General features: G+C 36.0%; 98 protein-coding genes, 4 tRNA genes and 2 riboswitches (2 of these 104 cut by a window edge). Of the genes, 57 read left to right on the top strand and 45 right to left on the bottom strand.

Annotated features, from left to right (window positions below; translation table 11 throughout):
• Both F3J23_RS08690 and F3J23_RS08685 read right to left on the bottom strand, forming a co-directional pair.
• Positions 1 to 650: the 5' portion of a glycosyltransferase family 2 protein gene (locus F3J23_RS08690; protein WP_167027103.1), read on the bottom strand. 190 nt of this gene lie to the left of the window's left edge; the window shows 650 of its 840 coding nt (coding positions 1-650); it begins with the start codon at positions 648 to 650; its stop codon lies beyond the left edge, outside the window.
• Between the two features lie 6 nt (positions 651 to 656).
• Positions 657 to 1,199, bottom strand: a complete 543-nt coding sequence (locus F3J23_RS08685) for an acyltransferase (RefSeq protein ID WP_167027100.1) — start codon at positions 1,197 to 1,199, stop codon at positions 657 to 659.
• 97 nt (positions 1,200 to 1,296) lie between these two features.
• On the opposite strand from F3J23_RS08685, the gene F3J23_RS08680 reads away from it, so the two are divergent.
• The 8 genes from F3J23_RS08680 (at position 1,297) to F3J23_RS08645 (ending at position 8,809) form a co-directional block, all read left to right on the top strand.
• A complete protein-coding gene (locus F3J23_RS08680; protein ID WP_167027097.1) occupies positions 1,297 to 2,067 on the top strand; it encodes a class I SAM-dependent methyltransferase in 771 nt (256 codons plus the stop codon).
• Between the two features lie 99 nt (positions 2,068 to 2,166).
• Entirely contained in the window at positions 2,167 to 3,189 is a 1,023-nt protein-coding gene (locus F3J23_RS08675; protein WP_167027094.1) for an acyltransferase family protein, read from the top strand.
• 162 nt (positions 3,190 to 3,351) lie between these two features.
• The gene (locus F3J23_RS08670; RefSeq protein ID WP_167027092.1) at positions 3,352 to 5,076 is read left to right on the top strand and encodes an HAD-IIIC family phosphatase; all 1,725 of its coding nucleotides are present in this window, start codon (positions 3,352 to 3,354) and stop codon (positions 5,074 to 5,076) included.
• Between the two features lie 22 nt (positions 5,077 to 5,098).
• Complete coding sequence (locus F3J23_RS08665) at positions 5,099 to 5,335, top strand: acyl carrier protein (RefSeq protein WP_167027089.1); 237 nt, start codon at positions 5,099 to 5,101, stop codon at positions 5,333 to 5,335.
• Complete coding sequence (locus tag F3J23_RS08660) at positions 5,335 to 5,733, top strand: MaoC/PaaZ C-terminal domain-containing protein (protein WP_167027086.1); 399 nt, start codon at positions 5,335 to 5,337, stop codon at positions 5,731 to 5,733. The genes F3J23_RS08665 and F3J23_RS08660 overlap by 1 nt, the downstream gene beginning before the upstream one ends.
• Entirely contained in the window at positions 5,730 to 6,443 is a 714-nt protein-coding gene (locus F3J23_RS08655) for an SDR family NAD(P)-dependent oxidoreductase (protein ID WP_167027083.1), read from the top strand. The genes F3J23_RS08660 and F3J23_RS08655 overlap by 4 nt, the downstream gene beginning before the upstream one ends.
• A gap of 28 nt (positions 6,444 to 6,471) precedes the next feature.
• Positions 6,472 to 7,884, top strand: a complete 1,413-nt coding sequence (locus tag F3J23_RS08650) for an MBOAT family O-acyltransferase (protein WP_167027080.1) — start codon at positions 6,472 to 6,474, stop codon at positions 7,882 to 7,884.
• A 1-nt stretch (position 7,885) separates the two neighbouring features.
• Positions 7,886 to 8,809, top strand: coding sequence for a hypothetical protein (locus tag F3J23_RS08645; protein ID WP_228455300.1), 924 nt, complete (start codon positions 7,886 to 7,888; stop codon positions 8,807 to 8,809).
• Here the strand turns inward: F3J23_RS08645 and F3J23_RS08640 are convergent.
• The 23 genes from F3J23_RS08640 to F3J23_RS08530 all read right to left on the bottom strand — a co-directional run bounded on the left by F3J23_RS08640 (position 8,806) and on the right by F3J23_RS08530 (position 30,952).
• Positions 8,806 to 9,747 (bottom strand): glycosyltransferase family 2 protein, encoded by a 942-nt coding sequence (locus F3J23_RS08640; protein WP_167027074.1) that lies wholly within the window; start codon positions 9,745 to 9,747, stop codon positions 8,806 to 8,808. The genes F3J23_RS08645 and F3J23_RS08640 overlap by 4 nt on opposite strands.
• 146 nt (positions 9,748 to 9,893) lie before the next feature.
• On the bottom strand, positions 9,894 to 10,847 hold the full coding sequence (locus F3J23_RS08635; RefSeq protein ID WP_167027071.1) for a glycosyltransferase family 2 protein: 954 nt from the start codon (positions 10,845 to 10,847) through the stop codon (positions 9,894 to 9,896).
• Between the two features lie 65 nt (positions 10,848 to 10,912).
• Positions 10,913 to 11,911, bottom strand: coding sequence for an acyltransferase family protein (locus tag F3J23_RS08630; RefSeq protein WP_167027068.1), 999 nt, complete (start codon positions 11,909 to 11,911; stop codon positions 10,913 to 10,915).
• Positions 11,908 to 12,846: a glycosyltransferase family 2 protein gene (locus F3J23_RS08625; protein ID WP_167027064.1), complete on the bottom strand. Its 939-nt coding sequence runs from the start codon at positions 12,844 to 12,846 to the stop codon at positions 11,908 to 11,910. The genes F3J23_RS08630 and F3J23_RS08625 overlap by 4 nt, the downstream gene beginning before the upstream one ends.
• Positions 12,846 to 14,642 (bottom strand): asparagine synthase (glutamine-hydrolyzing), encoded by a 1,797-nt coding sequence (gene asnB / locus F3J23_RS08620; RefSeq protein WP_167027061.1) that lies wholly within the window; start codon positions 14,640 to 14,642, stop codon positions 12,846 to 12,848. Before asnB ends, F3J23_RS08625 begins: the two co-directional genes overlap by 1 nt.
• Positions 14,643 to 14,689: 47 nt before the next feature.
• Positions 14,690 to 15,610 (bottom strand): glycosyltransferase family 2 protein, encoded by a 921-nt coding sequence (locus tag F3J23_RS08615; protein WP_167027058.1) that lies wholly within the window; start codon positions 15,608 to 15,610, stop codon positions 14,690 to 14,692.
• A 26-nt stretch (positions 15,611 to 15,636) separates the two neighbouring features.
• Positions 15,637 to 16,560: a glycosyltransferase family 2 protein gene (locus tag F3J23_RS08610; protein ID WP_167027055.1), complete on the bottom strand. Its 924-nt coding sequence runs from the start codon at positions 16,558 to 16,560 to the stop codon at positions 15,637 to 15,639.
• 61 nt (positions 16,561 to 16,621) lie between these two features.
• The gene (locus F3J23_RS08605) at positions 16,622 to 17,548 is read right to left on the bottom strand and encodes a glycosyltransferase family 2 protein (RefSeq protein ID WP_167027052.1); all 927 of its coding nucleotides are present in this window, start codon (positions 17,546 to 17,548) and stop codon (positions 16,622 to 16,624) included.
• Position 17,549: 1 nt separating this feature from the next.
• A complete protein-coding gene (locus F3J23_RS08600; protein ID WP_167027049.1) occupies positions 17,550 to 18,218 on the bottom strand; it encodes a hypothetical protein in 669 nt (222 codons plus the stop codon).
• Between the two features lie 49 nt (positions 18,219 to 18,267).
• A complete protein-coding gene (locus tag F3J23_RS08595; protein ID WP_167027046.1) occupies positions 18,268 to 19,137 on the bottom strand; it encodes a glycosyltransferase in 870 nt (289 codons plus the stop codon).
• Between the two features lie 3 nt (positions 19,138 to 19,140).
• Positions 19,141 to 20,319 (bottom strand): glycosyltransferase family 4 protein, encoded by a 1,179-nt coding sequence (locus F3J23_RS08590; RefSeq protein WP_167027043.1) that lies wholly within the window; start codon positions 20,317 to 20,319, stop codon positions 19,141 to 19,143.
• Between the two features lies 1 nt (position 20,320).
• The gene (locus tag F3J23_RS08585) at positions 20,321 to 20,911 is read right to left on the bottom strand and encodes an acyltransferase (RefSeq protein WP_167027040.1); all 591 of its coding nucleotides are present in this window, start codon (positions 20,909 to 20,911) and stop codon (positions 20,321 to 20,323) included.
• Between the two features lies 1 nt (position 20,912).
• Positions 20,913 to 21,809 (bottom strand): glycosyltransferase family 2 protein, encoded by an 897-nt coding sequence (locus tag F3J23_RS08580; protein ID WP_167027037.1) that lies wholly within the window; start codon positions 21,807 to 21,809, stop codon positions 20,913 to 20,915.
• Entirely contained in the window at positions 21,809 to 22,909 is a 1,101-nt protein-coding gene (locus F3J23_RS08575) for a DegT/DnrJ/EryC1/StrS family aminotransferase (protein WP_167027034.1), read from the bottom strand. Before F3J23_RS08575 ends, F3J23_RS08580 begins: the two co-directional genes overlap by 1 nt.
• Entirely contained in the window at positions 22,906 to 23,964 is a 1,059-nt protein-coding gene (locus tag F3J23_RS08570; RefSeq protein ID WP_167027031.1) for an acyltransferase family protein, read from the bottom strand. Before F3J23_RS08570 ends, F3J23_RS08575 begins: the two co-directional genes overlap by 4 nt.
• Entirely contained in the window at positions 23,957 to 24,448 is a 492-nt protein-coding gene (locus F3J23_RS08565) for an acyltransferase (protein ID WP_228455299.1), read from the bottom strand. The genes F3J23_RS08570 and F3J23_RS08565 overlap by 8 nt, the downstream gene beginning before the upstream one ends.
• Positions 24,449 to 24,497: 49 nt before the next feature.
• Positions 24,498 to 24,917, bottom strand: a complete 420-nt coding sequence (locus F3J23_RS08560) for a sugar 3,4-ketoisomerase (RefSeq protein WP_167027025.1) — start codon at positions 24,915 to 24,917, stop codon at positions 24,498 to 24,500.
• Positions 24,907 to 25,308: a sugar 3,4-ketoisomerase gene (locus tag F3J23_RS08555; protein ID WP_167027022.1), complete on the bottom strand. Its 402-nt coding sequence runs from the start codon at positions 25,306 to 25,308 to the stop codon at positions 24,907 to 24,909. The genes F3J23_RS08560 and F3J23_RS08555 overlap by 11 nt, the downstream gene beginning before the upstream one ends.
• On the bottom strand, positions 25,305 to 26,564 hold the full coding sequence (locus F3J23_RS08550; protein ID WP_167027018.1) for a polysaccharide ABC transporter ATP-binding protein: 1,260 nt from the start codon (positions 26,562 to 26,564) through the stop codon (positions 25,305 to 25,307). Before F3J23_RS08550 ends, F3J23_RS08555 begins: the two co-directional genes overlap by 4 nt.
• A 52-nt stretch (positions 26,565 to 26,616) precedes the next feature.
• The gene (locus F3J23_RS08545) at positions 26,617 to 27,465 is read right to left on the bottom strand and encodes an ABC transporter permease (RefSeq protein ID WP_167027015.1); all 849 of its coding nucleotides are present in this window, start codon (positions 27,463 to 27,465) and stop codon (positions 26,617 to 26,619) included.
• A gap of 173 nt (positions 27,466 to 27,638) precedes the next feature.
• The gene (gene rfbA / locus F3J23_RS08540) at positions 27,639 to 28,502 is read right to left on the bottom strand and encodes a glucose-1-phosphate thymidylyltransferase RfbA (RefSeq protein ID WP_167027012.1); all 864 of its coding nucleotides are present in this window, start codon (positions 28,500 to 28,502) and stop codon (positions 27,639 to 27,641) included.
• Positions 28,503 to 28,554: 52 nt separating this feature from the next.
• Positions 28,555 to 29,634 (bottom strand): dTDP-glucose 4,6-dehydratase, encoded by a 1,080-nt coding sequence (gene rfbB, locus F3J23_RS08535; protein WP_167027009.1) that lies wholly within the window; start codon positions 29,632 to 29,634, stop codon positions 28,555 to 28,557.
• A 4-nt stretch (positions 29,635 to 29,638) separates the two neighbouring features.
• Positions 29,639 to 30,952, bottom strand: coding sequence for a UDP-glucose dehydrogenase family protein (locus tag F3J23_RS08530; RefSeq protein ID WP_167027006.1), 1,314 nt, complete (start codon positions 30,950 to 30,952; stop codon positions 29,639 to 29,641).
• A gap of 215 nt (positions 30,953 to 31,167) precedes the next feature.
• On the opposite strand from F3J23_RS08530, the gene rimP reads away from it, so the two are divergent.
• From rimP to pckA, 12 genes are all read left to right on the top strand, one after another.
• Complete coding sequence (gene rimP, locus F3J23_RS08525; RefSeq protein WP_167027003.1) at positions 31,168 to 31,635, top strand: ribosome assembly cofactor RimP; 468 nt, start codon at positions 31,168 to 31,170, stop codon at positions 31,633 to 31,635.
• Between the two features lie 17 nt (positions 31,636 to 31,652).
• Entirely contained in the window at positions 31,653 to 32,888 is a 1,236-nt protein-coding gene (gene nusA, locus F3J23_RS08520) for a transcription termination factor NusA (RefSeq protein WP_167027000.1), read from the top strand.
• Positions 32,889 to 32,964: 76 nt separating this feature from the next.
• Positions 32,965 to 35,946, top strand: coding sequence for a translation initiation factor IF-2 (gene infB / locus F3J23_RS08515; RefSeq protein WP_167026997.1), 2,982 nt, complete (start codon positions 32,965 to 32,967; stop codon positions 35,944 to 35,946).
• Between the two features lie 598 nt (positions 35,947 to 36,544).
• Positions 36,545 to 39,457 carry a SusC/RagA family TonB-linked outer membrane protein gene (locus F3J23_RS08510; RefSeq protein WP_167026994.1) on the top strand — a complete coding sequence of 971 codons (2,913 nt, stop codon included), beginning with the start codon at positions 36,545 to 36,547 and terminating at the stop codon, positions 39,455 to 39,457.
• A gap of 29 nt (positions 39,458 to 39,486) precedes the next feature.
• On the top strand, positions 39,487 to 41,013 hold the full coding sequence (locus F3J23_RS08505; protein ID WP_167026991.1) for a RagB/SusD family nutrient uptake outer membrane protein: 1,527 nt from the start codon (positions 39,487 to 39,489) through the stop codon (positions 41,011 to 41,013).
• Positions 41,014 to 41,032: 19 nt separating this feature from the next.
• Positions 41,033 to 41,842 (top strand): hypothetical protein, encoded by an 810-nt coding sequence (locus F3J23_RS08500; protein WP_167026988.1) that lies wholly within the window; start codon positions 41,033 to 41,035, stop codon positions 41,840 to 41,842.
• 91 nt (positions 41,843 to 41,933) lie between these two features.
• Positions 41,934 to 43,871: a putative porin gene (locus tag F3J23_RS08495; RefSeq protein ID WP_167026985.1), complete on the top strand. Its 1,938-nt coding sequence runs from the start codon at positions 41,934 to 41,936 to the stop codon at positions 43,869 to 43,871.
• Positions 43,872 to 43,883: 12 nt separating this feature from the next.
• Positions 43,884 to 45,470, top strand: coding sequence for a bacillithiol biosynthesis cysteine-adding enzyme BshC (gene bshC / locus F3J23_RS08490; RefSeq protein ID WP_167026982.1), 1,587 nt, complete (start codon positions 43,884 to 43,886; stop codon positions 45,468 to 45,470).
• A gap of 38 nt (positions 45,471 to 45,508) precedes the next feature.
• Complete coding sequence (locus F3J23_RS08485; RefSeq protein WP_228455298.1) at positions 45,509 to 47,470, top strand: LysM peptidoglycan-binding domain-containing protein; 1,962 nt, start codon at positions 45,509 to 45,511, stop codon at positions 47,468 to 47,470.
• A 70-nt stretch (positions 47,471 to 47,540) separates the two neighbouring features.
• Positions 47,541 to 48,416, top strand: coding sequence for an ACP S-malonyltransferase (gene fabD, locus F3J23_RS08480; protein ID WP_167026979.1), 876 nt, complete (start codon positions 47,541 to 47,543; stop codon positions 48,414 to 48,416).
• A gap of 11 nt (positions 48,417 to 48,427) precedes the next feature.
• A complete protein-coding gene (locus F3J23_RS08475; RefSeq protein WP_167026976.1) occupies positions 48,428 to 49,333 on the top strand; it encodes a GYDIA family GHMP kinase in 906 nt (301 codons plus the stop codon).
• Positions 49,334 to 49,460: 127 nt separating this feature from the next.
• Positions 49,461 to 51,077 carry a phosphoenolpyruvate carboxykinase (ATP) gene (gene pckA / locus F3J23_RS08470; protein WP_167026973.1) on the top strand — a complete coding sequence of 539 codons (1,617 nt, stop codon included), beginning with the start codon at positions 49,461 to 49,463 and terminating at the stop codon, positions 51,075 to 51,077.
• A 141-nt stretch (positions 51,078 to 51,218) separates the two neighbouring features.
• On the opposite strand, the gene F3J23_RS08465 is transcribed toward pckA, so the two are convergent.
• Positions 51,219 to 51,626 (bottom strand): type II 3-dehydroquinate dehydratase, encoded by a 408-nt coding sequence (locus F3J23_RS08465; RefSeq protein WP_167026971.1) that lies wholly within the window; start codon positions 51,624 to 51,626, stop codon positions 51,219 to 51,221.
• A 243-nt stretch (positions 51,627 to 51,869) separates the two neighbouring features.
• A riboswitch (SAM riboswitch) is annotated at positions 51,870 to 51,967 on the top strand.
• 83 nt (positions 51,968 to 52,050) lie between these two features.
• Between F3J23_RS08465 and F3J23_RS08460 the strand changes: the two genes are divergently transcribed.
• The 21 genes from F3J23_RS08460 (at position 52,051) to F3J23_RS08360 (ending at position 80,816) form a co-directional block, all read left to right on the top strand.
• Positions 52,051 to 54,984 carry a SusC/RagA family TonB-linked outer membrane protein gene (locus F3J23_RS08460; RefSeq protein ID WP_167026968.1) on the top strand — a complete coding sequence of 978 codons (2,934 nt, stop codon included), beginning with the start codon at positions 52,051 to 52,053 and terminating at the stop codon, positions 54,982 to 54,984.
• Between the two features lie 19 nt (positions 54,985 to 55,003).
• Positions 55,004 to 56,497 (top strand): RagB/SusD family nutrient uptake outer membrane protein, encoded by a 1,494-nt coding sequence (locus F3J23_RS08455; protein WP_167026965.1) that lies wholly within the window; start codon positions 55,004 to 55,006, stop codon positions 56,495 to 56,497.
• Between the two features lie 631 nt (positions 56,498 to 57,128).
• Positions 57,129 to 57,452, top strand: a complete 324-nt coding sequence (locus F3J23_RS08450; RefSeq protein WP_167026962.1) for a DUF6660 family protein — start codon at positions 57,129 to 57,131, stop codon at positions 57,450 to 57,452.
• Positions 57,453 to 57,597: 145 nt separating this feature from the next.
• Positions 57,598 to 61,959 carry a CusA/CzcA family heavy metal efflux RND transporter gene (locus F3J23_RS08445; protein ID WP_167026959.1) on the top strand — a complete coding sequence of 1,454 codons (4,362 nt, stop codon included), beginning with the start codon at positions 57,598 to 57,600 and terminating at the stop codon, positions 61,957 to 61,959.
• A gap of 1 nt (position 61,960) precedes the next feature.
• Positions 61,961 to 63,190 carry an efflux RND transporter periplasmic adaptor subunit gene (locus tag F3J23_RS08440; RefSeq protein ID WP_167026956.1) on the top strand — a complete coding sequence of 410 codons (1,230 nt, stop codon included), beginning with the start codon at positions 61,961 to 61,963 and terminating at the stop codon, positions 63,188 to 63,190.
• A 177-nt stretch (positions 63,191 to 63,367) separates the two neighbouring features.
• A complete protein-coding gene (locus F3J23_RS08435; RefSeq protein WP_167026953.1) occupies positions 63,368 to 64,249 on the top strand; it encodes a bestrophin family protein in 882 nt (293 codons plus the stop codon).
• Between the two features lie 18 nt (positions 64,250 to 64,267).
• A complete protein-coding gene (locus F3J23_RS08430) occupies positions 64,268 to 65,164 on the top strand; it encodes a cation diffusion facilitator family transporter (protein WP_167026950.1) in 897 nt (298 codons plus the stop codon).
• 17 nt (positions 65,165 to 65,181) lie between these two features.
• Positions 65,182 to 65,601 (top strand): Fur family transcriptional regulator, encoded by a 420-nt coding sequence (locus F3J23_RS08425; protein WP_167026947.1) that lies wholly within the window; start codon positions 65,182 to 65,184, stop codon positions 65,599 to 65,601.
• 44 nt (positions 65,602 to 65,645) lie between these two features.
• Positions 65,646 to 67,628 carry a heavy metal translocating P-type ATPase gene (locus tag F3J23_RS08420; RefSeq protein ID WP_167026944.1) on the top strand — a complete coding sequence of 661 codons (1,983 nt, stop codon included), beginning with the start codon at positions 65,646 to 65,648 and terminating at the stop codon, positions 67,626 to 67,628.
• A gap of 428 nt (positions 67,629 to 68,056) precedes the next feature.
• Positions 68,057 to 68,419: a hypothetical protein gene (locus tag F3J23_RS08415; RefSeq protein WP_167026941.1), complete on the top strand. Its 363-nt coding sequence runs from the start codon at positions 68,057 to 68,059 to the stop codon at positions 68,417 to 68,419.
• Positions 68,420 to 68,580: 161 nt separating this feature from the next.
• Positions 68,581 to 68,856: a YHS domain-containing protein gene (locus F3J23_RS08410; RefSeq protein WP_167026938.1), complete on the top strand. Its 276-nt coding sequence runs from the start codon at positions 68,581 to 68,583 to the stop codon at positions 68,854 to 68,856.
• Positions 68,843 to 69,520 (top strand): SCO family protein, encoded by a 678-nt coding sequence (locus F3J23_RS08405; protein ID WP_185156444.1) that lies wholly within the window; start codon positions 68,843 to 68,845, stop codon positions 69,518 to 69,520. Before F3J23_RS08410 ends, F3J23_RS08405 begins: the two co-directional genes overlap by 14 nt.
• A 170-nt stretch (positions 69,521 to 69,690) precedes the next feature.
• Positions 69,691 to 70,365 (top strand): superoxide dismutase, encoded by a 675-nt coding sequence (locus F3J23_RS08400; RefSeq protein WP_167026935.1) that lies wholly within the window; start codon positions 69,691 to 69,693, stop codon positions 70,363 to 70,365.
• A 4-nt stretch (positions 70,366 to 70,369) separates the two neighbouring features.
• The gene (locus F3J23_RS08395; RefSeq protein ID WP_228455297.1) at positions 70,370 to 70,738 is read left to right on the top strand and encodes a hypothetical protein; all 369 of its coding nucleotides are present in this window, start codon (positions 70,370 to 70,372) and stop codon (positions 70,736 to 70,738) included.
• Between the two features lie 198 nt (positions 70,739 to 70,936).
• On the top strand, positions 70,937 to 71,764 hold the full coding sequence (locus F3J23_RS08390) for an MbnP family protein (protein WP_167026932.1): 828 nt from the start codon (positions 70,937 to 70,939) through the stop codon (positions 71,762 to 71,764).
• On the top strand, positions 71,757 to 72,806 hold the full coding sequence (locus tag F3J23_RS08385) for a cytochrome-c peroxidase (RefSeq protein WP_185156443.1): 1,050 nt from the start codon (positions 71,757 to 71,759) through the stop codon (positions 72,804 to 72,806). Before F3J23_RS08390 ends, F3J23_RS08385 begins: the two co-directional genes overlap by 8 nt.
• Positions 72,807 to 72,818: 12 nt before the next feature.
• A complete protein-coding gene (locus F3J23_RS08380) occupies positions 72,819 to 73,766 on the top strand; it encodes a transporter (protein ID WP_167026929.1) in 948 nt (315 codons plus the stop codon).
• A gap of 93 nt (positions 73,767 to 73,859) precedes the next feature.
• Positions 73,860 to 74,044: riboswitch (cobalamin riboswitch) on the top strand.
• A gap of 109 nt (positions 74,045 to 74,153) precedes the next feature.
• Positions 74,154 to 76,187, top strand: a complete 2,034-nt coding sequence (locus tag F3J23_RS08375; protein ID WP_167026926.1) for a TonB-dependent receptor plug domain-containing protein — start codon at positions 74,154 to 74,156, stop codon at positions 76,185 to 76,187.
• Positions 76,184 to 77,317, top strand: coding sequence for a YncE family protein (locus F3J23_RS08370; RefSeq protein WP_167026923.1), 1,134 nt, complete (start codon positions 76,184 to 76,186; stop codon positions 77,315 to 77,317). Before F3J23_RS08375 ends, F3J23_RS08370 begins: the two co-directional genes overlap by 4 nt.
• 14 nt (positions 77,318 to 77,331) lie before the next feature.
• Positions 77,332 to 78,525, top strand: coding sequence for a cell surface protein (locus F3J23_RS08365; RefSeq protein WP_167026919.1), 1,194 nt, complete (start codon positions 77,332 to 77,334; stop codon positions 78,523 to 78,525).
• 32 nt (positions 78,526 to 78,557) lie between these two features.
• Positions 78,558 to 80,816, top strand: coding sequence for a DUF5074 domain-containing protein (locus F3J23_RS08360; protein ID WP_167026916.1), 2,259 nt, complete (start codon positions 78,558 to 78,560; stop codon positions 80,814 to 80,816).
• A gap of 152 nt (positions 80,817 to 80,968) precedes the next feature.
• On the opposite strand, the gene F3J23_RS08355 is transcribed toward F3J23_RS08360, so the two are convergent.
• The 9 genes from F3J23_RS08355 to F3J23_RS08315 all read right to left on the bottom strand — a co-directional run bounded on the left by F3J23_RS08355 (position 80,969) and on the right by F3J23_RS08315 (position 85,900).
• Entirely contained in the window at positions 80,969 to 81,757 is a 789-nt protein-coding gene (locus F3J23_RS08355; protein WP_167026913.1) for a T9SS type A sorting domain-containing protein, read from the bottom strand.
• Between the two features lie 215 nt (positions 81,758 to 81,972).
• Positions 81,973 to 82,743, bottom strand: a complete 771-nt coding sequence (locus F3J23_RS08350; protein ID WP_167026910.1) for a T9SS type A sorting domain-containing protein — start codon at positions 82,741 to 82,743, stop codon at positions 81,973 to 81,975.
• Positions 82,744 to 83,116: 373 nt separating this feature from the next.
• A tRNA-Glu gene (locus tag F3J23_RS08345) sits at positions 83,117 to 83,188 on the bottom strand.
• A gap of 64 nt (positions 83,189 to 83,252) precedes the next feature.
• Positions 83,253 to 83,324 (bottom strand) — tRNA-Glu (locus F3J23_RS08340).
• 83 nt (positions 83,325 to 83,407) lie between these two features.
• Positions 83,408 to 83,479, bottom strand: a tRNA-Glu gene (locus F3J23_RS08335).
• A 10-nt stretch (positions 83,480 to 83,489) separates the two neighbouring features.
• Positions 83,490 to 83,744 carry a 30S ribosomal protein S20 gene (rpsT, locus tag F3J23_RS08330; protein WP_167026907.1) on the bottom strand — a complete coding sequence of 85 codons (255 nt, stop codon included), beginning with the start codon at positions 83,742 to 83,744 and terminating at the stop codon, positions 83,490 to 83,492.
• 66 nt (positions 83,745 to 83,810) lie between these two features.
• The gene (locus tag F3J23_RS08325; RefSeq protein ID WP_167026904.1) at positions 83,811 to 84,131 is read right to left on the bottom strand and encodes a hypothetical protein; all 321 of its coding nucleotides are present in this window, start codon (positions 84,129 to 84,131) and stop codon (positions 83,811 to 83,813) included.
• A 351-nt stretch (positions 84,132 to 84,482) separates the two neighbouring features.
• Positions 84,483 to 84,554 (bottom strand) — tRNA-Glu (locus tag F3J23_RS08320).
• Between the two features lie 59 nt (positions 84,555 to 84,613).
• Complete coding sequence (locus F3J23_RS08315; RefSeq protein WP_185156442.1) at positions 84,614 to 85,900, bottom strand: N-acetylmuramoyl-L-alanine amidase; 1,287 nt, start codon at positions 85,898 to 85,900, stop codon at positions 84,614 to 84,616.
• A 53-nt stretch (positions 85,901 to 85,953) separates the two neighbouring features.
• On the opposite strand from F3J23_RS08315, the gene F3J23_RS08310 reads away from it, so the two are divergent.
• From F3J23_RS08310 to F3J23_RS08275, 8 genes are all read left to right on the top strand, one after another.
• Positions 85,954 to 88,539, top strand: coding sequence for a putative LPS assembly protein LptD (locus tag F3J23_RS08310; RefSeq protein WP_167026901.1), 2,586 nt, complete (start codon positions 85,954 to 85,956; stop codon positions 88,537 to 88,539).
• 144 nt (positions 88,540 to 88,683) lie between these two features.
• Positions 88,684 to 89,064, top strand: coding sequence for a RidA family protein (locus tag F3J23_RS08305; protein ID WP_167026898.1), 381 nt, complete (start codon positions 88,684 to 88,686; stop codon positions 89,062 to 89,064).
• Positions 89,064 to 89,516 carry a hypothetical protein gene (locus F3J23_RS08300; RefSeq protein WP_167026895.1) on the top strand — a complete coding sequence of 151 codons (453 nt, stop codon included), beginning with the start codon at positions 89,064 to 89,066 and terminating at the stop codon, positions 89,514 to 89,516. Before F3J23_RS08305 ends, F3J23_RS08300 begins: the two co-directional genes overlap by 1 nt.
• Positions 89,517 to 89,740: 224 nt before the next feature.
• Positions 89,741 to 90,256 (top strand): hypothetical protein, encoded by a 516-nt coding sequence (locus F3J23_RS08295; RefSeq protein WP_167026893.1) that lies wholly within the window; start codon positions 89,741 to 89,743, stop codon positions 90,254 to 90,256.
• Positions 90,257 to 90,738: 482 nt separating this feature from the next.
• Positions 90,739 to 92,427, top strand: a complete 1,689-nt coding sequence (locus F3J23_RS08290; protein WP_167026890.1) for a LuxR C-terminal-related transcriptional regulator — start codon at positions 90,739 to 90,741, stop codon at positions 92,425 to 92,427.
• A 429-nt stretch (positions 92,428 to 92,856) separates the two neighbouring features.
• Positions 92,857 to 92,985 carry a LuxR C-terminal-related transcriptional regulator gene (locus F3J23_RS08285; RefSeq protein WP_167026887.1) on the top strand — a complete coding sequence of 43 codons (129 nt, stop codon included), beginning with the start codon at positions 92,857 to 92,859 and terminating at the stop codon, positions 92,983 to 92,985.
• A 376-nt stretch (positions 92,986 to 93,361) separates the two neighbouring features.
• Positions 93,362 to 94,384, top strand: a complete 1,023-nt coding sequence (locus F3J23_RS08280; RefSeq protein WP_167026884.1) for a hypothetical protein — start codon at positions 93,362 to 93,364, stop codon at positions 94,382 to 94,384.
• 16 nt (positions 94,385 to 94,400) lie between these two features.
• Positions 94,401 to 95,180, top strand: coding sequence for a hypothetical protein (locus tag F3J23_RS08275; RefSeq protein WP_167026881.1), 780 nt, complete (start codon positions 94,401 to 94,403; stop codon positions 95,178 to 95,180).
• Between the two features lie 746 nt (positions 95,181 to 95,926).
• Here F3J23_RS08275 and F3J23_RS08270 read toward each other — a convergent pair.
• Positions 95,927 to 97,453, bottom strand: a complete 1,527-nt coding sequence (locus F3J23_RS08270; RefSeq protein ID WP_167026878.1) for a trypsin-like peptidase domain-containing protein — start codon at positions 97,451 to 97,453, stop codon at positions 95,927 to 95,929.
• Positions 97,454 to 97,791: 338 nt separating this feature from the next.
• On the opposite strand from F3J23_RS08270, the gene F3J23_RS08265 reads away from it, so the two are divergent.
• Both F3J23_RS08265 and F3J23_RS08260 read left to right on the top strand, forming a co-directional pair.
• A complete protein-coding gene (locus tag F3J23_RS08265) occupies positions 97,792 to 99,162 on the top strand; it encodes a rhodanese-related sulfurtransferase (RefSeq protein WP_167026876.1) in 1,371 nt (456 codons plus the stop codon).
• Between the two features lie 5 nt (positions 99,163 to 99,167).
• Complete coding sequence (locus F3J23_RS08260) at positions 99,168 to 99,743, top strand: 5-formyltetrahydrofolate cyclo-ligase (protein ID WP_167026873.1); 576 nt, start codon at positions 99,168 to 99,170, stop codon at positions 99,741 to 99,743.
• On the opposite strand, the gene F3J23_RS08255 is transcribed toward F3J23_RS08260, so the two are convergent.
• Entirely contained in the window at positions 99,692 to 100,273 is a 582-nt protein-coding gene (locus tag F3J23_RS08255) for a hypothetical protein (protein WP_167026870.1), read from the bottom strand. The genes F3J23_RS08260 and F3J23_RS08255 overlap by 52 nt on opposite strands.
• Entirely contained in the window at positions 100,257 to 101,438 is a 1,182-nt protein-coding gene (locus tag F3J23_RS08250) for a hypothetical protein (RefSeq protein WP_167026867.1), read from the bottom strand. The genes F3J23_RS08255 and F3J23_RS08250 overlap by 17 nt, the downstream gene beginning before the upstream one ends.
• A gap of 183 nt (positions 101,439 to 101,621) precedes the next feature.
• On the opposite strand from F3J23_RS08250, the gene F3J23_RS08245 reads away from it, so the two are divergent.
• Positions 101,622 to 101,963, top strand: coding sequence for a hypothetical protein (locus F3J23_RS08245; RefSeq protein ID WP_142725311.1), 342 nt, complete (start codon positions 101,622 to 101,624; stop codon positions 101,961 to 101,963).
• A gap of 129 nt (positions 101,964 to 102,092) precedes the next feature.
• On the opposite strand, the gene F3J23_RS08240 is transcribed toward F3J23_RS08245, so the two are convergent.
• The 4 genes from F3J23_RS08240 to rmuC form a co-directional block, all read right to left on the bottom strand.
• Positions 102,093 to 102,860: a TrmH family RNA methyltransferase gene (locus F3J23_RS08240; protein ID WP_167026864.1), complete on the bottom strand. Its 768-nt coding sequence runs from the start codon at positions 102,858 to 102,860 to the stop codon at positions 102,093 to 102,095.
• 20 nt (positions 102,861 to 102,880) lie between these two features.
• Complete coding sequence (locus F3J23_RS08235; protein WP_167026862.1) at positions 102,881 to 103,672, bottom strand: CPBP family intramembrane glutamic endopeptidase; 792 nt, start codon at positions 103,670 to 103,672, stop codon at positions 102,881 to 102,883.
• A gap of 92 nt (positions 103,673 to 103,764) precedes the next feature.
• A complete protein-coding gene (locus F3J23_RS08230) occupies positions 103,765 to 104,604 on the bottom strand; it encodes a LytTR family DNA-binding domain-containing protein (protein ID WP_167026859.1) in 840 nt (279 codons plus the stop codon).
• 5 nt (positions 104,605 to 104,609) lie between these two features.
• Entirely contained in the window at positions 104,610 to 106,115 is a 1,506-nt protein-coding gene (gene rmuC, locus F3J23_RS08225) for a DNA recombination protein RmuC (RefSeq protein WP_167026857.1), read from the bottom strand.
• Between the two features lie 209 nt (positions 106,116 to 106,324).
• Between rmuC and F3J23_RS08220 the strand changes: the two genes are divergently transcribed.
• From F3J23_RS08220 to F3J23_RS08200, 5 genes are all read left to right on the top strand, one after another.
• Positions 106,325 to 106,999, top strand: coding sequence for a response regulator transcription factor (locus F3J23_RS08220; protein ID WP_167026855.1), 675 nt, complete (start codon positions 106,325 to 106,327; stop codon positions 106,997 to 106,999).
• A gap of 2 nt (positions 107,000 to 107,001) precedes the next feature.
• Positions 107,002 to 108,363 (top strand): sensor histidine kinase, encoded by a 1,362-nt coding sequence (locus tag F3J23_RS08215; RefSeq protein ID WP_167026853.1) that lies wholly within the window; start codon positions 107,002 to 107,004, stop codon positions 108,361 to 108,363.
• A 274-nt stretch (positions 108,364 to 108,637) separates the two neighbouring features.
• Positions 108,638 to 109,912, top strand: coding sequence for a TolC family protein (locus tag F3J23_RS08210; protein WP_167026851.1), 1,275 nt, complete (start codon positions 108,638 to 108,640; stop codon positions 109,910 to 109,912).
• An 8-nt stretch (positions 109,913 to 109,920) separates the two neighbouring features.
• Entirely contained in the window at positions 109,921 to 111,030 is a 1,110-nt protein-coding gene (locus F3J23_RS08205) for an efflux RND transporter periplasmic adaptor subunit (protein WP_228455296.1), read from the top strand.
• On the top strand, positions 111,030 to 114,128 hold the full coding sequence (locus F3J23_RS08200; protein ID WP_167026847.1) for an efflux RND transporter permease subunit: 3,099 nt from the start codon (positions 111,030 to 111,032) through the stop codon (positions 114,126 to 114,128). Before F3J23_RS08205 ends, F3J23_RS08200 begins: the two co-directional genes overlap by 1 nt.
• Positions 114,129 to 114,249: 121 nt before the next feature.
• Here the strand turns inward: F3J23_RS08200 and F3J23_RS08195 are convergent, their stop codons facing one another.
• From F3J23_RS08195 to pncB, 3 genes are all read right to left on the bottom strand, one after another.
• The gene (locus tag F3J23_RS08195; RefSeq protein WP_167026845.1) at positions 114,250 to 114,501 is read right to left on the bottom strand and encodes a bacteriocin-like protein; all 252 of its coding nucleotides are present in this window, start codon (positions 114,499 to 114,501) and stop codon (positions 114,250 to 114,252) included.
• Between the two features lie 262 nt (positions 114,502 to 114,763).
• A complete protein-coding gene (locus tag F3J23_RS08190; RefSeq protein WP_228455295.1) occupies positions 114,764 to 115,261 on the bottom strand; it encodes a YciI family protein in 498 nt (165 codons plus the stop codon).
• Between the two features lie 18 nt (positions 115,262 to 115,279).
• Positions 115,280 to 115,343, bottom strand: the end of a protein-coding gene (gene pncB / locus F3J23_RS08185; protein ID WP_167026843.1) for a nicotinate phosphoribosyltransferase. Its footprint extends 1,115 nt past the window's final position; 64 of the gene's 1,179 nt are visible here — the last part of the coding sequence; the start codon falls outside the window, past its right edge; it ends in the stop codon at positions 115,280 to 115,282.

The following is a 115,343-nucleotide window of genomic DNA, read 5'->3' as shown; positions in this document are numbered from 1 at the left end:
GACTTTTCCTTGTTGTTGTTTTGAGAAATTCCGCCTGCGTGTGTTCTGTAAAGATAATTGGTTTCATTAATAAAGTGAACTTTCCCCTTTTCATACATTTTCAGATAAAGATCCTGGTCTTCAGAAATTCTGAGTTCAGGGTTCATTTTCTCAGTCTGTTCATAAATATCCTTTCTGAAACTTACAAAATGAGCGATCTGAATAGGATAGTTGAAAAAATAAGGATCACTGTTTTGAACCTGTCTGGCTGATCTGAACGGACTTATGGGCTTAAGGTCTTGGTCACAGGCCATAAATCTGGAATAAACAAGCACCACTTGTTTATTTTGTTTAAAAACATTTATTGCAGATTCTATTGCCGTTGGAAGGATGGCATCATCAGGATCTACAAAGCCGCAGATATCACCTGTTGCTAATTCAATAAGCTTACTTTTGGTAACTCCTACTCCGGAATTCTTTTCATTTTCAAAAAATTTAAATCTTTCATCTCCGGAGATAAGGGCTTTTATTTTTATTTTTTCCTGATCTGAAGAGGCGTCGTCAAGAATAACGGCTTCCCAATCCGGATAGGTTTGTAAAAGTAAAGAATCATAACACTGCCTGAATAATGCGGCATTGTTATAGTGGGCAATAAGTATGGAAAATTTCATTGATGATTAAAGGGAATTGAAGACCAGTTCTTGTTTGTTAATAACCTGAGTATTAGGAGGAACATCTTTGTAAATTGTACATCCGGCACCTATGATGCAATTGTCTCCAATGGTTACTCCTTTTAAAACGGTTACATTGCTTCCAAGCCAGCAATTATTTCCTATTTTTATGGGAGCTTTTGTAAATTCTGAAGGATATACTTTCATAACAGGTGATGTTTCGTAGACATGGTTGTGATCATATAGTTTTACATTTTCACCAAATAATGTGTTGTTGCCTATGATTATGTGTTCTAAACAGTTGATAGAACAAAAGTTATTCATAAAGACGTGATGACCTATTTCCAACGTAGCATTTTTTGTAACAAGAATGCAGGTATAGTTTCTAAAGTCAGCAGAGGCGCCAATACTTACCTTTTTCACATCCTTATCAAGAGTAAAACGGTTACCGACTCCTAATCTTATATTTTCAAAAAATACGTTGGGATGTTTTTTCAAAAGAAAGAGTTGTTTCTTTCTGTTTATTTTTTCGAAAAAGTTATAGAACATATCCTGGCTTTTTTTTTCACTTGAGTTTCACAAATATAATTTGTTTTTACATAAATGGAAAAAAAATCTTTATTTTTGCTGTATTAAAAGCAACACAGTGAGTGAAATAACAAGAGTTCTCAGAACATTTATAGGGTATCTGAAAAGGCCCGATCTTTATCCGGAGCTTGGCCGGAAGATTATTAAAAATACGGTTAACAGAGGCAATGCTTTTAAAGGGAAGGAAAAGACAAATTCCTGGGCTGCCGAAAGATCCGTTTCGCAAAAAGAAGCTGTTTTAAAGCTATTCGGACTGGAGATTAATGCTTTCCGAAGTAACTATCAGGATGTGTTGAAACAGGCTGAACAAAATGAAAAGGAATGTCCTGTAAAAATGGGCGGTCCGGGAGCATTAGAACTGATATATTATGCTTGTGAATTCACCAAAGCTCAACATGTAGTGGAGACGGGAGTTGCCTATGGATGGTCTTCTCTGGCTACACTTTTGTCTCTGGTAAAAAGAAACGGAACATTATACAGCTCAGATATGCCTTATCTTGCAGACGACGGAGATCGTTACGTAGGGTGTATAGTTCCTGAAAATCTTAAGAGCGGTTGGAAATTATTCCGTTTTGCAGATAAAGAATCTTTACCGAAGATTTTCGCCGAGAATAGCATTTTTGATGTGCTGCACTATGATTCCGATAAAAGCTACAACGGAAGAATCTGGGCGTATGCAGAATTATATAAACATTTAAGAAAAGGAGGTGTTTTCATCAGTGATGATATTGGTGACAATTCAGCTTATCAGGATTTTTGTGAAAAAAATAATATAGAGACTACGGTAGTAGAATACGAGGGAAAATACATTGGTGTATTTATCAAGTAAGCTGTATCAAAATTGTTGATCATTGAAGAGATTACAGGAAGTTTCTGGATGAATAAAAGTTAAATTTAAACTTGTAGTACAGCTGTTTAAGCAGTTTTTATGAAGATAACCCAGATAACATTTACCAGGTTTCTTGCGGCTATGGCTATTGTCATTTCCCATTTCAACAAAGATTTGTTTTTATATAAAATCAATTACATTTCAACTATTTTTCTGAAAGCTAATGTTGGGGTAAGCTATTTTTTTATTCTTTCAGGTTTTATCATGATCGTTGCCTATCACCAGAAGGATAAGATCAAATATCTGGATTATTATAAAAACAGATTTGCAAGAATCTATCCCTTGTATGTTCTCGGACTTTTGCTGTATTTGGTGACACGATACCTGAACTTTAGTGTTTACGATTGTTTTCTGTATCTGTTTGGTCTTCAAAGCTGGTTGCCTGGGAAAGCTATGATCCTGAATTTTCCCGGATGGTCTATCTCAGTAGAATTTTTGTTTTACCTGCTGTTTCCAGTCTTGTACAATTACTTTTATTCGAAAGGAAATAAAAGCATCTGGGTGGTCACCATAATTATTTGGATTGTAACACAGGTGTTTTCAAATCTTTATGAGAATTCATCCTATTATAAAGGACCTCACACAGAAAGTCATGAGTTCCTGTTTTATTTCCCTTTGATGCACATTAATGAGTTTTTGGTGGGGAATCTTGCCGGAATGTTTTTTATAAAAAACCATAAGCAGCAGAATTATGATATTCCTGTGGTTATAATTTTTATATTAATTTTATTATTACTAATTTTTGTACCTCTTTTATATCATAATGGATTGATGGGGATCTTGTTTATTCCGCTTATGATATTGATATCAAGGAATAATGGAGTTCTTACAAGAATTTTTTCATGGAAACCCTTGGAATATCTGGGAGAAGCAAGTTATGCAGTGTATATAACGCATATTCCTGTGTTATATATTCTAAGAGAAATTTTGAAAAAGTACCAGATTGGTATAGATACCATATTCTGGATTTATATAGTAGTGCTGATTGGAATCTCAATGTTTTTTTATCAATGTATTGAGAAGCCTTTAAGGAACTACCTTAAAAAGATGAAAGTAAGATAGAAAAAGCGTTCCCTTTTTGTATTAAAAAACAACACACACACAATTATGAAAATTAAAAAGGTTCCCAATGCAGATATTCAATATATATCAAATTGTATCCTGGTATTTTTGCATCCCTTTAAGCAGAAGACGAGAGTACATTTAAATCTTAAATAAATATCCATGTACAAAACGTTTTCGGAATTAAAAAAAGAGCTGCGCAGAGATTCAGGCCATTTGAAGCCAATAAAAATTGCCTTATTGGGAGATACTGCTACCCAGTTTCTGAATGTTGCCTTAAAAGCTACTGTCATTAATGAAGGATTCAGCTTTGAAATTTTTGAAGCTGATTTTGGGCAGATTTCCCGTCAGATTTTAGATCCGGACTCTGAATATTATGAGTTCGAAGCAGAGTACACCATTATTTTTGAGTCTTCTCATAAACTATTAGGAAACTACTATAAATCATATAATTCTCAAATTTCATTTGCAGAAAATAAAATTGCAGATATTGAGGAACTTTACAGAACCATTCAGAGCCGGACGAAAAGCCGGGTGATCTATTGTAATTTTCTCTCAATCAACAATCAGGTTTTTGGAGATTTTTCGAACAAAGTAGAGTCATCTTTTGTTTTTCAGCTTAATAAACTTAATTACCTGCTTTCAGCCGAGCTTGCAGTAAAAAATGATAATTTCTTTATTGCAGATCTTCTTTCTATTCAGAATAAATGGGGCAGGAATTTCATGTTCTCTCCCAGTATTTATGTGAATACGGAAATGGTTTTATCACTGGATGCTTTACCTATTGTTGCCCATCATATAGCAGGCATTATCACATCTCTTGAAGGGAAATTTAAAAAATGCCTGATTCTGGATCTTGACAATACAACCTGGGGAGGAATTATAGGCGATGACGGGCTTGAGAAGATACAGATCGGAAGCCTGGGAATCGGAAAAGCATTTACAGAATTTCAATATTGGGTAAAAGCATTACAAAGAAGGGGAATCATTCTAGCGGTTTGCAGTAAAAATGATGAAGATAAGGCCAAAGAACCATTTGAAAAGCATCCGGATATGGTCCTTAAGCTGGAAGATATTGCTGTTTTTGTGGCCAATTGGGAGAATAAAGCAGATAATATCAGAAAGATTCAGAACATTTTAAACATAGGATTCGATTCTATGGTATTTTTGGATGATAATCCGTTTGAACGGAATCTAGTGAGAGAAAATCTACCGGAAGTCTGTGTTCCTGAACTCCCGGAAGATCCGGCAGAATATCTCGAATATCTGTATAGCTTAAATCTGTTCGAAACCGCCAGCTTTTCCGAAAATGATACGGAAAGAACCAGACAGTATCAGATAGAAGCACAGAGAACTGTTGCTTTGGAGAGCTTTACAAACGTGGAAGATTTTCTTAAAAGTATGAATATGACATCTGATGTTCAGGCTTTCAACAGCTTTTCAAAGCCGAGAGTATCCCAGCTTACCCAACGGTCAAATCAGTTCAATCTAAGAACGATAAGATATACGGAGCAGGATATTGAAAGTATGATTCAATCGGATGAGCACTACACACTTTCCTTTACCCTTGAAGATAAATATGGAGATAACGGGCTGATCTGTGTTATTGTACTGAAAAAAGAAGACAATGAAACCCTTTTCATAGACAGTTGGCTTATGAGTTGCCGCGTGCTGAAAAGAGGAATGGAGGATTTTACCCTAAATACCATTGTAGATACCGCCAGGATCAATGGCTATAAATATATTGTAGGGGAATATATTCAGACAGCCAAAAATGAGATGGTTAAAGATCATTATGAAAAACTCGGATTTAAAGAACAAGATCAGAAATGGCTCCTGAACGTAGAAGATTATCAATCTAAACACGTATACATCAGCCATAAATAATAAACTAGATATAAAAAACATTATGAACAAGGACGAAATTTTAGCTAAACTGACAGACATTTTCCATAATGAACTGGATAATGATGAAATTGTATTAACCTTTGAAACAACAGCCGAAGATATTGAAGAATGGGATTCCCTTTCCCATATCCAGCTGATTGTAGCCGTTGAAAAAGCATTTGGGATACGATTTACATCTTCGGAGATTCAAAGCTGGAACAATGTTGGAGAAATGATAGATTGCATATTGTCTAAGTAATGATACTTCAGGAAAATCAATCGTTTCAGCATCAGTTTAAGGTAAATGAAGATGTTTATAAAGGATTTATCAATGTTTTTGCGGATAGAAATGCTTTACATACAGATGAAGAATTTGCCATTAATAAAGGATTCAGATCCAAAGTAATGCATGGAAATATTCTGAATGGCTTTCTTTCTTATTTTATCGGAGAGTTACTGCCTACAGAAGATGTGATGATTCTTTCACAAACCATCAATTTTAAAAATCCTGTGTATCTGAATGATATTCTGAATTTTGAAGCCGTGGTTTCAGAACAATCGGAAGCCGTGCAGGTGAGTGTTTTTAAATTTAAGTTTATAAATGCAGAACTGCAGATTGTTGCTGCAGGTAAAATACAAATAAAAGAACTGTCGTGAATAAAGTTGTTTTAACAGGAGGCTCCTCCGGAATAGGGAAAGAGATCAATATTTTTCTTTTAGAAAAAGGATACGAAGTGCTGTTTACTTACTGTCATTCTGATGAATCGGCCAAAGACATAGAAAGCAGATTTGCCAGGGCCAAAGCCTTCAAAGTTAATTTTACATCTGGTGATACACTGCAAGACTTTTTCTCTGCCATTGAAGCTTTTGACCCCGATATCCTGATCAATAATTATTACAGCGGAACATTTATAGATACTTATTTCCATAAAACGGAAATTGAAAAAGTTCTTACAGATTTTAAGAATAATGTCATTCCGACTCTTGAGATTACCCAAAAATGCATTAGCCTATTTCGAAAGAAAAAGCAGGGAAGAATTATCAATATTCTTTCTTCATCACTTCAGGCACCAGCGATGGGAACCTCAGTTTACAATTCAAATAAGGCCTATCTCCTTCAAATGAGTAAAAGCTGGGCCGTGGAAAATGTAAAATTCGGGATTACGTGTAATTCCGTTTCTCCGTCTTTTATCCCAACAGACTTTCATAAAGACATGGATGAACGAATGAAAGAAACGATACTCTCCGGTTATCCTCTGAAAGATCAACTTGAAGGAAAAGATGTAGCCAATGCAATTGATCTTTGCATCAATGGGGGAAAACACTTTAACGGAAACCATATTTTTCTGGATGCTTCACATTATTAATACCCATTTGAATTTTAAATAAAAACGGATGCAGTTTATCTCTATTGCTTTTTCCCTTTTTTTTGCTGTTACTTTCGGGCTTTATTGGTTGTTCAACAAAGACCTGAAAATACAGAATATCCTGCTGCTGATCTCAAGTTATATTTTTTATGGCTTCTGGGACTGGCGGTTTTTAGCTCTTCTGATCGGAAGTTCTGCTATTGCATATTATTTAGGATTTAAAATCGGAGAAAATCAAGGTAGAAAAAGAAAGTTGTATTTAAACCTGGGTTTGATCCTGGCGATAGGAACTCTCTTCTATTTTAAATATTTTGGCTTTTTCATTGATTCCTTTGCCGGCCTGTTTAAGATCAAGAATACCATTACATTAAACATTATTCTTCCATTAGGAATAAGCTTTTATACTTTCAGAATCGTAAGTTACTTTTTGGACATTAAAAATAACAAATTGAAACCTGAAACAGATGCTTTGGCATTTTTCAATTATATTGCTTTTTTTCCAAGTATGACTTCCGGTCCCATTGATAAGGGAGGACTGCTCCTGCCCCAATTAAAAAAGGAAAGGATCTTTACCGCAGAATCCGGGGCAGATGCTGCAAGGCAGATCTTATTAGGTGCATTTAAGAAAGTAGTTGTAGCCAATAGTATTAGCCCCATCACACAAGGTATTTTTCAAAATTATGAACACCTTTCAGGAAGTACAGTAGCTTTTGGTGCCATTCTTTTTCTTTTCGAATTGTATGCGGATTTTTCAGGATATTCTGATATGGCAGTAGGTTTCGCCAGACTTTTAGGATTTAAGAATACAAAAAATTTCGCTTTTCCTCTTTTTGCCCAGAATATTGCCGAGTATTGGAGGAAGTGGCATATATCACTTACTTCCTGGCTTACGGAATATGTTTTCACTCCATTGGTTATTCAATTCAGAGATTATGGAAAAAAAGGGTTAATTGCTGCAATTATTCTGAATTTTGTTCTGATAGGAGCATGGCATGGGCCAAGATTTACTTTTGTATTATTCGGGCTGCTTCATGGGATCTATTATATTCCTTTGATTATAAAAGACAAGCTTAATAAAAAGAAGAAGATTTCAGGTGCCATTCCTACTTTTGGAGAATTAGGAAATATACTGCTGACGATGTTAATGGTTTGTTTTGCACTCATCCTTTTTGCTGCTCCGGATCTGAAGTCTGCTTTCGGGATGTACGGAAAAATATTCAGTCTCTCTATTTTTACGGTTCCACAGTTTATTAAGATCAAAATTATAGGGTTTATTGGTATCCTGATACTGATTGACTGGCTGAATAAAGATTATGAGCATGGCCTTGCCGTAGCCCGTTTAAATCCGCTGATAAGAAGAAGTCTGTATGTTTTTCTGATTCTTATGATTATGTATTTCGGTGCATTTTCCAACGGCAGTTACATCTATGAACAGTTTTAATATGAAAGAATTCCTATTTAAAATATCATTTTACATCATTGGAATAGCAGCTGTACTGTTATTTCTGGGATCTTATGCTGATGGAAATACTGATGATAATTATATGCATTTTGCCGTTAAAAAGCCGCATAATATCATTCTGGGAGATTCCAGAGGCGCGCAGGGAATTGTTCCGGAGGTACTCAAAACCAAACTTTCCGTACCTTTTGATAACTTTTCACTAAATATTGGTGATTCACCTTACGGCCAGGTTTATCTTAAAGCGTTAAAAAGAAAACTTGATCCTGATACCAAAGATGGAATTTTCATTGTAACCGTCAGCCCATGGAACCTTTCACTCAATGAATTGATTCCTAATGAAGAAGATTTTCCAGAAAAAAGATCCCCTCTTAATAATATGTATTTTTATGACTGGACGTATAATTACGAATACTTATTGAAGAATTATACAAGAAGCTGGTTTAAAATCTATATGGAACGAGAGTCTGCAGTAGGCAGATCCAACACATTTCTTCATAAAGATGGGTGGATGGAAGTGAATGTAAATATGCACAAAGACTCCATAGCTGCCAGAACAGCAAAAAAAACCAGAGAGTATGAAGTTCAGGAAAGGAAAAACTATTATTTGTCCCCGCAACGGTTGGCAGCCCTTAATGAGATCATCGGATTTCTAAGAACAAGGGGAAGAGTCTGCCTGGTTCGTATCCCAACATCTAAAAATCTGACTGATATTGAAAACAGAAAATTTCCACAATTCAAAAAGATAATACAGGACATCTCTCACAAGCAGAATGTAAAATACTACGATTTCTCTGAAGATTTTTATAAATATGTATACACAGATGGAAATCATATGTATAAAGAATCCGGTAAAAAACTGACTTCACGGATTGCCGATTCACTCAAATCCTTCAGGAAAAATTAGAACACATCTTTTCTGAAGTTAATATTATAAACTCCGGAACGTATACTAGGATAATCAATAACCGCATATTTTAAAATCATCCCCCATTTTTCTAATGCAGGGGCATTGGCTATCTGAAAGCTTCTGTACATTCTTTTGATATGGAGTTTTACATCATCAGGGAGCGCACTCTCGGTATTGGCCCAGTCATTCACTTCTTTCCATAAAAGAATTCTGGTGGTGGCAGGATTGGTTTTTTTAGACTCTACCTGTGTTATTCTGTTGTCTTCATGTACACCTCTCATGGCAATAGCCTGATTTAAAATTCCGGGATAAAGATCCAGATAATAAGATAATCGGAATAAAAACTCCGTATCCTGATGCAGCCTTAAACTTGATTTAAACAAAATTTTCATTTTATTCACCAGGGAACTCCTGCGTACTGTTAATGTGTCTATGCTGAATAAGCCGAAACTTCCCAGCATAAATATCTGCCCTTTAAGAACATCTTTGGGAGGGTGCTGTTGATAAACGGTAGTCAGTTTATCCTGAAATAAGGGGTAAAATTGTTCTTTTGCCTTTTCAGAATAATAATGAACTCCCAGAGCACCATATACGCCTTCTACTTCAGGGTTTTTAAAAAGTTCCTTTTCTGCGTCAAATCTGTTCGGGAGATAATAATCATCGGCATCCAGAAACGCAATAAAATCACCGGTAGCTTTCTCTATTCCCAGATTTCTTGTAGGGCCGGCACCATGATTTCCTTTATCAGGATGTTGGTAAAGCTTTACTCTGTCGTATTTTTCAGTAAGCTGCTGACAGACCTGAAGGGCATTGTCGGGAGATTGATCTTCCACGAGGATAACCTCATATACTTCATCAAAACGGAGCGCAGATTCTACCGCCTGTGAAACATATCTTTCTGCGTTGTAAACGGGAATTACTACTGAAATTTTCATTATTTGCTTATTAAATTTTTTTCATTTGTGTGTAAGAAAACCCTTGCAATATAGTCAAATTGTAAACTTAAGGATGTCTTTTTGCTGTTAAAAAGCAGAATGTAATATCCGGGAGTCTTATTCTCAATATGCAACTGGTGGTCTGTTCAGGTCAGTTTTTGGATCAGAGAATGCCGGAAATTGATATTATAAAGCCCGGATCTGATACTTTTGTAATCTGTGAAGAGATATTTTACAATCATACTCCATTTCTTGATGAAAGGAGCTTTAGCAATCTCAAAACTTCGATGCATTCTTTGGATATGGATCTGTATTTCCTCCGAAGTATCTTTTTCCCCTTGGTACCAGTGGTTAAGCTCTTTCCATAGTAATGATCTTGATATGGCAGGATCTATTTTACGAGAATCCACCTTGGTAATTCTGTTTTGCTCATGTACGCCGCGCATAGCTACAGCTTCATCAATATTTCCCGGGTAAAGGTCAAGATAATAGGATAAACGGATCAGAAATTCAGTATCTTCATGAAGTTTCAGATGTGATTTGAATAAAGGATTTATTTTATTAAGTAAAGTCTCTCTTCGCACAGTAAGGGTATCCACGCTGAAATGCCCAAAGGTTCCCAGCAGATGCAGCTGACCTAAAAAAACATCTTCAGGAGCGTATGTTTTGTAAACCGTTGTAAGTCTGTTTCCAAATAAATGATAATATTGTTCTTTGGCCTTTTCAGTGTAATAGTGTACTCCTAAGGCACCATAAACTCCCTCCACTTTTGGATTTTTAAAGAGCTCTTTTTCTGCTTCAAATCTATTGGGAAGATAATAGTCATCTGCATCCAGAAACGCAATAAAATCACCGGTTGATTTTGTGATGCCTAAATTTCTGCTTGGGCTCGCTCCATGATTTTTTTGATCAGCATGCTGATAATATACCACTCTTTCATGTTTCTCAGCAAGCTGCTGGCATACCAGTAATGAGTTGTCGGGAGACTGGTCTTCAATAAGAATGACTTCATACACCTCGCTAAACTGAAGAGCAGATTCTACTGCATGTGAGACATATTTTTCTGCATTATAAACGGGAATAACTACTGAGATCTTCATTTCCACTTTGCCTTTTCAATAAATTATCTGTATCGTGTTTTATAAATTGCCTTTCAATCCGAAATTTAAGCTTTTAATTTAATTTTCAAATACCCAGTTATCCTTTTTTCTACGAAATGATACAGAAATGCAGCGAGAGCAATTACAATTATTATTTTAAATATAAAAAAAGGAATATTCAGATATCCATCTACCTTGAATCTCCTGAAAAAGATTTCCACAAAAGGATGGGAGAGATAGAGAGAGTAGGAAATATCACCCAGAAAAATTAAGAACTTATTTCCTTTAGCCCGGAACGTATAGTCCAGTAATAAAAATGAAAATACAAATAAAGAGACGATCACCAAGGTAAGGATCGTATTTGTTATGTTAATAATTCCAACTAAAAACAATATAAAAACTCCAATTCCTGTAATGGAAATCAAAGCAGCCCAGGTTTTATTGATGGAAACCCGGTTCAATAAGAGGGCAAATAAAATTCCCGTTATAAAATATAAATTCAGATGACTGGTAACCATTTGAAGATAAGCACTGTCAGAAGGAAATAGCATTCCTGTAATAAACGTCAGTATAAAAAAGCCGATAATGAAGAGATACCGTTTCCTGTTAAAGAAAAGAGAGAGCCCAAATATCAGATAAAAAAACATTTCATAATTAAGAGACCAGCCTAAATACAGTACGGGAAATGTATCTTTTTGAGGGAGAAACGAGATCGAATGGATGAGCCTTTCGAGTCCTTCACCATGAAAATAGCTCATGAAATTTCTGCCAATAATCATCCATGCAAGCGTCAGCAGAAAGTATAAAGGAATAATTCTGATTATTCTTCTTTTATAAAATAATGTGATCTCCTTTGATGTATTGATGCTGAAATCCTTTTTCTGTGTTGTAAACGCCATAATAAACCCGCTGATCACAAAAAATATATTCACACCTATGCTGCCTTTTCCAAATAAAATACGGCCCAGATGGAGGTTTTCAAAATTAATATATTCTGAAAAATGAAACCCGCAAACCATCAGTGCAGAGATTCCTCTTAATATTTGAAGGTTGTTCAGTTTCATGAATGAGTATATGTAAATCTGTATTTTGTTTTTAAAATATCCGGATTTTTAAGAATGGCTCCCAATAAACCTAAAGTCTTGGAGAAACCTTTCTTTACAGATAGTTCAAATGCCTTTTTCTGAAGATAAATATGCTGCGCGGCATCTGTTTCTAATGGTAAAGATTTAGACCATTCGTATAGAGAATTCCAGAAAAGATTCTGTCTTTGATTGTACTGCTCGGAATATCTTACAATTTTTGTAATTCTATTGTCATCATGTATCCCTCTCATGGCAACAGCATGATCAATAATACCAGTTTTCAGATAACATAGATACGCTAGCTTAATGATGAAATCTGAATCCTGATGCACGCGAAGGATTTTATTAAATCTTAATTGATGCTGTTCAATAGAAGCCTTTCTGACGGTTAATGCATTCAGGTGGAAAAATGTACCGAAAGTTTTCGGTGTAAGCCCCAAAAGCCCTCTGAAAACTTCTTTGCCTTCAGCAGGGTAGTTGACAGTAGTAAGAGTACTGTCACTAAATTTAGACTGAAATTCCTGTTTGCCTTTTTCGGTAAGATATTCAACTCCGACAGCGTTGAATACTCCATCTATTTTAGGGTCGTTAAACATTGTTTTTTCCGCATCAAATCTGTTCGGGAGATAATAATCATCTGCATCTAAAAATGTGATGAAAGTACTGGTGGATTTTTCGATTCCCAGGTTTCTTGAAGCAGCTGCACCATGATTTTCTTTGTCAGGATGCTGATATAATTTTACTTTAGAATGTTCATTGGCGAGCCTTTTACAAATCTCCAGAGAATGATCGGTAGATTTATCTTCCACCAGAATAACTTCTCTTACTTCTTCGAACTGCAATGCCGAAAGTACTGATTTTTCTAAAAAATCAGAAGCATTATATACAGGAATGATGACGGAAATATCAAGCATTATAATACAGATTGGTTATTATGGGCCCAAAGGGAAAGCTGTAACAGGTTCCAATGTTTATGATCTTTGTTCAGAAACTTTTGAGCTGCATTAAAATCGATATAGTTGAAAACTTTCTGATTAGGATCTCTTAAAAGCTGATCAGATAACCTTATCAGGTTTTCTTCATCAAACCAGCTTTTAACGCTTAAACCAAAGCCTTGTTTATGACGGTTTCTGATGGTGTCTGTCCAATACTGCCCCATGGTTTCACGAAGGATGATCTTGTCATTTTCATTATTCAGTTTCAGCTGTTCGGGAAGCTGAATACAAAATTCTGCGAAATCAATATCGAGAAATGGAGTTCTTACTTCCAGAGAATTGGCCATAGCCATTCTGTCAGATTTAACCATCATATTTCCAGGAACGTAATTTTCCAGATCAACTCTCATGATATCATTCAAAGAATCAGGATTGGGGGTAAAGCTGTATTCCTGATGATAATCTGCAGAAACTCCCAACATTTTACGTTCTTCCGCACTAAAATCATTTCTTACCGAATTTAGGTGAAAATCCAAAATAGAAGAATACTTCAGATTGTTTTGAGTGATAAATGAAACCGGCTTTACCTTCTTATAAAGATTGAGTCCGAATTGGGCAATAATATTTTTATAGCTAAAATGGTTTCTCAGCTTATTTTCAGCGGTGTAAAAATGATATCCTCCGAATAATTCGTCTCCTACATCACCGGAAAGAGCAACTGTAAGGTTTTTCCTTGCGTTTTTGCAGATCTCATAATGCGGAAGATATGAAGTGTCTGCAAAAGGTTCGTCAAAGAAGGGAGAAACGCTCAGTAAAGATTCAGCCAAATCTTTTTTTTGTTCATGAACTTCTATATGATCAGTCTTGTATTTGTCTGCAATCTCTTTGGCAAATCTGAGCTCACTATCTTTGTGATCATATCCAAAGCTGATGGTAGTTTGATGAGGTAAAAACTCATTTACAAGAGCCACTATAGATGAAGAATCTAAGCCTCCGCTTAGAAAGCTTCCCACCTTTACGTCTGCAATAAGCTGTTTCTTTACTGCATTTTTTAATAAATACATGAACTCTTCTTTAGCATCAGACAGACTGATAACCCTGTCTTTTGCCGGAAGGCTGTAATAGCGGGAAACGATTATTTTCCCGTCTTTCCAGATCAGCTGATGAGCAGGCGGAAGTGTGAATATATTGCTGTAAATGCTTTGGTAGGAACTTACATATCCGTATTGTAAATAATTGGAAACAGCTTCAGGATTTACTTTGGGCTGAATAAGGCCTGTGGCTAAAATAGCTTTGATTTCCGAAGCAAAAATGAACTCATTATTATTTCCGATGGCATAATAAAATGGCTTTTCGCCGAAACGGTCTCTGGCACAGAACAATTGCTGTCTCTGATCATCCCAGATGGCAAATGCAAACATTCCCGGAAGATCATGGATGAGGTTTTCCTGTTTTCTCTGATACATGGCAAGAATAACTTCCGTATCGGAACCACCATGATAAGGGTATTCAGCATATTGTCTCTTAATATCCTGATATCCGTAGATCTCACCATTCAGAACAATGCATTCATTTTTTGTATTAGAGAACATAGGCTGCTTGCCATTTTCAGAAAGATCGATAATGGAGAGTCTGCGGTGGCCTAATGCGGCATTTTCATAAAATTCATAATGGGAAGAATCCGGGCCGCGATGAACCATAACATCCGTCATTTTTTGAATTTCCTCCTGATAATTTTGGGCATTTCTACTTATAATTCCGGCTATTCCACACATAATATTTTAGTTTTCATCATTAATTCTCATTTTTTGGATAGGCTAATTTACAACAGATTAAGGAAAGTACTGCCTGTCCGGGCTGCGCTGTTCTTTAAATCTGTCAGCTTTTGTTCTTCTCCGGAAATCTTTTTGAGTTTCCGGGACAGCCTTTTATAGTGGCTGATGTTTCCGGTTATAAGATTTTTAATCATACTTTGCTTAAGCGCTTTTTTTTCCAGACTCAATCCATTTTTTATTCCGGGATTCATAATATGGGTTTCAATGCGCAGATCCGGATATTTTTTCAGATCTATTTTATGAAGTTTTTGAACTCCATCATGTACTGCTTTGCTATTGGGAACAAGCAGTGTTTTCTTTTGGTGAAAGTGAATACGATTTACATATTCTACATCTTCACCATAATGAAAGAAGTAAGGATTGAAACCTCCTACGGATTCAATTGTTTTTTTAGGTAAGAGCCAATGTGCAGCATTAATAAACTGTACTTCATAAAAAGGTTTTACACTTTGAAAATAGAGATCAGAAATTAATCTCGTTTCAAAATTGAGTGCAATGTATTTATCAAGGAAGATATCCAGTTTTTTTTCACTTCCGTCCACGTGCATTGGGCTGATAATGCCTATTTCGTCCTTATTTTCATAATTGTTATAAACATCCAGTAATTTCTGAAGGCTGTCCTCATAAAGCCACGCATCCTGATTCATCAGATAGAAGAAATCAGCGCCTTCCCGATATGCCTTTTCTATTCCCATATTATTGGCTTTACCAAAGCCTAAATTGGCATCCGACTGTGTAAGATCTACTTCAGGGAAGTGATGTAAGATATAGTCTTGAGTTCCATCTGTAGAGCCATTGTCAATAACAATACACCGCAGAGGAATTGAAGACTGCCTTAAACTGGTAAAGCATCTTTCTGCCCATTTCATGGCATTGTAGGTAACAATAATAACAAAGACTTCAGGCATTGTGTAAAAGCTTTTGAAGGGATTAATTATCTGGTAAAGGTATATTTTATAATTTTTAGTAACTGGATAATTCCTTTGCTGGCGTTTCCTGAAATTGAAAAGCGCTCGGCAATTGCTGCATAGAGCTTCCTGTTAAATATAGGAGACACAAATTCTTTTTCATAATAATATTTATTAATCAGCTGGTCCAGGGTAGTCAGAATCTGCTGGTCGGCTCTTTTATCATGATTGACTCTTTTGATATTTTTAAAAATATCTATGGATGTACGATATTGTTTCTCGAACTCCAGTGAACTGAAAACTCCGCCGCTGTGCAGTCTGTAAACTCCTATAACTTTATTGAAGCTTCTTCCTTTTCCAAATTCAAGAAGATGATAGAAGTAATACAGATCTCTGTAATTAGGGTAAACATCAATCCATTTCATATCCATAAACTTCTTTCTGATAAGATAGGTGAATGTTTGCGTGGGACGCTGTACAAAGAAACTATCCTGTGTAAAGTCAATAAAACTCTGATCTTTATACATGAGGTCTTTTCCGTCATCCGTTAATTTATTTTCCTCCTGGTGAAGCAATAGATTTCTTGCAGTAACCATTACATATTCCGGATTGGCTTCCAGGAAATCGTGCTGAAACTGAAGCTTTTCCGGATCTGTCCAATAATCATCCCCTTCACAATATGCTAAATATTTTCCTTTTGCCTGGGTAAATGCAAATCTTTGATTTTCTACAAACCCAATATTCTTCTGATGCTTAAAGTATCTGATTGTATCCGGGAAACGGGCAGCATATTCTGCAATAACGGTATCAGAATCATCGGGGGAGTTGTCGTTGCAGATGATCAGTTCGATAGGGAAATCTGTTTTCTGGGAAAGCACACCTTCAATAGCCTGCCTGAGATAGGGGGCATGATTGTAGGTAAGCATAATTACAGATATTTCTTTATTCATTGATTAGTAATGAAATTGGTTAATAAGAGAGGGAGATAATGTCCTTGAACTTCAATTCTTTTTATACGTTTAAGTTAATAAAGGCTGCTCCTTTGTTTTTGAGAATTGCTCTGGAATTTATGATTTCTGCAAATCTGCTTTTCTGATACTGATATTCTTTAAAAATCTGTAACGCATTTGAAAACCTGCCCATCATAGTTTGTTTAATGATATCAGGAATAAAATCTTTTTTAAAGATTTGTCTGTTGAATTCAAAATTTGGATTCAGGTAACGTTGCTCCCGCTGTACTCTTTTCGCATTAAGATGATTCGTTTTATTAAAATCCTGTTTACCATCATGAACAACATGGCTTCCTGTGCACACCTGTATTCTTTTCTTAAAAAATTCAATTCTCTGCACATATTCATAATCTTCGGAATAATGAAAGAAGTAAGGATTAAAACCTCCGACTTCTTCAATGGTTTTTTTAGGCAGAAACCAGTGGGCTGCATTTACGAAATCTACTTCATAAGATACTTTTAGCTGGTGATTAAAGCTGTCTGAAAATATTCTGTTAACAGCGGTGTTTCTGGCCAGGTATCTTTCGAAAAAGATATCAAACTTTTTCTCGCTTCCATCCAGATGCATAGGGCTTAGGATTCCGATCTGGTCTTTGTCCGGATCATTGTTATATACATCCAGTAATTGCTGAAAGCTGTCTTGATAAATCCATGCATCCTGATTCATCAAATAAAAGAACTCTGCACCTTTTCGGTAAGCTTTTTCTATTCCCAGATTATTGGCTTTACCAAAACCCAGATTTTCAGTAGATTGTATGAAATCAACTTCCGGGAATTTTTGCCTTATATACTCCTGGGTTCCGTCCGTAGAGCCGTTATCAATGACAATACATTCTACCGGAACTGAGGAATGCCGTAAACTGGTAAAGCATTTTTCTGCCCACTTCATTGCATTATAAGTCACAATAATAACATGTATACTGCTCATCTTAAATATACTTTCGGGTTAAAGACTGCAGATAACTTTCGGGGCTTATTCCTGAAAAGAAGTTGAGGATTTCTTCTTCAAAATCCACTTTGTAGAAGTCACCTTCATTCACTTCTGAATAAAATGCTTTTTGATGTGTCTGTTCTTCAAGAGCTGCAATAATTTCTTTTAGATCAAAATTATAGGGAAAAGAAAAATTAATAACTTTATTATGAATAGATAAGCAGTGTAATTCTAAAAATTTAGATATGTCTTCTATATCCAGAAGCAATCTTTTAGCTTTAAGGTGCAAAGCAAATGTGTTTTTATGAGTTATTTGTGTTTTGAGAAAGTTAAAAAGAGTATTAGGATTCCCACCATGTCCCACAATATTTCCTATTCTTAAGATTAAAAAATTCTCAATATTATTCTTTATATATTCTTCAATATTCTTTTTATAAATGACATAGGGACTTTTTTGCTTAGATTGATCATGAATACTCAACGTAGAAAAATAGATGAACTTTTTTTCTTTATGTTGTTCATAAGTTGTTTTTAAAAGAGAAAATTCTCTCTCAAACTCTGAATCTCTCGTTTCTAAAGAATTTGAAACTCCTGATGCAAAATATAATGTATCGTTTGTATCAATATCTTTTAATGCATTAGCAATTAGCCCTGTTCCTATAATCATATTGTGTCAGATTTTCTTCACGATGGCAGTGAAAGTAATAAATTTAGTTTTAAAAATTTGTGTTTGTCTTGTTATTAATGCTTTTGTGGTATCTAATATATTGAAAATACTTTTTTATAATAGCAAGATGGTCATTAAAATTAAGTTTTTTAGGATAAAACTTTAGCGTCAATGCAATACTTTTTTTATTGACAGGATAATACTTAAAGTAGTTATATAAGAAGCCCAGAAAAGCTTTTTTTTCCGTTTCTGAGTCATTTTTTTGTTGGAAGCCCGAATCAATATTTTGTTTTACTAAAATATTATTATCCAGCCAAACTTTATCCGGATTGCCTTTCGAAAAATGCTCTATAAGAATATCATCAATAACATAGTTCTGAAATTTTTTGGATACCCTTAGGCTCAGATCCAGATCATATCCATGAAAACCCTTAAGAATAGACTCGTTAAATTTAAATAGAAGATAATTTACTTTCTTGATTGCCATAAAAACTCCGTCTACTGCAAAAACTTTTTCTCTGTTTCTTTTTGTTGTATGAATTGGAACAGATTCTGTACTGTTTTTATCTCCCTGTAGTATATTTACAACATTATATTTTTCTGAAACGGTCCAGCTTGAAGGAGCAGAAGGAACGTATGATGATCCGGCAACTCCTACAATTCCTGTATTTTCCTTATCTAAATGTGAAATAAGCTGGGGTCCCCAGTTTTCTGTTTTGAACAGAATATCTTCATGAATAAAAAGCAGATAATCAAATTGTGCCTTTTGAGCTCCTTTATTATATGCTTCACAAATCCCCATTAATCCAGGATTATCAACTTTGATAATTTCATAGGGTACACCAATAGTTTCCGCTATATTTTTTTCGAGAGCGGAAAAATATTTTGGAAGATAGGAAGAGATAATTATGGAGACCATTTTTTACAGTAAGCTATCAATTATTGTGAAAATCTTTCCAGCCAGTTTTTTATCAGAATATTCATTTTCCAGCCTGTGGTGAATATTTTTGCCATAGGTTTCTCTCAAGCTGGAGCTCTGCATCAATACATTCACTTGTGCTGCCATTGCATCCAAATCGAGATATGGAACAAGAACGCCGTGATCATTTTCTAAAAACTCTACAGCACCGCCACTTTTTTCAAAAGCTACAATTGGTTTTTTTAGTTTCGCTGCGGTGAGCATCACGAGAGGAAAAGGATCTTCACGTGACATTAAAATAAAGACATCAAAAATATTGATGTAGTCATTGGGGGTTTTATTATGATCAATAAAAATCATATTATTTTCTACTCCTAATTTTTCAGCATCCAGTTTTGCACATCTTACCGCAGGGCTTTTTGAATGACCACCCAGATTGATGAATTTAAATTGAAGATCGGTTTTCTGCTTTATTTTCTGAACCAGCATTGGGATCATATCTGTTCCTTTTCTTAATTCCTGGGAACTTGCAATTCCAATAATTAGTTCATCTTTTTTTATACCCAGTTCATTTCTTAAAATACTTTTGTCTTTTTGGATGGTAAGAACGGTGTCCACAAAAGAATGTACGGCAGTTACCTTTTGAGGGCTGGCATTGTACTTAGAGATGAGGTTGTCTGCAACGGCTTGTGAACCGGCAATAATCTGCGTGATATTTGAAATGTTTTCTAAAACAAATTCTTTAGGATAAGTACTCTCAATGCCAAAACTCAGCTCATGAATGGCAACAATTGTAGGAATATTTTTTTTATAAAAAGGAAGAGTCCAGACCAGAGACTCCATTGTATTTCCATAAACCAGATCGTAGTTGTTTTCCAGAAGGTTACTGGTGATTTTATCAATTTTGTCTTGTTGAGTCTCTGTTTTCTTGAATATTAAAGACTGAATTCTTTTTAAATTTCTTTTTAAAAACGAAAAGGATTGCAGATGGTAATGAGCTACTACAATATGATTGGGTACTCTTGCAAATTCTTCATATAATTCTCCACCTCTGATCAATAAAACATCAATGATATAGTTTTTCTTTTCCTGTTGTAGTCTTTTTATTAAATCTAAAACAAGAATAGGGGCGCCTGATAAAGAGGCTTCGTGAGAAATGAATAATATTTTTTTTGTATTCATTTTAAAGAGATTCAGAAATTAAATTTTGATTATTTTTTATGATTGTGTTTGAAGGAACGGATTGATGGATCACACAGCCGGCACCAATAACGGAGTTGTCTCCTATAGTAACTCCTTTTAATATAACAGCATTACTTCCAATCCAGCAGTTTTTACCAATTTTAATAGGTTTTCTTGTATATTCATCTTTCTCTACGACTAGATTTTCACTCTTGCTGATTACATGATTGTGATCATACAATCTTACGCCTTCACCAAAAATAGTATCATCTCCGATTTCAATTTTATCTAAGCAATTAATTGAACAATGATTATTAAAGAAGACCCCGCTCCCAATTTGAAGAGAAGCATTTGGAAATACTAAAATACTGCCATATTCCCGCATTAAAAAATTTTCGCCAATGGAAATGTTTCCTAATTGATTGTTCTCTCCTTTGAAAATTTCCGCATTTTTTGGAGAAAAACTGGTGTGAATGCTGACATTAGATCTTGAAATGAATACATTCCATTTTTCCTGTTTTTTTCTTTTTTCATTATTCTCAATAAGAGCAATGATTTTTTTTGCAAAGTTGTTTTTTAATCGTGTGAGCATTTTAGAAAAATTTATATTTCAGATAATATAATTTTACAGGTAAACCATACTTTAAACAGAAACTGAGCCAATATTCTTTACCCTTATACTGAGAATACTTTTCAGAAACTTTTTGAATTTCCTTCTTATCATTAGAAGTTATATAGATCTTTTTAATGTCATTATTTATTTTCGTTTTATTTTCAAGATCATTATCGTATTTTAATCTTAAAAGAATTTCTTCTACAAAAACAATTCTTTCTTTTATTTTTGAAATATTTTCACCATGTTTTCTATGATAAGCTAAATTTTCGGGAATGAAATCAATGAAATAATTTTCGTTAATTCTAAGCCATCTGTCATAATCCTCAATAAGAATATTTTTATCATAGGGTCCGGTTTCCAGCAATATCTTTCTTTTCATCAAAGTTGCTAAAGCCGGAATGAAATTCATTTTTTTTAATGTTTTTTTAAATTGATTTTCATCTTTATAAAAACTTATATCATCAAGATAGCTGATTAGGCTTTTATTTTCTTTAATAATAAAACAATTAGAGAAAACCATTCCGAAACGATCGTCTTTTTTCTCTAAAGAAGCTACACTTTTTTCAAGAAATTCAGGGTGGAAATAGTCGTCAGCAGCGATAATGTTTACATATTTTCCTTCTGCCAGTTCAATACATTCATTAAGTGTGGCTGCAAATCCTTTATTAATTTCGTGAAAGTTGGTTTTTGCATGAATATTATTTTCTTTCAGCCAGTTTTTTGTGATTTCTACAGAATTATCAGGAGAAGCATCATCAGCAACAATAAGCTCCCAGTTTTTATAGGTCTGGTTTTTAATGCTGTTTAAACACTCAGCAATGAATTCTGAGTGTTTGTAAGAGACAACGATAAAACTTACCAAAGGACTTTCCATTAAAACTTGTTTAATAATTCTATAATTTTTGTTACCTCCTCAGCTTCCATTACAGGAGAAATGGGCAGGCTCAATACTTCCTGGTGAATTTTTTCACTTATAGGGAAAGACTGTGTATTCCATTCCTTATATGCTTCTTGTTTATGAGGAGGAATTGGATAATGAATTAAAGTCTGTATACTATTTTCTGTAAGATAGGTTTGAAGTTCTTCTCTTTTTTCAGTTCTGATCAAAAAGATATGCCATACATGTTCACTTTCATTTTCAGGATTTTCAGGAAGAATGATTTTGGGATTTGAAATTTCGCTGATATATCGTCGTGCTACTTCCCTTCTGATTTCATTTTCCTCATCTATATATTTTAATTTAATTTCTAAAATAGCAGCCTGAATTTCATCGAGTCTGGAATTTAACCCTTGATAAATATTGACATATTTTTTATTTGAGCCATAGTTTGCTAAAGCCCTGATTGTTTTTGCCAACTCTTCATCATTGGTTGTAATGGCTCCGGCATCTCCCAAAGCCCCGAGATTTTTTCCGGGATAGAAACTAAACCCTGCTGCATCTCCTAAATTTCCTGTTTTTATACCATTCCATTCACCTCCTATAGCTTGGGCATTATCTTCAATGATTTTTAAATTATATTTTTGAGCAAGATTCTTTAATTCTTGGGAGAAAACAGCTCTTCCGTAAAGATGAACAATTAATATTGCTTTTGTTTTTGAAGTGATTTTTTCTTCAATTTTTGAAATGTTAATATTGTATGTTGTGATTTCCGGTTCTACCAGAACAGGGACTAGTCCATTGTCTGAAATAGCAAGAATAGAAGCAATATATGTATTGGATGGGACAATTACTTCATCGCTGGTATTCATAATACCCATCTCAATATAAGCACGTAAAATAAGGCGCAAAGCATCCAGTCCATTGGCAACTCCAATAGCATGGTGTGTTCCTATATAAGATGCCAGATTTTGTTCAAAACTGTTAAGCTCTTTCCCCATAAGATACCATCCGGATTGGAAAACCTGTAGAAGTTTTGCTTCTATTTCTTCCTGATGCTTAAGATTAATTTTTTGTAAATCAAGGAACTTAATCATGAGAATAAATTTTTTATTTTTTTGTTTAAAGGTTTTTCTATCACTTCATAAGCAAAAATACTAGCGATAAGTGTAATGAAAAACATTGTTAGAGCTAAAAGGGTACCATTAAGATAAATCCCTCTTAATCCGTTATATTTAATTGTATAAGTTATGACTAAATAATGTATCAGATAAAATGCAAAACTTATTTCACCCAAATATACAAACCATTTCCAAGAAAGAAACTTAGTTACCCAGGTTATGTTTCTTTCCGAAATAAAAGACTGAGCAGAGCTTAGAATAATTAAACACATAGGCAGCCAATAATAAACCGAAAACCTATAGCTGATAGGCAAATTTTTATGGAATATGAAAAAAAATCCTAAAATAATATAAGCACTGATTTCAAAAACAGAAAATGTAGTTTTACTTATCACTATTTTCTTATTTTTAAAATGAAGCGCAACATCAAATAAGAAAATTCCTAAAATGAAATCAAAAACTCTTATTAAAGGCGAGATATAAAGCCAATAATGGGTTCTTTCTTCAGGTAAAAAAATATTTAACATAAGTATTAATACTATAAACAGTATTAATAAGGCTATTTTAAATATTCTTTTTAATTTAAAGCTTACTCCAATTAAAATAGGGAATAGAGCATAAAAAAACATTTCATCAGAAATGCTCCATGAAGGGGCATTGTAAGAGAAAAAAACACTTTGATCGGGAATATAACTTTGAATAAGAAAAATATTATAAAGCAATATTTTAAAACTGCTGAATAATGCTGGTATAGAAACCACCATGGTTACAAGATATAATGGATAAATCCTGGCAAATCTTGCGACATAGAATTTTTTTAAACTTATCTTTTTATCTTTAAACTTATCTCTATAATTTAAGGCCAGAATAAACCCACTCAAAATAAAAAAGAAACTGACACCTAAAAATCCTTCTGAAAATATATTCTCAAAAATACCTGAGTATCTTTTATCTTCTTTTAGGTATGACAAGTGGCTTAAAAAGACAAAGAAAGCAAAAAAGAATCTTAAAGAAGTTAGGGGTTTAATCATTTTTCAAGAATTCATCATCTAAAAATTGATACGTATTACCTTCCTTATCGGTCATATTTAAATCTAGTATTTTTCCTTCAGATGTAATGTAGCCCGTGTGTTTCGCAGGATTTCCAAACCATACTGTGTGGGCGGGGATATCCTTAGTTACTACGCTTCCTGCACCAATCAAAGCATTTTTTCCAATAGTATTCCCTGCAATGATTGTGGAATTTGCTCCAATAGAAGCTCCTTTCATTACCAGGGTTTTACTAAACTCTAGGGGGTATTGTTTTGAACGAGGGATAAGATCGTTTGTAAAAGTTACATTGGGTCCTATGAATACATTATCTTCTAGGGTTACTCCATCCCAAACCTGAACACCTGGTTTTATAGTAACATTATTTCCAATGATGACATCATTTTCGATAAAAACATTGCAGTTGATATTGCAGTTACTGCCAATTTTTGCGTTTTTAAGAACTACACAAAACTGCCAGATCATGGTGCTGTTTCCAATGTTATCAGTTTGAACATCAGCTAGGTTGTGTATTTTATAATTCATTTTGTATTTTTAGAAAAGTGTCGTAGTCTCTTACATAATCTTTCTCATTGTAATGATGAGAAGCCAAAACCAAACAAATAGCACCGGAAGAAAAATTAATCTCCGAAGCCCAAATTCCGGGAGGAATGTGTAAGCCAATATCAGGACGGTTAAGAAAGACTTGTCTTTTGAACTTTCCATCATCAAGAGAGACTTCAAAGCTTCCGCTTGCTGCAATTAAAAATTGATGACATTCTTTATGAGAGTGAGCTCCACGACTCTCTCCTCCTGCAATGTCATAAAGATAAAAGACTCTTTTCACCTCAAAAGGAAAGCTGGAATTTTCAACTACGGTTAGATTTCCTTCGTCGAAACCTATTTTACCAAGATCAATCACGCTACAATCAAATACTGAAATGTTATCTTTCATCTGTAAGCTGTTTAAATATTTCGAAATCTCTTATATAGTCCTTCTCATCGTAAGATTTATCTGATACAATAAGTGCGAGAGAATTGGTTGAAAAATTTTCAAGTCTTCTCCAATACATTTTAGGAATATATAATCCGTAGTAAGAGCGGTTTAATGAATAAACCTTTTCTTCCTTACCATCATGAATTACCACATCAAAACTTCCGGACAATGCAATGATAAATTCTTGTTGCTCTTTGAAAGCATGACTTCCTCTTAGCTCTCCACCCGGAACATCATAGATCCAGTATGTTCTTGCTATTTCAAAAGGAAGCTGGTTGGGGTGCTCAAAAAAAGAAAGATTTCCCCGCTTGTCATATATTTTTGGAAGCTGTATTATTTGTGGTATCATGGTGTCTGTAATTTATAATCAAAATTCGGTCTGGTAATTCCAGGATAAATGTGAAGCTTGCTGCCTACTTTTACATTTTCAACTTCAAAGCCTACGAAATTATCAATCCCAAATAATACTTCCGATTGATTTTTTCCGAATATCAGTTTGAAATAATAATTTCCCGCATTAATCAGCCCGGCCGGAATATCAAATTCTACTGTATAATCTCCTGTCTTGGAATCTTCGTTCTCCGTAACAAGTTTTCCTACGTGGAAGATGATGAGCTCTTCATAATTTCTTAATTCAAAAGTAGTATCCAGATTAATATTTGGGCAATTATTCTGGAAAACCAGCCTTACCCGTATTCCTGAATCAATATCTATCAAATTTCCTTGAATAGGATTAACTGAGAATTCTTTTATTCTAATATTTTCGTTTCCTAATGCATCGTTAATGTTTCCATTAAAATAATAAGAACTGACTTTTGTGCTGTTTTTTTGATATTCAATAATGGTACTGAGCATATCTCCTTCATAGGCAAGAGTTCCTTGGTTTAGAAGAATACCCTTGCTGCAAAGTTCTTTTACAGCAGTCATATTATGGCTTACAAAAAGAATTGTTCTTCCTTCACCTTTGGTTACATCTCCCATTTTTCCCAGACATTTTTTCTGAAAATCCGCATCTCCTACAGCCAATACCTCGTCTACAATCAGAATTTCTGATTCTAAATGTGCAGCAACTGCAAAAGCCAATCTTACATACATTCCTGAAGAATATCTTTTTACAGGGGTATCAATATATCGCTCCACTCCTGAAAAATCTACAATTTCATCAAATTTACGTTTGATTTCTTTCCTGGTCATACCCAGAATTGCTCCATTTAGGAAAACATTCTCACGTCCTGTCATTTCAGGATGGAAGCCTGTTCCTACTTCCAGTAAAGAGGCAATTCTCCCGTTGGTATATATTTTCCCGGTAGTGGGTTTGGTGACCTTGCTTAAAAGCTTTAATAATGTAGACTTTCCGGCACCGTTTCTTCCGATAATTCCTACAGCATCTCCCTGTTCAATTTCGAAATTGATATCACGGAGAGACCATACATAGTCTGAATTGCCTTTAGAAGTTCTGTCATTAACTTCACCAATTTTCAGATAAGGATCCTCTTTTCCTCTTACTTTATGCCAGAACCTGTTGAGATCATGAGATAAAGTACCGGTTCCCACTTCACCCAGACGATATTGTTTTGATATGTTTTCTGCTTTTAAAGCTAACATGTTGTAATGTTTTTAAATTTTTATTCTAGTGTTTTAAGTTCAGTGATACAGTTTATACCGTGTCCATAAAGGTTTTTTCAACTTTGTTGAAAGTAACAACTCCCACAACCAGAAGAAATAAAATAATAATAGTGCTGAAAACCAGCATCACAGGAGAAAAATCTCCTACTCCCAGCCAGCCATACTTAAAACACTCAAAAATGCCAGTCAGCGGGTTGAATTCTGCTAGCTTTTTGAAATATCCCGGTAACATAGACACAGGGTAAATAACCGGGGTAGCATACATATATAACGTAATACCAAAGGCTAATAGCATGCTTAAATCTTTATACTTTGTGGTAAGTGCTGAAAAAATCATTCCTACGCCCAGCGCAAACAAAGCCATCAGTAAAAGTAAAAATGGAGTAGCTAGTATCCATAGATTAGGTGTAATTTCATTATTGATCAGATAGTAAGCCCACACGATAAGAAATAAGATAAACTGAACACTCAATCGCATAAGGTTTGAAATAACAATTGAAATAGGGGTAACCAGTCTAGGAAAATAGACCTTTCCGAAAATATTGGCATTTCCTGTAAATGTAGCTGATGTACCCAGCAAAGATCCCGAAAAATAGTTCCATAAAGTAACCCCGGAAAGATAGAATATAATGCCCGGAGCTCCATCTGTAGGAAGCTTTGCAAATCTTCCAAAAATAATCAGATAGGTAATGGTAGTAAAAATGGGATTAATAAAAAACCAGATCGGTCCTAAAATAGTTTGTTTGAAACTTGATATGAAGTCTCTTTTTACAAACATATAAATAAGATCTTTATACCTCCATACTTCTTTGAGTTTTAAGTCAAATAAAGAATGATTGGCCTCAATCGTTTCGGTCCACTTTTGTTGTGGTTCATTCATTTGTGTAAGTTTTTACAAATTTATAATAATTAATTCTTACCATATCTTCTGATTTTTGAATTTTATTTCACATAAAACTAAAAAACAACAACTAATATATTGATATTTGTTATTATGAACAAAAACTATTGGCTGTGAAGCCAATAGTATAAGAATTCTATAAATTAAATCTATTATTTGCCGATAAGTTGTTTCAGATATTCACCATAACCGCTTTTACCATATTTAGCGGCTGTTTCCAGAAGTTTTTCTTCATTGATGAATTTATTTCTGAATGCAATTTCCTCAATACAGCCAATTTTAAATCCCTGTCTCTTTTCAATAACGCTTACAAATTCTGAAGCATCATGAAGAGAATCAAAAGTTCCTGTATCCAGCCATGCTGTACCTCTGTTCAGAACAGCAACTTCAAGCTTTCCGTTGCTTAGATATACATTGTTAATATCAGTAATTTCAAGCTCTCCTCTTGCAGAAGGTTTGATGTTTTTGGCAATCTCCACTACGTTGTTGTCATAGAAATATAAGCCCGGGACAGCGTAATTTGACTTAGGCTTCAATGGCTTTTCTTCAATGGAAACAGCCTTCAGGTCTTTGTCGAACTCCACAACGCCGTATCTTTCCGGATCTGCTACGTGGTATGCAAAAACAACCCCTCCATCCGGATTCGTTTTGTTCTTTAGTAAAGTCCCCATTTCGGAACCATAAAAGATATTGTCTCCCAAAACAAGGGCTGCAGAATCATCGCCGATAAATTGGTCTCCTAAGATGAAGGCTTGTGCCAAACCGTCCGGGCTTGGCTGTACTACATATTCTATATTACAGCCGATCTGAGATCCGTCTCCCAGAAGCTTAACAAATCCGTCCTGATCATGAGGTGTTGTGATGATAAGGATATCCTTGATTCCTGCTAAAAGAAGCGTGGAAAGAGGATAGTAGATCATAGGTTTATCATAAACAGGCATTAGCTGCTTACTGACTGCGATAGTTAGAGGGTAAAGTCTTGTTCCGGATCCTCCGGCTAATATTATTCCTTTCATTTATTTTGCGGTTTGCGCTGGTTGTCGTTTGTGTTGTAAGTTTTTTTTGTTTTTAGCTGTATTGTTTATTGTAATACTCCTGATAATTTCCTGAAGTTACATTTTCCAGCCATTCTTTGTTTTCAAGATACCATGCGATGGTTTTTGCTAATCCTTCTTCGAAAGTTACGGATGGTTTCCAGCCTAAGTCTTTATTTAATTTAGAAGCATCAATAGCATAACGCTTGTCGTGTCCCGGTCTGTCTTTTACAAAGGTGATAAGCTTTTCAGAATATCCTTCCGGCTTTCCTAATTTGGCATCCATCTGCTTGATCAGTTCCTTTACAAGATCGATGTTCTGCCATTCGTTAAAGCCTCCAATGTTGTATGTTTCTCCGGTTTTAGCTTCGTTAAATATCTGATGGATCGCTTTGGCGTGATCAATTACAAAAAGCCAGTCCCTCGTATATTTTCCGTCACCGTAAATTGGTAAAGGTCTTTCGTTGATGATATTCGAAATACAAAGCGGGATAAGCTTTTCAGGGAAATGGTTCGGTCCGTAATTGTTTGAACAGTTAGATATGATGAATGGCATCCCGTAAGTGTTTCCATAAGCTCTTACCAGATGATCGGAAGCGGCTTTTGAAGCAGAGTACGGAGATTGGGGATCATAAGATGTCGTTTCTAAAAAGAAGCCTGTTTCCCCTAAGCTGCCATATACTTCATCAGTAGAAACATGATAAAATAAATTGTTTCTTTTTTCATCAGGGAATCTGCCATGCGTATGATCAGGATTCAATGTCCAGAATTCCTTACACAGATTAAGAAGATTAGCTGTCCCGTTTACATTGGTATTGATGAATGCCATCGGATCCGTAATACTTCTGTCTACATGGCTTTCTGCTGCCAAATGCACTACCGCATCAGGGTTGTATTTTTCGAAAACTTTTCTAAGTTCTTCAGGCTGGGTGATGTCTGCTTTTTCGAAAACATAATTAGGCTCATTTTCAATATCCTTTAAGTTCTCCAGATTTCCGGCGTAGGTAAGAGCATCAAGGTTAATGATGGTAACGTCCGGATTGTTTTTTACAAATTCTCTTACCACATGAGAGCCGATAAAACCGGCACCCCCTGTAATGATAATGTTTTTCATGTATTTATTTTGAAATGGTCTTTCTTCCTATACTTTTATAATGGAATCCGTTTTGTTCTGGGATTTCCAGCGGATACATATTTCGGCCGTCGAAAATAACTCTGTTCTTCATTTTCTTAGCCATAAGTTCAAAATTAGGGTTTTTAAACTCCGGCCATTCCGTAGCAATGAATAAAGCATCTACATTTTCCAGAGCATCATACATTCCTTTGGCGTATTGTATTTTGTCTCCAAGAAGTTTCTGAACATTATTTTCTGCAACGGCATCATAAGCCACAATTTCAGCTCCCTTTTCCAGTAAAAGTGCAATATTGTCCAGAGAAGAAGCTTCTCTGATATCGTCTGTGTTTGCTTTGAATGCAAGTCCCCACATCGCAATTTTCTTTCCCTGGATATTTCCTCCAAAGTATTTTTCAATTTCAGAAACCAAAATTACTTTTTGGGCTGTGTTGACGTTTTCAGTGGCTTCAAGGATCTGGAAGTTGAAATCTTCCTGTTTTCCGGATTTTATAAGTGCTTTTACATCTTTTGGAAAACAGCTTCCACCATATCCGATTCCCGGGAATAGAAACCTGTGCCCGATTCTGTCATCACTACCCATTCCAAGTCTCACCTTGTCCACGTCTGCACCCACTTTTTCGCAATAGTTGGCAATTTCGTTCATGAAGGTAATTTTTACTGCTAAAAATGAGTTCGCTGCATATTTAGTAAGTTCCGATGATTTTTCATCCATGAAAATAATCGGAATTCCGGTATTGGTAAACGGCTGATAGATTTTAGACATGATCTCTTTTGCTCTTTCGGAACTGGCACCTACCACAACTCTTGAGGGATTCATTGAATCTTCAACAGCAAAACCTTCTCTTAAAAATTCCGGATTTGAAACTACATCAAACTCGATATTTGTTTTCGCAGAGATGGTTTCTCTCACTTTATCCGCAGTTCCTACCGGAACAGTACTTTTATTGACAATAACCTTATACTCCGTCATCAGTTCGCCAATATTGTTGGCAACCTGAAGAACATAAGAAAGATCCGCAGAGCCATCTTCGCCTGGAGGAGTAGGTAACGCCAGGTAAATTACCTCACTTTTGTCTAATGCTTCTTTAAGGTTGGTGGTAAAAAATAATCTTTCAGATTGGATGTTTCTCAGAAACATTTCTTCAAGGTTCGGCTCATAGATGGGAACAACGCCGTTTTTCATACCTTCTACTTTTTTTTCATCAATATCAACACAGTATACTGAATTGCCAAGTTCTGCAAGGGTAGTTCCTGTAACCAGTCCCACATAACCTGTTCCTACAATCGTTATATTCAAAATGTTTGTTTTTAAAAATTCAAAGACAAAAATAATAAAAATACTTTCACGGGCTCCTTTAATTTATTGTAAATGAATCCTACTCTATTTGCTTGATAATAAGATTATTTTGCATTTTTAGAAAAAAGGCGTATATTTGCAATGGATTTACGGAAAAAATGGGAAGGCTTCGCAAGAAAGCCTTTTTTCGTACAGGTAAATCAAGATAAAATTATATGGAGTTTAGAAAAAGAATTGAAGAATTATTAAATGAATTCCTTGAGACCAGAAAAGATCTCTTTCTTATTGATCTTAAAATTTCTGCGGGGGATGATATTACAGTGATTTTGGATGGTGATAACGGAGTTTCTTTGCAAGACTGCCTTGATGCAAGCCGTGCAATAGAATTCAATATGGATCGTGAGGAACATGACTTCAGCCTTCAGGTAATGTCTGCCGGACTGAGTGAGCCTTTATCCACACCAAGACAGTTCAATAAAAACATCGGAAGAGAGATAGAGGTAATGCTGGAGGATTCTTCTAAAATTGAAGGAGAATTGTCTAAAGTAGATGAAGAAAAGATCACACTTGTTTTGCGTTACCGAAAACCGAAAGATATCGGGAAAGGAAAAGTAGATGTGGAAGAGGAGAAAGAAATTTCTTACTCAGAGATCAAAAAGGCATTAGTAGTAATTAAATTTTAAAAAAGAAAAAAGAATAGATGGATAATATAGCGTTGATTGAATCCTTTGGTGATTTTAAAGACGAAAAGGGGATCAGTAAGATTGATCTTATGGCAATTATTGAGGACTCACTGAAGACACTTTTAAGAAAAAGATTTGATTCAGATGACCACTTTGACGTGATTGTAAACCCGGATAAAGGAGATTTTCAGATATTTTTAAATAAAACAATTGTAGAGGACGAAATGTCTGAAGATGATGATTTAGAAATTGAAATTTCTGAAGCGAAGAAGATTGACCCTACATTTGAGGTAGGAGAAGACTTTACAATGGAAATTCCTGTTGCCCAGTTAGGAAGAAGAAATATTCTTACCCTGAAGCAGATTCTGGCTACAAAACTACAGGAACACAATAACGCCATGCTGTACGAACAGTTTAGAGATAAAATTGGGGAAATTGTTGTTGGAGAAATTCACCATATCCGTCATAAGCACGTGATTTTGCTGGACGATGAAGGAAATGAATTCATTTTACCCAAAGAAAACCAGATCCCATCCGATTTCTTTAAAAAGGGTGAGAATATCAGAGCTATTGTTGAGACAGTAGATTTTAAAGGTTCTAAACCGCAGATTATTATTTCCAGAACTGCACCTAAATTCCTTGAGAAGTTATTAGAGCTGGAAATTCCTGAAATTCAGGATGGAACCATTATCTTGAAGAAGGTAGTGAGAATTCCTGGTGAAAAGGCGAAGATCGCAGTAGACGCTTATGATGACAGAATTGATCCTGTAGGTGCTTGTGTTGGGGTGAAAGGATCTAGAATTCATGGGGTTGTAAGAGAGTTGAGAAATGAAAACATCGATGTTATTCAATGGTCTAAAAACCCGGAGATTTTGGTGAAGAGAGCATTAGGAAATGTTACGATCAATAAAATTGACATCAATGAGGAACAAAACTATGCATTGGTATATACTCCGGTTGAAGAGATTTCTAAAGTAATTGGAAAGCAAGGTCAGAATATCAGACTGGCTTCTTGGTTGTCAGGATATGAGATTGATGTATACAGAGAGTCCAGCGAGGATGATGATGTTGAATTGAGAGAATTTAACGATGATATCGAGCAGTGGATTTTGGATGAATTTAAGAAAGTAGGACTTACTACTGCAAAATCTGTATTAGATAAAGAGACTGAGAGTCTTTTAAATATGGTTGACCTTGAAGAAGAAACTATTGAAGAGGTGAAACGTATTCTGAGAGAAGAATTTGAAGATTAAGATTTAAATAAATTTTAATAAAACAGTAAAAAGGAAATACTTTAATTTTAAAAATTAAAAACAGTAAATAATATAAATGCCAAAAATTAGATTAAATAAAGCGGTTAAGGAATTCAACATTTCGATGTCCAGATTAGTAGAGTTTTTACAATCAAGGGGTTTCGAGGTTGAAAGCAATCCTAACGCTCAATTGGAAGAAGCGGCATATTCTGCATTGGAAGCTGAGTTTGCTAAAGACGGCGAACAACGAAAGGCTTCCCATGAGGTGGTGATCACTAAAGTTCCGGAAGAAAAACTGGAAATTGAAGAAAAGAAAACCCCTGAAGTGATAAGAGCTAAAGCAAATAAACCAGAAACTAAAATTTTAGGTAAAATAGAACTCGAACCTAAGAAGCCTGAAGTTGAAGAAGCTCCTGAAGCTCCTGTGGCTCCTGTTGCGACACCGGTTGAAGAAAAGAAAGAAGAAATCGTGAAAGAAGAACAACCGGAAGTTAAGGCAGCTCCTGAAAAACAGGAATTCAAAGTTTTGGATAAAATTGATTTGTCTCAAATAGAATCTAGAAACAGACCTGTGAAAAAAGACAAACCAAAAATGGAGGAGAAAAAAGAAGAAGTTAAACCTGTGGAACCCGTGAAAGAAACTCCAAAGCCAGCTGCTGCTGAAGAGAAAAAAGTGGAAACCCCAAAAACTGAGGCAGAACCTGAATCTCAGGAACCACAGAAAATTGAAACAGTTTATCAGAAACTTGATGGTCCTAAGATTGTTGGGGAAAAGATTGACTTAACTCAGTTTGCGCCTAAACCAGGTGCAGGAGCAAAAAAGAAGAGAAAGAGAATTGAAAAACCAGGCGGCCAGAATAACCAACAAGGCCAGGGGAATAATCAAAACTCAGGAAATAACAATAATAACAACCAGGGTGGGCAAGGCCAAGGAAACCGTCAGCATAATAACGGTGGACAAGGTGGAAACCGCCAGGGTGGCCAAGGTCAAGGAAACCGTCCTCAAGGACAAGGTGGCCAGGGACAAGGTGGAAATCGTTTTGGAAATAACCAAGGTGGTGGAAACCGTCAGGGTGGCCAAGGTGGAGGCTTCAAAAAAGGAGGTCAAAACAACAGACCTGGTCAAAGAGTTATGCCAGTTGAATTAACTGACGAACAAGTTAAAAACCAAATCAAAGAAACTTTAGAGAAGCTTACCAATAAAGGAGGAAAATCTAAATCTGCAAAACATAGAAAGGATAAGAGAACTTTCCGTAGAGAACAGGATGAGCGCCAGCAGGAGCTTGAAGCACAAGACAGAACGCTTAAAGTAACCGAATTTATCACAGTAGGTGAATTAGCGAGCTTAATGAATGTTTCTCCAACAGAAGTAATCTCTGCATGTTTCTCTCTTGGGGTAATGGTTACCATGAACCAGAGACTGGAAGCGGATACCTTATTATTGGTAGCAGATGAATTCGGATATAAAATTGAATTCTCAGATGCTGATCTTGAAGATACAGATTCAGAAGATGAAATCGATACAGAAGAAAGCTTATTGCAAAGAGCTCCTGTAGTTACTGTAATGGGACACGTAGACCACGGTAAAACTTCATTGTTGGATTACATTAGAAAAACTAACGTAATTGCTGGTGAATCTGGAGGAATTACTCAGCACATTGGTGCTTATAACGTGAAACTGGAAAATGGTCAGAGAATTACATTCTTAGATACTCCAGGTCACGAGGCGTTTACCGCGATGAGAGCGAGAGGTGCTCAGATCACGGATATTGCAATTATTGTAATTGCTGCCGATGATGATGTAATGCCACAGACGAAAGAAGCAATTGCTCACGCTCAGGCTGCACAGGTGCCAATGATTATTGCAATTAATAAAGTGGATAAACCTAATGCAAACCCTGATAATATCCGTCAGCAGCTTTCAGGTCTTAATCCTCCGGTTTTAGTAGAAGAATGGGGAGGAAATGTTCAGGCACAGGAGATTTCGGCTAAATTCGGTAATAATGTAGATGTATTATTAGAGAAAGTTTTACTTCAGGCTGAAATGCTTGAGTTAAAAGCGAATCCTGAACGTGCAGCAAACGGAGTTGTTATTGAAGCATCTCTAGATAAAGGTAGAGGTTATGTGGCAACCATGTTGGTACAAACCGGAACTTTAAAAGTTGGAGACTATGTAGTAGCGGGTAAAAATCATGGTAAAGTAAAAGCTTTGCTTGATGAAAGAGGGAAAAATCTTGCGGAAGCAGGTCCTTCAATTCCTGCAACAATCTTAGGATTAGACGGGGCGCCTACTGCGGGTGATAAATTCCGTGTCTATGCCGATGAAAGTGAAGGTAAAGCTATTGCAAATAAGAGAGAGCAATTACAGAGAGAATTATCAATCAGAACCAAAAAGCATACTACACTTGAAGAATTGGGTAGACGTATTGCTTTAGGAGAGTTCAAGGAATTGAATATTATCCTTAAAGGAGACGTGGATGGTTCTGTGGAAGCACTTTCTGATCAGTTACAGAGATTATCTACAGAAGAAATCAGCGTGAAGATCCTTCACTCAGGTGTTGGGCAGATCACTGAATCTGATATCAACTTAGCCGCTGCATCAGATGCAATTATTATCGGATTTAATGTAAGAGCCGGTGCTAATGCAAAAGAGCTTGCAGATCGTGAAGAAATTGAGATCAGAACTTATTCTGTAATCTATAAAGCAATTGATGAGGTAAAAGAAGCGATGGAAGGAATGCTTTCTCCGGAAATTCAGGAGCAGGTAATTGGTAACGTTGAAATCCGTGAGGTATTCAAGATTTCTAAAGTGGGAACCATTGCAGGTTGTATGGTACTTACCGGAAAAGTTACAAGACAATCGAAAGTACGTCTACTAAGAGATGGAATCGTTAAATTCGATGGTGAGCTTGAAAGCTTAAAACGTTTCAAGGATGACGTGAAAGAAGTAACAAAAGGCTACGAATGTGGTCTGAACCTGAAAGGTTATAATGATATTGAAATTGGTGATATTCTTGAAGTCTACGAAGAAGTAGCGGTTAAGAAAAAGCTGAAGTAATATCTTAATTTAATATAAAAGTGCCCTCTCAACAGAGGGCACTTTTTTTATGTCTTTATTCCAGGGAATGTCTTTTATTAATTAAATTCCTGATATAGATTGATAATTTTCATATTGCTTGTTTTTTTCACATGAATAGGATAATATATTTTATTCTTCATTTTAAACACTTTTTATAGGATTTTATTATTTTTTTCTAATAAGGGTGAGATAATTTTTTGACTTGTTTTGTAGTTTTTTGTTGATGGATTTTGTTTTCGTTTTTATCCTAAGGTCTTGAATTTGTGGATTAAATAGTTGAATTTGGCTTTTTTTATAGTAAAATATTACGTGAAAAAGGAAATTTATCAAATATTTTAGTTTAGAATGATTATAAATAAAAAAATATTCATTTACAAATTGATTGTCAAAAGTGTGTATTTTGTATTTTATGGTGAATTTTAAGCTTTTCTATTCGTTAAAAATTACGATATATTTATAATTTAAGCTTAAACAGTTGTTTATTGTTAAAAAAGTACTTATTTGTTTAAGTTAAAAATTTGCTAGTGTTAATATTTATTAACATATTTGTCGCTAAAATATATTAAAATTTGTTAATATGAATGTTAAACTACGTGTATTAACAGCTGGGGTACTGTTTTTTACAGGCCATGCTGTATTTGCTCAAAATAAAGCGGCAAATGACTCTACAAAGAATACTAAACAGATTGATGAGGTAGTTGTATTAGGGTATAATAAAACACAAACTAAACCAAAAGACGTTACTGCTTCTACTACAGTAACTGCAGAAAAACTTGAGAACAGACCTAACGTTTCTTTCCTGAACTCTCTTCAAGGAGAGGCTCCGGGTTTGACGATTAACTCTGCTTCTGGTTCTCCGGGTTCTGCAAAGATTGACGTGATTATTAGAGGAGTTAGCTCAATTAGTGCGAGTTCAGATCCTCTATATGTAATTGATGGAATGATTTCGAATTCCACGCAATTTAGAAACTTGAATACCAATGATATTGAATCGATATCTATTTTGAAAGATGCGGCTGCAACTTCAATTTATGGTAACAGAGGGGGAAATGGAGTTATCGTTATTAGAACGAAACAAGGTAAATATGGAACCAATCGTTTTGCTTTAACTTATACCGGAACTACAGGTATAGGATTATTGCCGAAAACGCACTATAATATGGCCAATGCCAAAGAGCTTTTGACAATCCAGAACAGGTTAGGCCAAGGATTAGGTTCTCAAATGTCTCTTGATCAGATTGCCGCTTATTCAGGTCCTGATACGAATTGGAGTAAAGAGTTATTCAGAACAGGGTTTACGCAAACTCATGACCTTGGAATGTCTTTCGGAGCTCAGAACGTAAATAACTATACTTCTATCGGTTATATGGAGCAAACAGGTACTGTTCCAACTACTGATTTCAAGAGATTTACTTTAAGAAATAACCTGAACGGAAAATCAAGTAACGGAAGATTTACTTATAACTCAAATATTGGTATTGGGTACTCTAAAAGACATCAGTTAGACGAAGAAACGAACAGTGGAATTTCATCTAACGTTATCCAAAACCCTTTGCTTACAGGTATTACAGCATTGCCTACAATGCAGTCAAATAAATATATGACTGGGCAGGCTTTATATGATGCTATCGGATCTGCAACAGGAGGTGGAAACAGTGTTTGGGTTCTACAGGATATCTTAAGAGGTACTCTTCCTAACCAATTAAATGAAACAAGTATTGTAGCTAACTTCGCTGCATCATATAAACTTACAGACGATTTAACAGTTTCAAATAAATCAGGGGTTGATTACAAATATTCAGAAAGAATGTTTGCAAGAGCACCCTATTCATATTTAGGAATTGTTGTTGCTAAAGGATCTGCTACTACTGCCAATCCAAATCCATTTGGAGGTATTGAAAGAATTACCAAAGAAAATGACTTTACTTTCAACTCAGTAACGAGTTTAGCATACCATAAAACATTTAATGAGAAGCATACTTTAGATGCAGCAGTGTATTTAGATTACATGAAGTCTCATTATAATGCTTCTTCACAAACTCAGAATGGATTATATCCGTTAACATGGCAGTTTGGTGCAGGAACCGGATATGTTCCACCAGCGTATTTCCCTAATGGAACCTTGCCTCCAATCGTTTATTATGTACCAACAATTTCTGCATCTAAGATCAAGGCAGGAACATTAGCTTATTTTGCTACTGTAGATTATGACTATGACAGCAAATATGGTGTGAGTGGGGTAGTAAGAAGAGACGGAAGTTATAGATTTACAGGAGACAACCAATGGGCTACTTTCTGGAGTGTTGCAGGTAGATGGAATATCGACAAAGAAAGCTTTATGGAAGGATCTACTTTCGATATGTTAAAGCTTAGAGGTTCTTACGGTACCAACGGTAACCAGAACATCATTGCTGCTGCTTATGGAGCTAACCCGCTACTTCCGGCGTCAAATATCGTTAGACCTTTCATTACACAATCTGCAGGATATGATATCCAACAAGGAGCATTGTATCCAAGTGGACTTCAAAACCCTGGAATTCAGTGGGAAGTTATTGGTCAGTTAGACTTAGGTCTTGATTTTAGATTGTTAAACAGAAAATTAGAGGGATCTATTGATGTTTATGATAAGAGAACAGATAAATTATTCAACAGTTTACCTATTTCGAATATCAATGGACAATCTACTATTAACTACAACAACGGTAAATTACAGAATAGAGGGATTGAAGTATTATTAAGATATAATATTATCAACAAACAAGATGTAAAACTTTCAATCTATGCTAACTCAGCATACAATAAGAGTAAATTCTTAAGCCTTGCAAAAGATGATTCAGCAGGTGATTTAAGAAACGTTACAGGAGGAATGCTTGGAGAATGGTATTTGATCAGCTATGCCGGTGTAAATAAAGATAACGGAAACATGTTATTTTATGATAAAGACGGACGTGTAACTGAGAATCCAAATGCAGTATCAGATCAGCTTAAAACAGGAAAAAGCTACTTGCCAAAATGGTCTGGAGGTTTTGGTCTGAATGCAGAATATAAAGGAGTATTCCTAGATGCTCACTTCTCTTATCAGGCAGATGTATGGAAGTGGGATAACCAGCTGACTTATGTGTATGATAGCTCATCAGCAGGTAACTTTAACGTGAGTTCAGACTTGTTAAATGCTTGGACTCCTACAAATATGGATACTAATATTCCATCTTTTAACGCGACTAATAAATCTCTTGCAGATAATTCAGACAGATACTTAAAAGATGCTTCATTTATTAGATTAAAAACAATTACATTAGGGTATAACATACCTAAGAACTTATTAGGGAATTCAGTATTTATTAAGAGTGCTAAAGTATTCTTGTCAGGAGAAAACTTGTTTACATTTACGAAATGGAAAGGATATGATCCAGAACCAACATTCGCATATTCTACATCAGTTTATCCTAACCTGAAAACATTTTCAATAGGAGCAACTCTTGATTTTTAATGATTAAACTTATTTAGAAAATTTATAAAATGAAAAAGGTTAAAAAATATATTTTAGTTGCTGCTGCATCACTGTTGGTATATTCTTGTAATGATGCTCTTGATATACGACAGGCTGGTGAAGCACAAGATCAGCAAGCTTTTCAAACAGCTTCGGATTTAGAGAAGTTCTTAGTAGGATCTGTGTATACAAGTGCAGATATTACAAGCCAGATAAAATTCAGTTCTTTATTTACTGATGAGTTAAAAGTAGGACCTGCTAATGCTGGACAGGATCAAAGTACTTTCAGATTTGTTATCATTCCAAATGACCCTTTTGTTGAAGGTATCTGGAGCGGACAATATCTATTGATTAACAGAGTGAATCAGTTAATTGATAAATCAGCTTTGATTACTCCTGCAAGTACTACTGATGTTGCGTTATATAATAATACCCTTGCAGAAGCAAGAGTTTTGAGAGCATTTGCTTATCTTAACTTAATGACTTATTATTCTACAGATTTGAAGAATGATAATGCATTGGGGGTTATCTTGGCAGACAAGATCTACCCTTTTGAAACAAAACTTCCAAGAGTTAAAAACTCAGATATCTGGAATTTTGTTGAGGCTGATTTAGCATATGCTGATACAAACTTAAATGCAACAGCTGCAGCAAATCACCCGGCTCCTTATTTTATCAACAAAAACGTAGTAAGTGCTTTAAGAGCAAGAATGTACTTATACAGAGGAAATTATACTTTAGCAAAGCAATATGCACAAGCAGCTGTTACAGGTAGCGGCCTTGCATTAACACTTGCAGCACCAATACCAACAGGAACTGTAGGTTCAACAGCTTGGAATAATACATTCTACACACAGAGTACTACACCTAGCCCATATAGAAAGATGTTGTTTGATGATATCATCGGAGAAAATATCTTCAAGTTAAGCAGACCGTCTGTTGGTCTTGGAGGTAACATAGCTGGTATGTATACAACAAATAACACGTCAATAAGTGGTTCTCCTTGGTGGGTGACAGGAATTAACCTGTATAACACTTATGGATATACATCTAATGACATTAGAAAGTACGCTTATGTAGATCCAACAAGTGATGCTACTAAACAAAACTATGTTATTGATAAGTATCCTGGTAAAAATGCTACTCCGCTTAAGAATGATATCAAAATTTTCAGAATTTCTGAAATGTATCTTATCCTTGCTGAATGTGCAGTGAGAGCAAATGACCTTCCAACTGCAGCTTCATATGTAAAGCAAATACGAGATGCAAGAAAATGGACTGGTACAACAACTCTTCCAACATACGGAACTGCAGCTGCTGCTTTTGTTGATATCTTAAGAGAAAGAAGAATTGAGCTTTCTTTTGAAGGACATAGATTTATTGACTTAAAGAGACTTGGTGCTGAAGCAGGTGTAAGTATCGACAGAAACGCTACAGATGATTTCCTTACAGGAACACCTCTTACTTTAAGCCTAACTGATTATAGATGGACACTTCCAATTCCTTCATCTGAACTAAACGGTAACCCGGGAATTGCACAAAATCCTGGATATTAATCTTATAAATATTTAGAAAATGAAACGTATATTATATTTATTCAGTATATTATTTGCTACGTCAATTATAGGTACGGCATGTTCTCCTAGTGAAGAAATGAACTACCACGGAGATGCTTTTGTTCACTTTATAACTAATTCAGATCAGGCTTTTGTATTTAAAGATCAGGATTATAATGATTATGACCTGGATTTTGGAACAGTTCAGAATGTAGATGGAGATCCTAATGCTGAGCTTGTGTTCAATCCTACAAATTCTACCGCTGTAAAAGGTGTTGATTTTGAAATTTTGAATGGAGGGAAAGGAATTATCCAGAATGGTACGGCAAGAGGAGTATTTAAAGTTAGAATTTTCAGAGCTTCAGCTCTTGAAACAGGTAAAATCGCTAATTTTACAATAAAATCATCTACATTACAAAATAATTTGGATTATCAGGCTTTTCAATTGAAAATGTCATTAACATGTTCAATGTCTGTATTCTTAGGTTCAGGTAATTTTGAATATGAAGGATGGCTTCAAAATCCGGATAATTTTGTTATTCAAGAACTTCCTGGTAATAAATTAGTTATTAAAAACTTCTTTATGAACAGTACAACGCAAAAAGATATGATTTTGACGTATAACCCTAAAACTTTTGTGGTAAGTATGCCTTCAACTAATACTGGAGAATATATTGCACAATACAAAGGATATATCTGGGGACAAACTTCAACTGCTCAAAAATCAAGCTTTAATCCTTGTACCAGAGAGTTAACATTATTCATCACTTATTCTATCCCTGGTGTAGGTAGCTACGGAGATCAGGAAGAATATTTTGTAGGTCAATAATTCAATTACCCTATTGATATAAAAAAACCCCACATCTTGTGGGGTTTTTTGTGTTCTTTTATTTCTTATTTTTGCTGTACAATAATGAATAATGAAGTACATCCTTTTCATACTCTTCTCTTTAAGTTTTGTAGCCAACGCTCAGGTTGTTAATAAAGCAGATACGAAACTTCAGCAAAAACCGGAAGACACACTTGTTATAGACTCTGGGAAAAAAGATTCCCTGAAAATTTTTAAACCCACTATTGAAGATTACCAGTATCAGACACAGTTTTCAGAAAAGAAAGTTTTTGATACCGTAATGACTTTTGATAAAACCTATATCTTCTCACAACAGAATAATAAAGATAACTTCGGAAGAGTACAGCCTGCCAATATCGGTTCAGGATTCAATCCACTTGTATTTGAAGTAAATGCAGAGGAAAATCTTTCCTTGCTGCCGTCTAATAAATCTTACATGATTATTGGAGCCAATGATGTAAAATATTATGATGTAAAAACCCCTACTGCTACATTCGTTTATCATAATGCGATGCGAAATGGTGCCGCTTTAAGATCTACATACACCCAGAATATCGGGAAGAGATTTAATTTTGCTCTTGAATATATGGGACTACGTTCTCAGGGACTTTACAGAAACTCACTGGCAGCTAATAACAATACTATTTTTTCCGGACATTATGTTTCAAAAAGCGGGAATTATGAAATTTTTGCCCATTATCTTCATCAGAATGTAAACAACCAGGAAAGTGGTGGTATCACTGAAGATAACCTGTTTCAAAGTGGAGACAGCAATTATAGTAACAGACAGAATGCTCAGGTAAATCTGGCATCTACCAGTTCACAGTTTTCTTATAGAAGATATTATTTAAGCCAGCAGTTTACGCCATTCAATTCAGAGAAATTCCCTTTCAGCATAAGGCACATCATTTCTCATCAGGGAAATAAATACTATTATAATCAGGGAGCGCTGGAAACTTATTGGTATAATGCGCCTACAGACTTAGTTAATGGTTTTCCACTGACAACAAAAAAATATTCAGATAATTTAAGCAATACAGTAAGTTTGATTTTTAATAATGAGAAATTCAAGCTGGATGCAGGAGTACGCTATCAGATGATCAAATTCGGTATAAGAGATATTGTGGCTCTTAACGGAATCCCTTTCCCAGGAGAGCTCAAGGAAAACAGAATTGGGGCCGTAGGAAATCTGCAGGTAAAACTTTGGGATAAAGTTCAATTGAATTCATTCCTTGAATTCTCAAACGGAAGCCAGTTTAAAAGCTATCTTAAGACTACCAATAATCTGAAATTTGAGCCCATCAAAGATTATTTTGTTAATGCCAAGGTTAATTTCCAGAGTGCATATCCTTCATTTAATTATTTGTTGAATACTTCCGTGTACAACAACTTCAATTATTATCTTCAGGATGCAAAAAATCAATCCGTAATGGAAGTAGGAGGAAGTATTAATCTGAAATGGTTTAAAACAGAACTTTTCGCCAATTATTTCAGAATTGATAACTATACTTATTTTGATAGTAACGGAAACCCGAATCAAAGTAATAATTCTGTAAATATCTCCCAGGTAGGAGGTGACGCTACCTTCAGTTTTAATAAATTCCACCTGAATACCAGACTGCATTTCCAAAATACCATGACGAATAAAGAATTGCTTCCTTTACCAAGTTTTATTGGTAGGGCCAATTTCTTCTATCAGACACAGGCATTCAAAAAAGCAGCAGAAATTCAGGCAGGAGTTAAAGTCTATTATTTCTCTAAGTTTGCATCAAGAGATTATTTCCCTGTTCTTAACGAATATATTCTTCCTAATGCAAGCTCATTTTCAATTGGAGGGCAGCCTATCGCAGATATCTATATCAATATGAAAGTGAAAAAAATGTTCTTTTTCATAGAAGGTCAGCAGATAGGAACTGTTATTTCCAATAACAAAGCATATGCATTTCCACATTATCCGGTGTATGATTTCAGATTGAATATCGGGATTGTGTGGTATTTGTTCAACTAAAAACTATACAGGTTGAAAACAATTAATAAAATATCATTTAACGATATAGAAAGCATTCCTCAGTTGGTGAAAGACTTTTTGAACCAGGAGATTGAGGGTTTTGAAAATAATACATTTTCCATAGATCATTTCAGTAAGCAGATTCACCTGAAAAAAGATTCTTTTACACTGGAGCAGAGAAATATTTTGTACGAAGTGTTTGAAAAGCAGCTTTCAGGTTTTGATATATCATCAAAACAGAAAGAAAATCTGGAGCATCTTAAACTGCCCAATACGTTTACCATTACAACCGGACATCAGCTGAATCTTTTCTCAGGGCCTGTCTTCTTTGTCTATAAAATACTTCAGACTATAAAGACATGTACCTATCTGAAAGAGCATTTTCCTGAATTTAATTTCGTTCCGGTATATTGGATGGCTTCGGAAGATCATGATTTTGCAGAGATCAATCATTTCAAAACTGAAAATAATTACTATGAAACCCATGAAAAATCAGGAGGTCCGGTAGGAAGAATTGAGATCACAGATACCTATTTCATTTCAGAATTTGAAAAAGAATTCAAAGACTCTGTTTTCGGGACAGAACTGATCTTAATGATGAAAGAAGCTTATAAAGCCGGTAATACCTTAACAGAAGCAATAAAAACTCTCGTTAATCGTCTTTTCTCAGAATTCGGGCTATTAACTTTAGATGGAGATTCCAAAGAACTTAAAAAACAGATAGCAGGTGTTTTTAAAGATGAACTGCTTCATTTCAGCCTGCAAAGATCTTCCCGTAATAAAGTTGATTTTCTAACTGAGAAATATGGAAAAGTTCAGGTAAATCCACGTGAAATTAATCTTTTCTATCTTTCTGAAACCAGAGATCGGATTGAATTTGACGGAAAGAACTATGTTGTTGTAGATACCCATATTAAATTTACACCAGAAGAAATACTGGCAGCACTTGAAAATCATCCTGAAAAATTCAGCCCTAATGCATTAATGCGTCCTATATATCAGGAAAAGGTATTGCCGAACCTGGCGTATATCGGTGGTAATGCCGAAATCATGTACTGGCTGGAATTAAAAGATTATTTCTCTGAGATCAATATCCCTTTTCCTATCTTAATCCCAAGGAATTCTATGCTTTTCCTGAAGGAGAAAACATTGGGGAAAATTGAAAAGCTGGATCTTAACATTGAAAATTTCTTCAGCAACTTCACCGTGCTTACCAATCAGATCATTTTAAAAGATAATTCCATTCTGGAATTGCTGGATCAAAAAGAAGAACTTCTTATCAACAATTTTTCAGAGCTGAAGGCTTCCGCAGAAAATACCGAAAAATCCTTTGGAAATATGGTGAAAGCAGAAGAAGTAAGGCAGCTTAAATCATTCAAAAGAATGAAAAAACGTCTCCTTCACGCAGAGAAAATAAAACAAAATGAACTGCTGGAAAGACTTGAAAACCTATTTTTAGATGTCCACCCAGCTAAAACCTGGCAGGAAAGAGTCTATAACTTTAGTGTATTCTTTTCAGATTATGGCTATTCGTGGCTTGAAAATTGTTTGGAAGAGATGGTGGTTCAAGATTCAAAATTAATAATTGTTGCCATTTAATTTTAAAGAAGTATTTTTGTAAATTATAATTATCGAATATGATAAAGAGGTTTTTTATTCTATCCAGTTTATGTATGGTTTTGGGAGTTTCAGCCCAGAAATCACATACGGTTGTGCAAGGTGATAATCCTTACAATATTGCCAAAAAGTATGGAATGACTGTAGATGAATTGCTGAAGCTAAACCCAAAACATAAAGATGGAAAGCTGGCTATTGGAGATGTTTTAACAATAAAGTCTGAAAAGACAACAGCTCCGGCAGCTACAAAGACAGCACCAGTAGAAAAAGTAACTTCGAACACAGGAGGCTCTCTTGGTAAAATCGTTTTACAGCCGAAGCAAACCATCTATGGAATTACAAAACAATACAGAATTTCTGAAACCGATCTCAGAAAACTGAATCCGGAACTGGATTCTCACATGAAGATTGGTGATGAAATTACATTACCTCTTGCCAGCATCAAAAAATACGGAGGAAGCCAACAACCGGTTGTAGCATCAGAAAAACATGCAGAACCGCCTGTTGAGAAAACAATAACAACAATTACACCCACTACTGTTACTGCTTCAGCAGAAGGTGAAGCATATGTAATCCAGTCTAAAGACAATTACTATAGAATTACAAAACAGTTTGGCATCAGCCAGCAGGATCTTTTTGCTTTAAATCCAGGATTGGAAGAAAAAGGGCTGAAGCCTGGTGACACCATCAAAATAAAAAAAGCAAATACCAATACTACTACTGAAGAACAGGTAAATCCAAAAGCAAAAATGGATTCAGGGAACGAAAAATCTTCCACAGTTACAACCAATACTGCTGCAGGAGATGATTACGTTACTTATACCGTTCAGCAGGGAGATACGGTATTCTCCATCGTAAATAAATTCGGAGTTTCAATTGATGAGCTTATTGCTCTGAACCCGGATCTTTCTCACGGTCTTAAAACCGGAATGGTTCTGAAGATTAAAAAACAGGATGCGGCTTACGTTAAGAAAAACGGAGATGCTCTGAGTGTGATTTTAATGCTTCCGTTCGGATACAGTACCAACGAAACCCAGTACAGAGGAATGGCACTTGATTTCTTAACAGGAGCTAAGCTGGCTATTGAAAGAAACGCAAAAGGAGGGCAGAAACTAGACATCAAAATTGTAGATTCAGGAAATGAAGCGTCATTTAAAAATTCGCTTACACAAATCAATCCCGACAATACAGATCTTATCATTGGGCCTTTCTTCAAATCGAATGTGATTGATGTTCTTGATTTTACTAAAAATCAGAAAATTCCTGTTGTAGCACCATTTGCCAACACTCCGGAATTGTATAACTATAGCAATCTTATTATCGTTGAAACAAATAATCAAACCTACGCAGATAAGATTGTAGAAGAAGTAAAAGGAATTTATTCAGATCAGAAAATATATGTAGTGGCAGATGCTAAAAAAGAAAATGCAAACTACATTAAATCAGGGCTTGAAAAAGCAGTAAAGAATCCTAATATTATTATTGTAAATTCTCCGGCAGATATTCAGCTGGATCAGAATATGATGACAGGGCAGTCTGCACCGGTCATTGCAATTCTGGCCAATGATGATAATACAGCAGGAGAAGCTTTTGCAAGCAAAGTGATTGCACTTTCCAAAGAAGTACAGGGAGTGAAAGCTTTCAGTATGTTCTATTCTCCTACTTTCGAAAAGAAGGTAGACGAGCTAAGCCAGGCGAGTCTGGTTTATTTGATGGACAGAAAGATCAATACTGATGGCAGCTTTGAAAAAGAAATTCTTGCCGCTTATAAAAACAAGTACTGTAAAACTCCTCCAAAATATGCCGTTGTTGGTTTTGATGTGGTAAACGATATGTTGACCAGAGAAAACAAAAAAGGGGAGATCTTTAAACAGATGAATAAAGTTCAGACTCAGCTTGCCACAAAATTTGAGTTTGTAAAATCTAAAGCTAATGGTGCATATGTAAATACCGGTTACAGGGTAATCAGGTTAGTACCTTAAATGATTTATAACTGTTTAAAAGAATATTGTTAACATTATAGTTATATTTGCATAATATTTAATTCAATACATGAAAGCACTTGTATTTCCAGGGCAGGGTTCTCAGTTCGTAGGAATGGGAAAAGAATTGTATGATTCTAGAAAAGATATTAAAGATCTGATGGAATCTGCCAATGAAATTTTAGGTTTCGACATTCTTTCCATTATGTTTAACGGTACGGATGCGGATCTTAAGAAAACAGAGGTTACCCAGCCTTCAATATTTATACATTCAGTAGCAGCATTAAAAGCAGTAAATGGTCTTGGAGCTGAAATGGTAGCAGGACACTCATTAGGAGAGTTCTCTGCACTGGTAGCCAATGGAGTTTTATCCTTTGATGATGGTCTTAAACTGGTATCCGAAAGAGCTAAAGCAATGCAGGAAGCTTGTGATGCTAATCCAAGTTCTATGGCAGCTATCTTAGGATTAGATGATGCTAAGGTTGAAGAAATCTGTGCACAGATTAGTGGTATAGTAGTTCCGGCAAATTATAACTGCCCGGGGCAATTAGTAATTTCAGGAGAAACACCAGCTGTAGAAGAAGCTTGTGCAAAACTGAAAGAGGCAGGAGCAAAAAGAGCTTTATTACTACCTGTGAACGGAGCTTTCCATTCACCGTTAATGCAGCCGGCTCAAGAAAGATTGGCCGCAGCAATTGAAAAAACAAAATTCAGAAAAGCAACAATTCCTGTTTATCAGAATATCACTACAACAGCGGTAACCAATCCTGATGAGATCAAGCAAAACCTGATCGCTCAGTTGACAGGTCCTGTAAAATGGACTCAGTCTGTTCAGAATATGATTAAAGATGGTGCCTCTAACTTCGTTGAAGTAGGCCCGGGAAAAACCCTTCAGGGATTGATCAAAAAAATTGACGGGTCAGTAGACGCTACTTCTGCAATTTAATTAATAAAAATATGAACGCGATATTCTCACCAGGCAAACTTATGCTTACTTCAGAATATTTCGCAATCGACGGAGCTCTTGTCTTAGCGGTACCAACCAGGCTGGGACAAGAGTTTTTCTTTGAAGAAAAAAATGATGAAAAATCCCTGATTATCTGGGAGGCTTATCATCAGAACAAATTATGGTTAACAGCTGTTATAGATTATACGAACTGGCAGATCCTGGAGACCAACATTCCATCAAGCGCTGAATTTATCACCAGAACTTTAAAGAATGTTCAGCAGCTTTCTTCTATTAAATTTAAACATAACCTTACGTATCATTTAAGAACCAATCTCCAGTTTCCAGCAGATTATGGGCTGGGAAGCAGTTCTACTTTAATGACCAATCTTGCAGAATGGGCTCAGATTGACCCTTTTTATCTTAATACAATCAGTTTAGGAGGAAGCGGGTACGATATTGCCGTTGCAAAAGAGAAATCTGCCGTGCTTTTCCAGAGCAAACCTGAAATCAGATATGATAAGGTGGATTTTAATCCTCCCTTTAAAAATGAATTGATTTTTATTCATTTAAATCAGAAGCAGGATAGTAGAGAAGGGATCAGCTTTTACAAGTCGAAAAAGAAGTCTCCGGAACTGGTTGATGAATTTTCAGATATCACAAAGAAAATTTTATTATGCAGTGAATTGGAAAGTTTTTCGGAATTAATGATGATTCATGAGAGGAAAATTGCAGATTTTCTTGAAATTTCGACAGTTAAAGAAAAGTTATTCGCAGATTGCCCTTCTTTTGTCAAAAGTTTGGGGGCATGGGGCGGAGATTTTGTAATGAGCGCCAAATTTGGGAGCTATAAAGACTATTTTTGGGAGAAAGGTTTTAATACGGTTTTTGAATGGTCTGATATAATTAATTTATAATCAATATTTTACAAACGCCTTTTTTTATTTGTCATTCTGACTTATATCAGTATATTTAAACCGTCTTTAACAAATAATTAATATTATTTTTGTTGAAAGCAATAAAGAAATAGAAAATATAAGTAAAATGAAAAACACTAAAATCATCCAGGATTTAGAGAAATTAGGGATTAAAGGAAACTATGAGGTAGTGTATAATCCTTCATATGAAGAATTGTATCAGGCTGAAGTTTCTCCTGAAAATCAAGGATTTGAGAAAGCTGAGCTTACAGAATCTGGCGCGGTATCAGTAAAAACAGGAATTTTCACAGGTCGTTCACCTAAAGACAGATATATTGTTCAGGATGATGTTACAAGAGATACAATTTTCTGGGATGGTAAAGTAAATTTACCTACTACAGCGGAAATTTTCGGTTCTTGTAAAGAACTAGTGATGAACCAGCTTTCTGAAGCTAAGAAAATTTATGTAGTTGATGCTTTCTGTGGTACGAATGCAGATACAAGACTTAAAGTAAGATTTATCGTTGAGGTTGCTTGGCAGGCGCATTTCGTAACCAACATGTTCATTCGTCCTTCTCACTATGAACTTGAAAACTTCGGTGAGCCGGATTTCACAGTAATCAACGGATCTAAAACTACGAACCCGAACTGGGAAGCTCAGGGATTAAACTCTGAAAACTTTATCATGTTCAATCTTACTGAAAAGCTACAGATCATCGGAGGTACATGGTACGGAGGTGAAATGAAAAAAGGAATGTTTGCTATGATGAACTATTATCTTCCATTAAAAGGTATGGCTTCTATGCACTGTTCTGCAAACGTAGGTGAAAAAGGTGATGTAGCTTTATTCTTTGGTCTTTCAGGAACAGGTAAAACTACTTTATCTGCAGATCCTAAAAGATATCTTATTGGTGACGATGAGCACGGATGGGATCATAACGGGGTATTCAACTATGAAGGAGGATGCTACGCTAAAGTAATCGATTTATCAGAAGAAAAAGAACCGGATATCTTCAGAGCGATCAAGAGAGATGCGCTTCTTGAAAATGTTGTTGTTCACAATGGAGTAGCAGATTACACTGACGGATCTATCACTGAGAACACAAGAGTTTCTTATCCGATTTATCATATCAATAAAATTGTATTGCCATCTAAGGCTGGCCACGCTAAGAAGATCGTTTATCTTTCTGCAGATGCGTTCGGGGTACTTCCTCCGGTTTCTATCTTAAATGAAGATCAGGCTCAGTACCACTTCCTTTGCGGTTATACATCAAAACTAGCTGGAACAGAAAGAGGAATTACTGAACCTCAGCCATCATTCTCACCTGCATTCGGTGAAGCGTTCCTTACATTACACCCAACAATGTATTCTAAAACATTGATCGGAAAAATGCAGGAGCACGGAGCCAAAGCTTACCTGGTAAACACAGGTTGGAATGGAACTGGAAACAGAATTTCTTTAAAAGATACAAGAGCAATCATTGATGCAATCATTGATGGTTCTATTGATAATGCTCCTAAAACTCAGGTTCCGATCATGAATCTTGAAATTCCTACCGAACTTCCTAATGTTTCTGAAGGTATTTTAGATCCTAGAGATACTTACGATAATGCTTCGGAATGGGAAGAAAAAGCAAAAGATCTTGCTTCAAGATATATCAAGAACTTCGAACAGTACTGTGATACAGAAGAAGGGAAGAAATTAATAGCTTCAGGACCTCAATTACAGGAACAGACTATCTAATCATTAGATTTAACATACTAAAGCCTCATCATTCAGATGAGGCTTTTATTTTTCTATAAAAGATTGCATAAAAGAAATGTATTTTCACATCAGCTTAATCTGTTAAATCAGCGAGAGAATGGCAATTTAAATTATAAAGATTTATTTAAGACTTAATAACGCCAATCTATATCCATCCATTCCAAAGCCTGACAAAACAGCATCTGTATTAGCAGCTGTTACAGACTTCTGCCTGAATTCCTCTCTTTTGTAAATATTGCTGATATGAACTTCAACTTTTGGTTTTCGGATATTCTTCAAACAATCGGCAATAGCATAAGAATAATGGGTGAAAGCTCCCGGATTGATAATAACCGCATCAAAATCATCTTCCTGAAGTCTGTTAATCAGTTCACCTTCAATATTAGACTGATAATATTTTAATTCGTGAGCCTGAAACTCAGACTTTAATTGATCCAAATAGGTTTCCATGGAAATGCTTCCATAGATTTCCGGTTCTCTGGTGCCTAAAAGATTCAGATTAGGACCATTTATAATTAAAACTTTCATCCTATAAAATTAAAAAGTTTTTTTAATTAATGATTAAAAAATCAATGTGATCTATTCTTTTATGTTTTGAATTATTTTCAATGATATATGTCATGTTTGAATAAATGATAATATTTGTAACTCCTTATTTTAATGAATTTTATTAAAATTTTATGTTAATTTTTAAAAAGTTATTGTAAAAAACATATAAGTCTACTTGTTTTGTAGACTAAAAGTTTATAGCTTTGCATCCATATTTCGATCGGCTTATAAAGAAAGACAGAGGGAACTGACCCTGTGAAGTCTTAACAACCTACCTTCGGGCAAGGTGTTACGTTCAGCCTTTAAAGGAAAAATAAGCATTTGGTTTGTCGTATATATCGATGCCCTTTGCTGACTTTTCTGCAAAGGGTAAAATTTTAATATATGATAAATAAAATTGATTATGATTAGCAAAAATTTATTCAATTCTAAAGCCTTGATGCCGTCGGTTGCTGCATTTTTCTTAGGAGTTACCAGTATAAGCGGCCAGAATTCCAAACCCAAAAAGGACAGCCTTGGTGAAAAAGAGATCGATGAAGTAGTGGTAGTAGCTTATGGAAAGGCTAAAAGAAACAGTTATACAGGTTCAGTAGCAACCATTTCAAGTGATAAGATCAATAACAGGCCCGTAACCAATATTACTAAAGCATTGGAAGGGCAGGTGGCCGGAATTCAGACGACAAGTGCTTCGGGCCAGCCGGGTGCCATTTCCACGATAAGGATCAGAGGAATCGGGTCCATAAGTGCTTCCAGTGATCCTTTATATGTTGTTGACGGAATTCCTTTTGATGGGAATCTGAACTCTATAAGCCCTGGAGATATTGAGTCTATCAGTGTTTTGAAAGATGCTACGGCAAGCGCGCTTTATGGTTCAAGAGGTGCCAACGGGATTATTATCATTACGACCAAATCCGGTAAGAAAGGAGAAGCAAAAGTAAACTTTAATATCAGTCAGGGATTTTCGGGAAGAGCGGTAAAAGATTATGAGCAGGTGAGCACAGATCAATATTTTCAATTGTATTGGGAAGCACTGAGAAACGGCTACCAGTCTGGGAAAATTACCTCACAGCAAGCCGCTCAGATGGCAACAGATAATCTTGTTTCAACACTTGGAATCAATCCTTATGGGACAGGTTATCCGAAACCGGTAGGAACTGACGGTAAATTATTACCTGGAGCAACACCTCTGTGGAATGATGACTGGAGAGATATTTTACAAAGGGTAGCATCAAGAAACCAAGCCGATCTGGATATCAGTGGAGGAAGTGAGAAGAGTAATTATTTCTTTTCATTAGGATATCTGGATGATAAAGGGATGGCTATTGAGTCCGGATTTAAAAGATATAATACCAGATTAAAAATAAACTCTGAAGTTAAGAAATGGCTGAACGTAGGAGTGAACCTAAGTTATACAAACAGTATTCAGCAGGCTCCGACTTCTTCAGACTCCAAGGCAAGCAATATCATCAACGCAGCAAGATTCATCCCTTCATTCTATCCATATTATGAAAGAAATGCAGACGGATCTTATGTATTGGATGCTTCCGGACACAGAATTTATGATTTCGGAAAATACAGGCCTACCAATGCTCTTCAGAATCAGAATGCCGCAGCTACTTTACCATTGGATAAGAATGAAAATAAAGAAGATAACTTCTCAGGAAAAGGTTTCATGGAGTTTACTTTCTTACCAGAGTTAAAATTCAAGACGAGTTTCTCTGTGGATCTGGTAAATTATAACGGACATTATTATTCGAATCCGCTTCTTGGGCAAGGAGCAGAGATTGGAGGTTCGGTTACGAAAACAAATACCAGAACGCTTTCTTATACCACCAGTAATATTTTAACCTATGATAAAAAGTTTGGAAAACACCATGTAAATGCTTTGGCAGGTCATGAATTTTATAAATACGATTATCAGACTATTTCAGGTACAAGAAGCCAGTTCTCACTGCCTTATTACTATGAACCGGACGCGGCTTCTTTATTAGGAAGTTTCAGTGGAAACAGTAATCAATTAAGTTTATTGAGTTTCCTGGGAAAAGTAGAATATGATTATAACAATACTTATTTCTTGTCTGCTTCAGGAAGAGCAGACAGTTCTTCAAGGTTTGCACCGGATAACAGATGGGGAAGATTCTGGTCTGTAGGAGGGTCATGGAAAATTTCAAATGAAGAATTCATTAAAAGTCTGAATGTATTTAATCAGCTTACACTTCGTGCAAGTTACGGAGGACAGGGGAATGATAAATTATTGAGACCAAACGGGCAGCCGTTGTATTATGCATATCAGGAACTATACCGATTTATCAGTCTTGGTGGAGAACCGGGAACAACACTTGAAAAAACGTCTACAAAGAATGTAAAGTGGGAAACCAATCTTAATTTAAATGTAGGACTGGAGTTTGCTATTCTGAACAACAGGATTAAAGGTAATATCGAATACTTTAAACGAAAAAGTCAGGATCTTCTATTTAATATGCCGGTAGCTCCGTCATTGGGAATAAGTGATTATCCGGCGAATATCGGGACCATTCAGAATACAGGTTTTGAGTTTTCATTATTTACTACTCCCATCAGAAATGATGACTTCCAATGGAATGTGGATGTGAATCTGAGTACTTTAAATAATAAAGTAACCAAATTACCTGCAGGCTCACTGGTTGTCGGAACCAAATTATTACAAGTGGGAGGTTCTGTTTATGATTTCTTCATTCCGGAATGGGCTGGTGTAGATCCAAGCAATGGAAAGCCATTGTGGAAAACGGTTTCCACAGATGCCAGCGGAAATTCAGTGGAAGGAACTACTTCAGAGTATTCAAAAGCAACAAAACTCTTACAAGGTTCTGCCTTGCCAAAACTGACCGGCGGAATAAGTACAAGTATCACCTATAAGAACTTTGATTTTTCAGGATTACTGACATTCAAGATAGGAGGGAAGATACTGGATACAGACTATACTTCAATCATGCATAACGGAAGTGCCGGAGGACGTGCATGGAGTGTTGAAATGCTTAACAGATGGACTCCGGATAACCCTAATACAGATGTTCCGGGATTAAGTACCACAACCAACAACTGGACTTCAACGTCTTCAAGGTTTTTATACTCAGGAACGTATGCAAGGCTTAAAAACGTAAGTTTAGGATATACGCTTCCTACGGATTATTTTGAAAAGCTCGGACTTAAAAGATTCAGAATCTACATTCAGGCAGAAAATCTTCTGACATTCTATAAACACAAAGGAATGGATCCTGAACAGGCATTGGACGGGACAACTTATTACAGATATCCTGCAATGAGAACAATCACTTTCGGTCTTCAGGCAACTCTTTAACCTTTTTAAAATTGAAACAATGAAAAAAATAATATATATATCGTTTGCATTCATCGGATTATGGTCTATGACAAGTTGTGAGAGTGATCTGGATACGGCACCTACTGATCAGGCGAACAGTGTGGAAGTTTTTAAGACTGCTGAAAGTGCTGAAACGGTTATTAACGGAACCTGGGCAAAATTCAATAATGATGGGACAACCTATGCAAATATTGGTTATTCAACAGTATTGAGAACCAGTGATGCAATGGGAAGTGATGTAGCGGTGTTAACTAATAAATATGGTTTCTCTTCTACGTATGCCTTTACGGAAATGGTGAACAGTACGGCAAGCCGCCCTTTGTTTATCTGGACCATGCTGTATTCTGCAATCAATAATATGAATAATGTTATCACAAGGATTGATGGTACAGAAGGAAGTCAGGAGAAAAAGAATCAGGTAAAAGGGCAGGCCAAGGCATTACGTGCTTTCTGTTATCTGAATCTGGCAAGTTTTTATCAATTCAGCTATCTTAAAGATAAAACAGCTTTAACGGCTCCTATTTATACAGAACCTTCTTCTACAAGTACGGTAGGAAAGAAAAGAGCAAGTCTGGAAGAGATTTATACGTTAATTAAAAATGATCTTACAGAGGCAGATAATTTATTAAAAGATTATACCAGAAATAATAAAGATAAGATTAACCGAGCTGTAGTGAATGGGCTTTTGGCCAGAACTTATCTGAATACGGGAGAATGGGGCAAAGCTTCATCAGCAGCAAAAATAGCAAGAGAAGGTTCTCCTCTGATGGCTCCGGAAAAATATAAAGACGGATTCAATGATATCAGTAATGTGGAATGGATCTGGGGGCACGGGCAGACACAGGAACAGTCTGATGCAAGTTATGCATTCCATTATCTGGATGTATCTTCTTCCGGAAGTTATTATTATAGTTTTATGGCAGATCCTTATTTTAAAGATCTGTTTGATGCGAACGATATCAGATCCCAGTTGTTTTCATGGGACGGGCAGAAAGGAAGGGAAGGCCTGCTGAGATATGCTAAATTTAAATTTAAACCCACTCTTATTGCAGATATTGTTTATATGAGAGCTGCGGAAATGTACCTCATTGAAGCTGAAGCCGAAGCAAGAAGTGGAAATGTTCAGCAGGCAGTTGCTGTTTTAAATCAATTGAAATCTGCAAGAAAAGCTAATGTTTACAGTGGTTCACTTGCACAAAGTGAAGTGGTAAGTGCTGTTTTGATTGAAAGAAGAAAGGAGCTTTTTGGGGAAGGTTTTTCACTTTCCGATATTATCAGAACTCAAGGAACAGTGGTAAGGAAGCCATTTGTAGATGCTGATGGCAAGCCCATAAAAGTTCAGATTACGACACCAGACGGAACTGTGAAAACAGTAGACGGTAAAGGACATTCTGTTCTTGATTTCCCGGATAAGACAGCTTTCAAGCCAAACAGTAATTATTATTTATTCAGTATACCGCAGAGAGAATCTGAAAACAACCCGAATTTATAATCACAGTCCATAATTAGATTTTATTTTCAGCCATTGCTTTTTGCAGTGGCTTTTTATGTAGTATCATTTATTAAATCCCATTAAATAAACGTGACCAGAAGAATTACATGCTTGCGAAGAGGAATGAATGTTTATTCCTTATTTACAATCTCTATTTTTATATCATAAAATGATTGGATGAATTGGTTCCAGAATTTCCTGTTGTATTCCAACTTTGAGCATAAGTACTTGAAATGGTAATACTGAAAATAAATAATAATATTCGTTTCATATGTGTTAATTATAATTATTTAAAAGGGAAGCGAAATATCAGACTTGTATCTGATAATTGTAAATTGGGTTTCTAGTTGTATATAGCTTTTTTGTTTGCTGTAAATATATAAAAAACAAACATTTATTAGGTTTAAATTGCTGGTTATCAGTTATTTTAACCTAATTTATTGAATTGTGAAATAAGATGAAAAAGAAATTTTAAAAGCCTGTTTTTTTTAAATTATAAATGATGATTTGAAGAAAAATTGATTTCAAAAAACCAGACTTTTGTAAACAAGCAGGATGTAAAAACAATCATTTGAAAGCCCGTTCCATTCAAATTCCTTCCATTTTATAAAAAAGTTTTACCTTTGCCACAATGAACCTGTTAAGATGGATACTGGCAATTTATTTCATGGCGTTATCATTGATGCCATGTGCAGATGTATCTCATCCACAGAACTCGGGGAATAATACGGTTTCTATAAATATTCAGGAAAACCATTCAAAAGAAAAAGGGGATATCTGTTCTCCGCTTTGTGCATGCAGCTGTTGTCAGATTACAGTTTCAACATTCAAAATGGACCCTTTACTCGAAATTCCTGAACAAATTCCTGCCTATTTTTCAAAGAAAATCTTATTTCACAAAAACGATTTCGCTTACCAGATTGATGATCCTATCTGGCAGCCTCCCAAAATTTAATTTTTATTAACGATCAGGAAGTTTTCTTTCTGATGATAAACTGTACTTGAAACTTTGCAATACCATTGCAGAGGTTTTCAGGATATTTTTGCTGCAGTAATATAAGCTGTCGGCATTTATTTTCAATAAAAATTAAATATAGATCGTGTTAGATAAAATCATAAAATTCAGTATCAAGAACAAAGCAGTTATTGGTATTATGACATTGGTGCTGGTTATCTGGGGAACCTGGAGTGCTACCAGATTGCCGATAGATGCTGTGCCGGATATTACCAATAACCAGGTACAGATTATTACCGTATGTCCTACATTGGCAGGTCAGGAGGTGGAACAGCTGGTAACATTTCCTATAGAGCAAAGTATTGCCAATGTTCCTGATATTCAGGAAACCAGAAGTATTTCAAGATTCGGACTTTCCGTGATCACTGTCGTTTTCAAAGAAGATGTGAATGTGTATTTCGCCAGACAGCTCATTAGTGAACAGCTGAAAAATGCAGTGGAAGAAATTCCTAAAGGAGTTGGAACCCCTGAATTAGCTCCCGTAAGTACGGGGCTTGGAGAGGTCTACCAGTACATTCTTCACCCTAAAAAAGGAAGTGAAAAAAAATATAATGCAAAGGAACTTCGTACCATGCAGGATTGGATCGTGCGAAGACAGCTTAACGGAACTCCGGGAGTAGCAGAAATCAATAGTTTCGGAGGAGAGCTGAAACAATATGAAGTTGCCATTGATCCCAACCGGCTGAAAGCAATGGGAACAAGTATTACTGAAATATTTACAGCCCTTGAAAAAAATAATCAAAATACAGGAGGTGCTTATATCGATAAAAAGCCCAACGCATACTTTATCCGCGGAATAGGGCTGGTAACTTCTCTCGAAGATATTAAGAATATTGCGGTTAAAAACGAAACCGGAAGCGTTCCGATTTTTATAAAAGATGTTGCTGATGTCCGTTTAGGAAGCGCAGTACGTTACGGAGCTCTTACTTATGACGGAAAAGTAGATGCCGTAGGCGGGGTAGTGATGATGTTAAAAGGTGCCAACAGTAATGAAGTGGTTAGCAATATCAAAGCGAAAATTCCTACCATTCAGAAATCTCTTCCGGATGATGTGGTTATAGAACCGTTTCTGGACAGAACAGATCTTGTAGACAGAGCCATCAATACCGTCGAGAAAAACCTCATCGAAGGAGCATTAATCGTTATTTTCGTTCTTGTTATTTTCCTTGGAAATCTGAGAGCAGGACTTATTGTAGCGTCTGCTATTCCGCTTTCCTTACTGTTTGCGCTTGGAATGATGAATGTTTTTGGAGTAAGCGCCAACCTGATGAGTCTTGGAGCCATAGACTTTGGCTTGATTGTAGACGGTGCAGTTATTATTGTAGAAGCAACATTACACCATTTGGGAGTAAGGAAATCACTGCGGGCACTGACACAATCTGAAATGGACGAAGAGGTATTCCTGTCTGCCTCAAAGATCAGAAGCAGTGCAGCCTTCGGAGAAATTATTATCCTTATCGTATATATTCCGATTCTTACACTGGCTGGGGTAGAAGGAAAAATGTTTACACCGATGGCAAAAACAGTAGGATTTGCAATTCTTGGAGCTTTGATCTTATCCCTGACTTACATTCCGATGATGAGCGCCTTGTTTTTATCTAAGAAAATATCCCACAAAGAAACTTTCTCTGATAAAATGATGAACCGCCTTCAAAAGGTGTATCAGCCATTATTACAGAAAGCCATTAAAGTAAAATATGTTATTGTTTCAGCAACAGCAGTAGTTTTTCTTATTTCTGCATTTATCTTTAAAAATATGGGAGGTGAGTTTATTCCGCAGCTGCAGGAAGGAGATTTTGCTTTCCACTGTATTCTGCCGCAAGGAAGCTCGCTCAGCCAAAGTATAGAAACCTCAATGCAGGCCTCAAGAATTATCAAACAATTTGATGAGGTTAAAATGGTGGTGGGAAAAACCGGATCAGCTGAAGTTCCTACGGATCCTATGCCTCCGGAAGCTACTGATATGATTGTTGTCCTGAAGCCTCAAAGTGAATGGAAAACCAAAAAATCCTATGATCAGCTTGCTGATGAGATCAGTGAGAAATTAGAAACCATTCCCGGGGTATTCTTTGAGAAAAACCAGCCTATTCAGATGCGTTTCAATGAACTAATGACCGGGATTAGACAAGATGTTGCTGTAAAAATATTTGGAGAAAATCTTGATTCTCTGGCAGTGTATGCAGATAAAGTAGGAAAAGTGATTCAAACTGTGGATGGGGCTACGGCACCACAGATTGAAAGAGTAAGCGGTCTTCCACAAATCAATGTACAATATGACAGAACAAGGATAGCCAATTACGGATTAAATATTGAAGATGTCAACAACGCGGTAAGTACAGCCTTTGCAGGAAAAGCGGCTGGACAGGTTTTTGAAAACGAAAGACGTTTTGATTTGGTGGTTCGTCTGGACAGTCTTCACAGAACGGATATTTCAGATGTGAATAATCTGATGATCACTTCCAGCACCGGGGCGCAGATCCCGCTGTCACAGGTGGCTAATATAAGCTACAAACTGGGACCGGCACAGATCAGCCGTGAACAGGGAAAACGCAGAATCGTAATAGGGTTCAACGTAAAAGGTCGTGATGTAGAGAGTGTAGTAAAAGACATTCAGGCAAAATTGGATAAAGTGAAGCTTCCGTCAGGATATTATTTCACGTATGGAGGGCAGTTTGAAAACCTGCAGGAAGCAAGCAAACGCCTGATGATTGCAGTTCCGGTATCTCTGCTTCTTATTTTTATGTTGTTGTACTTCACATTCCGATCATTCAAGCAGGCCGCATTAATTTTCACAGCAATTCCAATGAGTGCGATTGGTGGCGTTTTTGCTCTTCTCGTAAGAGATATGCCGTTCAGTATCAGTGCGGGAATCGGATTTATTGCACTCTTCGGAGTCGCAGTACTTAACGGGATCGTTCTGATCGGAACTTTTAATCAATTGGAAAAAGAGGGCGAAAAAGATATACTGAAAAGAGTATTTGAAGGAACAAAAACGAGATTGAGACCCGTTTTAATGACGGCTACAGTAGCCTCCTTAGGATTTTTACCCATGGCTATTTCCACGGGAGCAGGAGCTGAAGTTCAGAAACCATTGGCAACGGTAGTTATCGGGGGATTGGTAACCGCTACATTCCTTACGCTATTCGTATTGCCGATGCTGTATATTATTTTTAACACAAAGATTTTGAAAAGAAAAAATAACAATCCAGGAACATTTACGATTGTTCTTGTTATAGGATTTATGATGCTGGGGCAGACTTTTAAAGCACAGATCACTCCAATATCTGTTGAAAAGGCAGTTGAGATGGCTGTCAACAATAATTTAACATTACAATCAAAAGAACTTAGCATTAAATCCGCGGAAGCATTAAGACCTACATCCAAAGAACTTCCAAAACTCAGTGTTGAAGCCCAGCTGGGACAATACAATAGCCCGAAGTTTGACCAGTCGTTTGCTATTTCACAAAGCATTCCTTTTCCAACCCTATTTAAAGCAAGAAAAGAGCTGATCAATGAAAATATAAAGAGCAAACAGATTGATAAAGAAATTACAACCAATGAGCTGATCAAACAGGTTCGTACTTATTATTATCACATTGAATACCTTCAGTATAACAAAGCCCAGCTGACGAGCCTGGATAAGTATTATGAGGAATTTATCAGAATTGCGACCGTGAGATTTAAAGCAGGTGATATCAAGAAGATTGAGATTAATACTGCAGAAACGCAGAAAGGTGAAATTGATCTGCTGCTGAGACAGAATGAAGTATATCTGAACAATGCCTACAAAAACTTAAAAACACTTTTAAATACCTCAGAAGAATTGGAAGTACCTTTTAAACAAGATTATGAACCATTAAAGGCTGAAAATGTTCTGGATAGTTCAGCTGTTGCGAATAACCCTTCAGTAAAGGCTTTTTATCAGGAAATGGAAATTGCTGAGAAAAATAAAAAGGTTGAAAAATCTCTTGGATTACCGGATTTCAGTTTAGGTTATACCAATCAATCCTTAATTGGCCTTCATACCATCAACGGACAGGAAAATTATTATAACTCAGGAAAGCGATTCCAGTCTGCAACGGTGGGTGTGTCAATTCCTTTGACATTTGGAGCTACAAAAGCAAGAATTCAGGCCCTGGAATATGACAGACAGGTTGCAGAAACCAAGGCAAAAATGCAGCAGAAACAACTTACGGCTCAGCTGGAAAATGCTTTTGGGCAATATCAGCAGGATGTACAGCAATATGAGTATTATACCACTCAAGCGCTCCCTAATGCTGAAAAAATTGTAAAAGCCGCTCAGCTAGGATATAAAACAGGAGAGATTTCCTATGTGGAATATCTTTTTGCCTTACAGACCGCAACGAATATTCAATTAAAATACCTGGAATCGATCCAGCAGGTAAATCAATCTGTAGTTACTATTAATTCAATCATCAATAAATAACATGAAAATAAAACATAATATCATATATCTGACAGTCACTGCTCTTTTTATTGTAAGCTGCGGAAAACAAGAGAAAGCAACAGAAAAAACAGAAGTTAAAACTGAACAGGCTGAAAAAGGGCATGCAGAAGAAGTGCAGACTATCGCTTCATTAACGGAAGAGCAGATGAAGTCTGTAGGTGTTGCCTTAGGAACCGTTGAAATGAAAGAACTTACATCCACTATAAAAGCCAATGGGCTTCTGAGCGTTCCCAACAGCAATAAGGCTACAATCACTTCTCTATACGGAGGAATTATTAAAACAATCAATATTCAGGTGGGAAGCATTGTGAAAAAAGGACAGGTGATTGCAACTATCGTGAACCCGGAATACATCCAGCTTCAGGAAGATTATCTGACGACAAACAGCAGAATTACCTATGCAGAGCAGGAATACAGAAGACAAAGAGAGCTTTTTGATAACGATGCCGGAGCAAAGAAAAACCTTCAAAGTGCCGATGCAGAACTGAAAACATTAAGAACAAAAAGAGCATCACTTTTAAAACAGCTTCAGATGATGGGAATAAGCCCGGGAAAAGTCAACAATGGAAATATGAGGTCTGGTTTAGTCATTACAGCACCTATTAGCGGTACAATCAGCAGTATCACGGCACAGATTGGAAGCTATGTGGATATTTCTTCACCCGTTGCTACCGTCATAGATAACGGCTCCATTCATCTCGATCTTCAGGTTTTTGAAAAAGATCTTCCTAAAATGAGAGTGGGGCAGATTGTTCACTTTAAGCTGACGAATAATCCTGAAACGGAATACGATGCAAAAATTTATAGTATCGGGTCCTCTTTTGAAAACGAAAGCAAGACTATTTCCATGCATTGCGAAGTAATCGGAAATAAATCAGGATTAATTGACGGGATGAATATCACCGGAATTGTAAGCCTGGATAAAAGTACTACGCCGGCTGTTCCTACCGAGGCCATTGTAGAAGCAGACGGAAAGTATTATGTCTTTATACAGACCGATAAAAAAGCAGAGGAAGAACATGAGGAAAAGGGGAAACCTCATCCGAAAACCTTAAACTTTGAAAAAATAGAAGTAGTAAAAGGAACATCTGATATGGGATATACAGCCATTACATCGGTGGGGAATATTCCGGACAATGCAAAAATTGTTGTAAAAGGAGCCTTTTTTGTCAATGCCAAACTGGTTAATTCAGGCGAGCACGAACATTAATGCAAGCCATTTTAACCTGTGAAATGTCGATTTTTATGCTTAAATTAGAGCTGTTTACGGACTTATTATAAAAACCGGCAAAAGAAAGTAAAGATTATCTTACAATGAAACAACCTAAGAATATGAGATGTTTCTGGTTTAAAAAATGTTTTTATAATATTTAATACATGATTCCATATGCTATTAAACAAAAAAATATCAGTCTGGTATTTCATCCGTGAAATAAAATCTCAGATACTCTTCATTGGAATATTTGCCGTAGCGATAGGTCTTCTGGATATGTTGCCATGGTTCCGTAAAATATCACTTCCTTTGAATATACCTGCACTTTTAGGGACGGCGGTTTCATTGCTGCTCGCCTTCAGAACTTCTCAATCCTACGAAAGATGGTGGGAAGCCAGAACCGTTTGGGGAGCTGTTGTGAATGATTCCCGGTCACTTGTAAGACTGCTTATTCAATTTATGCCCAAAGGAGAGGATAAGACAATAAAAGAATTTGCCGAAAGACAGATTATCTGGACCTATGCTCTGGGAGAATCTCTGCGAAAGCTTCCATTCTCAGATAAAGTTCAGCAGTATCTGGATAAAAACGGGATCAGGGCAGCCAATATTCCCAATGCTATTCTGGATGAACATTCCAGACAGCTGAAAGAAATTGCAGCTTCCAAAGGTTTAACAGATTTTCAGCAAATGCAGCTTAATGATATGATCACTAGGCTCTGCGACAGTATGGGAAAATGTGAAAGACTGAAGAATACGGTTTTCCCCCGTTCTTATAGTGTTTTGGTTCATATTCTCATTTATGTATTCGCAGCAATTCTGCCTTTTGGACTTGATGATTCACAGCTGGCAGTTGAAATTATGATCACTTTCCTGGTTCCGGTAACGTTTATTGCCATAGAAAAGACCTCAATCATTATGCAGGATCCTTTTGAAAACGGTCCGGTAGATACCCCTATGACATCTTTGGCGCAGACCATAGAAATCAACATCAGACAGATGATTGGTGAACAAAATGTTCCGCCAAAAAAAGAAAATACATCCTATTATGAAATGTAATTAAACCATAAACAAAATATGGAAAATACACCAACACAAACCCCTTCTGCCGCAAGCAGACATAAGAAAAACCTTCTGATCGTTCTTGGGCTTAGCGGTACTTATCTCATTGCTGAGGTAATAGGAGGAATTGTTACCAATAGTCTCGCATTATTGGCGGATGCTGCTCATATGCTTACAGATGTTGTAGGGCTGTTGCTGGCATTTATAGCGATCAAAATAGGAGAAAAAAGGGCAGATCCTTCCAGAACATACGGGTATTACCGTACAGAGATACTCGCAGCGGTTGTTAATGCCGTTGTTTTGCTGGGGATTTCGATCTATGTTTTGTTCGAAGCCTATCAACGATTTCAGAATCCACCGGAAGTACAGAGTCAATCTATGCTGATTGTAGCAGGAATAGGATTGATAGTGAATATTGTCGGAATGATGATTTTAAGAAAAGATTCTGAAGGCAGCCTGAACATGAAAGGAGCCTATTTTGAAGTGCTTTCAGATATGCTTACTTCCGTAGGGGTAATGATTGCCGGAGTTATTATGCTCACAACAGGCTGGTACTACGCCGATCCTTTAATCTCTGCAGCAATCGGATTATTAATTTTCCCGAGAACATGGAGATTGTTGAAAGAAGCGATCAATGTTTTACTCGAAGGAACTCCAAAAGACGTTGATATTAAAGAACTCCGCAAATCATTGGAACAGACTCCGGGAGTAAAAAATATTCATGATCTTCATGTCTGGTCGCTTACATCAAGTGTGAATGCTATGAGTGCACATGTAGTAAAAAATGAACATATTTCTCAAAATCAATTATTAAAAACATTAACGGATACAACTGTTAATAACTTTAAGATCAGTCATACCACTTTCCAGATAGAAGAGGAAGGATACGAAGAAAATGAAGTACATCTGTAAAATTGAAAAGAAGAACAATGAAAAAAGATATAGAACACAAACTCATCGATAAAAATACCAAACCTACCAGTATGAGAATTCTGGTATACGATTTTTTAAGTTCTCAGGAAGCAGCGATGTCTCTCTCCGAAATAGAAAATCATTTTGAAAATGCAGACAGGATAACCATCTACAGAACATTAAAAACGTTTGAAGAAAAAGGAATTGTTCACAGCATTCAGGAAAATACTACCACGAAATACAAATTATGTGATGACGAATGTGATGAGAAAACACACAAAGACTGGCATTTGCATTTCTACTGTAAGATATGCAAGCAAACTACCTGCAAAGAAGATATTTCCTTTCCGGAAAACATACAGACCAATTTCAGAATAGATGAAATAAGACTCTTTGCCAAAGGAATCTGCGAAAACTGCCTTGAAAGTTTGCAATAGCATTGCATCAGTCTCACCCTTACATTTGTATAAAAATATCAGTTATGGAAAAATGCTGTAGTACAACCCCTGAAAAAAAAGAACTAAAAGGACATAACCACAATCACACAGAAGGAGACGGACATGATCATGACGGTCATGGACACTCTCATGATACAGGAGATCAGACGATCTTTCAGATGTTTCTCCCTGCCATCATTTCTTTTGTGATTCTTCTGATAGGAATTGGTTTTGACAATTATATAAAACCGACATGGTTTACCGGATGGGTACGTCTAGTATGGTTTCTGGCAGCCTATATTCCTGTTGGATTTCCGGTGTTGAGGGATGCTTATAAAAGTATCATCAAAGGAGACGTGTTTTCAGAATTCTTTCTGATGAGTATCGCAACTATCGGAGCCTTTGCTATCGGAGAATATCCCGAAGGAGTAGCGGTAATGCTGTTTTATGCCGTAGGAGAAGTATTTCAGTCTATGGCAGTAAGCAGAGCAAAAGGAAACATTAAAGCTTTGTTGGATCAACGTCCGGATGAAGTGACTATTATGGTTAATAATCAACCTAAAACCATTAAAGCCAAAGAAACTAAAATAGAAGATATTATCCAGTTGAAACCAGGTGAAAAGCTGGCACTGGACGGTGAACTGCTTTCAGATACAGCATCGTTCAATACAGCGGCTTTAACAGGAGAAAGTAAACCGGATACCAAAAATAAAGGTGAAACAGTATTGGCAGGAATGATCAATATGAACAGTATTGCCCTGGTAAAAGTAACAACGGCTTATGAAGACAGTAAACTGAGTAAAATCCTGGAACTGGTACAGAATGCTACCGCCCAGAAAGCTCCAACTGAGCTGTTCATCAGAAAATTTGCGAAAGTATATACACCGATTGTCGTATTTCTGGCAATAACCATCTGTTTACTGCCTTATTTCTTTGTAAGTGATTATGTTTTCAGAGACTGGCTGTATCGGGCACTGATCTTCCTTGTGATCTCTTGTCCCTGTGCATTGGTTATCTCTATTCCGCTGGGATACTTCGGAGGAATTGGTGCAGCAAGCCGTAACGGGATACTATTCAAAGGAAGTAATTTTCTTGACAGTATTGCGGAGATTCAGAATGTAGTGATGGATAAAACAGGCACGATGACCGAAGGAGTTTTCAAAGTTCAGGAAGTAAGCATCAGCCCGGAGTTCAATAAAAATGAAATCCTTCAAATGGTGAATGCATTGGAAAGTAAAAGTACCCACCCGGTAGCTACAGCAATTCACAATTATGTAGGAGAGATCAATCACTCTATTCCATTGGAGGAAGTAGAGGAAATTGCAGGGCATGGATTAAAAGCTACGGTGAATGGTAAAGATCTTTTGGTAGGGAATTTCAAATTAATGGATAAATTCAATATCCGCTATGATCTCAATCATGCCAATATTGTATATACTCTGATTGCGGTAGCCTATGATAAAAAGTTTGCCGGATATATTACCATTGCAGACAGCATCAAGGAAGATGCAAAGGAAACCGTTGACAACCTTCATAAAATGAATGTAAAAGCTACCATGCTAAGCGGCGATAAGAATACGGTGGTAAAATATGTGGCAGATCAGCTCGGTATCGATAATGCGTTCGGAGATCTTTTACCTGAAGACAAAGTAAATAAAGTAAAAGAGATTAAAGCTAAGAACCAAACGGTAGCTTTCGTAGGAGACGGTGTGAATGATGCGCCTGTAGTAGCTCTGAGTGATGTAGGAATTGCAATGGGAGGACTGGGAAGCGATGCTACCATTGAGACAGCTGATGTCGTTATTCAGGATGATAAACCGAGTAAAATTCCAATGGCAATCAATATCGGAAAACAAACGAAAAAGATCGTTTGGCAGAATATTATCCTGGCCTTTGCAGTAAAAGCCGTAGTATTAGTTCTAGGTGCGGGAGGATTAGCCACCATGTGGGAGGCTGTGTTTGCAGATGTGGGAGTTGCATTGCTGGCTATTTTGAATGCTGTGAGAATTCAGAGGATGAAATTTTGAGAGGTAAATGGCGAAGAAAGCAAAGAAGGTGAAAAAGGATCTTAATCGATAATAAACACAACTAAATTATATTCAATAAAAGCTCTGCTGAATTTTCGGTGGAGCTTTTGTTTTTACATGACACACCATAAATATTTGTATATGCTAACAAAACAAAAAGCTCCTTAGGAGACCCCACAGAGCTTTTATTAACAAGATTAAACTTTTTATAAAGAACTAAATTTTAACAGGAAGATATTTGATCCAAAGATCAAAATGTATCATCAAATTTCGGAATAATAGCAACAAGACAGCAGATACAGTTTTGTAATTTTTCTGGGTAACAGTTAAGAACTAATATCTGATCCTAACAAGCACCAATGACATTCATCATAAATAGAGCATAAAACAATTTTGAAGTAGTATATTTGCAGCAGAGAACAAAGTAGTTGAGATTATTGATTTCCATATTCATCATTTTTACAGTAGCAGTACGTCCGGTTTTGCCATTGGTGAATTATGCCATTAATTATGACTACATCGTAAAGAATCTTTGTGAGAACAGAAATGTGCCACAGTCAACCTGTAAAGGAAAATGTTATGTGGAAAAAGAGCTGGCTAAGACCGAAAAGCAGTCCAATAGTTCTCAAACTATAAAGATTGCCGGATTAGATGTATTTCTTTCTAACGATATTCTTTCGTTCTCTGAGAACCTGAATTCTGAACTTCTCTCTGAAATTCCGGATTCAAGTTACTTCAATTCCCACTCTTCAGAATACTTTTCCAGGATATTTCATCCGCCGTTGGTATAAAATTTAAATTAAACTAAGATTTTAGTTTTTGCTTGGAAGTACTATCATTTGACCCGGAATTTATAAGATCACTAAGATGAAATTCATGGATTTTTTGTGTCTTTTGTAATACTTTGAGACAAAATTTTATTTAACATTATCAATTTCAATTTAACATTAAAATGAAATCTCCAATTATTGTGGCTGCACTGCTGTCCATATCCTTATTTTCGTGTGCTAAAGAAACGCCTCAGGTAAAGCATAAAAGCCATATGAGCTCTTCAAAGGAAAATTTGAACAATATTAAGGTAGTGAATGAAGAAGATCCGATCTGTCATATGAAAACAGCCGAATTTCTGAAAGATACTACCATGTATAAAGATAAAATGTACGGTTTTTGCAGCGCTTACTGCAAAGATGAATTCAAAAAAAGCCCTGAAAAGTATGTCCAAAAATAAAAAGACCAATAATAAAAGTAAAGTCATTATACCCATTGCGGTTATAGCACTTCTTTTCCTGGGTATTGGTGTAGGAATGGGATATTTTAAAAAGAATCTCTATACGGTAATGAAAGTTCCCGATTTTGAACTCACCGATCAGAACAATAAAAAAATTACCAACAGGGATATGCTGGGAAAAGTGTATCTGGTTGAGTTCTTCTTCAGTAAATGCCCTACCATTTGCCCTGTAATGAATACCAATATGAAGGCGATCCAGAATCAGATCAATGATCCGAACTTTGGAATAATCTCCATAAGCATTGATCCAGTAAACGATACCCCTCAAGCACTGAAAGAACATGCGCAGAGAATAGGAGCCCAATCTCCCAACTGGCATTTTTTAACCGGAGACAGAACTTATATCGGTAATCTTGCAGACCAGTTCAATATCTATGTTGGTGATAAGGAAGATGAAGGAGAAAGTCTTAATCATAGTGGAATGATTGCGCTGGTAGACCAGGAAGGAAACATTCGCTGTAGATATAACAAAGAGAATATGCCTATTTTGTATTATTCAGGATTAAATTATGAAGATCCGGAAGGTAAAACTCCGAAGCTTACGGGGAGGTATCACCCGGACAGGGAAATCCTGATTGAAGATATTAAGAAATTATTGAAATAAGAGAGATAGGAGAGTGAAGCTGGAAGCTGTATGTACTCTTGGGCGATAAAATAAATAGCCATAGAAGTTAGAAGTTGAAAAATTCATAGCATGTTGCAGATTACTTCCATCACCCCGCTTCCATCTTCCCGCCAATAAAAAAACAATATTAAACCATAAACAAAAACGTTATGAAGATTTTGAAAATAGCTGCTGTAAGTGCAGTTTTCGCAGCTCAGTTTACACTGGCTCAGTTCAAGCAGACACCGCTGCCATATGCTTATAATGCATTGGAGGGATCAATTGATGCCCAAACCATGGAAATACACTATTCAAAACATGGTGCAGCTTATACCAGCAACCTGAATAAGGCTATTGCAGGAACGCCACAGGAAAAACAGACTTTAGTTCAGATCCTTGCAGAAACTTCCAAATTAAGCCCTGCTGTAAGAAACAATGCCGGAGGCCACTATAACCACGAACTTTTCTGGACAATTCTTACTCCGGAAAAAAATACGCAGCCATCTGCAAAATTGGCAAAGGCAATTAATGAAACTTTTGGAAGCCTTGATGCTTTTAAAGAGAAAATGAGTAAAGCGGGTGCAGATCGTTTCGGCTCCGGATGGGCGTGGCTTTCTGTGGATAAAAACGGAAAACTATTCGTTTCGTCAACCCCTAATCAGGATAATCCATTGATGGATATTGTAGAAGAAAAAGGAACTCCTATTCTTGGAATTGATGTTTGGGAGCATGCTTATTATTTAAAATATCAAAACAAAAGAGCAGACTATCTTTCAGCAATCTGGAATGTACTGAACTGGAAAGAAGTAAGCAGAAGATATGATGAAGTATTAAGTAAAAAATAAGTTCATGAAATTATTTTACAGCATACTTTTTACCTTGTATATGGTGTTCAGGCCTCTGATACCCCTGGTAGAGTATGCTGTAAATTATGATTATATTACGAAGGTTCTCTGTATCAATAAATCCAGGCCCGAAGTTCATTGTAATGGAAAATGTTATCTGAATAAGGAGCTGGCGAAAGTTAATGATTCCGAATCTTCACCTTTACAAAAGGCAAAAAATTCAGGGCAGAAAATCTTAGATATTTATATTCTTCCTGAGACTGCAGAAATCACTGCCACGGAAAAGTTTCCGTTTTTCAACTTCAGTTTTACCTACGAAACAGCCTATTCTTTCTTGTTTCTTGCTCACATTTTCAAACCACCGGTTTTTTAAGTTTACATTTATTTACGTATAAAAATTTTACTGCAAAAGTTCCAAAAGTTTATTTAAGAGATTTTAAATAAGCCTGAGGTTTTATGTCCGGAAAGTGGACCAAAGTTTTAGATATTTTGTGTCTTTTGCGGTAAATAATGAATGCTTTTTAGTATTCAAAATAAATCTATTGTATCTATTCAACTTAAAAAATCAACAATGAAAATTTATAAATTTTTATCACTATTCCTTATTGCTTTTACACTCATTACATTAGCTTCATGTGGAAGCAGAGATGATGATAATCCCCAGGATACTACGCCCGGAAGTCTTCAGATCAAATTCGAAAACGGGTTCAATAATCTAGGAAATATCGTATTAAACCAGACTGTTCAGACATCTTCGTCGGGACAAAAACATAATTTTTCTACCTTGAAATATGTAGTCAGCAATATTACATTGATTGACGAAAACGGAAATGAATTTAAGTACAATGAAAACAACCCGGATAAAGGGGCATTTATTGTAGATCAGGCAGATGCTGTAGCGGGAGTTGTATATTTAAACCTAGACGGGATTCCGAAAAATAATTATAAAAAGATAAAATTTGGTTTAGGGATCAGTCAGAAAGCTTATTTACTGGGCCAGGACGGACAAGCTGAATTCTGGACAAAAGCCAAACAGAAAGGAATGTCATGGTCCTGGGCGGCAGGATATGTTTTTGTAAAACTGGAAGGGAAATACGGAACAGGTGCTCCAACAAAGGAATTTATGAACCATACCGGAAATATGGGAAATACAACAGCCAATAATACACCGGATCTCTATCGTGAAATCACATTGAACCTTCCAACTACCGCGAGAGTTACAGGGAACATCCGCCCTTCAATTCATATTCTTGCAGACCTGAACCAGTTTCTGAGTGGAGATAAAATACTAACGCTTACAGCAGATAATGACATGATGATGGGGTCAAGCGGACATTTGGCAGATGTTACCAATAATCTTACAAAAATGTTTAAAGTAGACCACGTTCATAATGATTAATTTTTTTGTAAAAACGATACTGTTTCTCCTTGTTTTTCTGCTGGGTTGTATTTCTTGTTCTGATGAGGTTATTCAACCGCTGGAAAAAGACGAAGCATATAATCTTAAGTTTCCCTCTTACTTTCCAGAAATGACATTTGATCAATCAGCTAATCCTGTGACCAGAAATGGGTTAGAACTTGGGCGGAAACTATTTTATGAAGGCAGGCTTTCAAGAAATAATACCATTTCATGCGGTTTCTGCCATATTCAGGAAAATGCCTTTACCCATCATGGGCATACCGTTAGCCATGGTGTTGATGACAGAATTGGGATCAGAAATGCCCCGCCAATTCAAAATATGGCCTTTCTGAAAAGATATATGTGGGATGGCGTAATTCATAACCTTAATGAACAGCCTATCAGCCCGATTACAGATGTGAATGAAATGGACAGCTCCATACCGGAAGCTATTTCGAAACTGAAAGGAGATCAGAAGTATAAAAAGCTCTTCAGAGATGCATATGGAGACGAAACGATTACCGGTGAGAGAATTTTAAAAGCATTATCTCAGTTTATGGCTTCAATGATTTCTGCAGATTCAAAGTATGACAGATACCGCCAGGGGAAAGAGTCATTGTCTTCCGAAGAATCTCAGGGAATGGCCTTATTCAGTCAGAAATGTGCTTCCTGTCACAGTGGAGAACTTTTCACAGATGAAAGTTTCCGGAATACGGGAATGTATTACAATACAGAGTTCAAAGATGCCGGCCGTTACCGGGTTACCCTTGATCAGGTGGACTGGATGAAATTCAGGGTTCCCAGTTTGAGAAATGTAGAATATACAGCACCTTATATGCATGACGGAAGATTTTACACCTTAGAAGCCGTTCTGAATTTTTATTCAGATCATGTGGAAGATAATCCTAATCTGGATCCTCAATTGAAAAAAGGCGGACATATTGGGATTGTTATGAACAGTCAGGAAAAGCAGCAGATTATAGCCTTTCTGAAAACCCTGTCCGATAAAAGTTTTATATCTAACCCCAAATTTGCAGAATAACTGAAAGACAACATGAAGAAGATTATATTAATACTAAGCTTAATGATATTCAATTTCAACCCTGCTAAAACCATTCGAGACAGTGTTTATATGGCACCTGATCATTTTAGCAGATTCGATTTTGATGATGATTGTGATGCCTGCGGATGTGCCGCCGGTAACGGATCCTCCGGTTTTGAGTCTTTATTGAACCCACAATTTATCGGGATCAAATATTTTGCACAACATTATAAAGCGAAAGAAAATCTATTTGTAAAAGACCTTACACAGGATCAGTATTTCAATACATTACAGCTTTGGGGAAAGATCCCGTTGACCAAAAGACTGAGTGTTTACGCAAGCCTGCCCTTCCATTTTCATGAAAAGAAAACCATGCAGGGAGATATCAGAATCAATGGAATAGGAGATTTAAATGTGATGGGAATTTACCAGCTGATGAGTTCTAAAGATAATTTTCATCACCTGAGTGGAGGTTTGGGTGTAAAACTTCCTTTAGGAAAATTTGATGAAAAAGGAGTTTCCGGCGTCAATCCGAGTTTTCAGCTGGGAACGGGAAGCTGGGATTATCAGGCTGCTTTGAATTATAAGTTTCAAAAAAACAAAGTTGCGGTACTGGTGAATACAGACTATACCATTAAAACGGAGAATAAAAAAAATTACCGTTTCGGAAATCAATGGAACTATGCTGCGACAGGCTTTTATCAGATTGCAGGAAATGAAAAATCCATATTTTCTGTAAAAACAGGTATTCAGGGAGAAGTATATGCTCAGAATAAACAATTTAATGAAGCCCTGCCTAATACTGCAGGGAGTGCATTGTATGGAAAATTAGGATTTGAAGCCTCTTATAAAAAGCTGAGTCTGGGAAGTGAAGTAATGCTTCCGGTGTATACCCATTTGGCGGGTGGAGATATTGAAGCAAAATCGAGATTCAGTATTTTTCTGAATATTGGAATTTAAAACAAAACCCTTTTTAAAATAATGTTAAAGCTCCTTTGGGAGCTTTAATTGTTTATGAATCATGATTTTAGTTGGGGTTTAGGAATAATTCTCTATCTTTGCCGGAAATTTGGTGAGCCCTAAAAAGCTCTTAAAAAGGGAATCCGGTGAGAATCCGGAACAGACCCGCTGCTGTAAGCTCCGTACCAAGGTTTTTGAAAATATATCCACTGTTTTTAATGGGAAGGATTTCAAAAATGGAGTAAGTCAGAAGACCTGCCAGAAAATAATCGTTTGACGCTTTCGTGGAATAAAGCTTAGGACATCAATGATTCTGTGCAGTGACAGCTGTGCTTTGTCGTTGCTTTCTTATATCCATTAGCGTCATCATTATCCTTAAATGAGCTAATGGTGGCAAAACCAACTACATCCCCGATTCATAAGGTTGTTTTCACAGTACTGGTGTTAACATCCCAACTCCTGTTTTCCCAAACAAAGAAAAAAGACAGTCTCCAGGAAGAAACCATCAAGGTGATCAGTCTTTACAAAAAGAATTTTAAAGAAATTATTCCTGCTCAGGTTATACAGGGAGAGCAGCTTGAAAGATTGAACAGTCAGTCCGTAGCAGATGCACTTCGGTATTTTTCCGGGGTTCAAATCAAAGACTATGGCGGAATAGGAGGGTTAAAGACGATCAATATACGAAGTCTTGGAAGCCAGCACGTAGGTGTTTTTTATGATGGAATTCAATTGGGAAATGCACAGAACGGATTGGTAGATCTGGGAAGGTATTCTTTAGATGACCTTGAAGAAATATCTTTATATAATGGGCAGAAAAGTGAGATTTTTCAGCCTGCAAAAGACTTCGGTTCCTCAGGGTCTATCTATTTACAGCCCAAAACTCCTGTATTTAAAGGAAAAAGGAAAACCAATCTTGTGATAAGAGCAAAAAGTGCATCCATAGACCTTTTCAATCCTTCATTCCGGTTGGAACAGAAAATATCGGACAGGATTTCTACAAGTTTCAGTGGAGAATTTATGCAGAGTGACGGAATCTACCGATTTCGATATGCAAAAAAATATCCGGATGGGCAGCAGGCCTATGATACGATCGCAAAAAGACAGGATTCGGACATCAAAGCAAAACGTTTTGAAACTTCCCTCAATGGAACTTTAAATAACGGAAGCTGGAATATAAGAGGGTATGGTTATATTTCAGACCGGGGAATGCCCGCGCCCATTGTTAACGGTCGTTTTGGAGGCAGAGGAGCAAGGCTTTCAGATGAGAACTATTTTGTACAGGCCAACTTTAGGAAAAAGCTGTTTCCAAAGTTTGAAACACAGCTGAAAGCTAAATTTGCTTACGATTATACCCACTTTATGGATACGGTTCGTTCGCAATCTATTATTCATACAGATAACGTTTATATCCAAAGAGAAGTATACCTTTCTTCATCCAATATATATTCTATTACACCCAATTGGGACGTCAGTCTAAGCGGAGATTTTCAGTACAATAACCTTGATGCCAATCTGGATAACTTTTCTTATCCTACGCGTTACACTACATTAGTGGCTTTGGCAACAACCTATCAGTGGAACAGGTTTAAAATCCTGGGAAGCCTTTTAGGAACATTTACTTTCGAAGAAGTAAGAAAAAATAAAAGACCGGGAGACAGCAGAGAATGGACGCCTTCCGTATTTATGAGCTACCAGCCTGAAATAATTCCTGAACTTACCCTCAGAGCTTTCTATAAAAGGATTTTCCGACTCCCTACGTTCAATGATTTGTACTACACAAATATCGGAAATACTTCCCTGAAGCCGGAATTTACCAATCAATATGACATAGGATTTACCTATCAGAAAAATTATAACAACCGGTTCTTTAAAACCTTCTACGCTAAAGTGGATGGATATTACAATAAAGTACAGGACAAAATTATAGCGGCTCCTAACGGAAGCATGTTCCGCTGGCTGATGATGAATCTTGGGCTGGTTGAAATTATAGGAGCTGATGTAAATGTCCAGACTGAAGTACAATTGGGAAAAGTAAAGCTTAGACCATTACTTTCTTACACGTACCAAAGTGCAAAAGATATGAGTGATCCTGAAGATACTTTCTACCGGAATCAGATTCCCTATACCCCATGGCATAGCGGATCCTTCAGTTTGATGGCAGATTATAAAGACTGGAGTTTCAATTACAGCGCCATGTATGTGGGAGAGCGGTATGACGTGAATCAGGACAATATACAATACAATTATGTGCAGCCCTGGTATACCCATGATCTTTCCGTTCAAAAGAAATTCAACTGGGCAAATCATCAATTTAAAGTAAGCCTTGAGATGAATAATATTTTCAATCAATATTATGATGTGGTGATCAACTATCCGATGCCCGGAAGAAACTTTAAACTTATTCTAAACTTCACCCTATGAGAAAACTAAACTTTTATCTTTTACTTTTTGTATTAGCTTTTCTTACCTCATGCCGTACAGATGATATTATTGTCCGCCAGGAAGTTGTAGAAGGCCTTCCTTCTGAAAATACTGCAATAAAAGGCTTTTACATGTTGAATGAAGGGAATATGGGAAGTAATAAATGTACCCTGGATTTTTTTGATTATACCAAGGGAACTTATTTCCGGAATATCTATGCGGAAATTAACCCGAATGTAGTGAAAGAGCTGGGCGATGTAGGAAATGATATTAAAATCTATGGAAACAAATTATACATTGTTGTCAATGTTTCCAATAAAATTGAGGTGCTTGATGCCAAGACGGCTAAACGTATTACCTCTATTCCATTACAGAACTGCAGGTACTTAACGTTTAAAGATGGAAAAGGTTATGCCAGCAGTTATGCAGGACCAGTAGACATCAACCCGAAAGCACCTAAAGGAAAAGTAGTGGAGATTGATACCGTTTCTCTTTCCATTCAGAGAGAGGTAACAGTGGGCTATCAGCCAGAGGAGATGGAAATTGTAGGAAATCGCTTATTTGTTGCCAATTCCGGAGGATATCGTGCCCCTAATTATGATAATACGGTTTCTGTAATAGATCTGAATAGTTTTACAGAAATCAAAAAACTAGATGTTGCCATCAACCTTCACCATCTTAAGAAAGATAATTATGGTGATCTGTATGTAAGCTCAAGAGGGGATTATTATACCGTTCCTTCCAGTTTATACCTTATAGATGCGGCAACAGGAACCGTCAAAAAAGATTTCCATTTGTCAGTCAGTGAAATGACAATCGTAAATGATAAACTCTATTTCTACGGAAACGAATTCAATTACAATACCCACAGCTATAAAAAATCCTTCGGAATTATTGATGTAAAAACAGAAGAAATCATCGCTAATCGAATTTTTGACAAGGAATATGAAGCTGCCATTAAAACACCTTACGGAATTGCAGTAAATCCAATTACTGAAGATATTTACATTACAGACGCCAGAAATTATGTAGCCATGGGGTTTGTGTATTGCTTCGATAAAAACGGACATTTTAAATGGAAAACCGAAGGTGGAAATATTCCGGCACACTTCGCTTTTTTATACAAATAATCAAACTTTAAGAAATGAACAGAAATACCTTTACCTATTTAAAAATCGGATTTTTATCATGTCTTCTTACTGGTGTGATAGCCTGTAAACATAATGATGAAGATGAATTTGCATTTAACGGTCTGGATGATTCCTATTCCATTGAACGTTTTAAGGTTTTAACCATCCCTACCCATGCTTCGGGATCTGTTACATGGAGTATCAATGATTCTATTATTTCGCAAAGCTCAGAACTTGAGTTTATCAGTCCGAAAGCGGATGCTTATCCTCTGACTTTAAAAATTAACAATAAAGGAAACGAACAGGTATATCATTCTAAAATTATCGTTACCAAAGAAAAGATACCTTACAGTAAATATATCGCCAAAGTATTGGAGTTCCGTCCTGCCGTAGGGCAGTTTATGAATGAAATTCCTGAGTATGAAATTGGAAATACTTCAACGGATATGCTTCAGAAAGCCAATGAATCATTAGTGGGAGGCAGCTCTACTATGATCAGCCTTGGAGGATATGGAGGATATGTTGTTTTTGGATTTGATCATACCATCCCGAACCTGAATGGAAGAGATTTTAAAGTGCTCGGAAATGCATTTTTTGGAGATAGTGCGAATGATCCGCGCTCAGGTTCCTGTGAGCCGGGGATTATTATGGTTGCTTATGACAGAAATAAAAATGGAAAACCTGATAATGATGAGTGGTATGAAATTGCCGGCAGTGAGTATTTCAAAAATACAACCGTTAAAGATTACAGCATCACTTATTATAAGCCTGACGAAAATAAAGTTCCTGTACCCGGCAGCGAGTTTTGGCAGACAGATATAGAATATATTAAGTGGAAAGACAATCTCGGAAACCAGGGGTTTAAAACAAAAAATACTTTTAATTCACAAAGTTATTATCCATTATGGTTTACAGAGACTTCTTACGGTTTTTCCGGGACCAGACTTGCAAACAATTTTTACGATCAGAATGGAGACGGATCATATTGGGTAGGGAAATCCTATGAGTTCGGATATGCAGATAATGCACCCAATAAAGATGAAGCTTCGAATATTGATATTTCCTGGGCAGTAGACAGAAACGGAAAATATGTGAAACTTCCGGGAGTCGATTTTATGAAAATTTATACAGGAGTCAATCAGGAAGCTGGCTGGCTGGGTGAAGTTTCTACAGAAGTTGCGGGAGTTTATGACTTGCATTTCAAATAATAATTCAATCTATTTAATTAAATTAATAAAAAATGAAAAAGTTTTATCTTTTTATGATGCTTTTTCTGTTTGCATGCGTATCGAATGCACAGATAAAAGTTCAGGGTGTACCCCGAAATGATATTTCAGGGATCGGCAAACTTAATACCACTACGATCAGTTTTTCTGATATTCAGTATTGGGTGGGGTCCGGAGCGAACCAGGCAGCTTTTGTAGTACAATGGAATGACAGTAAAAATCCAGATGCTATGGTTTGGGGATTCAAATGGGATGGAAATGCTACAGGAGAAGATATGCTGAAAGCTATTGCCAAGGCAGACCACAGATTATTTACACTGCTTTATCAGGGTACACAATTCGGATCAGCAGTAGGTGGAATAGGTTTTGACCTGAACGGGCAGAATACCAATGCCCTGATCAAAAACGGAAATACAACTTATCCTTTATATCCTGTTGATGGATTTGTTAATACAACAGCTTATGATTTTGACAGCTATACTATTGTAGATGCTGCAAATGATCATTGGCAGTCCGGATGGACCACTAACGGGTATTGGTCTTACTGGGTAAAAGACCCTGCAGATGCAGATTTTGGATATTCTAATGTGGGAGCTTCTTCACGTACATTGGAAAATGGTTCATGGGATGTCTGGAACTTTAATGTAGGATTTAATCAAACGCCGGTTTCTTCTACACTTACGCCAGTTTCACCTTATGTAGCTTCTGCAAACTTTACGAACGGATATTTTTTGGTTAACGAAGAATGGTTTGGTCATACCAATGGTTCCGTAAATTTTATTGACAATAACGGTCAGATTAATTACCGTGTGTATAGTAATGTAAACAATAATCAGGCTTTCGGAGCAACTACGCAATACGGAACAATTTATGGAGATAAATTCTATTTTGTATCAAAGCAGGCTGCTGACGGAGGAGATACTCAATATACTCCTGGAGGAAGATTAGTGATCGCCAATGCACAGACAATGCAGAAAATTGCCGGCTTTAATAACATTGGAGGTGGAGACGGAAGATCATTTGTTGGAGTAAATGAACACAAAGGCTATATTGGAACTTCTACAGGAATTGTTCTTTTTAATATTGATAATTTACAGGTTGGTACTCTGATTGCCGGAACAGGAGGTAACGGACAGATCGGAAATATGATCCGTACTTCACAATATGTATTTGCAGTGAAGCAAAATGCCGGTATTTTAGTTATTGATCCTAATACAGATACCGTAGTGAGTACAATTGCAGGAGGTTTCTATTCAGTAGTTCAGGCTAAAGACGGAAGTGTTTGGGGAATTCAGAATCAGAAGCTGATCAGTATCAATCCTACCACTTTTGCAACACAGGAGTATAATATTCCTACAACAAAATATATCGGAGACTGGGGAGCTTGGAATGCAGGGAGATTTACAGCGAGCAATAAAGAGAATGCATTATACTGGATTAATTCAATCAGCAGCTTTAGCTCAGGAACACAGATTGTAAGATTTGATGTTACGGCAAAAACATTTAATGAAAATTTTGCTGCCATTCCGGGGCAGACAGGGCAATTTAAACAAATTCCTTACGGTGCGGCTCTTCGTATAAACCCCGTTACCGGCGAACTTGTTTTAAACACCACAGAAAGCGGATTTGGAGCTCACTATCAGAAAAACTGGATTCATACTTACGATATGACTGGAGCCCTTATCAATACCAAAACACTGAACGATTACTATTGGTTCCCTTCAATTGCGGTATTTACCAATAACTCAGTCCCTGCTGTAAGCAATATTTTGCCTTCGCAGGTTACAGCTGGAAGTGCTACTACAATTGATTTGAAAACCGTGGTTTCCGATGCTGATAATATGACGGTAGCCATTGTTAAAACTATAAAATCAAACAGTAATCCTACAGCTGTTTCTGCTGTTATTAACAATAACGATGAGCTGGTTCTGACACCGCTTACTTCAGGAACATCTGATATTGTGATCAGCTTTAACTCAAATGGTAAATTAGTGGAAAAAACACTAATGGTAAACAGTACTGCGTCCACTTTAGCAACCGCTGAAGTGAAAAAACTTGAATTTGGTATTTATCCGAATCCGGTTACTGACATCCTTACCATTAAAACACAGGAGAAAATTCAAAACGTTTCTATTTACGATGCTTCGGGTAGAGCCGTTAATGCACAGTTGAATAATGGGCAGATCAATGTAAGCACACTTCCAAAAGGTGTTTATATTCTGAAAGCAGTTACGGATAAAGCTGTATATCAACAAAAATTAATTAAGAATTAATATGATTTTAAATCGTTGATCTTATCAATCTAACCCTGGCTGAATCTGGCCAGGGTTTTTTATTCATTAATAAGAATATCAGCAATACAAAGTCATATAAAAACCCGGCAAGCCTAAAAGGCTTGCCGGGTTCGACTTGTTATGTTTTTTTCTTATTTAATAATCACTTTTTTAGAGTATGTTTTCCCTTCTTTTGTGGTAAGGTTCATAATATATACTCCTTCAGGTTGTTGAGCCTCAAATGAATTTGATTTCAGTTTAGTACGGAATACTTCTTTACCTGAGGTATTGGTTAAAGTAACTTCAGAGCCTTCCGCCTGAATATTTTTATCAAGAGTGATTTGTCCATTTTGGCTGTGAGCCATAAAGTTGATAAATGGATCTTTGTATTGGTATCCGTAGTATACTCTAAGTTCACCACCTATATTAAGCAGGCCTGAGTTTACATTTATTTTGATACGGTCAAAAGGGATGTTCATTGTAAGCTCAATCTCTCCTTTGCTAGGATCTGTATCTCCAAGTTTGATGATGCTGCTGGTTAAGCTTTGGTAATCATTGTTTGATACATCTCCGTTAAAGGTCTCAATAGATACACCTCCCAATACCTGTGCAGATAACGGAGTTCCGTTTGATCCGATTCCAATAACAAGCTTATTGGTATTATTGGCAATGTTGGTTGTCGGGAAAATTAATGTCTGCTCAGTTCTTGCTAATAAGCCAATAGAAACCTGCAGGGTAGAATAATCATTTTCATTGCTTCCCACTGCATTTTGAGGATTTAGCACACCACAACCTAAGCAAACTCCATATACCTGACTGGTTTGGCTGCTTGCATACGTTTTCACAATTTGCGCAAAAGACATTGTGCTCGTTAAAAATAGGGATGTAGCCAGCACAGCTGCTTTTAATGTGCGTCGGCTAAGTAATAAATGAGTTTTCATATGTAGAAAGATTTTGGGTTTCAGCTTTGTGTAAATTTATGAATAAAAAGATTATGTTGATTATTTTATTTCATATTTATGTGATTTGTTAATAATTTGTTGATATTTATAATTATGAATTTGTTTTATTTAACTGTGAATCATTTTGTTTCCTTTTAAAAATAAAAAGTCCGGCAGGTTGAAAAACCTGCCGGACTGAGTCTGTCCCTTATCAATTATTTTATAATAATTTTCTTCGAATACATCTTTCCTTCCTTGGTTTGAAGAGTCATGATGTAAACACCTTCAGGCTGTTGAGACTCGAACGTCTTCGATCTCAGAGTAGAACGGAATACTTCTTTTCCTGATGGATTTGTTAATGTTATTTCAGAGCCTTCGAAAGCTACATTGCCATCAAGAGTTACCTGTCCGTTCTTGCTGTTTGCCATAATATTGATCAAAGGATCCTGGTAAGCATAATAAATTCTGAATCCCCCACCAAGACTTAATACTCCTCCGGTTAAACCTATTCTAACCCCATCATAAGGCTTTTCCGGTTTGAATTCCACGGTACCCCTGTTTGGAGTTGCTCCTAGCTTAAGAAGACTTACATCTATCGTTCTTCTGTCTTCGTTAGAAGTTCCTCCGTTCATGGTTTCTAATGTTACACCGCTTAATAACTGTACAGATAAAGGAATGTTATCTGTTCCGATACCTACAACCAGCCTGGTGTCTGACCTGAGATCAGGAAACAGCAATGTTTGCTGAATCCCTCCTAATAAAGCTGTTCCAAGTACCATAGTAGAATAGTCGTCTTCATTATTTCCAACCGCATTTAAAGGATTATCTACACGGCATCCTAAACAAGCGACTCCAAATACCCCTGAATTTTGTGCATGAGCATAAATTCTGTTCTGTGCAAACAAAGTATTGACTGAGATTAAAGCTAAAGCAATCAATGAAGCTTTAAGTGAGAATTGATTTCCCAAAAGTAAATTAAATTTCATGTTATTTTTATTTTGAATGAATAGTTTTATTCAAATTTAAGGATTAAAAGAAATACTAAGAAATAATATTTCTATAATTGGTGACTTTTTTAATGAAAATTTAATATTCCTTTAATAACCTGGACAGTCCGGAAAAATGAATTGGTCTTAAAATTTGCTGCTAACAGGAATGTAACTTTTGTTGATTGTAATAAACAATATTCTATCGCTCAGGTAATAGTAAAGTGAACAAGGAAAAGAAATTTTTTGACGAAGAATATTTACTTGGAAAGAATCAATGAGATTGATCCTGCTTTATGCTTCAATAAAAGCATTAAATAAAGCGGAGTAGGTGTATCAAAACGAAAAAAGGACTTTCGAAAAAGTCCTTTTGTAGCCCGTAGGGGAATCGAACCCCTCTTACCAGAATGAAAATCTGAGGTCCTAACCGATAGACGAACGGGCCCTCTATCTTCCATCACCAAAATGATGTGTTAGTTTTGTTTTTATAAGTATCAACTCTTAGTTTGTAGCCCGTAGGGGAATCGAACCCCTCTTACCAGAATGAAAATCTGAGGTCCTAACCGATAGACGAACGGGCCGGTTAGAGTGTTGTAAAGAATAGCTTTTTGTTTTGTCTTTAAAAAACCACTGATGTTATACAGTGGTTTTTCAAGATTTTAAGTAGCCCGTAGGGGAATCGAACCCCTCTTACCAGAATGAAAATCTGAGGTCCTAACCGATAGACGAACGGGCCAGCTATACTTTTACGCTAATTTATTAACGTGCTTAGTTAATTTGCTTTTTAAGTTAGCCGCTTTGTTTTTGTGGATAATATTTTTCTTAGCTAATTTATCCAATAAAGCGATAACTTTTGGCAGTTGCTCTGTTGCAGCAGCTTTATCTTCTTCACTTCTCAAAACTTTCATTGCAGTTCTTGCAGTCTTGTGATAGTATCTGTTACGAAGTCTTTTCGTTTCGTTTTGTCTAATTCTCTTTAACGCTGATTTATGATTTGCCATATCGTTTAAATGTGAGTGCAAAACTATAAACTTTTTCTTAAACTACCAAATTTATTTTCAAAAATTTTAATTTTCTTCTGAAAGGTACTTTCTAAGCTTATCTATTGCCTGTTCTATTTTTAAATTTTCCTGTTCTTTTTCTATTTTTTTGATCGTGTTTCCTAACATGATCAGTGCGTTGTTCCATTCTCCAGTCGTATTGGTGAAAGTAAGTTCATCTATTGTTACTTCAAAAGCAACCCTTTCTCCAGTCCTGTAAAGTCTGAAACTGATTTTATCATCTCTGCCTGTAATCCCGTCTTCATTGATTTTTAAATCATAACTTTTTGGGTTAGAGTGGATTTTCTTAAAAAGCAATTTCGCTTCTTGTATTTTTAAATCCGGCATGACATAAAATTTGATAGTTCGTAAATCATTGTTTGCAATGATTTATCAATAATATTTTTCATCAGTGTCACCACATCCGCATGAGCAATTATGGCTAAATTTATTTAAAAATTTTTGCAAATATAAGGCTTTTGTGATATATAATTTCAATAGAATGCTTTTTTAGAAGAAACTAACACGATTTTTTTAATAAGAATCAGCGTATCAATGGACTGCATTTTTCAGAAATTTTCTTTTTTTGAGTACCTCTTTCTAAAAACCTTATAACTTATGATATATTCAAAAGGAAAACAGGTAAGTATAGAAATAAAAAACCTTTAACAATCAGCGAAAGTTAAAGGTTGATATAAGTAGCCTATAGGGGAATCGAACCCCTGTTGCAAGAATGAAAATCTTGAGTCCTGACCACTAGACGAATAGGCCAAATTTTGAGGTTGCAAAAGTAGTTATTCACTTTTAAACTTCAAAATTATTTTAAAAATTTATTTATAAACTTTTTGTATTACCGTGTTCTTGATGCCCTTAGCTTCAAGTTCTTTTTGAAGTTTTACAGCATCTTCCAATGTGTAAATTTTTCCATAAGTGTAATAGAAAACACCACTGTCTTTCTCTCTTTCCACATCTTTAAGGTTCTGAAGAATGTATGAATTTCCATTCAGCTTTTCACCTGCATATACTTCTATAGTATAGTATCCCATGCTGATTCTCTGATTAGGCATGAATCCTACGGCAAAAGCATTCCGGAATCCTGCATCCTTAGCCGTCTTAAGGTTAATATCTTTTACAGAAGCCATATTAGTTACAGCGTAGTAATATTTGTATTGTCCGTTTTCTTTTAGGGTAAGAATGTAATTTAACCCTTTCAGAGCAGGATCATTTTCATTGTACTTGGTAGGAGAACTCATCAACAGTATTCTGAAATCATTTTTCAGAGGAACTTCTGCCGGTTTTTCCGGTTCCGGTTTTTTAACGGCGATAGAACCTCCGGATTTTCTGTCAATCGCTTTCTTATAATCAATGATGGCATTGTATATACTTTCTGCAATCTCATCCTGTCCTTTTTCTGAAGCAATATAATGGCTTTCCTCCGGATGATTGATGAAACCGGTTTCTATCAGTACAGATGGCATGGCGTTCATACGCAGAACGTGAAGGTTTTTTTGGAAAACACCTCTGGAGAATCTCTTGTCTTTGTTCACGAAATTATCTTCTACCAATCCTCCTAAAAGAAGACTGGATTCCAGATACTTACTTTGCTGAAGTTTTAACGCAATTAAAGATTCCGGAGAATCAGGATTATAAGATCCGAAGGTCTGCTTATCTTTTTCATCCAGAAAGATTACGTCATTCTCTCTTTTTGCTACCTCAAGATTTTCGTTGTTCTGGTTCGGTCCCTGTACGTAAGTTTCCGTTCCATAAGCGGTAGGCCTTGCAGAAGAATTACAGTGAATTGATACAAACAGATCCGCTTTACTTCTGTTAGCCAGGTTGGTTCTGTCGGATAAAGACGGATATTCATCGATCTTACGGGTATATATTACTTTAAAATCTCTGTTTTTCTCAAGCATTGCCCCCACTTTTAACGTAATAGCGAGTGTAATGTCTTTTTCGGCCACTCTTCCAATGTCAGAATAAGTCCTGTTGGCTCCATGATCACTTCCTCCGTGACCCGCATCCAGAACGATCGTAAACTTCTTCTGAGAGAAAATAAAGTTGCTGGTTAGGATAAGGAGAAATGATAAAATTATTTTAAAATTTTGTTTGTGCATCTTACAGTTATAAAAATTATATTAATTTTGGGCCTTAATTATATAGAATAAAATTGGCCAAAACCGTCCTCAAAAATATATTACAAATTTTAATTATCCTAATTTTTAACAATTTTTTAGCACAGAAAACGCCCGAAAAATTGCCTAAAAATGCGGTTAATGATACTATTTCCAAAAAGGATACCATAGTTGTAAAAAAAGAAGCTTTGGATGATGTTCTTCGTACAAAAGCCGACGACCAGAGAAGAGATATCCCTAAGAAAATGACATTCCTTAATAAGAATGCACAGGTAAAATACCAGGATATGCAGATTGATGCAGATTATATTTCCATTGATGATAATAAAAATCTGATCTATGCCAGAGGAAAACAAGACTCTTTAGGAAAGATTATTGAACCTGTAATTACCACACAGGCAGGGAAAAAATACGAAACCAACGAGTTCAGTTATAATACGAAGACCAAACAAGCCATCGCTTTCAATGCAAGAACAGAGGAAAGCGAAGGGGTAATTATTGCACAGAAAACAAAAAAATATAATGATTCGGTATTCGCAATGAGAAAAGCGGATTATACTACCGATGATTATTTCATAAAGAAAAAAGATACGGCAGCAGATTATTTTATGAGAGCTTATAATATTAAGCTTATTAAAACCAAAAATAAATCGCAGATCGTTACCGGCCCTATTCAGATGTTTATTGAACAGGTTCCTACACCGCTTTATCTGCCGTTTGCTATTTTACCGTTTTCTGATAAAAGGGCTGCCGGAATTCTGATCCCAAGTTTTGGGGAAAGAGAAGATGTAGGATTCTTCCTGAACGGAATCGGATATTACCAGCCGATTGGTGAACACTTCGATCTTAAAGTACTGGCAGATATCTATACAAAAGGCAGCTGGAACCTTCGTCCACAGATGAATTATCAGAAAAAGTACCGTTATTCAGGATCTTTTAATGCAGATATCGGAACCATGGTAAGAGGGATCAAAGGGCTGGATGATTATACAAAAAACAGTACCTATAGAATCAACTGGACGCATTCGCAGGATTCGAAAGCCAATCCTTTCCTTACGTTTAGTGCCTCTGTGGATATCGTAAGTACAAAGTTTTATAACAATCCGCTTAATAACAACTACATTTTCAATCAGAATGTATTGAATACCCAGCAGAACTCTACGGTAACACTTACCAAAAGATTTTTGAAATTACCGATGACTATTACCGGTACGGCTTCTTACTCGCAGAACTTTGCAACAGGACTTGCTGATCTTCGTCTTCCTCAGATGAATGTAGCCATTAACCAGTTCTATCTGTTCAAATCAAAAACCGGAATAAGACAGGGGCTCCTTGAAAATATTACGGTAAATACCGGCTTCAATCTTACCAATTTCGTAAATACACAGGAAAACGAACTGTTTAAAAAAGAAATGTGGGATAAAATGCAGACCGGACTGAAAAATAATATCGCTTTAGCAACAAATACTACACTGGCAAAATATTTCACATTCAGTTTAAGTGCAAATATTGACAATGCTTTAACGACAAAAACGCTTAACAGATACTATGATCCGATAAAGAATGTTACGGTAGATGATATCAATAAAAACTTCACTGGATATTCTACGTTCTCCACTACGGCCAGTCTTCAGACAATGCTTTATGGAATGTTGAAATTTAAAAAAGGATCTACAATAGAAGCCATCAGACACATGATGACTCCAAGTATCGGGTTCACCTATTCTCCGGATTTTTCTAGCCCTAACTTCGGTTATTATAGAAATTATTACAATGCCAACGGAGCACTTACTCCTTATTCTATTTTTGAAAAAGGAATTATTGGAAGCCCTTCAAGTGGAATGGTAGGAGCATTAGGATTCAATATCGGTAACAATATCGAAATGAAAGTGAAATCCAAAAGCGATTCTACAGGGGTGAAAAAAGTTAAGATCTTCGAATCTTTAAACCTTGCGGGAAGCTATAACTTTGCCGCTAAAGATCACCCATGGTCTGTTTTCTCAATCAACGGACAGTCTTCTTTCTTCAATAATAAGCTTACTGTAAATACAAGTCTTACGCTTGAACCTTATAAAATTGCCTTTACTCCGGGCCAGGATACGGGAATAAGAACAGAACAGTTCGGCCACTTCAGTGTACAGGGATTCAATGTTCAGTTATCTTATCCTCTAAGCAGCGAGATCTTTGGAGAAAAAACGGATTATGCTAAGAAGTATTCCATGAAAGGAGAGGTAAGGAATGAAAATTATTATTTTGATGATGATCATTACGCTCATTTTGACCAGACATGGACATTAAACGTAAGTGCCAACTATGCCTATTCAAAAGGACTGAGCAGATTTGCAAATAAAATAGCATCCATAGGATTAGATGGTAGCATTAAGCTTACTCCTTACTGGAATATCAACGGAAGTACACATTATGATATGGTGACCAAAGAATTGGCTTACACAAGAATTGGTTTCTCCAGAGATCAGCGAAGTTTTACGATCAATTTCAACTGGGTTCCTTTCGGACAGTATAAAGTATATGACTTCTTTATCGGTATCAAAGCCAATATCTTAAGCGATGCATTGAAGTATAAAGACAGAAGTTTTACACAGCCAAATGCTCCTTTCTAATATCCGATTGGCAATTGATAATATAAATTTTATATTTGCAACCAGAATAAATTCTAATGAAATCACTGTTGGTGAAATTTTCCAACCAACGAATTCAACATATAGTGATGACATATGGTTTAGAAAAAAAATAAATATCCACATATGAAACAAATAATCAATACAGTTAATGCACCGGCAGCTATCGGACCTTATTCACAAGCAAATCTGGCTAACGGAGTTTTATATATTTCCGGGCAGATTCCTGTAGATCCTGCAACAGGTAAATTAGTAGAAGGAATCGAAAAAGAAACCCATCAGGTAATGAAAAACCTTGAAGCTATTCTTACAGAAGCCGGAATGACTTTTAAAAATGTTGTAAAAGCTACGATCTTCCTTAAAAGTATGGATGATTTTGCCGTAATGAATGATATCTATGCATCTTACTTAGATGCAGATAGTTATCCGGCACGTGAGACTGTACAGGTTTCCTGCCTGCCTAAAAATGTGGATATCGAAATTTCTATGATTGCACATCAGGATTAATGAACTTTATAAGAAATACAATTGCGGTGTTGATAGGCCTTGGTATTGCGGGGCTTATTATTACCCTTGGTATAAGGGCTTTCCCGCAATGGGTTACTTTTGAAGCTTTTGCTCCGTTTGAGCATTGGCAGAGGTTTCTTTTCAGTATGAAAGATGATAAGGCATTTTTCGGCTTTCTCCTGTTTATTTCCGGATTGGGGACTACCATTGGAGGTGTTGCAACGGCAATCATCGTTAAATATGCTAAAGTAGCTTATGCTATTTTAATCGGCTTTATCATGCTTTTCATTGCGATGCTGGATGTGATCATATTTCCGTATCATCCTACATTTTATAAAATATCGATCTTCCTTACTTTTTTTCCGTTTTCCTGGATTGGAGGTAAGATTGTAGAAGTTATTTATGAACGCAACAAGAAAAAGAGAATTGCTGATAAAATGAAAAGAGATTAATCTCCAATTATATAAATACACACTATATATTAATCATAGCAGGTCTTTCTGCTATGATTTTTTTTTGTAAAATACTCAAATGCCTTCTACATCAGGCGTTAATAAGTGTTAGCTATTCTTTTTTATAACAATTATTAACGCTGTGGAATTTTCATCATCATGGTCTATATGTTAATTTTGTCACTATTAAATCGCTTTTTGATTTAATTAAAACACAATTTTAGATGAAAAAAATGGTTATTGTTCTTTTAGGAATGACAATGAATTGTTATTCCCAAAAGATAAGAGAAAATGAAACTCTGAATACGGATGGTTTTGCTGTTTCTTTTTACGTTATCAACAAGGAAACAGTTAATGTCAGAAAAGTAGAGTACGACAGGTATAAGGTTGCAGTAAATGTTAAAAACAATACTGGGAAATCCTTTAATATAAGGCTTTCTTCAACTTCAGATTTGTTAGGATCTTTAGACGATACTTCTGATAAAGTAGGACTTTTTGAATTAAGCTGTGTTAATGCTACGGGGGCGAGACTTACTTCCAAAAGAATTTCAGTGGGACTGAAGCCGCATCGTATAAGGGTAGCATACTGGGAGTATAATAGCGACCGAAAGTATGTACAGAGTTATATGACTGTAACCGCAGGCTATTATCTGGATTCTCAGGAGTCTGTTAACGATGAAGCGATCTTCATTGTGCCTAAAGGTGAGCAGCCAGATGTTCTGGTAAGGAAACTTCAATAATTTTTTTATATATCATTTTTGTACCGCAAAATTTATAAGAGCAGCTGTTTCAGCTGTTTTTAAGGTTTCTTTTATCTGTTATCTATGACTGAATGTATGTACAGCTCCGGATAGTGTAAAGTTACCTGATAGAAAATTTTTATGTCTTACAAAGTCACCTACGTAAATGCATTTGAGTTTTTCTATTATTGAAAATGTTCTTTCTATGGTTCCTTCTCTCACTTTAAGAAACTACCATAGTAGAGGAACTGATCTTTTTCTGTAAATAATTGTGAAAGAAATGATTTCCAGTAAAGTATGTGTGGTATTATAAGTGCCGGTATCACTTACTTTCTTTTCTTAAGTCTGACTTTAAGGTTATTTTGTATCATTGAATTCATCAACTAGTGATTTATTTTGTTTTACGATGTTCATGATGTGATCTTTTCATGTCTTTTGAATTTTAATTCTTAAAAAAGACTTATAACCACTAATTATATTATATGTTAAAAGCATTCTATTTATTATTTATTTTCTTTTTTCTATCATGTAAAGAAGAAAATTCCAACGCTTATTTTTACGAAATTACCAAAGAGATTATCCCGGTCAGGTATGAAAGAGGCCCAATCTCAAAAATTCAGGAAAGAGAACTAGAGAAGTTCAAAAAATATAATAACGAAAAATATCTTATAGGAAGCAAATATGCTCAGCTCTTTTTATATCATGAAGGAGACAGCTCTGAGAAATCTTTTGTTCAGATTCCGCTTGTATTTCAATTGTTATGGCTTAATAATGACAAGCATAGTTTTATCTCAATGGCCTGTTATGCATTACTGGCTTTTCAGTTTGAGAATACATCGCCTGATCTTGCTATGAAGTTTATTGATGATGCAATACGGTTTAATAAAAAAGATCCGAAAGAATATTTTATTGCTCATCTGTATCACATGAAAGGGAGGTTATACTTTAATGATCAGAAATATTCTAAAGCACAATTCTATTTTCAGCTGGCTTTGAGAAAATTTCCTAAGGATGATTTTTTATATGTAGCCTCTATGTATAATAATTTCGGACTTGTGTATAATAAAATCAGAAATAATAAAAGAGCGATTGAAGAAGTAGGAAAAGGAATTGAAGTCCTGAAAAAGAAAAGTAATTTATCAGGAACTGAGATCAATTTTTTATACTTAATGAGAGGGTACTTGGGAACATACCTCTATGAAAACAGGAATTATAAAATGGCAGAAGATGAGCTAAGACAGGTTTTTAATTATTATAGAAATACATTAAACTATAAGGGAGCTATAGCGTGTGCTGAAAAATTAATTAATCTCTATTATGAAAGCCAGCAGCAGTTCAAAATTATAGCGATCATTAATTTGTTGAAAGAACTTAGAATTCCGCCTAAAAATACAACAGATGAAATTGCTCTTAATGGGATTTTTCAGAAATATTATTCCTATAAAAACGATGTAGGTAACTTAAAAAAAATCTCTCAAAGATTGATTGAGCTCAATCATAAACTCAATTTGGAGAGTATGAAGAATACAAAAATAATCACTACTGCATTAAATAATAATCTTATCCACGGTCTTGTCAAAAAACGTTCGGATGATATTGCTTCCAGCAGAAAAAAATATCAGACTGTAGAGGCATTGATCATATTGACAGTCATCTTATCTGCGGGTATTATACTCAGAATGTTTTTAAATAGTAAAAGAAAAATGAAGGACATAGAATGTCAAAAAAAATTGCTGAAGAACAGTATTTCTTTTCAGGAACAAAAAATAAGTCTTCTTTATCAGAATATTAGTTTAAAACAACAAGTAGAGGAAATTATCATGGATAATCTGAAGAGAATTAAAAATGAGAATGATTCTGAATCAATCGTTCGAGAAATGACTTTAAAAATAAATAGTTTGATGAATATTGATAAGAAAAGTGTTAATCTGATTCATGAAAGCAGCGTTGAAAATAAACAGTTTATAGAGAACCTGACTAAAAGATGTGAAAACTTAACGAAAACAGAGCTCAGATTATGCAGCTATTTCAGAATGGATTTGTCTGCCAAAGAAATTTCTGCGATTGAAAATACATCTCCGGGAACAATCAGGGTCCATAAAACGAAAATCAAAAATAAACTGAATGTACCTAAAACACAGAATCTAAGTTCGTTTTTAATTGAATTGTAATTGACATTCTCAACATGAAACAATCAATATTTAATAAAATTATAGGATAGGTGAAAATAATTAATGCCTATTGATGAAAACCAATAGCCTATATGATGGTGATTAAAAAGTGAGTCGTCCTAAAATAGGTTGGCAATATATTAAACAATATTGAATCCGGAGAACGTTTTTGTTTCTTCGGGTTTTTTATGGAGTTTCCATAACAAGGCTCAAGGCGGCTCTTTTCAGAAATGTTATTCCTATAAAAACAATATGGATAACTTAGAAAAAATCTCCCAAAGATTAACGGGCTAATCATTATATCAATTGGAAGAACGTAAAGAATAATACAAAAAAGAATAACTACCGTATTAAATAATAATCTTATTTACAGTTTGTAGGAAACCTCACAAAAAGATGTGAAAATTTAACGGAAACAGATATCGGATTATGCTGCTATTTCAGAATGGACATGTCTGCCATGAGATTTCTGCGATTGAAAATACATCTCCGGGAACCATCAGAGCCTATAAAACAAAAATCAAAAATAAATTGAATGTATCTGAAGTGCAGAACTGAGTTTGTTTTTAATTGTACTGTAATTAATTGGCATTTTCAATACGAAAACAATCAATAATTAAGAAAATTTTAAATCAAATTAATGTATTTGTAGTTTTTCTTATTTATTAATGAAAATAAACAAGCTGCATAACGGTAATTAACGCAAGAAATTAATGTTTTTGCCGAATTCTTAGTTAAAATTGTAATGTTATTCACGAAAATACAAATTCCCTCAACGTGGCCTAGTCAAACTATGTTATATCAAACAAATGATGAGATGAGATTTATAATCTATCCAAACCCAAAATGACTAGGCCCATTTTTTAATAGGATCAAAAGATAAAATACGTTCCAAAACATTTGAATGAGAAAAAAGATTTAAATACAACATACAATGACAAAGAAAATTTATTATCTGATTAGAATTATGATGCTGTTATCATTTGGCATTATGTATTCTCAATGTTACCCTCCGGGCTCTGCTCCTTATACAGGGACTTTTGATCTGACGCAGAACCCCGGTGGAAATTACTATATCAATTCAGGAACAGGCTTTCTTCCGAATGTTCCCGCAGGATTTAAATTATGGATCACCGGAACGGCAGATTATAGTTTTGATACCAATACATTTCCTGCTGGAAGTGTAGAAGTATGCAACGGCGGAATTTTACGTTCATCGACTGCGATGTTTACTACTTCTGTAAATCTTAACAGGCTCACTACAGGGCGTGGAGGAGTTCTGAATGTAAGTATTACCGGGCCCACAAATTTAAATTCATTTTTTCTTGGAGATATAAGAGAGAGTGCTGTGGTAAGTTTTTGTATTAATGGGCCTGTTAATATGTTTTCTAATTACTGGATAAACTATGTTGGCTCTCCCACCGGAAAGTCTTGGATAGTAAGAATAAATACCCCTTTTGGTCCTTTAAATGCGAGCCAGAGACTAGTCTCCAATTCACCCAATGTTCTTTATGTTGATTATGGGATCTATTCCGATCCGGCTGCTCGTCCGTCCACACCAAGCTTACCAGAAGGTCATCCGGACAATCCGTTTTCAGATAACGGAAACTGTGACGTAGCGGGAGTGAAAACAGACCTTATTAACTATATAGATCCACCAAGCACAGGGACTATATGTACAAAGCCAGGAGCTACTACCGGTCCACCTCTTACAATTAAAAAATTTGCTGTTTCTACATTAAATGTCAGTGGAATAGATGAGAGGTTGAATAGCGTTATCGGATCATTTTATCTTGAGTCAAATAGTAAAGGCTTGGTTTTGCCGAGAACTATTACTACTAATGTAATTTCTCCTGTAAAAGGAACATTAATCTATGATACGGCTAATAAATGTCTTTCTCTTTATGATGGCTCTTCCTGGGGATGTATAGTTCAAACCTGTATTGATAACAGATAATAAAAACAAAAACATTATGAAAAAATATTTTATATGTCCAATATTTGCTTTGATCTTTTGCAACAGCAATTACGCTCAGGTAGTCATTGGGAATAGTGCTCAATTTCTTACTGCGGGCGGGGTGTTAGATCTTAGTAATGAAGCGGCCCCTCTTGTCGTTCCCAATATCGGATCTCAACCGGCTGATGCCGTAGAAGGGACTGTGATATTTGATTCTTCTGTTAATAAAGTAATATATAAAAAGGATACCGGATGGGAAGAATTAACAAAGAACACAGGGATAAGAAATGTTCCTACAGTATCTTTTACTGGTATAGAATCCAGAGGAGTGATTATAGGAAATACTTCTACTCAGGCTCCGGGAGTCTTGGTCTTAGAGAGCTCAAATATGGGTTTGGTACTTCCAAGAGCTAATACTCCTCAAAATATTGTTGAGCCTACATCAGGATCTGTTATTTATGATGAATCTAAAAAGATGCTGGCTGTTTATAACGGAGTGGAATGGAGTTTTTGGGAAGTCCCCTTGATTATTTCTAGCCCTACAATATCCTCTCCGGCCGGAACTGCCATTAATCAGAATGTATCAATTGCATATACAGGAGGGAAAGGAACCACATATCCTGCGGGTAATTCAACACAGAATGGAGTAACAATAGCTTATCCTGCAGGTATACTGGATGCTTCCGGAACGATAAATGCCCAAGTATCAGGAACTCCGGCAGCAGCAGGGACAATAATTTTTAAAATTAATGAAGGCAATCAGTCATTTGACTTAGTTAAAATTGTCGTCAACTAATTATTTTTTTTGTATTTAAAATAAAAGAAGTAGAAGTCCTTTCTACTTCTTTTATTCTTAAAAATTATATTGCTTTTATGCTTTTGGAATAAAAGTATTAGAAGTCGTATTAAATGAAAAATAATATAAAAATGTTCATAGTCCAATTTTATAGTTCAATTGCCATATTTGGACTTAGTCCGAAATGGCATTGGACTCTATGAACTGTCATCTCAAAATAAGAATGGTATTAATATACCTGAATTATAAGTTTTTAATGATCATAATTGAAGACGTTGCAGATTTCTGCAGCGTCTTTTTATTGATGTAAATAAAGTACTGTTTGCAGAATCTTTTCTTCGGCGAGAAAGTGATCCCTCTTTGCTCCCTAAAGTAAAACATTCAAATAAGCTTTGTTTGCGTTTTTTTAAATACTTTGTTTCATTCAACAAAAAATAATGTATGTTCCCAATTTTTGGACCTTATCCATTATAAGCTCGTTTTAAACTTTTTGCAGTTCTTACCATTCTTTAACCACAAAAGTCACAATAGCTTTATTCTTAAATGTTGTACACTCCATAAATTAGTTTAAATGCTGCTGTTTCAAGAAGTACATATTGGAGATAATCAAAGGTTTTTAAAGAACTTCAGTGTGTACCTTTTGTAGTGGATATAAAAAGCCTGAGCAAGTGTGCTTATAACTAAAGACGCTGCAGATTTCTGCAGCGTCTTTTTTGTTGATATGAATAAACTATTGTTTCTTTTAATTAAGGCATTTTGAATCCTTTTGTATAGATTCTTCCGTAGTCATCCACAAATTTCACCTGTACATTTCCCTGATATTTATCCAGAATCTTTTCTACATCTTTCTGCGAATTCACAGGTTTGCCGTTTATTTCGATAATGATGTAATTATCTACGATTCCGATTTTGGCCATTTCACCGCCTTCAGAAACATTCTTAGCAACTACACCACTGTTCAATCCGTATTCCGTTTTGAATCGTTCATTAAGGGTGTCAAACTCTGAACCTATTTTTTCAGTTACACTAAGGTCCGCTTTTGTTCTGGTAGAAGTACCGCCCTTTTGATCTCTAAGCGTTACGCTGGTAGTGGCATCTTTACCGTTTCTTGAATAAGTTACCTGCACTTTATCACCAGGACGTTTGCTTCCGATAGACATAGACAGATCAGCAAAGTCAGTAATATCGTAGCTGTCAATTTTGGTAATGATATCACCTTTTTTCAGACCTGCATCTTCAGCTCCGCTGCTTTCACCAAATCCTGTAACATATACCCCTGAACCAACTTTCAGATTTGTTTTATTCTGTTTATTGTATGCCTGAACCAATTGATCATTGGATAAATCTAATGATTGAACTCCAAGGAATCCTCTCTGTACAATTCCAAATTTCTTGATGTCTTCAATTATTTTTCTTGCAAGATTCGAAGGAACCGCAAATCCGTATCCTTGGTAATATCCTGTCGTAGACTGAATCGCGGAGTTAATCCCGATAAGTTCACCGTTCGTATTTACTAAGGCACCCCCTGAGTTCCCCGGATTGATCGCAGCATCCGTCTGGATGAAACTTTCAATAGGGTTAGCTGCTTTTCCCTGACTTCCTAAAATTCCGATACCTCTTCCTTTAGCAGAAACAATTCCCGCTGTTACTGTAGAGTTTAATCCCAGAGGATTTCCTACTGCAAGTACCCATTGTCCTACTTCAATATTATCAGAGTTAGCAAAATTTAAGTAAGGAAGTCCTTTTTCTTCAATCTTTAGTAGGGAAATATCCGTATTTGGATCTGTTCCAACCAAAGTTGCGATATATGATTTTTTGTTGCTTAATACAACCTCCAGTTTATTGGCACCCGCTACTACGTGGTTATTGGAGATGATATAACCATCCGGTGAGATGATAACTCCTGAACCCATTCCTGACGGCATGTTGTCCGGGGCCTGCTGCTTTTGTCTCTGCTGGCCTCTTCCCCCGAAAGGATCCCCGAAGAAAAAGTCAAACAGATCCTGCTCTGAAGCTCTGCTGGATGTTCTGCTTTGGTAATTTTTAATCGTAACTACAGCCGGAACGGTTGTTTTGGCCGCTTTTACAAAATCATCGCCTACTGCTCCAGTGTTCATACCAGCAAAAGATGCTGTAGGAGCTGATGTTGTGAAATAAGATTGATCTCCATTGTTGGAGGTGTGTCCGAAATATTGTAGGGCTCCAACGGTAGTAGCTCCGGAAATAACTCCCACTACTGCAAATGGTAATAGTTTTTTTAAAGTACTCTTCATTGTATATCTTTCTTGTTTGTTAATTAATTTCTTTTTTTATGTTTTTGAGTAAACAAATTTAATGTTAAATAAGTAAGCAATTAGTATGCTATGTTTCAATTTTAACTAAAATTTAACGGCTATTATATCAATTTGTGTATTATGTCATAATTGTTCGTGCCATAGTTAACAAAACTTAAAAAAAACTTAAAGAAAATATGTCAGATAATCTGTATAAATGTCCTCTTCATTTTTTAATTATGCCTATTGCTAAGATTTATCATTTTCCTTTATAAATATACTTATTTGAAAAATACTATCTTTGCAGAAATATTTTTCTCACTTAAAACGTTTATAGCATGCAACTGTATAACACCTTAAGCGCAGAAGAAAGAGCTCAACTTATTGATGAAGCCGGTAAAGACCGTCTTACTTTGTCTTTCTATGCGTATGCCAAAATTGAAGATCCCAAAAAATTTCGCGACGAATTATTTATAGCCTGGAACGCCCTTGATGCGCTTGGCCGTATTTACGTTGCCCATGAAGGAATTAATGCTCAGATGAGTGTTCCTGCAGATCAGTTTGAGGCTTTTCGTGATACGCTTGAAGTTTATGACTTTATGAAAGGAATCCGCTTAAATGTTGCGGTAGATCAGGACAATTACTCCTTTTTAAAACTGACGATTAAAGTCAGAAATAAAATTGTAGCAGACGGATTGAATGACGAAACCTTTGATGTTACCAATAAAGGAATCCACTTAGGAGCTCAGGAATTCAACAATATGCTTGAAGATCCGAATACGATTGTGGTAGATTTCAGAAATCACTACGAAAGTGAAGTTGGGCATTTTGAAGGAGCTATTACTCCGGATGTGGAAAACTTCAGAGAAAGTTTACCTATTATCAACGGCCAGCTTCAGGATTTTAAAGAAGATAAAAACCTTCTGATGTATTGTACAGGAGGTATTCGTTGTGAAAAGGCGAGTGCTTACTTCAAACATCAGGGCTTTAAAAATGTTTATCAATTAGAAGGAGGAATTATTGAATATACCCGCCAGATCAAAGAAGAGGGCATTACAAGTAAATTTATCGGGAAAAACTTTGTATTTGATCACCGCTTAGGAGAGAGGATTACAGACGATATTATTGCACAATGCCACCAATGCGGTAAGCCTTGTGATAACCATACGAATTGTGCCAATGATGCGTGCCATTTATTGTTTATCCAATGTGATGAATGTAAAGCAGCAATGGAAAACTGCTGTTCCACAGAATGTTTTGATACCATACATTTACCTTGGGATGAACAGGTAAAATTGAGAAAAGGCCTTCAGGTTGGAAATAAAGTCTTCAGAAAAGGAAAGTCTGATGCACTGAAATTCAAAAAATCCGGCGACCTGTCAGATCAGCCTTTAGGAAAAGCAGAAACAAAAAATATCCGTCAGAAAATATCTGTTAAAAAAGTATTAATCGGAAAAGCAGAACACTATTATTCAAAGTCGAAGATTGCACAGTTTTTAATCGAAAATAAAGAACTTTCAGTAGGAGATAAAATTTTGATTTCAGGTCCTACTACTGGAGAGCAGGAAGTTACAATGACTGAAATTTATGCTAATGGAGGTCCTTGTGAAACTGCTAAAAAAGGAGATCAGATCACTTTTGAACTTCCATTCAGAGTTCGTCTTTCAGATAAATTGTATAAAATTGTAGAACCTTCTGAAAATGCTTAACACAGATGTATAAAGCAGAACTCAGAAAAAAATATATGCAAAAAAGAAAAGCCTTGTCTCGTGATGAGGCTTTCTTGTTATCCGGGAAAATATTTGATCATTTTCTTGATTATTTTCAACCTCAGGAAGGGCAGAAGGTTCATCTATTTATCCCGATTGAGAAGTTTAATGAGATTGATACTCAAATCTTCATCCAATATTTTTTAGCACATAATATTCGCGTATATGTGCCTAAAATTGTAGGTGATGAACTTATTAATATTGAGATTTTTGAAAATACCGTGTTTGCAATGAATACCTGGGGGATTTCAGAACCTGTTTCTAGTCAAGATTCTGGTGAAAAGGATTTCCATTATGTAATTACTCCTTTGCTTTACTGTGATGCAAAAGGAAACAGAGTAGGCTATGGAAAAGGTTTTTATGACGGATTTTTTCAACGTTTATCTCCTGATGCAAAAAAAATCGGAGTTAACTATTTTAACCCCGATGAATATGTTGATGATGTCTGGGAAAATGATATTCCTCTGGACTATTTGGTAACTCCCACAGAAGTGCTGTCTTTCTTAAGCGGCTGGGAATAAAAATCTAAAAAGTAGAACTTAAATTCTTTTTTAAGTTTGGATGTGGACAATAGGATATATTGTGCATTCTTCTCAAAAACACCCAAAGATTTATTCTTATTGTCAAAGTACTCCACATTGAATTTAGCATAATCCAGTGTGTCTTTTTTATAAAATTCTTTATAGACATTCAGATTGTTCACCTTTACGGATTTCACTTTCATACTGTCCAGTTCTTTAAAAAGTTTCTTGAATGTTAAAGTATCGGGCTTGTGGAAGTAGCTTTCCATCTGTGAATAAATAACAGTGTCTATTTCTGTATTTCTGTTTCCGGAAAGGTATAAGGTAGACAGATCAAGAAGCTCCTGAACTTTTTGTTTGGTTATGGAATTAATAGCCTGCATGCTGTCCATCTGTACTGCAGGATAGCTTTTTTCGTTGTTGCTGTTACGTAGTTTATCCAGATCGCTTACTTCAGTTTTTTTATTATTACAGGCAGCAAATAAAGCTAGAAGCATCGTTAAGATTAAAAAATTATTTATTCTTTTCATCTGTGGAGGCAATTTTAAATTTAATGGATACAATTTTACCATTGTTATCCTTTTTCATTTCTATTACGGTCAGGTTTTTCAGTGAGGTAGTAGGTGTGGTTACCAGGGTGATGTATTTCTGTTTGTCCAGCCTTTCTATACCATAAGTGTCATTGTCATAAACCTGATATATCACAGCGTTGCTGCTGATCAGATTTTCCAGCTGGTTTCTTTTTTGTTTGATGAGGGCAACCTGTTCCTCAGGATTACCGCCTTTAACGTCTTTTATAGAGAAATAATAGACTGCCATTTTATAATCATCCGGCTTCAGTTCTATCTTTTCTTCTTCAGGGGCGTTTTCCAGGTTTCTGTTTACTTCCAGAGGTTCATAAAAAGGAGCACTGATCCGCATCTTTAGAATTTTATCTTTCGTGGAATAATAGAAACATTCCCCAGGCTTTATTTTATACATCAAAGGAGACTCATTTTCTTTCACTACCATGATCTCTAAAGTGTTGATCACAGATACCCCTCTGTCTTTATCGATAAAACAATATTTATAAGTTTTCGAAAAAAGTACATCTTTAAATCCTAAAAGACCCGTTATAGTGATCAGTACAGAAGTAACCAATGCCCAGGCGTTCTTTTTTAAGAAATTTTTCTTAGGCAAAGCCTGGGGAATTTCCGGTTCGCTTATACTATTTTTATTTTGATTAACTTGTTGATTTTCAGTTGTTGATTTTTGTAAATCAGTGTTTTTGGAGGCTTGGTTTTCAGCTTTTTTGGGTTGAATCTCTGCTTTTGGAAGCTCAAGAGCCGCAGAAACTGTTTTTTCCAGTTCATTGATTTCTTCCTCTTCCAATTCCTCGTTTTCCTGCAACAATTCTCCGGCAAAAAGATGCTGTTTTTTAAACTCGTACCATGAGTCGTATCCTGCATAAATACTCAATAAATTGAGCATATCTATTCTTGGTAATTTGGTGACAGGCGAAGTTTTGAAGTAGGTGTAAAATGACTTTTCACTGATGTTCCCCTTCGCTTTTTTGCGGAGGTCTTCCTGAAAATATATTATATCTATACCCTTCCACTTGGAAATATCATCCTGTGAAGGGGTATATTCTTTTAAGTATTGGCCCTGAACATCCTTTTTTAGCTGTTCAAAGTGTAATAGATCTAAATCCGTCAATTTTTCAAAAAATAATTAAATTGTTGATTATCAGCTATGTTTTTTTGTAAAACTATTTTACAAAGGTATTACAATTATTTTTCATAGACAAATTTTCTAACTGCTCTACCTTTGTCTTGTTCAAATAACAGAACAGAAGAAAATTTTATAAAACAATATTAACAAAATTAAATTTAATTTATTATGAAAAAGTCATTATTCGTAGCTGCTATCGCTGCAATCTCTCTAGTTGCTTGTAAAAAAACTGAAGCTACTTCTACTGAAGGAGCAACTGATTCTGCTGCTGCTAACGTAGCTGATTCTGCTGCTGTAGTTTCTGATTCTGCTGCTAAAGTTGTTGATTCTGCTGCAACTACTGCTGTAGAAGCTACTAAAGATGCTGCTGCTGCTACTACTGCTGCTGGTGCTGAAGTTGCTAAAGATGCTGCTAAAGGAGCTGGAGAAGCTGCTAAAGGAGCTGCTGATGCTGCTAAAGGTGCTGCTGACGCTGCTAAAGATGCTGCAAAAGACGCTGCTAAGAAATAATTCTAGCATACGCTTAACAATAAAAGAACCGTTTCACTCAGTGAGACGGTTTTTTTATGCTTAGTCATTGCGAGCCGAGATGAAACAATCTCTTATAACAAAGTAAGACCAAGAGCAGTTAAATATTGTTTATCCTTTCTTCTGCCTTAAAGATTCATAGCAGGTGATAGCTACTGCATTACTCAGATTCAGAGAATCAATACTTCCGGCCATCGGAATTAATGTGTTTTTGCCTTTTCCGATCCAGAAATCACTCAATCCGGAATGTTCCGTGCCAAATAACACAGCAGAGCGCAGCTTGAAATCTCTTTTATAAAGATCCTCTGCACTTTCATCCATAAGCGTTGTATAGATATTGAATGCATTGTCCTGAAGAAATTTTAATGTTTCTGCGTTTTCAGCCTGATAGACTTCCATACCGAAAAGACATCCAACGCTTGACCTGATTACATTAGGGTTGTAAAAATCTGTTTTCCCATCTGCTACAATCAACGCATCTATTCCGAATGCTTCACAGCTTCTCAGAATAGCTCCCAGATTTCCAGGCTTTTCAACTCCTTCCACAATAATCACCGTAGAATCTGATTTAGGAGCAAATGATGAAAGAGGAGTCTCTTTTGCGGTATAAACTCCGATAATCCCTTCTGAACTTCCTCTGTATGCAATTTTCTCGTAAACTTTTTCGCTTACATAATGAATTTTTCCCGTTGGGAGTGTTCCTTTAAAGATCGCTTCACAGATAAAAAATTCCTGCGGTTCAAAATTATACTGTATTGCCCTTTCATTTTCCTGCTGCCCTTCCACTACAAAAACTTTTGATTTTTTACGGAATCTGTTGTCAGTAAGGAGCTTAGTGACATTTTTTATTTTATCGTTTTGAAAACTTTCTATCAACATACCGCAAAATTATGCAAAATTTATGATTGAGCTTCCCTGGTTTTTATAAAAAGACTTCTCCTTGTGATGAGAAAAGGGGATTTATTCTTTCTTTTAAAATAGACGATAAGGCCTATAACTACAATAATGGATAAAAGTTTATAAATGTTTCCATAAAGGTTTCCGGAAACATTTTCCGATACATTGAAGATCTCCCAATATAAATTCATAAAGAAATGGAGAAATATGGCAGACCAAAGATTGAATTCTGTCTCAAAATAAACCCATGCGAAAAATAACGAACCCAGAAATGTAATGACGAATATTTCAATAAGCTCCACTATATTCCGGCTTTGGTATAAATGTACCTGAGCAAACAATAATGATCCCAATAAGGCTGAAGATATAAATCCTAGTCTGGTAAACCGAAATAATATCCCGATAAGAAATGCTCTGAAAATAATTTCTTCAAAAAATGCAGACGAAATGGTGTTGATAAATAGAGATTCAAAGTTTATTTTTTCAATGATATTGAAATGAATAAAGTATCCGGCAAGCATAGGAAATGTTCCTATAAGTGTCAATAAAAATCCTTTTACCGGAGGCTTGTTTAGAGAGAATAAGTCAAAGATATTTTTCTGTGGCAATAAAATCTTTAAGGTGATGACCAATGGGATTAATGTTACGGAATAAGCAATTACATGAGCAAGTGCTTTGCTGTGAATTGTATTTTTTGAGAACGTCTGGATGCTTTTAAAACATAAAAAATCAAAGAAATAGTAAGCTGTAAAGCCTAAGATGAAGATTGAAAAGAAACGAATGTTTTTGCTCATGTTTTTATTTTTTTGAGCAAAAATGTAGCTTTAAATCAATTGATTAAAATTAAAGTGATGAACATCAAAGAATAGTGACGAATGTCAAAATTTTATTTGCTTTGTTTTTGTAGGAGCGGAATAATTAAAGGAATGAAACTTCTTGAAACCGGGACTTCAAAATTAATTTCAGAGAGGATAAGTTTATATCCCTGTGCATTTCCTTTAAGATTCTTTACTTTTTCAAGATTAACAATATATGAGCGGTGGCATTTTTTAACAGAATCTGTTTCCACCTGTGCCAGTACATTGGATAAACTTATTCTGATCAACTGCTTTTTTATGGAGCCATTTTCTAAAAAATAAAATGTGCAATAGTTTTCCATAGACTGCACATACAAAAAGTCTTGTTCATTTATAGTCAATTCTGCATTATGAGCTGAAATGATGAAAGATCTATGTGGCCTGTCAGATATACTTCCGAAAAGGTGTTGTGAAATATTCCGCGCAATACTCTCATGGCTGTTTTTTAAATAAATATACCGGGATAGAATATAAATGACAGAAACGGGAATGCCTATTGCAAAGGAATAGAGAAGCATATAGAAATAGTTTTCGATACTAAGCTCCACACGGCTTAAAAATAATGAATTATAGAAGTAAGAGAAAACAGATCCCAGTAATAATATGACAATTAATTTTAACAGTTCCGCCCCGATATTCCAATTACTGAACCGAAAAGTAAGCAGGCTGGCAATGAGGAAAGCAATCCCAAAAATAATAGAATAAGGAAAAAGAAATAATAACTTATAGGGATGGTGAAAGTTTTCCGTTCCGAACGGCTGAAAAATGACAAGAAACAGATATACTGAAATTCCAGCGCCCAGGGAAGATATGAGAATCTCTTTGAAAGACTCAGATTTTGGATATGGGTATGATATAAAAGGAAACATGAAATTTAGTTTTCCGATGGTTCAATCAGATTGCTGTTGTCCATAAGGCTTTGCGGAAGTTCCTTTTTATTCTTAATTCCCAATGATTTCAGTTTCTGAGTCTGGATCACAAGATTGTCATTTCCTGTATGAAGCTGTTTATAAGCATCATTATAGACATTTTTCGCCTGATCAAGATTTCTTCCTACTTTTTCAAGATTTTCCACAAATCCTACAAATTTATCATAGAGTTTGGCTCCGCGTTCTGCAATTTCCATAGAGTTTCTGTTCTGATATTCACGTTTCCAGAGATCAGCAATCAGCTTAAGAGAAGTAATCAGATTACTTGGATTCAGCAAGAGAATTCTTCTTTCGTAAGCGTAATTCCAAAGGTTCTGGTCTGCCTGCATGGCGGCAATATAAGCCGGTTCACTAGGGATAAACATCATCACAAAGTCCAGTGATTTTCCATAGTCATCATAGGCTTTCTGACTTAGTTGGGTGATGTGGTTTTTAATAGATCCAAGATGCTGGCTTAGTTTTATAGCGTATACGTCAGCATCGGCTTCGTCCACTAATTCCGTGAAAGCAGTCAGGGAAACTTTTGAATCAATGATAACATTTCTCTCATCCGGATATTTAACAACAGCATCCGGTCGCATTTTTTTACCAGAAAATTCAGAGAACAAGGCATTGTTGTCTTCATCGCGTAACTCATGTTCCAGAAAATATTCTCTTCCTTTTACCAATCCCGATTTTTCAAGGATGCTTTCAAGGATCATTTCACCCCAATTCCCTTGGGTTTTACTTTCTCCCTTCAATGCGCGGGTTAACTTTTTAGCATCATCCGAGATTTGTTGGTTAAGTTCAGCAAGTTCTTTCACTTTTTCAGCCAGGGAAAAACGTTCTTTATTTTCTTTTTCATAGGCTTCGTTGACCTTGTTTTTTAAATCTGTAATTTTTTCCTGAAAAGGCTCAAGGATATTTTTTAAGTTATTTTGATTTAAAGTGGTGAATTTTTCTGTTTTTTCCTCTAAAATTTTATTCGCAAGGTTTTCAAATTGCAGTTTGGATTCTTCCTGGATCTTTACGATTTCTTCTTTCTGAGTATCAAGAGATTTCTGAAGACTTTCATTTTTTGCAGACAATTCAGAATTTTTAGCAAAGATGTTTTGTTTCTCAATGATTTGGGTTTCAATCTGAGAAGTCTGTCGCTGATTAATCTGTTTTAATTCCTGGAATTGAATATTCAAGGAAGAATATTCGGCAGATATTTTAGAAAATTCATTTTTCAGGTCGTCAAGATGATCCTGTTGTAATATATTTAATTCTTTCTCTTTGCTGATATTCTGGGAAAGTTCCTGAATTTTAATGTTCGAGTTTTCCAGATCAGATTGGGTTTTAATAGCCGAAGTATTTAGTGTATCATAAGAGTTTCTTGAAACCATTGATGATTTCAATGCAAAATATAAAATAACTGCACCCAGTAAACCACCGGCAATAAATCCAATAATTAAATATATCATCTCCATCTTCCAAAATTATGAAAAAAGGGCGGAAGCTGGAAGCAAGATGTTGGAAGTTGCTCTCATAGAAATAATAATAAGCTGTTTTCTTATAACTTATTGATACATTCAAAAGATAAATGATTGATAATTGTCTTATTAGTCTCTGTTACTTCCGCCTTCCATCTTCCTTTCTGAAGAAGAATACCTATATTTATCGGAAATTTCAGAAGCATATGAATATTTTGTTGGTAGAGGATGATCAAAGAATTAGCAATTTCCTGATAAAAGGTCTTTCCGAGTCCGGTTATCATCTGACACTTGCCGATTCGGGAGAAAAGGCAAGAGAATTTCTTCATACCTATGATTTTGATATTATTTTAATGGATATCATGCTTCCCGGATTAGATGGGATGCAGCTTACCCAGATCATAAGATTTAAAGGGAACTATACTCCGATTCTGGTATTAAGTGCTCTGAACAGCCCGGATGATAAAATTAAAATGCTGGATATGGGAGCCGATGATTATCTGTCCAAACCTTTTCATTTCGAAGAACTGATTTCAAGGATAAAAGCGTTAACCAGACGGAATAAACTGAGTTATCAGAAAGAAGATCAGTATTTGAACTGTGGAAATATTAAGATTGATACAGATCTTCATAAGGTAACCCAGAACGATAAAGAAATTGAATTTTCTCCTACAGAATATAAACTTTTTACTTTCCTGATGGAAAATAAAAATAAGGTGCTGAGCAGAACCCAGATTTTACATAAAGTCTGGGGGATAGATTTTGATAATACCACCAATGTAGTAGATGTGTATATCTCTTACGTTCGTAATAAAATTGATGAAAGCGAACAGAAGATTATTCATACCGTAAAAGGAACAGGATATCTAATTAAAGACTGAACATGACTCTCAGAAACAGGTTTACCCTTATTTCAAGCCTTTCATTCGGCATTGTTTCTATCATTACATCTGCGGTGATATTTTTTGCCTATTATGATAGTACAAAGATTTTTTACTTTGAAAAGCTAAGAAATACGGCTCTTATTTCTGCAATTTATTATCTTGAAAAAGATGAGCTTCCGAAGGACCGCCATGCACAAATCAAAAAAGAATACAATCATCTTATTCAAAACAATAGGGTAGCGGTTTACAATCAGAATAATGAAGTTACCTTCGGACAAAATCTGAATGATAAGAATATTAAACCCCTTCATTTGCAAACGGTCAGGAATAATAAAGGTGTTCAGTTCATGTCTGATAATCAGTTTTACTACGGTATTTTTTATCCGGATAATCAAGGGGATTTTGTAGTTTTTGTAAAGTCGCCGAATGACTCCTTTAAGTCCCAGATATGGAGACTTGCGATTATTATGCTGTCTGTGCTGGTTATTGGGTTGCTGGCGATCTATTTTCTGAGCAGGTATCTTTCAAAAGTGGTTTATAAACCTATTTCCAATGTGGTGGAACGAATTAATAAGGTGGATTATAATAATATATCCACCGCAATTACTTCTACTAATACCAATGATGAAATTGAAGATCTGATAAAGTCCTATAATAAACTCCTTGGAAGAATTTCTGAAAATGTATTATTGCAGCAGAACTTTATCAATTACGTATCTCATGAATTTAAAACACCTTTAGCTGCTATCTCCGGAAACCTTGAAGTATTTGCACAAAAAGACAGAACTCCAGATGAATACCGTGAGGTAGCCAAAGAATCTCTGGAGAATGTATATGAAATTGAAAATATTCTGAACAACCTTTTGCTGATGTCCGGAATGTCTAAACTTGAAAACTCCCACAAGCAAATGAGAGTGGATGAGCTGATCTGGAAAATTTATGAGAAATTAGAATCCAGAGCAAAAGAAAACCATTCATCCATTAAAATTCAGCTTCAGGTAACAAAACCAACTTTGCTGGAGTTTCCGGGAAATGAAACCCTTTTGTATTTGGCACTATACAACATTGTTGAAAATGCTATTAAATATTCCAGTGATAAACCTGTAATAATTACGCTGTCAGAAAAAAATGATCAATTGCAGATTGAAGTAAAAGATGAAGGAAGAGGCATTCCTTCAGATGATCTTATTAAAATTTCTGAAACTTTTTACAGAGGAAAAAATGTAGATACAATTAAAGGAAGCGGGATTGGGTTATCTCTTTCGAAAAGTATCTTCGATCATCATCATATGGTAATGAACATTGATTCTATTGTCAATAAAGGAACAATAGTTACTCTTGTATTTCCTGCCCATTCCTGAATTTTTTTCTTCTCGTAGATGTAAGGGATTAAGCGGATGCTTTGTTCAGGATATTCCATAATATTTGAAATCTGCGTAATCTGCAAAATCAGCGTGAGTTTAAAACATTCAAAAAAACTTTTGGCTTTAGCCAAAAAGCAGGTATTCAGGTATAATCCTCAGAAACGAAATACATTCTAATCAAACTCTAATGTTGGACTAATTGAATTTTAATTTCACTTGAAATTCCCTCTAATATTAGAAAAATAGCTTTGTGGTCTTAAAATAAGAGACCTTGAAGAAGCTATTTTTTACACTATTTTATATTCATTGTTTCAGTTTCTTTTCAGCGCAGATTTCAGATACCTTGAAGATCAGCAGAAAGGAAGCTGAAACTATCTTTTTGGCAAAAAACCTGGATATCATTGCGCAGAAGCTGGAAATTTCCCAGGCGGAAGCCCGTGCTGTTCAGGCTAAATATTGGCCCAATCCTAAATTAAGTATCAGTGAAGTTAATCTCTGGAGAACTTATGATATCGAAGAACAGCCCGCACTCATCGGCAATTGGGGAAAAAATACCCAGATCTCTGCAGAAATAGAACAGGTGATCCAAACAGCAGGTAAAAGAAGAAAAAATATTGAGCTGCAGAAAATAGAGGTAGAGGGGGAGAAATATGAATTGCAGGAAGTTCTCCGTGAACTTAAAAAGACTTTAAGAAATACGATGACCGATATCCTGTATAATCAGGAACAGCAGAAGATTTACCAAGGCCAGATTGCTTCTATTGAAAAACTGACGAAATCCTATAACAATCAATTAAATCTGGGAAATATCAGTAAAGCAGAATACGTCCGCTTAAAAGCACAAGAGATTGAATTTAAGAAAAAACTGGTTTCATTAAAACAGGAAATTGAAGATCAGCAAGTGGAGCTGAAAGCCTTACTGATGATTCCTTCCCAGTCTTATCTTGTTATATCGGATTCATTTATGATGCCGGAAAAACAATTGTCAGAACTTGAAATTTCTCAATGGATGGAAAAGGCAAAAGAAAACCGTCCGGATATTCTGATCTCAAAAAATAAAGAAAAACATGCCGCGAAGAATCTGGAAATACAAAATGCAATGAAAACTCCTGATGTAGCTGTCTCTATAGGATATGACCGAGGAGGGAATATCATGAAAGACTTTATAGGATTAGGTGTTTCGATGGATCTTCCCATTTTCGACCGTAATAAAGGAAATATCCAGGAAGCTAAACTGGAAATTGAGAAAAGTAAGATTGAAACCCGTAAGAATATGCTTAAATCCGAAAACGAAATCATCTCTGTCTTTAGAAACTATATAAGGACGCAGCAGGTTTCAGAAGAAATCGATGATTCCTACGAATCTACTCTAGATGGATTACTGGTAAGTCACGAGAAAAATTTCAGACTCAGAAATATCAGTATGCTGGAATATATGGACTTCCTCGATACCTACATCGGAAATAAAATGATCATACTGGATACAAAAAAAGAACTTAATCAATACTACGAAAACCTGCAGTATGTTGTAGGACAAGATCTATAAATATGAAAATGAATACTACCAGATACATTGCAGCAATTTATCTTTCTGCTTTGGTTGTGCTTACAGGCTGTAAAGATGAAAAACCGAATCAGGATGCTAAAAAAGGATATTGCATCAGTAAAGAACTTAAAAAAGATATCAGATTGGTGAAAGCAGAAATGCTTCCTATAGAAGAAAGTATTACACTTACCGGAGAAGTGGAAAGCAATTCGGATAAAACGGTTCCTTTCGTAAGCCTTGTAGACGGAGTAGTGATTGATACTTACTTCTCTCTTGGTGATTATGTGAAAAAGGGACAGACACTGGCAAGTGTAAAAAGTACAGCTGTTAATGAAATGCAGGATGATACTCAGACTTTACAAGCCCAGCTGGCGGTGGCCAAAAGAAAGCTATCCTCTGTGGAAGCAATGTACAAGGATGATATTGCTTCCCAAAAAGACTTACAGGAAGCCAGGTCGGAAGTTGCGATCTTACAGTCCAATATCTCCAAAACACATAAAAATATGCAGCTGTATTCTGCGGGAGGAAACACTATTCAGATAAAGGCTCCTGCGGACGGATACGTTATTGCAAAGAATATTTCTAAAGGAATGCCGGTTACAGCAGGTGGTGATCAGCTTTTTACCATTTCTAATCTGGATAAAGTATGGGTGATGGCGAATGTATACGCTACCAATATGAGACATGTTTACGTAGATCAGCCCGTAGTAGTGAAAACCCTGGCTTATCCGGATGAAAGCTTTTCAGGGAAGATTAACAATATTTCGCAGGTTTTCAATGAAAATGAAAGAGTATTAAAAGCCAAGATCATTATGGACAACAATGGAATGAAGCTGAGACCGGGAATGTCTGCAGATGTTGTTCTTCCGGTCAATTCACAAAACAAAAGTGCGCTGGCGATTCCTCCCAAGGCTTTAATCTTTGATAATAATCAGAGTTATGTAGTGGTGTACAAAAAAGACTGTGAGCTGGAGATCAGGCCTGTAACGGAAATTGCTTCCAACAGCCAGTATATTTATGTAGAAGGAAATTTAAGACAAGGTGAAAATGTGATTGCTTCCAATGGATTGCTGATTTATGAAAACCTGAAAAACCAATTAAACAATTCCAGAAAGTAATGCGAAAATTTGTACAGAATATAGTTTCCTTTTCATTAAAAAACTCACTCATTGTTTTGTTGGGAACTTTTCTTTTGCTGGCAGGAGGAATCTATTCCTATATCCATACTCCTATTGAAGCATTTCCGGATGTTACCAACACCCGGGTAAGGGTAATTACCCAATGGCCGGGGAGGAGTGCCGAAGAAATAGAAAAATTTGTGACATTACCCATTTCCAAAGAAATGAATGCCATACCGAATAAAACATCGGTAAGATCCATTTCTTTATTTGGACTTTCTGTAGTAACGGTGATCTTCGATGATCATGTCAACGATTTTTATGCCCAGCAATATGCTTCTAATAAGCTGGGGAATGTAAATCTCCCCAATGGTGCGGAATATAGTATTGAGCCTCCATCAGGAGCTACCGGTGAAATTTACCGCTATATTATTAAAAGTAAACTCCCGATCAAAGAGGTTACCGCGATTCAGGATTGGGTAGTTGAAAGAGAGTTGTTGGCTGTTCCCGGAGTTGCCGATGTTGTAAGCTTTGGTGGAGAAGAAAAAACATATGAAATAAAAATTAATCCTACAGAATTACACAATTACGACCTTTCCCCCCTGGATGTGTATGAAGCAGTTTCGAAGAGTAATATCAATGTAGGAGGAGATGTAGTGGCAAAAGGAGATCAGGCTTATGTAGTGAGGGGGATCGGTCTTTTGGAAAAGAAAGAGGATATTGAGAATATTCAGATTGAGGTTAAAGGTTCTACCCCTATTCTGGTAAAACACGTTGCTGAAGTAAAAGTTTCCGCAAAACCAAGGCTGGGGCAGGTAGGATATAACAAAGAAAATGACGTGGTTGAAGGAATAGTAATCATGCTTCGTGGTGAAAATCCAAGTGAGGTGATTGCAAGGCTGAAGGACAGAATAGAACAGCTAAACGGAGGTGAGCTTCCCGGAGATGTTCAGATTGTTCCAATCATTGATCGTACAGAGCTGGTGAATACAACCGTTCATACCGTTTCCAAGAATCTTGTGGAAGGAGTCATTTTGGTCTCTATTATTGTATTTATATTTCTTTACAACTGGAGGACAACCTTCATTGTAGCATCAGTAATTCCTTTGGCTTTCTTGTTTGCTATAATTATGTTGAAAATTCAAGGGCTGCCGGCAAACTTGATTTCAATGGGAGCGCTGGATTTCGGGCTGCTTCTGGAAGGAACACTGGTCATCGTAGAGCATGTCTTTGTAGCCCTCGAACTTAAAGCCAGAAAGATCGGACTGCGGAGATTCAATAAGATTTCAAAACTCGGAATCATTAAGAGAAGTGCAGGAAGTGTGGCAAGCTATATTTTCTTTGCCTTACTGATTCTTATCGTTGCATTAATGCCTATTTTCTCCTTCCAGAAAGTAGAAGGAAAAATGTTCTCTCCATTAGCATTTACATTAGGATATGCCTTATTGGGATCTCTGGTATTAAGCCTTACTTATGTTCCGGCAATGTGTAAGCTTTTATTAACAAAGAATATTGAGGAGAAAGAAAATTTTATCTCAAGATTTTTCAGAGTAAATATTTACAGAATATACGAATTCAGTAACCGCTATAAAAAAGGATTTATTATCGGATTTATCACTTTACTGGCTATTTGCGGATGGAGATTCTCAGATTACGGATCAGAATTTCTGCCTAAACTGAATGAAGGAGCGATCTATGTAAGAGCAACCTTGCCTAATAGTGTCAATCTGGACGAATCTGTGAGGCTTACCAAGGAAATGAAGGAGATTTTAATGAAATATGATGAAGTGAAATTTGTCATGACTCAGACAGGCCGCCCGAATGACGGAACCGATCCCACGGGATTCTTTAATATTGAATTTAATATCCAGCTGAAACCGGAAAATGAGTGGAAGAAGAAAATATCCAAAGAAGAACTTCTTGAAGAAATGAGGACTTCCCTTGAAAAATATCCGGGTATCAATTTCGGATTCAGCCAGCCGATACAGGATAATGTGGAAGAGTATGTGGCAGGAGTGAAAGCACCGCTGGTAATAAAGATCTTTGGAAATAATCTATTTGAGTTGGAAAATTATGCCAATCAAGTAGCGAATTCTATCAGAACAGTTCCCGGAATCTCAGATGTAAATGTCTTCAAAAATATAGGTCTTCCGGAATTAAGAATACAGCTGCATGATTCCAAAATGGCAAAATACGGAGTTTCCACCGCAGATGCACAAGCTGTAATTGAAATGACGATTGGCGGACAGGCAGCAACCAAGTTCTATGAAGAAGAAAGAATGTTTGATGTTATGTTGAGATTTGAAAAAGAGTATCGTGACACACCGGAAAAAATGGGGAATATTTTAATTCCTACTCAGGATAATAAAAAAGTTCCACTGAAAGAAATTGCGACCATTGATTACCATACCGGGCCATCATTTATTTACCGCGAAGGAAACAGCAGGTATATCGGAGTCGGATTTAATATCGAAGGACGTGATCTTGGAAGCACTATCCAGGAGGCAAAAGCAAAAGTAGAGAAAGAAGTCAAGCTTCCGAAAAGCCACAAAATGACCTGGGCCGGAGAGTTTGAAAGCAAAGAAAGAGCGGCAAAACAGCTTGCAATGGTAGTTCCGATATCTTTAGTTCTTATTCTGATGTTATTGTATTTCAACTTCGGAAACGTAAAAGATACACTGATCTCTTCCATTACATTGGCATTTGCATTTATCGGAGGGTTTTTATCCCTTTGGTTTACCGGAACTATTTTTGGAATTTCTGCGGGAATCGGATTTATTATTCTTTTCGGAGTGGCAACCATTGACGGGATCGTTCTGATTGGGGTGATGAAGGAGAATCTGCAAAACAGAATGTCTCTCAGGGAATCTATTGCAGAAGGAGTAAAGAGCAGGATCCGCCCCGTGGTAATGATTGCCCTCATGGGGTCTATGGGACTTCTTCCCGCTGCAATGTCTAACGGAATGGGTTCTGAGATTCAAAAACCTTTAGCTATTATGATCGTTGGCGGATTGATTATCTGTATGCTGCTGTCTTTTACGGTGCTGCCGATTATTTTCTATTATGCCTATCGTAAAAAATATAAAGAGACCCTATAGTTTCTTCATTTTGTTCATTACCAGGCCGGGATCCGTGAGGAAGATCCCGGCCTATTTTATTTCTAAATTTTTAACCTAAAAAAAGTGAGCCGGAAAGACTCACTGTATTTGATTTAATAGCTTAGGGCTGTGCTGGTACTAAAAGTCCCGGATCAATATCAATCGGTCCGATAGGTACCAGTGGTCCGCAAACCCAGGAATTCACTTCACATCTATTACCCATACATATATAATTAGTCATAGTGGTAGTGCCGTCAGGGCATCTGATCATAGCTTCACCGTGGCATCCTCCCGGACATTGTGCAGGATATAGGGTTCCTCCGAATACATCTTTCAGTTCAGTTCTTGAAAGTTTTGTTAAATTCTTTTTCATGGTTTAATTTTTTTGTTTAGTAAATGGCTTATTTCTAAAACCTTTATAATTAAATAATTAGGTTTGAAAATATTGAACTAAAATAGTAAATTATTCTATGATAATTGAATTAATTTGTGATAAATGTTAAAATGGAGGTTATATTTTTTCTCCTCCCTTAGTCTTTTAATAAAGTGATTCTTTTTGCATAATCGGTCTTTTTGCGAAACTGTGAATTTAAATTTAATTCATCAAGATTTTCAATGTGCTTTTTAAGATAATATCACGGGTTTTCCTTTGTGATCTCTTCGTGGTGCTTCAAATACAAAGGTAAAGCTGCAGAACCATACCAGGAGAAAATCTCGTAACTGAAAACACCTGCCTGAACTGCCGGATCTGTTTTTACCCATTGTTCGGCTTCTTCTTTTGATTTTGTATTGAAAATAAACATACCACGATAGTTTTCTTTGTTCTTTTCCAGAAATGGTCCGGCTACAATTATCTTTCCTTCATCTGCCAGTTTGCCGATGTTGGTCATGTGTCCTTTCATCAGTTCTCCCATTTTGGTTTTGTCATCAATTTTTGCAGAACCTGTTGTGAGCATTACCATTGTGTAAGGTTTCATTCCATATTTATCCGCACCAAGAGAATCTGCCAGTTTCTGGTTATATTCAGCTTTCTTTAGAGCTGTAGCTCCCGGTTTCCCGTTTTGCCCTTTTGTGTAAATGGTGCATGAAATTACGAAAAGAGATAAGGTGAAAAGCATTACTGTTTTTTTCATCACTTTCGTTTTTTGTTATTAATCTTTGATTCTTAAAAATTCTTTGGCCAGTTCAATCATCTTTGGATCACCGGTGTATTTT

The organism is Chryseobacterium sp. Tr-659 (assembly GCF_011752975.1).
Classification (GTDB): domain Bacteria; phylum Bacteroidota; class Bacteroidia; order Flavobacteriales; family Weeksellaceae; genus Chryseobacterium.
This window is presented reverse-complemented; position numbering and strand designations above follow the sequence as displayed.

What these genes read in the sequence shown, in the direction of transcription:
- F3J23_RS08435 (WP_167026953.1), top strand. Translation starts at nt 63,368, where the DNA reads ATGCTATTAAACAAAAAAATATCAGTCTGGTATTTCATCCGTGAAATA.
- F3J23_RS08270 (WP_167026878.1), bottom strand. Translation starts at nt 97,453, where the DNA reads ATGAAGAGTACTTTAAAAAAACTATTACCATTTGCAGTAGTGGGAGTT.
- F3J23_RS08450 (WP_167026962.1), top strand. Translation starts at nt 57,129, where the DNA reads ATGAACCTGTTAAGATGGATACTGGCAATTTATTTCATGGCGTTATCA.
- F3J23_RS08560 (WP_167027025.1), bottom strand. Translation starts at nt 24,917, where the DNA reads ATGAAAGATAACATTTCAGTATTTGATTGTAGCGTGATTGATCTTGGT.
- F3J23_RS08630 (WP_167027068.1), bottom strand. Translation starts at nt 11,911, where the DNA reads ATGAAACTGAACAACCTTCAAATATTAAGAGGAATCTCTGCACTGATG.
- F3J23_RS08625 (WP_167027064.1), bottom strand. Translation starts at nt 12,846, where the DNA reads ATGCTTGATATTTCCGTCATCATTCCTGTATATAATGCTTCTGATTTT.
- F3J23_RS08660 (WP_167027086.1), top strand. Translation starts at nt 5,335, where the DNA reads ATGATACTTCAGGAAAATCAATCGTTTCAGCATCAGTTTAAGGTAAAT.
- F3J23_RS08595 (WP_167027046.1), bottom strand. Translation starts at nt 19,137, where the DNA reads ATGGTCTCCATAATTATCTCTTCCTATCTTCCAAAATATTTTTCCGCT.
- F3J23_RS08205 (WP_228455296.1), top strand. Translation starts at nt 109,921, where the DNA reads ATGAATACTACCAGATACATTGCAGCAATTTATCTTTCTGCTTTGGTT.
- nusA (WP_167027000.1), top strand. Translation starts at nt 31,653, where the DNA reads ATGGATAATATAGCGTTGATTGAATCCTTTGGTGATTTTAAAGACGAA.
- F3J23_RS08460 (WP_167026968.1), top strand. Translation starts at nt 52,051, where the DNA reads ATGATTAGCAAAAATTTATTCAATTCTAAAGCCTTGATGCCGTCGGTT.
- F3J23_RS08570 (WP_167027031.1), bottom strand. Translation starts at nt 23,964, where the DNA reads ATGATTAAACCCCTAACTTCTTTAAGATTCTTTTTTGCTTTCTTTGTC.
- F3J23_RS08280 (WP_167026884.1), top strand. Translation starts at nt 93,362, where the DNA reads ATGACAAAGAAAATTTATTATCTGATTAGAATTATGATGCTGTTATCA.
- rfbB (WP_167027009.1), bottom strand. Translation starts at nt 29,634, where the DNA reads ATGAAAAACATTATCATTACAGGGGGTGCCGGTTTTATCGGCTCTCAT.
- F3J23_RS08465 (WP_167026971.1), bottom strand. Translation starts at nt 51,626, where the DNA reads ATGAAAGTTTTAATTATAAATGGTCCTAATCTGAATCTTTTAGGCACC.
- F3J23_RS08605 (WP_167027052.1), bottom strand. Translation starts at nt 17,548, where the DNA reads ATGAGCAGTATACATGTTATTATTGTGACTTATAATGCAATGAAGTGG.
- F3J23_RS08385 (WP_185156443.1), top strand. Translation starts at nt 71,757, where the DNA reads ATGATTAATTTTTTTGTAAAAACGATACTGTTTCTCCTTGTTTTTCTG.
- F3J23_RS08475 (WP_167026976.1), top strand. Translation starts at nt 48,428, where the DNA reads ATGAACGCGATATTCTCACCAGGCAAACTTATGCTTACTTCAGAATAT.
- F3J23_RS08360 (WP_167026916.1), top strand. Translation starts at nt 78,558, where the DNA reads ATGAAAAAGTTTTATCTTTTTATGATGCTTTTTCTGTTTGCATGCGTA.
- F3J23_RS08295 (WP_167026893.1), top strand. Translation starts at nt 89,741, where the DNA reads ATGAAAAAAATGGTTATTGTTCTTTTAGGAATGACAATGAATTGTTAT.
- F3J23_RS08315 (WP_185156442.1), bottom strand. Translation starts at nt 85,900, where the DNA reads ATGCACAAACAAAATTTTAAAATAATTTTATCATTTCTCCTTATCCTA.
- F3J23_RS08670 (WP_167027092.1), top strand. Translation starts at nt 3,352, where the DNA reads ATGTACAAAACGTTTTCGGAATTAAAAAAAGAGCTGCGCAGAGATTCA.
- F3J23_RS08615 (WP_167027058.1), bottom strand. Translation starts at nt 15,610, where the DNA reads ATGCCTGAAGTCTTTGTTATTATTGTTACCTACAATGCCATGAAATGG.
- F3J23_RS08430 (WP_167026950.1), top strand. Translation starts at nt 64,268, where the DNA reads ATGGAAAATACACCAACACAAACCCCTTCTGCCGCAAGCAGACATAAG.
- rfbA (WP_167027012.1), bottom strand. Translation starts at nt 28,502, where the DNA reads ATGAAAGGAATAATATTAGCCGGAGGATCCGGAACAAGACTTTACCCT.
- F3J23_RS08265 (WP_167026876.1), top strand. Translation starts at nt 97,792, where the DNA reads ATGCAACTGTATAACACCTTAAGCGCAGAAGAAAGAGCTCAACTTATT.
- F3J23_RS08275 (WP_167026881.1), top strand. Translation starts at nt 94,401, where the DNA reads ATGAAAAAATATTTTATATGTCCAATATTTGCTTTGATCTTTTGCAAC.
- asnB (WP_167027061.1), bottom strand. Translation starts at nt 14,642, where the DNA reads ATGTGTGGAATAGCCGGAATTATAAGTAGAAATGCCCAAAATTATCAG.
- pckA (WP_167026973.1), top strand. Translation starts at nt 49,461, where the DNA reads ATGAAAAACACTAAAATCATCCAGGATTTAGAGAAATTAGGGATTAAA.
- F3J23_RS08235 (WP_167026862.1), bottom strand. Translation starts at nt 103,672, where the DNA reads ATGAGCAAAAACATTCGTTTCTTTTCAATCTTCATCTTAGGCTTTACA.
- F3J23_RS08550 (WP_167027018.1), bottom strand. Translation starts at nt 26,564, where the DNA reads ATGTTAGCTTTAAAAGCAGAAAACATATCAAAACAATATCGTCTGGGT.
- F3J23_RS08300 (WP_167026895.1), top strand. Translation starts at nt 89,064, where the DNA reads ATGAACTTTATAAGAAATACAATTGCGGTGTTGATAGGCCTTGGTATT.
- rimP (WP_167027003.1), top strand. Translation starts at nt 31,168, where the DNA reads ATGGAGTTTAGAAAAAGAATTGAAGAATTATTAAATGAATTCCTTGAG.
- F3J23_RS08590 (WP_167027043.1), bottom strand. Translation starts at nt 20,319, where the DNA reads ATGAATACAAAAAAAATATTATTCATTTCTCACGAAGCCTCTTTATCA.
- F3J23_RS08350 (WP_167026910.1), bottom strand. Translation starts at nt 82,743, where the DNA reads ATGAAATTTAATTTACTTTTGGGAAATCAATTCTCACTTAAAGCTTCA.
- F3J23_RS08675 (WP_167027094.1), top strand. Translation starts at nt 2,167, where the DNA reads ATGAAGATAACCCAGATAACATTTACCAGGTTTCTTGCGGCTATGGCT.
- F3J23_RS08510 (WP_167026994.1), top strand. Translation starts at nt 36,545, where the DNA reads ATGAATGTTAAACTACGTGTATTAACAGCTGGGGTACTGTTTTTTACA.
- F3J23_RS08410 (WP_167026938.1), top strand. Translation starts at nt 68,581, where the DNA reads ATGAAATCTCCAATTATTGTGGCTGCACTGCTGTCCATATCCTTATTT.
- F3J23_RS08485 (WP_228455298.1), top strand. Translation starts at nt 45,509, where the DNA reads ATGATAAAGAGGTTTTTTATTCTATCCAGTTTATGTATGGTTTTGGGA.
- F3J23_RS08495 (WP_167026985.1), top strand. Translation starts at nt 41,934, where the DNA reads ATGAAGTACATCCTTTTCATACTCTTCTCTTTAAGTTTTGTAGCCAAC.
- F3J23_RS08420 (WP_167026944.1), top strand. Translation starts at nt 65,646, where the DNA reads ATGGAAAAATGCTGTAGTACAACCCCTGAAAAAAAAGAACTAAAAGGA.
- F3J23_RS08600 (WP_167027049.1), bottom strand. Translation starts at nt 18,218, where the DNA reads ATGATTATAGGAACAGGGCTAATTGCTAATGCATTAAAAGATATTGAT.
- F3J23_RS08190 (WP_228455295.1), bottom strand. Translation starts at nt 115,261, where the DNA reads ATGAAAAAAACAGTAATGCTTTTCACCTTATCTCTTTTCGTAATTTCA.
- F3J23_RS08440 (WP_167026956.1), top strand. Translation starts at nt 61,961, where the DNA reads ATGAAAATAAAACATAATATCATATATCTGACAGTCACTGCTCTTTTT.
- F3J23_RS08375 (WP_167026926.1), top strand. Translation starts at nt 74,154, where the DNA reads ATGGTGGCAAAACCAACTACATCCCCGATTCATAAGGTTGTTTTCACA.
- F3J23_RS08425 (WP_167026947.1), top strand. Translation starts at nt 65,182, where the DNA reads ATGAAAAAAGATATAGAACACAAACTCATCGATAAAAATACCAAACCT.
- F3J23_RS08400 (WP_167026935.1), top strand. Translation starts at nt 69,691, where the DNA reads ATGAAGATTTTGAAAATAGCTGCTGTAAGTGCAGTTTTCGCAGCTCAG.
- F3J23_RS08215 (WP_167026853.1), top strand. Translation starts at nt 107,002, where the DNA reads ATGACTCTCAGAAACAGGTTTACCCTTATTTCAAGCCTTTCATTCGGC.
- rpsT (WP_167026907.1), bottom strand. Translation starts at nt 83,744, where the DNA reads ATGGCAAATCATAAATCAGCGTTAAAGAGAATTAGACAAAACGAAACG.
- F3J23_RS08650 (WP_167027080.1), top strand. Translation starts at nt 6,472, where the DNA reads ATGCAGTTTATCTCTATTGCTTTTTCCCTTTTTTTTGCTGTTACTTTC.
- F3J23_RS08365 (WP_167026919.1), top strand. Translation starts at nt 77,332, where the DNA reads ATGAACAGAAATACCTTTACCTATTTAAAAATCGGATTTTTATCATGT.
- F3J23_RS08260 (WP_167026873.1), top strand. Translation starts at nt 99,168, where the DNA reads ATGTATAAAGCAGAACTCAGAAAAAAATATATGCAAAAAAGAAAAGCC.
- F3J23_RS08395 (WP_228455297.1), top strand. Translation starts at nt 70,370, where the DNA reads ATGAAATTATTTTACAGCATACTTTTTACCTTGTATATGGTGTTCAGG.
- F3J23_RS08290 (WP_167026890.1), top strand. Translation starts at nt 90,739, where the DNA reads ATGTTAAAAGCATTCTATTTATTATTTATTTTCTTTTTTCTATCATGT.
- F3J23_RS08585 (WP_167027040.1), bottom strand. Translation starts at nt 20,911, where the DNA reads ATGCTCACACGATTAAAAAACAACTTTGCAAAAAAAATCATTGCTCTT.
- F3J23_RS08305 (WP_167026898.1), top strand. Translation starts at nt 88,684, where the DNA reads ATGAAACAAATAATCAATACAGTTAATGCACCGGCAGCTATCGGACCT.
- F3J23_RS08325 (WP_167026904.1), bottom strand. Translation starts at nt 84,131, where the DNA reads ATGCCGGATTTAAAAATACAAGAAGCGAAATTGCTTTTTAAGAAAATC.
- F3J23_RS08575 (WP_167027034.1), bottom strand. Translation starts at nt 22,909, where the DNA reads ATGATTAAGTTCCTTGATTTACAAAAAATTAATCTTAAGCATCAGGAA.
- F3J23_RS08255 (WP_167026870.1), bottom strand. Translation starts at nt 100,273, where the DNA reads ATGAAAAGAATAAATAATTTTTTAATCTTAACGATGCTTCTAGCTTTA.
- F3J23_RS08610 (WP_167027055.1), bottom strand. Translation starts at nt 16,560, where the DNA reads ATGAATAAAGAAATATCTGTAATTATGCTTACCTACAATCATGCCCCC.
- F3J23_RS08380 (WP_167026929.1), top strand. Translation starts at nt 72,819, where the DNA reads ATGAAGAAGATTATATTAATACTAAGCTTAATGATATTCAATTTCAAC.
- F3J23_RS08240 (WP_167026864.1), bottom strand. Translation starts at nt 102,860, where the DNA reads ATGTTGATAGAAAGTTTTCAAAACGATAAAATAAAAAATGTCACTAAG.
- F3J23_RS08505 (WP_167026991.1), top strand. Translation starts at nt 39,487, where the DNA reads ATGAAAAAGGTTAAAAAATATATTTTAGTTGCTGCTGCATCACTGTTG.
- F3J23_RS08645 (WP_228455300.1), top strand. Translation starts at nt 7,886, where the DNA reads ATGAAAGAATTCCTATTTAAAATATCATTTTACATCATTGGAATAGCA.
- F3J23_RS08640 (WP_167027074.1), bottom strand. Translation starts at nt 9,747, where the DNA reads ATGAAAATTTCAGTAGTAATTCCCGTTTACAACGCAGAAAGATATGTT.
- F3J23_RS08370 (WP_167026923.1), top strand. Translation starts at nt 76,184, where the DNA reads ATGAGAAAACTAAACTTTTATCTTTTACTTTTTGTATTAGCTTTTCTT.
- F3J23_RS08665 (WP_167027089.1), top strand. Translation starts at nt 5,099, where the DNA reads ATGAACAAGGACGAAATTTTAGCTAAACTGACAGACATTTTCCATAAT.
- F3J23_RS08555 (WP_167027022.1), bottom strand. Translation starts at nt 25,308, where the DNA reads ATGATACCACAAATAATACAGCTTCCAAAAATATATGACAAGCGGGGA.
- F3J23_RS08565 (WP_228455299.1), bottom strand. Translation starts at nt 24,448, where the DNA reads ATGATCTGGCAGTTTTGTGTAGTTCTTAAAAACGCAAAAATTGGCAGT.
- F3J23_RS08545 (WP_167027015.1), bottom strand. Translation starts at nt 27,465, where the DNA reads ATGAATGAACCACAACAAAAGTGGACCGAAACGATTGAGGCCAATCAT.
- F3J23_RS08500 (WP_167026988.1), top strand. Translation starts at nt 41,033, where the DNA reads ATGAAACGTATATTATATTTATTCAGTATATTATTTGCTACGTCAATT.
- F3J23_RS08195 (WP_167026845.1), bottom strand. Translation starts at nt 114,501, where the DNA reads ATGAAAAAGAATTTAACAAAACTTTCAAGAACTGAACTGAAAGATGTA.
- F3J23_RS08635 (WP_167027071.1), bottom strand. Translation starts at nt 10,847, where the DNA reads ATGAAGATCTCAGTAGTTATTCCCGTTTATAATGCAGAAAAATATGTC.
- F3J23_RS08455 (WP_167026965.1), top strand. Translation starts at nt 55,004, where the DNA reads ATGAAAAAAATAATATATATATCGTTTGCATTCATCGGATTATGGTCT.
- F3J23_RS08200 (WP_167026847.1), top strand. Translation starts at nt 111,030, where the DNA reads ATGCGAAAATTTGTACAGAATATAGTTTCCTTTTCATTAAAAAACTCA.
- F3J23_RS08405 (WP_185156444.1), top strand. Translation starts at nt 68,843, where the DNA reads ATGTCCAAAAATAAAAAGACCAATAATAAAAGTAAAGTCATTATACCC.
- fabD (WP_167026979.1), top strand. Translation starts at nt 47,541, where the DNA reads ATGAAAGCACTTGTATTTCCAGGGCAGGGTTCTCAGTTCGTAGGAATG.
- F3J23_RS08230 (WP_167026859.1), bottom strand. Translation starts at nt 104,604, where the DNA reads ATGTTTCCTTTTATATCATACCCATATCCAAAATCTGAGTCTTTCAAA.
- F3J23_RS08245 (WP_142725311.1), top strand. Translation starts at nt 101,622, where the DNA reads ATGAAAAAGTCATTATTCGTAGCTGCTATCGCTGCAATCTCTCTAGTT.
- F3J23_RS08220 (WP_167026855.1), top strand. Translation starts at nt 106,325, where the DNA reads ATGAATATTTTGTTGGTAGAGGATGATCAAAGAATTAGCAATTTCCTG.
- F3J23_RS08390 (WP_167026932.1), top strand. Translation starts at nt 70,937, where the DNA reads ATGAAAATTTATAAATTTTTATCACTATTCCTTATTGCTTTTACACTC.
- F3J23_RS08285 (WP_167026887.1), top strand. Translation starts at nt 92,857, where the DNA reads ATGCTGCTATTTCAGAATGGACATGTCTGCCATGAGATTTCTGCGATT.
- rmuC (WP_167026857.1), bottom strand. Translation starts at nt 106,115, where the DNA reads ATGGAGATGATATATTTAATTATTGGATTTATTGCCGGTGGTTTACTG.
- F3J23_RS08580 (WP_167027037.1), bottom strand. Translation starts at nt 21,809, where the DNA reads ATGGAAAGTCCTTTGGTAAGTTTTATCGTTGTCTCTTACAAACACTCA.
- infB (WP_167026997.1), top strand. Translation starts at nt 32,965, where the DNA reads ATGCCAAAAATTAGATTAAATAAAGCGGTTAAGGAATTCAACATTTCG.
- F3J23_RS08685 (WP_167027100.1), bottom strand. Translation starts at nt 1,199, where the DNA reads ATGTTCTATAACTTTTTCGAAAAAATAAACAGAAAGAAACAACTCTTT.
- F3J23_RS08355 (WP_167026913.1), bottom strand. Translation starts at nt 81,757, where the DNA reads ATGAAAACTCATTTATTACTTAGCCGACGCACATTAAAAGCAGCTGTG.